Source organism: Pseudomonas sp. GW821-FHT09H03 (genome assembly GCF_059415945.1).
Genome location: NZ_JBWKOF010000005.1, coordinates 246,300 through 358,392, shown reverse-complemented (window position 1 = coordinate 358,392; position 112,093 = coordinate 246,300). Strand labels below are relative to the sequence as shown.

Annotated in this window: 97 protein-coding genes, 3 tRNA genes and 7 pseudogenes; 58 read left to right on the top strand and 49 right to left on the bottom strand. The window is 58.4% G+C overall.

The genetic code is table 11. The features are described from left to right. Positions 1 to 278: 278 nt before the first annotated feature. The 15 genes from AC07OG_RS09875 to AC07OG_RS09805 all read left to right on the top strand — a co-directional run bounded on the left by AC07OG_RS09875 (position 279) and on the right by AC07OG_RS09805 (position 12,528). Positions 279 to 1,343, top strand: a complete 1,065-nt coding sequence (locus AC07OG_RS09875; RefSeq protein WP_495066908.1) for an NAD(P)H-dependent flavin oxidoreductase — start codon at positions 279 to 281, stop codon at positions 1,341 to 1,343. Positions 1,344 to 1,499: 156 nt separating this feature from the next. Then, entirely contained in the window at positions 1,500 to 2,267 is a 768-nt protein-coding gene (modA, locus tag AC07OG_RS09870) for a molybdate ABC transporter substrate-binding protein (protein ID WP_495066907.1), read from the top strand. Next, positions 2,268 to 2,948, top strand: a complete 681-nt coding sequence (modB, locus tag AC07OG_RS09865; RefSeq protein WP_218423162.1) for a molybdate ABC transporter permease subunit — start codon at positions 2,268 to 2,270, stop codon at positions 2,946 to 2,948. A gap of 3 nt (positions 2,949 to 2,951) precedes the next feature. Beyond that, a complete protein-coding gene (gene modC, locus AC07OG_RS09860; protein WP_495066906.1) occupies positions 2,952 to 4,031 on the top strand; it encodes a molybdenum ABC transporter ATP-binding protein in 1,080 nt (359 codons plus the stop codon). A 75-nt stretch (positions 4,032 to 4,106) separates the two neighbouring features. After that, on the top strand, positions 4,107 to 5,132 hold the full coding sequence (locus AC07OG_RS09855; protein WP_177336953.1) for a DNA topoisomerase IB: 1,026 nt from the start codon (positions 4,107 to 4,109) through the stop codon (positions 5,130 to 5,132). Positions 5,133 to 5,204: 72 nt separating this feature from the next. Next, positions 5,205 to 5,426: a hypothetical protein gene (locus AC07OG_RS09850; protein WP_218423165.1), complete on the top strand. Its 222-nt coding sequence runs from the start codon at positions 5,205 to 5,207 to the stop codon at positions 5,424 to 5,426. Positions 5,427 to 5,642: 216 nt separating this feature from the next. Beyond that, on the top strand, positions 5,643 to 5,873 hold the full coding sequence (locus AC07OG_RS09845; protein WP_057714650.1) for a hypothetical protein: 231 nt from the start codon (positions 5,643 to 5,645) through the stop codon (positions 5,871 to 5,873). Positions 5,874 to 6,079: 206 nt separating this feature from the next. Next, the gene (locus AC07OG_RS09840) at positions 6,080 to 6,364 is read left to right on the top strand and encodes a hypothetical protein (RefSeq protein ID WP_060540661.1); all 285 of its coding nucleotides are present in this window, start codon (positions 6,080 to 6,082) and stop codon (positions 6,362 to 6,364) included. 37 nt (positions 6,365 to 6,401) lie between these two features. Continuing rightward, positions 6,402 to 6,827, top strand: a complete 426-nt coding sequence (locus tag AC07OG_RS09835; RefSeq protein ID WP_495066905.1) for a hypothetical protein — start codon at positions 6,402 to 6,404, stop codon at positions 6,825 to 6,827. Between the two features lie 134 nt (positions 6,828 to 6,961). After that, positions 6,962 to 7,156: a hypothetical protein gene (locus tag AC07OG_RS09830; protein WP_218423166.1), complete on the top strand. Its 195-nt coding sequence runs from the start codon at positions 6,962 to 6,964 to the stop codon at positions 7,154 to 7,156. Between the two features lie 223 nt (positions 7,157 to 7,379). Further along, the gene (locus tag AC07OG_RS09825; protein ID WP_495066904.1) at positions 7,380 to 8,468 is read left to right on the top strand and encodes an acyltransferase family protein; all 1,089 of its coding nucleotides are present in this window, start codon (positions 7,380 to 7,382) and stop codon (positions 8,466 to 8,468) included. Between the two features lie 562 nt (positions 8,469 to 9,030). After that, a complete protein-coding gene (locus AC07OG_RS09820; protein WP_495066903.1) occupies positions 9,031 to 9,813 on the top strand; it encodes a class I SAM-dependent methyltransferase in 783 nt (260 codons plus the stop codon). Between the two features lie 203 nt (positions 9,814 to 10,016). After that, positions 10,017 to 11,801 (top strand): DUF1538 domain-containing protein, encoded by a 1,785-nt coding sequence (locus AC07OG_RS09815; RefSeq protein WP_495066902.1) that lies wholly within the window; start codon positions 10,017 to 10,019, stop codon positions 11,799 to 11,801. Continuing rightward, entirely contained in the window at positions 11,798 to 12,160 is a 363-nt protein-coding gene (locus tag AC07OG_RS09810) for a P-II family nitrogen regulator (RefSeq protein WP_060540657.1), read from the top strand. The genes AC07OG_RS09815 and AC07OG_RS09810 overlap by 4 nt, the downstream gene beginning before the upstream one ends. Continuing rightward, on the top strand, positions 12,157 to 12,528 hold the full coding sequence (locus AC07OG_RS09805; RefSeq protein WP_060540656.1) for a hypothetical protein: 372 nt from the start codon (positions 12,157 to 12,159) through the stop codon (positions 12,526 to 12,528). The genes AC07OG_RS09810 and AC07OG_RS09805 overlap by 4 nt, the downstream gene beginning before the upstream one ends. A 117-nt stretch (positions 12,529 to 12,645) precedes the next feature. On the opposite strand, the gene AC07OG_RS09800 is transcribed toward AC07OG_RS09805, so the two are convergent. Together AC07OG_RS09800 and AC07OG_RS09795 are read right to left on the bottom strand one after the other, a co-directional pair. Next, the gene (locus tag AC07OG_RS09800) at positions 12,646 to 12,837 is read right to left on the bottom strand and encodes a hypothetical protein (RefSeq protein WP_060540655.1); all 192 of its coding nucleotides are present in this window, start codon (positions 12,835 to 12,837) and stop codon (positions 12,646 to 12,648) included. Then, positions 12,834 to 13,985 (bottom strand): PepSY-associated TM helix domain-containing protein, encoded by a 1,152-nt coding sequence (locus AC07OG_RS09795; RefSeq protein ID WP_495066901.1) that lies wholly within the window; start codon positions 13,983 to 13,985, stop codon positions 12,834 to 12,836. The genes AC07OG_RS09800 and AC07OG_RS09795 overlap by 4 nt, the downstream gene beginning before the upstream one ends. A gap of 363 nt (positions 13,986 to 14,348) precedes the next feature. Here AC07OG_RS09795 and AC07OG_RS09790 point away from each other — a divergent pair, with 363 nt between their 5' ends. Continuing rightward, positions 14,349 to 15,179, top strand: a complete 831-nt coding sequence (locus tag AC07OG_RS09790) for an alpha/beta fold hydrolase (protein WP_060540653.1) — start codon at positions 14,349 to 14,351, stop codon at positions 15,177 to 15,179. Positions 15,180 to 15,234: 55 nt separating this feature from the next. On the opposite strand, the gene AC07OG_RS09785 is transcribed toward AC07OG_RS09790, so the two are convergent. After that, positions 15,235 to 15,636: a carboxymuconolactone decarboxylase family protein gene (locus AC07OG_RS09785; protein ID WP_218423171.1), complete on the bottom strand. Its 402-nt coding sequence runs from the start codon at positions 15,634 to 15,636 to the stop codon at positions 15,235 to 15,237. Positions 15,637 to 15,778: 142 nt separating this feature from the next. On the opposite strand from AC07OG_RS09785, the gene AC07OG_RS09780 reads away from it, so the two are divergent. Both AC07OG_RS09780 and AC07OG_RS09775 read left to right on the top strand, forming a co-directional pair. Further along, complete coding sequence (locus tag AC07OG_RS09780) at positions 15,779 to 16,825, top strand: AraC family transcriptional regulator (RefSeq protein WP_495066900.1); 1,047 nt, start codon at positions 15,779 to 15,781, stop codon at positions 16,823 to 16,825. A 159-nt stretch (positions 16,826 to 16,984) separates the two neighbouring features. Further along, positions 16,985 to 17,109, top strand: a pseudogene (locus tag AC07OG_RS09775) (glycine zipper 2TM domain-containing protein); the annotation flags it as partial. Between the two features lie 167 nt (positions 17,110 to 17,276). Here AC07OG_RS09775 and AC07OG_RS09770 read toward each other — a convergent pair. After that, positions 17,277 to 18,158 (bottom strand): LysR family transcriptional regulator, encoded by an 882-nt coding sequence (locus AC07OG_RS09770; RefSeq protein ID WP_495066899.1) that lies wholly within the window; start codon positions 18,156 to 18,158, stop codon positions 17,277 to 17,279. 99 nt (positions 18,159 to 18,257) lie between these two features. Here AC07OG_RS09770 and AC07OG_RS09765 point away from each other — a divergent pair, with 99 nt between their 5' ends. Then, on the top strand, positions 18,258 to 19,469 hold the full coding sequence (locus tag AC07OG_RS09765; RefSeq protein ID WP_495066898.1) for an MFS transporter: 1,212 nt from the start codon (positions 18,258 to 18,260) through the stop codon (positions 19,467 to 19,469). 82 nt (positions 19,470 to 19,551) lie between these two features. Here AC07OG_RS09765 and AC07OG_RS09760 read toward each other — a convergent pair whose 3' ends face one another. Then, positions 19,552 to 21,288, bottom strand: coding sequence for a LuxR C-terminal-related transcriptional regulator (locus AC07OG_RS09760; protein WP_495066897.1), 1,737 nt, complete (start codon positions 21,286 to 21,288; stop codon positions 19,552 to 19,554). A gap of 156 nt (positions 21,289 to 21,444) precedes the next feature. Between AC07OG_RS09760 and AC07OG_RS09755 the strand changes: the two genes are divergently transcribed. Then, positions 21,445 to 26,268 carry an autotransporter outer membrane beta-barrel domain-containing protein gene (locus AC07OG_RS09755; protein WP_495066896.1) on the top strand — a complete coding sequence of 1,608 codons (4,824 nt, stop codon included), beginning with the start codon at positions 21,445 to 21,447 and terminating at the stop codon, positions 26,266 to 26,268. Positions 26,269 to 26,584: 316 nt separating this feature from the next. On the opposite strand, the gene AC07OG_RS09750 is transcribed toward AC07OG_RS09755, so the two are convergent. The 5 genes and pseudogenes from AC07OG_RS09750 to AC07OG_RS09730 all read right to left on the bottom strand — a co-directional run. Continuing rightward, the gene (locus AC07OG_RS09750; protein WP_060540645.1) at positions 26,585 to 27,592 is read right to left on the bottom strand and encodes a zinc-dependent alcohol dehydrogenase family protein; all 1,008 of its coding nucleotides are present in this window, start codon (positions 27,590 to 27,592) and stop codon (positions 26,585 to 26,587) included. Between the two features lie 410 nt (positions 27,593 to 28,002). Beyond that, a complete protein-coding gene (locus tag AC07OG_RS09745; protein WP_495066895.1) occupies positions 28,003 to 28,224 on the bottom strand; it encodes a tautomerase family protein in 222 nt (73 codons plus the stop codon). Between the two features lie 79 nt (positions 28,225 to 28,303). Beyond that, complete coding sequence (locus tag AC07OG_RS09740) at positions 28,304 to 29,257, bottom strand: DUF3472 domain-containing protein (protein WP_495066894.1); 954 nt, start codon at positions 29,255 to 29,257, stop codon at positions 28,304 to 28,306. Positions 29,258 to 29,278: 21 nt separating this feature from the next. Beyond that, positions 29,279 to 29,506, bottom strand: coding sequence for a LuxR C-terminal-related transcriptional regulator (locus AC07OG_RS09735; protein ID WP_495066921.1), 228 nt, complete (start codon positions 29,504 to 29,506; stop codon positions 29,279 to 29,281). 98 nt (positions 29,507 to 29,604) lie between these two features. Further along, positions 29,605 to 29,916 (bottom strand): annotated as a pseudogene (locus tag AC07OG_RS09730) (autoinducer binding domain-containing protein); the annotation flags it as partial. 770 nt (positions 29,917 to 30,686) lie between these two features. Here AC07OG_RS09730 and tnpB point away from each other — a divergent pair. Together tnpB and AC07OG_RS09720 are read left to right on the top strand one after the other, a co-directional pair. Next, positions 30,687 to 31,046 (top strand): IS66 family insertion sequence element accessory protein TnpB, encoded by a 360-nt coding sequence (tnpB, locus tag AC07OG_RS09725; RefSeq protein ID WP_495066893.1) that lies wholly within the window; start codon positions 30,687 to 30,689, stop codon positions 31,044 to 31,046. A gap of 149 nt (positions 31,047 to 31,195) precedes the next feature. Beyond that, positions 31,196 to 31,582: pseudogene (locus AC07OG_RS09720) on the top strand (IS21 family transposase); the annotation flags it as partial. 104 nt (positions 31,583 to 31,686) lie between these two features. Here the strand turns inward: AC07OG_RS09720 and AC07OG_RS09715 are convergent. The 3 genes from AC07OG_RS09715 to AC07OG_RS09705 all read right to left on the bottom strand — a co-directional run bounded on the left by AC07OG_RS09715 (position 31,687) and on the right by AC07OG_RS09705 (position 36,103). Further along, the gene (locus tag AC07OG_RS09715; protein ID WP_495066892.1) at positions 31,687 to 32,994 is read right to left on the bottom strand and encodes an OprD family porin; all 1,308 of its coding nucleotides are present in this window, start codon (positions 32,992 to 32,994) and stop codon (positions 31,687 to 31,689) included. A 269-nt stretch (positions 32,995 to 33,263) separates the two neighbouring features. Beyond that, positions 33,264 to 34,769 carry a M81 family metallopeptidase gene (locus AC07OG_RS09710; RefSeq protein ID WP_495066891.1) on the bottom strand — a complete coding sequence of 502 codons (1,506 nt, stop codon included), beginning with the start codon at positions 34,767 to 34,769 and terminating at the stop codon, positions 33,264 to 33,266. Between the two features lie 26 nt (positions 34,770 to 34,795). Beyond that, a complete protein-coding gene (locus tag AC07OG_RS09705) occupies positions 34,796 to 36,103 on the bottom strand; it encodes an MFS transporter (protein ID WP_495066890.1) in 1,308 nt (435 codons plus the stop codon). A gap of 127 nt (positions 36,104 to 36,230) precedes the next feature. On the opposite strand from AC07OG_RS09705, the gene AC07OG_RS09700 reads away from it, so the two are divergent. Further along, on the top strand, positions 36,231 to 37,142 hold the full coding sequence (locus AC07OG_RS09700) for a LysR family transcriptional regulator (RefSeq protein WP_495066889.1): 912 nt from the start codon (positions 36,231 to 36,233) through the stop codon (positions 37,140 to 37,142). 241 nt (positions 37,143 to 37,383) lie between these two features. Here AC07OG_RS09700 and AC07OG_RS09695 read toward each other — a convergent pair whose 3' ends face one another. Then, complete coding sequence (locus tag AC07OG_RS09695; protein ID WP_495066888.1) at positions 37,384 to 38,289, bottom strand: LysR family transcriptional regulator; 906 nt, start codon at positions 38,287 to 38,289, stop codon at positions 37,384 to 37,386. Positions 38,290 to 38,418: 129 nt separating this feature from the next. On the opposite strand from AC07OG_RS09695, the gene AC07OG_RS09690 reads away from it, so the two are divergent. The 6 genes from AC07OG_RS09690 (at position 38,419) to AC07OG_RS09665 (ending at position 42,900) form a co-directional block, all read left to right on the top strand. Further along, positions 38,419 to 39,270, top strand: a complete 852-nt coding sequence (locus AC07OG_RS09690; protein WP_495066887.1) for a transporter substrate-binding domain-containing protein — start codon at positions 38,419 to 38,421, stop codon at positions 39,268 to 39,270. A 15-nt stretch (positions 39,271 to 39,285) separates the two neighbouring features. Next, entirely contained in the window at positions 39,286 to 39,966 is a 681-nt protein-coding gene (locus tag AC07OG_RS09685; protein WP_495066886.1) for an amino acid ABC transporter permease, read from the top strand. Further along, positions 39,956 to 40,618 carry an amino acid ABC transporter permease gene (locus AC07OG_RS09680; protein WP_495066885.1) on the top strand — a complete coding sequence of 221 codons (663 nt, stop codon included), beginning with the start codon at positions 39,956 to 39,958 and terminating at the stop codon, positions 40,616 to 40,618. The genes AC07OG_RS09685 and AC07OG_RS09680 overlap by 11 nt, the downstream gene beginning before the upstream one ends. 25 nt (positions 40,619 to 40,643) lie before the next feature. Next, complete coding sequence (locus AC07OG_RS09675; RefSeq protein WP_495066884.1) at positions 40,644 to 41,606, top strand: agmatinase; 963 nt, start codon at positions 40,644 to 40,646, stop codon at positions 41,604 to 41,606. Between the two features lie 68 nt (positions 41,607 to 41,674). Then, entirely contained in the window at positions 41,675 to 42,394 is a 720-nt protein-coding gene (locus tag AC07OG_RS09670) for an amino acid ABC transporter ATP-binding protein (RefSeq protein WP_495066920.1), read from the top strand. Between the two features lie 251 nt (positions 42,395 to 42,645). Beyond that, positions 42,646 to 42,900 (top strand): hypothetical protein, encoded by a 255-nt coding sequence (locus AC07OG_RS09665; RefSeq protein WP_495066883.1) that lies wholly within the window; start codon positions 42,646 to 42,648, stop codon positions 42,898 to 42,900. 576 nt (positions 42,901 to 43,476) lie between these two features. Here the strand turns inward: AC07OG_RS09665 and AC07OG_RS09660 are convergent. The 9 genes from AC07OG_RS09660 to AC07OG_RS09620 all read right to left on the bottom strand — a co-directional run bounded on the left by AC07OG_RS09660 (position 43,477) and on the right by AC07OG_RS09620 (position 51,748). After that, positions 43,477 to 43,830 (bottom strand): RidA family protein, encoded by a 354-nt coding sequence (locus AC07OG_RS09660; RefSeq protein WP_495066882.1) that lies wholly within the window; start codon positions 43,828 to 43,830, stop codon positions 43,477 to 43,479. 15 nt (positions 43,831 to 43,845) lie between these two features. After that, entirely contained in the window at positions 43,846 to 45,018 is a 1,173-nt protein-coding gene (locus AC07OG_RS09655) for an NAD(P)/FAD-dependent oxidoreductase (RefSeq protein ID WP_495066881.1), read from the bottom strand. Beyond that, a complete protein-coding gene (locus tag AC07OG_RS09650; RefSeq protein ID WP_495066880.1) occupies positions 45,011 to 46,387 on the bottom strand; it encodes an FAD-dependent oxidoreductase in 1,377 nt (458 codons plus the stop codon). Before AC07OG_RS09650 ends, AC07OG_RS09655 begins: the two co-directional genes overlap by 8 nt. Continuing rightward, complete coding sequence (locus AC07OG_RS09645; protein WP_495066879.1) at positions 46,384 to 46,737, bottom strand: (2Fe-2S)-binding protein; 354 nt, start codon at positions 46,735 to 46,737, stop codon at positions 46,384 to 46,386. The genes AC07OG_RS09650 and AC07OG_RS09645 overlap by 4 nt, the downstream gene beginning before the upstream one ends. After that, positions 46,727 to 47,869 (bottom strand): NAD(P)/FAD-dependent oxidoreductase, encoded by a 1,143-nt coding sequence (locus AC07OG_RS09640; RefSeq protein WP_495066878.1) that lies wholly within the window; start codon positions 47,867 to 47,869, stop codon positions 46,727 to 46,729. The genes AC07OG_RS09645 and AC07OG_RS09640 overlap by 11 nt, the downstream gene beginning before the upstream one ends. Next, positions 47,866 to 48,663: an ABC transporter permease gene (locus tag AC07OG_RS09635; protein WP_495066877.1), complete on the bottom strand. Its 798-nt coding sequence runs from the start codon at positions 48,661 to 48,663 to the stop codon at positions 47,866 to 47,868. The genes AC07OG_RS09640 and AC07OG_RS09635 overlap by 4 nt, the downstream gene beginning before the upstream one ends. A 6-nt stretch (positions 48,664 to 48,669) precedes the next feature. After that, on the bottom strand, positions 48,670 to 49,542 hold the full coding sequence (locus AC07OG_RS09630) for an ABC transporter permease (protein WP_495066876.1): 873 nt from the start codon (positions 49,540 to 49,542) through the stop codon (positions 48,670 to 48,672). Then, the gene (locus AC07OG_RS09625) at positions 49,529 to 50,602 is read right to left on the bottom strand and encodes an ABC transporter ATP-binding protein (RefSeq protein WP_495066875.1); all 1,074 of its coding nucleotides are present in this window, start codon (positions 50,600 to 50,602) and stop codon (positions 49,529 to 49,531) included. The genes AC07OG_RS09630 and AC07OG_RS09625 overlap by 14 nt, the downstream gene beginning before the upstream one ends. Positions 50,603 to 50,671: 69 nt before the next feature. Beyond that, positions 50,672 to 51,748, bottom strand: coding sequence for an ABC transporter substrate-binding protein (locus AC07OG_RS09620; RefSeq protein ID WP_495066874.1), 1,077 nt, complete (start codon positions 51,746 to 51,748; stop codon positions 50,672 to 50,674). Positions 51,749 to 51,818: 70 nt separating this feature from the next. On the opposite strand from AC07OG_RS09620, the gene AC07OG_RS09615 reads away from it, so the two are divergent. After that, entirely contained in the window at positions 51,819 to 52,856 is a 1,038-nt protein-coding gene (locus tag AC07OG_RS09615; protein WP_495066873.1) for a LysR substrate-binding domain-containing protein, read from the top strand. Positions 52,857 to 53,533: 677 nt separating this feature from the next. Here the strand turns inward: AC07OG_RS09615 and AC07OG_RS09610 are convergent. Next, the gene (locus AC07OG_RS09610) at positions 53,534 to 53,896 is read right to left on the bottom strand and encodes a YcgJ family protein (protein WP_495066872.1); all 363 of its coding nucleotides are present in this window, start codon (positions 53,894 to 53,896) and stop codon (positions 53,534 to 53,536) included. Positions 53,897 to 53,912: 16 nt separating this feature from the next. Beyond that, entirely contained in the window at positions 53,913 to 54,143 is a 231-nt protein-coding gene (locus tag AC07OG_RS09605; RefSeq protein WP_495066871.1) for a DUF3955 domain-containing protein, read from the bottom strand. Here AC07OG_RS09605 and AC07OG_RS09600 point away from each other — a divergent pair. Then, entirely contained in the window at positions 54,131 to 54,355 is a 225-nt protein-coding gene (locus AC07OG_RS09600) for a phiTE_072 family protein (protein ID WP_495066870.1), read from the top strand. The two genes, AC07OG_RS09605 and AC07OG_RS09600, sit on opposite strands and share 13 nt — an antisense overlap. 1 nt (position 54,356) lies before the next feature. On the opposite strand, the gene AC07OG_RS09595 is transcribed toward AC07OG_RS09600, so the two are convergent. From AC07OG_RS09595 to AC07OG_RS09580, 4 genes and pseudogenes are all read right to left on the bottom strand, one after another. Continuing rightward, positions 54,357 to 54,617, bottom strand: coding sequence for an Arc family DNA-binding protein (locus tag AC07OG_RS09595; protein ID WP_495066869.1), 261 nt, complete (start codon positions 54,615 to 54,617; stop codon positions 54,357 to 54,359). 268 nt (positions 54,618 to 54,885) lie between these two features. Further along, the gene (locus AC07OG_RS09590) at positions 54,886 to 55,032 is read right to left on the bottom strand and encodes a hypothetical protein (protein WP_495066922.1); all 147 of its coding nucleotides are present in this window, start codon (positions 55,030 to 55,032) and stop codon (positions 54,886 to 54,888) included. After that, positions 55,030 to 55,163, bottom strand: a pseudogene (locus tag AC07OG_RS09585) (DUF3313 domain-containing protein); the annotation flags it as partial. The gene AC07OG_RS09590 and the pseudogene AC07OG_RS09585, both read right to left, overlap by 3 nt. A gap of 5 nt (positions 55,164 to 55,168) precedes the next feature. Beyond that, entirely contained in the window at positions 55,169 to 56,431 is a 1,263-nt protein-coding gene (locus AC07OG_RS09580) for an OmpP1/FadL family transporter (protein WP_495066868.1), read from the bottom strand. Between the two features lie 156 nt (positions 56,432 to 56,587). On the opposite strand from AC07OG_RS09580, the gene AC07OG_RS09575 reads away from it, so the two are divergent. Beyond that, positions 56,588 to 57,382, top strand: coding sequence for a transporter (locus AC07OG_RS09575; protein WP_495066919.1), 795 nt, complete (start codon positions 56,588 to 56,590; stop codon positions 57,380 to 57,382). A 108-nt stretch (positions 57,383 to 57,490) separates the two neighbouring features. Here the strand turns inward: AC07OG_RS09575 and AC07OG_RS09570 are convergent, their stop codons facing one another. From AC07OG_RS09570 to AC07OG_RS09555, 4 genes are all read right to left on the bottom strand, one after another. After that, entirely contained in the window at positions 57,491 to 58,309 is an 819-nt protein-coding gene (locus tag AC07OG_RS09570) for a MarC family protein (protein ID WP_495066867.1), read from the bottom strand. Positions 58,310 to 58,400: 91 nt separating this feature from the next. Then, on the bottom strand, positions 58,401 to 58,757 hold the full coding sequence (locus tag AC07OG_RS09565) for a hypothetical protein (protein WP_495066866.1): 357 nt from the start codon (positions 58,755 to 58,757) through the stop codon (positions 58,401 to 58,403). Positions 58,758 to 59,265: 508 nt separating this feature from the next. Further along, positions 59,266 to 59,352: transfer RNA gene (locus tag AC07OG_RS09560), tRNA-Leu, on the bottom strand. 443 nt (positions 59,353 to 59,795) lie between these two features. Further along, a complete protein-coding gene (locus AC07OG_RS09555; protein ID WP_495066865.1) occupies positions 59,796 to 63,530 on the bottom strand; it encodes a beta strand repeat-containing protein in 3,735 nt (1,244 codons plus the stop codon). A 417-nt stretch (positions 63,531 to 63,947) separates the two neighbouring features. On the opposite strand from AC07OG_RS09555, the gene AC07OG_RS09550 reads away from it, so the two are divergent. Beyond that, on the top strand, positions 63,948 to 64,160 hold the full coding sequence (locus AC07OG_RS09550) for a hypothetical protein (protein WP_495066918.1): 213 nt from the start codon (positions 63,948 to 63,950) through the stop codon (positions 64,158 to 64,160). Positions 64,161 to 64,539: 379 nt separating this feature from the next. On the opposite strand, the gene AC07OG_RS09545 is transcribed toward AC07OG_RS09550, so the two are convergent. Further along, entirely contained in the window at positions 64,540 to 64,740 is a 201-nt protein-coding gene (locus AC07OG_RS09545; protein ID WP_495066864.1) for a hypothetical protein, read from the bottom strand. 1,175 nt (positions 64,741 to 65,915) lie between these two features. On the opposite strand from AC07OG_RS09545, the pseudogene AC07OG_RS09540 reads away from it, so the two are divergent. The 5 genes and pseudogenes from AC07OG_RS09540 to cysC all read left to right on the top strand — a co-directional run. Beyond that, positions 65,916 to 66,041: pseudogene (locus AC07OG_RS09540) on the top strand (ESPR-type extended signal peptide-containing protein); the annotation flags it as partial. A 180-nt stretch (positions 66,042 to 66,221) separates the two neighbouring features. Beyond that, entirely contained in the window at positions 66,222 to 68,738 is a 2,517-nt protein-coding gene (locus AC07OG_RS09535; protein ID WP_495066917.1) for an autotransporter family protein, read from the top strand. Between the two features lie 128 nt (positions 68,739 to 68,866). After that, on the top strand, positions 68,867 to 70,963 hold the full coding sequence (locus AC07OG_RS09530; RefSeq protein ID WP_495066863.1) for a tetratricopeptide repeat-containing sulfotransferase family protein: 2,097 nt from the start codon (positions 68,867 to 68,869) through the stop codon (positions 70,961 to 70,963). Further along, positions 70,960 to 71,829 (top strand): alpha/beta hydrolase family protein, encoded by an 870-nt coding sequence (locus AC07OG_RS09525; RefSeq protein WP_495066862.1) that lies wholly within the window; start codon positions 70,960 to 70,962, stop codon positions 71,827 to 71,829. The genes AC07OG_RS09530 and AC07OG_RS09525 overlap by 4 nt, the downstream gene beginning before the upstream one ends. Next, positions 71,822 to 72,448: an adenylyl-sulfate kinase gene (cysC, locus tag AC07OG_RS09520; protein WP_495066861.1), complete on the top strand. Its 627-nt coding sequence runs from the start codon at positions 71,822 to 71,824 to the stop codon at positions 72,446 to 72,448. Before AC07OG_RS09525 ends, cysC begins: the two co-directional genes overlap by 8 nt. Positions 72,449 to 72,535: 87 nt before the next feature. Here the strand turns inward: cysC and AC07OG_RS09515 are convergent. Together AC07OG_RS09515 and AC07OG_RS09510 are read right to left on the bottom strand one after the other, a co-directional pair. Further along, positions 72,536 to 73,033 (bottom strand): annotated as a pseudogene (locus AC07OG_RS09515) (DNA adenine methylase); the annotation flags it as partial. A gap of 97 nt (positions 73,034 to 73,130) precedes the next feature. Then, positions 73,131 to 73,292: a hypothetical protein gene (locus tag AC07OG_RS09510; protein ID WP_495066860.1), complete on the bottom strand. Its 162-nt coding sequence runs from the start codon at positions 73,290 to 73,292 to the stop codon at positions 73,131 to 73,133. 120 nt (positions 73,293 to 73,412) lie between these two features. On the opposite strand from AC07OG_RS09510, the pseudogene AC07OG_RS09505 reads away from it, so the two are divergent. Continuing rightward, positions 73,413 to 73,574 (top strand): annotated as a pseudogene (locus AC07OG_RS09505) (integrase); the annotation flags it as partial. A gap of 98 nt (positions 73,575 to 73,672) precedes the next feature. On the opposite strand, the gene AC07OG_RS09500 reads toward AC07OG_RS09505, so the two are convergent. The 6 genes from AC07OG_RS09500 to AC07OG_RS09475 form a co-directional block, all read right to left on the bottom strand. Further along, a tRNA-Cys gene (locus AC07OG_RS09500) sits at positions 73,673 to 73,746 on the bottom strand. A 47-nt stretch (positions 73,747 to 73,793) separates the two neighbouring features. Continuing rightward, positions 73,794 to 73,869, bottom strand: a tRNA-Gly gene (locus tag AC07OG_RS09495). A gap of 60 nt (positions 73,870 to 73,929) precedes the next feature. Then, a complete protein-coding gene (gene pgsA / locus AC07OG_RS09490; protein ID WP_060540641.1) occupies positions 73,930 to 74,490 on the bottom strand; it encodes a CDP-diacylglycerol--glycerol-3-phosphate 3-phosphatidyltransferase in 561 nt (186 codons plus the stop codon). A gap of 32 nt (positions 74,491 to 74,522) precedes the next feature. Continuing rightward, the gene (gene uvrC, locus AC07OG_RS09485) at positions 74,523 to 76,346 is read right to left on the bottom strand and encodes an excinuclease ABC subunit UvrC (RefSeq protein WP_060540640.1); all 1,824 of its coding nucleotides are present in this window, start codon (positions 76,344 to 76,346) and stop codon (positions 74,523 to 74,525) included. A gap of 2 nt (positions 76,347 to 76,348) precedes the next feature. After that, positions 76,349 to 76,990 (bottom strand): response regulator transcription factor GacA, encoded by a 642-nt coding sequence (gene gacA, locus AC07OG_RS09480; protein ID WP_060540639.1) that lies wholly within the window; start codon positions 76,988 to 76,990, stop codon positions 76,349 to 76,351. Positions 76,991 to 77,117: 127 nt separating this feature from the next. After that, a complete protein-coding gene (locus AC07OG_RS09475) occupies positions 77,118 to 77,561 on the bottom strand; it encodes a GNAT family N-acetyltransferase (RefSeq protein WP_495066859.1) in 444 nt (147 codons plus the stop codon). Positions 77,562 to 78,180: 619 nt separating this feature from the next. On the opposite strand from AC07OG_RS09475, the gene AC07OG_RS09470 reads away from it, so the two are divergent. The 13 genes from AC07OG_RS09470 (at position 78,181) to AC07OG_RS09410 (ending at position 95,650) form a co-directional block, all read left to right on the top strand. Next, the gene (locus AC07OG_RS09470) at positions 78,181 to 79,254 is read left to right on the top strand and encodes a 3-deoxy-7-phosphoheptulonate synthase (RefSeq protein WP_495066858.1); all 1,074 of its coding nucleotides are present in this window, start codon (positions 78,181 to 78,183) and stop codon (positions 79,252 to 79,254) included. 178 nt (positions 79,255 to 79,432) lie between these two features. Further along, positions 79,433 to 80,314, top strand: coding sequence for a lipase family alpha/beta hydrolase (locus AC07OG_RS09465; RefSeq protein ID WP_218423180.1), 882 nt, complete (start codon positions 79,433 to 79,435; stop codon positions 80,312 to 80,314). Positions 80,315 to 80,421: 107 nt separating this feature from the next. Then, the gene (locus AC07OG_RS09460) at positions 80,422 to 80,703 is read left to right on the top strand and encodes a peptidylprolyl isomerase (RefSeq protein WP_060540635.1); all 282 of its coding nucleotides are present in this window, start codon (positions 80,422 to 80,424) and stop codon (positions 80,701 to 80,703) included. 134 nt (positions 80,704 to 80,837) lie between these two features. Beyond that, complete coding sequence (locus AC07OG_RS09455) at positions 80,838 to 82,706, top strand: extracellular solute-binding protein (RefSeq protein ID WP_495066857.1); 1,869 nt, start codon at positions 80,838 to 80,840, stop codon at positions 82,704 to 82,706. Continuing rightward, entirely contained in the window at positions 82,706 to 83,767 is a 1,062-nt protein-coding gene (locus AC07OG_RS09450) for a microcin C ABC transporter permease YejB (protein ID WP_060540633.1), read from the top strand. The genes AC07OG_RS09455 and AC07OG_RS09450 overlap by 1 nt, the downstream gene beginning before the upstream one ends. Next, positions 83,767 to 84,789 (top strand): ABC transporter permease, encoded by a 1,023-nt coding sequence (locus AC07OG_RS09445; protein ID WP_495066856.1) that lies wholly within the window; start codon positions 83,767 to 83,769, stop codon positions 84,787 to 84,789. Before AC07OG_RS09450 ends, AC07OG_RS09445 begins: the two co-directional genes overlap by 1 nt. 27 nt (positions 84,790 to 84,816) lie before the next feature. Next, positions 84,817 to 86,394 (top strand): ABC transporter ATP-binding protein, encoded by a 1,578-nt coding sequence (locus AC07OG_RS09440; protein WP_495066855.1) that lies wholly within the window; start codon positions 84,817 to 84,819, stop codon positions 86,392 to 86,394. Between the two features lie 128 nt (positions 86,395 to 86,522). Beyond that, complete coding sequence (locus tag AC07OG_RS09435; protein WP_495066854.1) at positions 86,523 to 87,938, top strand: sigma-54 interaction domain-containing protein; 1,416 nt, start codon at positions 86,523 to 86,525, stop codon at positions 87,936 to 87,938. Between the two features lie 309 nt (positions 87,939 to 88,247). After that, positions 88,248 to 89,639, top strand: coding sequence for a GntP family permease (locus AC07OG_RS09430; RefSeq protein ID WP_060540629.1), 1,392 nt, complete (start codon positions 88,248 to 88,250; stop codon positions 89,637 to 89,639). 7 nt (positions 89,640 to 89,646) lie between these two features. Beyond that, the gene (gene hbdH, locus AC07OG_RS09425) at positions 89,647 to 90,420 is read left to right on the top strand and encodes a 3-hydroxybutyrate dehydrogenase (protein WP_060540628.1); all 774 of its coding nucleotides are present in this window, start codon (positions 89,647 to 89,649) and stop codon (positions 90,418 to 90,420) included. A 198-nt stretch (positions 90,421 to 90,618) separates the two neighbouring features. After that, positions 90,619 to 92,574, top strand: coding sequence for an acetoacetate--CoA ligase (locus tag AC07OG_RS09420; protein ID WP_495066853.1), 1,956 nt, complete (start codon positions 90,619 to 90,621; stop codon positions 92,572 to 92,574). Between the two features lie 208 nt (positions 92,575 to 92,782). Next, positions 92,783 to 95,320, top strand: coding sequence for a PAS domain-containing hybrid sensor histidine kinase/response regulator (locus AC07OG_RS09415; RefSeq protein WP_495066852.1), 2,538 nt, complete (start codon positions 92,783 to 92,785; stop codon positions 95,318 to 95,320). 54 nt (positions 95,321 to 95,374) lie between these two features. After that, positions 95,375 to 95,650 carry a peptidylprolyl isomerase gene (locus tag AC07OG_RS09410; protein ID WP_007898282.1) on the top strand — a complete coding sequence of 92 codons (276 nt, stop codon included), beginning with the start codon at positions 95,375 to 95,377 and terminating at the stop codon, positions 95,648 to 95,650. A 142-nt stretch (positions 95,651 to 95,792) separates the two neighbouring features. Here the strand turns inward: AC07OG_RS09410 and AC07OG_RS09405 are convergent, their stop codons facing one another. The 4 genes from AC07OG_RS09405 to AC07OG_RS09390 all read right to left on the bottom strand — a co-directional run bounded on the left by AC07OG_RS09405 (position 95,793) and on the right by AC07OG_RS09390 (position 99,610). Further along, positions 95,793 to 96,725 (bottom strand): sugar kinase, encoded by a 933-nt coding sequence (locus AC07OG_RS09405; RefSeq protein ID WP_495066851.1) that lies wholly within the window; start codon positions 96,723 to 96,725, stop codon positions 95,793 to 95,795. A gap of 155 nt (positions 96,726 to 96,880) precedes the next feature. Continuing rightward, positions 96,881 to 98,098 carry an amino acid deaminase gene (locus AC07OG_RS09400; RefSeq protein ID WP_495066850.1) on the bottom strand — a complete coding sequence of 406 codons (1,218 nt, stop codon included), beginning with the start codon at positions 98,096 to 98,098 and terminating at the stop codon, positions 96,881 to 96,883. A 39-nt stretch (positions 98,099 to 98,137) separates the two neighbouring features. Beyond that, complete coding sequence (locus tag AC07OG_RS09395; protein WP_495066849.1) at positions 98,138 to 98,902, bottom strand: IclR family transcriptional regulator; 765 nt, start codon at positions 98,900 to 98,902, stop codon at positions 98,138 to 98,140. A 318-nt stretch (positions 98,903 to 99,220) separates the two neighbouring features. Continuing rightward, complete coding sequence (locus tag AC07OG_RS09390; RefSeq protein ID WP_495066848.1) at positions 99,221 to 99,610, bottom strand: RidA family protein; 390 nt, start codon at positions 99,608 to 99,610, stop codon at positions 99,221 to 99,223. 212 nt (positions 99,611 to 99,822) lie between these two features. On the opposite strand from AC07OG_RS09390, the gene wecB reads away from it, so the two are divergent. Genes wecB through AC07OG_RS09365 form a run of 5 tightly spaced genes read left to right on the top strand, consistent with a single transcriptional unit; the run spans position 99,823 to position 108,283 of the window. Then, complete coding sequence (wecB, locus tag AC07OG_RS09385) at positions 99,823 to 100,977, top strand: non-hydrolyzing UDP-N-acetylglucosamine 2-epimerase (protein WP_495066847.1); 1,155 nt, start codon at positions 99,823 to 99,825, stop codon at positions 100,975 to 100,977. Further along, entirely contained in the window at positions 100,974 to 103,148 is a 2,175-nt protein-coding gene (gene nfrB / locus AC07OG_RS09380) for a cyclic di-3',5'-guanylate-activated glycosyltransferase NfrB (RefSeq protein ID WP_218423192.1), read from the top strand. The genes wecB and nfrB overlap by 4 nt, the downstream gene beginning before the upstream one ends. Then, complete coding sequence (locus AC07OG_RS09375; RefSeq protein WP_495066846.1) at positions 103,145 to 106,309, top strand: NfrA family protein; 3,165 nt, start codon at positions 103,145 to 103,147, stop codon at positions 106,307 to 106,309. Before nfrB ends, AC07OG_RS09375 begins: the two co-directional genes overlap by 4 nt. Beyond that, positions 106,309 to 107,187, top strand: a complete 879-nt coding sequence (locus tag AC07OG_RS09370) for a DUF4434 family protein (protein ID WP_495066845.1) — start codon at positions 106,309 to 106,311, stop codon at positions 107,185 to 107,187. The genes AC07OG_RS09375 and AC07OG_RS09370 overlap by 1 nt, the downstream gene beginning before the upstream one ends. Beyond that, entirely contained in the window at positions 107,171 to 108,283 is a 1,113-nt protein-coding gene (locus AC07OG_RS09365) for a GGDEF domain-containing protein (RefSeq protein ID WP_495066844.1), read from the top strand. Before AC07OG_RS09370 ends, AC07OG_RS09365 begins: the two co-directional genes overlap by 17 nt. Before the next feature lie 43 nt (positions 108,284 to 108,326). Here the strand turns inward: AC07OG_RS09365 and AC07OG_RS09360 are convergent, their stop codons facing one another. Continuing rightward, a complete protein-coding gene (locus AC07OG_RS09360; RefSeq protein WP_218423195.1) occupies positions 108,327 to 108,731 on the bottom strand; it encodes a MerR family transcriptional regulator in 405 nt (134 codons plus the stop codon). Between the two features lie 77 nt (positions 108,732 to 108,808). On the opposite strand from AC07OG_RS09360, the gene AC07OG_RS09355 reads away from it, so the two are divergent. Further along, positions 108,809 to 110,032, top strand: coding sequence for an NADH:flavin oxidoreductase/NADH oxidase family protein (locus tag AC07OG_RS09355; RefSeq protein WP_495066843.1), 1,224 nt, complete (start codon positions 108,809 to 108,811; stop codon positions 110,030 to 110,032). Between the two features lie 147 nt (positions 110,033 to 110,179). Here the strand turns inward: AC07OG_RS09355 and AC07OG_RS09350 are convergent, their stop codons facing one another. Both AC07OG_RS09350 and AC07OG_RS09345 read right to left on the bottom strand, forming a co-directional pair. After that, positions 110,180 to 110,725, bottom strand: coding sequence for a vWA domain-containing protein (locus AC07OG_RS09350; RefSeq protein ID WP_495066916.1), 546 nt, complete (start codon positions 110,723 to 110,725; stop codon positions 110,180 to 110,182). A 119-nt stretch (positions 110,726 to 110,844) separates the two neighbouring features. Continuing rightward, positions 110,845 to 111,852, bottom strand: coding sequence for a magnesium chelatase ATPase subunit I (locus AC07OG_RS09345; protein ID WP_495066842.1), 1,008 nt, complete (start codon positions 111,850 to 111,852; stop codon positions 110,845 to 110,847). Positions 111,853 to 112,093 lie beyond the last annotated feature (241 nt).

The window sequence follows — 112,093 nt, the reverse complement described above, 5'->3', positions numbered from 1 at the left end:
CGCAGCGGATCGCTCATGCTCAGTCCTTCCTGGTCTGCGGGGGACGGGCAGGAAAGGCAGTGCTTTCACCCGGGTCCGGGGGGGATGAAAGCATTGAAAAAACGGAGAAGAGACGAAATAGGATCCGTCTTATTCGCGTGTAGGAAGCGTCTTTAATTTGGAACCCCCCTCCATCGCCGTCGAGCAACCGCGAACTGGCCGAAAAGTCGACTGGCCTCGCGCCAGTCGATGGGTTACAAACATGTCCCTGCCCGAATTCATCATGGGAGCCCAGTGCAATGAACCAATGGCCAGACACCCGCATTCTTGACCTGCTCGGGATCGAGCTGCCGATTATCCAGGCGCCCATGGCCGGCGCCACTAACTCCTCCATGGTGATTGCCGCGAGCAACGCCGGCGGCCTGGGTTCGATGCCGGCGGCGATGCTCGGCAGCGAGCAGTTGCGCGAGGAGTTGAAGACCATTCGCCAACACACCCGGCACCCGATCAACGTCAACTTCTTCTGCCACCCATCGCCACCGGCGGACGAGCAGCGGGCACAGGACTGGAAAAATCTGCTGCAACCCTACTATCAGGAACTGGGCGCCGATTTCGATGCACCAACGCCGGTCTCCAATCGCGCGCCCTTCGATGATGCGGCCTGCGCGATAGTCGAGGAGTTCCGTCCCGAAGTCGTGAGCTTCCACTTTGGCCTGCCGGACAAAGCCCTGCTGGATCGGGTAAAAGCCACGGGTGCGAAAGTGCTGTCGTCCGCCACCACCGTCAAAGAAGCGCTATGGCTGGAGCAGCGCGGATGTGATGCGATCATCGCCATGGGGTATGAGGCCGGTGGGCATCGCGGGATGTTTCTCAGTGATGACCTGAGCAGCCAGGTCGGCACCTTCGCGTTAGTGCCGCAAATCGTCGATGCGGTGAAAGTGCCAGTGATTGCCGCTGGCGGCATCGCCGATGCACGCGGTGTTGCAGCGGCATTCATGCTCGGGGCGTCGGCGGTGCAAGTCGGCACGGCGTACCTGTTCACGCCTGAGGCCAAGGTCAGCGCCTCGCACCATAAAGCCTTGCGCACGGCTCGTGAAAGCGAGACAGCGCTCACCAACATTTTCACCGGTCGCCCGGCCCGGGGGATTCTCAATCGGGTGATGCGCGAACTCGGCCCCATGAGCGCCAAGGCCCCGGCCTTCCCGCTCGCAGGCGGTGCACTGATGCCTCTGAGGGCCAAGGGCGAGGCCGATTTCAGCAATCTGTGGGCCGGACAGGCATTTACCCTCGGCGCTGAACTGACCTCGGCAGAACTGACCCGGCATCTGGCCGATGAAGGCCTGGCCAGATTGCTCCGTCGTTAAGTGATCCCCGCTGTAGCAGCTGCCGTGGGCTGCGGCAGCTGCCGTGAAGTTGCTCATCAACGAAGATTCCACGTTCCGTTTGCAGCTTATTCGCTATATATTCTTGTACATAGCGATCCCCCCACTTGCTGCAACTGTCTACGACGGAGCCGTTTCATGACCATTCGTGCCTCACGTTTTGCCCCTGCCTGTCTGGCGAGCCTTATCGCCGTATTCGCTTTCGGCTCTGCCCAGGCCGATGAAGTCCAGGTCGCGGTAGCGGCTAACTTCAGCGCGCCAATCCAGGCCATCGCAGCCGACTTCGAAAAAGACACCGGGCACAAACTGGTCACCTCCTTCGGGGCAACCGGGCAGTTCTACACCCAGATCAAGAATGGCGCGCCATTCGAAGTGTTCCTCTCGGCGGATGACACCACCGCGCAAAAGCTCGAAGCCGAAGGCGACACGGTCAAGGGCTCGCGCTTCACCTACGCCATCGGCACCCTGGCCCTGTGGTCGGCCAAGGAAGGCTACGTCGATGCCAAGGGCGAGGTACTGAAAAACAATGAGTACCAGCATCTGTCCATCGCCAACCCGAAAGCCGCGCCGTATGGCCTGGCAGCCACCCAGGTACTGGCCAAAGAGGGGTTGACCGACAAGGTCAAGGACAAGATCGTCGAAGGCCAGAACATCACCCAGGCCTATCAGTTCGTCTCCACCGGCAACGCTGAACTGGGCTTCGTCGCCTTGTCGCAGATCTACAAGAACGGCAAGATCACCAGCGGTTCGGCCTGGATCGTTCCGGCCAGCCTGCACGACCCGATCAAACAGGACGCGGTGATCCTCAACAAGGGCAAGGACAACCCGGCTGCCAAGGCTCTGGTTGAGTACCTCAAGGGTCCGAAAGCCACCGCTGTCATCAAGTCCTACGGTTACCAGATCTAAATGTCCCTCTCGAGTGCCGATTTTTCCGCCATCTGGCTGACCCTGAAACTGGCGTCCCTGACCACCGTCATCCTGCTGCTGATCGGCACTCCGATTGCGTTGTGGCTGTCGCACACGCGCTCCTGGTTGCGCGGCCCGGTCGGGGCGATTGTCGCCCTGCCCCTGGTGCTGCCGCCCACGGTGATTGGCTTCTATCTACTGCTGGCGCTGGGCCCTCACGGGTTCATCGGCCAGTTCACCCAGTCACTTGGGTTTGGCACCCTGACTTTCAGTTTTGCCGGGCTGGTCATCGGCTCGGTGTTGTACTCGATGCCGTTTGTGGTCCAGCCGCTGCAGAACGCCTTTTCCGCGATCGGTACCCGCCCCCTGGAAGTGGCGGCAACCTTGCGCGCCAATCCCTGGGACACATTTTTCAGCGTAACCCTGCCCTTGGCCCGCCCCGGTTTCATTACTGCAGCCATTCTCGGTTTCGCCCACACCGTCGGTGAATTCGGTGTGGTGCTGATGATCGGCGGCAACATCCCCGACAAGACCCGCGTGGTTTCAGTGCAGATCTACGATCACGTCGAAGCCATGGAATACGCCCAAGCCCACTGGCTGGCCGGGGCGATGCTGGTGTTCTCGTTCATTGTCTTGCTGGCGCTGTACTCCAGCCGTAAAACCAAAGCAGGCTGGAGCTGACCGATGATTGATGTGCGTCTGAAACTGGATTATTCAGGCTTCGCCCTGGAGGTCGACCTGCAGTTGCCGGGCCGTGGCGTCACCGCGCTTTACGGCCACTCGGGTTCGGGCAAGACCACCTGTCTGCGTTGTATCGCCGGCCTCGAACAGGCCCGTCAGGGTTTCATCCAGGTCAACGGAGAAGTCTGGCAAGACAGCGCAAAGAGAATTTTCGTGGCGCCGCATAAACGCGCCCTCGGCTACGTGTTCCAGGAAGCCAGCCTGTTCCCGCACCTGTCGGTGCTGGCCAACCTGGAGTTCGGCCTCAAGCGCATCCCCAGGCACCAGCGCCGGGTGGATATGGCCCATGCCACCGAGCTTTTGGGCATCAGTCAGTTGCTCGACCGCCATCCACAACATCTGTCTGGCGGTGAGCGCCAGCGCGTTGGCATCGCCCGGGCCTTGCTCACCAGCCCGCAGCTGCTGTTGATGGACGAACCACTGGCCGCCCTGGATGCCCGGCGTAAAGGTGAAATACTGCCTTACCTGCAACGGTTGCACGATGAACTGGAGATCCCGGTGCTCTACGTCAGCCATTCCCAGGATGAAGTGGCGCGCCTGGCCGACCATATCGTCCTGCTCAGCGACGGCAAGGCCTTGGCCAGCGGCCCTATCGGCCAGACCCTGGCCCGTCTCGACTTGCCGCTGGCGCAGGGGGACGATGCCGGCGTGGTGATTGAGGGGCACGTCAGTGCCTATGACGCCAACTATCAACTGCTGAGCCTGCAATTGCCCGATTGCGCGCTGAGCATTCGCGTGCCGCACACCCGGATGGAAGTAGGCCAGTCGTTGCGCTGCAAGGTGCAGGCGCGAGATGTCAGCCTGAGCCTGCACAGCGTCGAGCAGAGCAGCATTCTCAATCGCTTGCCGGTCACGGTGATCAGCGAAATGAATGCCGATAACGCCGCCCATGTCCTAATACGCCTCGACGCCGCAGGTACGCCACTGCTGGCGCGCATCACCCGCTATTCCCGCGACCAGTTGGGCCTGCATTCCGGCCAGTCCCTTTGGGCACAGATCAAGGCGGTGGCGGTACTGGCGTAAATCCGTTGGCACCACTGCATCGGCGCGGGGTCAATGCCTGTAACGGCCCCTGATTCCCTGCCAAGGACATTCGCCATGCCCGATGCGCTGCCTCCTGACCTGCACTATGTCGATGACACCCAGCCGGGCATCACCCGCAAAAAACTGCGTGGCAAGTTCTGCTATTTCGACCCCGCAGGCCAGCGCATCAGCGACCCCGACGAAATCAAGCGCATCAACGCCCTCGCGGTGCCGCCGGCTTACACCGATGTGTGGATCTGTACCGATCCGCGCGGGCATCTGCAAGCCACGGGCCGCGATGCCCGGGGGCGCAAGCAATACCGCTACCACTCACGCTGGCGGGAAGTGCGTGACGCCGATAAATACATGCGCCTGCGCGACTTCGGGCTGGTCTTGCCGAGAGTGCGCAAACAACTGGAAGCCCTGCTGGCGGCACCGGGTTTCAGCCGCGATAAAGTCATGGCCACGGTCATCACCCTGCTCGATGCCACGCTGATCCGCATTGGCAACAGCCAATATGCCCGGGATAACCGCTCCTATGGGCTGACCACCTTGCGCAGCCGCCATGTGGAAATCAACGGCAGCGCCATCCTGTTCCAGTTCCGTGGCAAAAGCGGCGTCGAACACCAGATCACCGTGAAGGACCGGCGGCTGGCGCGGATCATCAAACGCTGCCAGGAGATCCCCGGACAAAACCTCTTCCAGTACCTGGATGAAAACGGTGAACGGCACACCGTCAGCTCATCCGACATCAACAGCTACCTGCAAACCCTCACCGGCGCCGATTTCACCGCCAAGGATTATCGCACCTGGGCTGGCAGTGTTCTGGCTCTGGCCATGCTGCGCAAGCTGCGCTGGGAAGCTGAATCTGAAGCAAAACGGCATGTGGTGGAAATGGTCAAGGACGTCGCCAGGCAACTGGGCAACACCCCGGCGGTCTGCCGCAAATGCTACATCCACCCGGCCGTGCTCGATGGCTTCCTGCTCGGGTCACTCCACCAGTTGCCCCGGCCGCGTGCCCGCAAGGGGCTCAAGGCTGAGGAAGTGGGGCTGGCAATGTTCCTGGAGGGCATGCTCGCGGCCTCGGACCCGACGAATTGAACTGTGTATTTTTTGCACGATCAGTAATGGCTTCTATAGTTGATCTGAACAGGAACCCGCTGCGGAGACGCCATGGAAGACATTTTCGTCGTCAAGCGTTGCAACAAGATCATTATCCATGGTCGCAGGACCGGCGAATCCGGTCATCTGCCACCGGACGCGGCTGTCTGGTACCGCATTTGCGATACCCGCACCCAGGGTTTCATCGGTGACGGCTATGACCTTGAAGAAGACGCCCAGTCTGTCTGCCGGCAACTGAACGCCAAGTCACAGGTGTCAGCCCGCCAAAGCTGACGAGCTGTTACCGGTCTATACTGCAAATGCTGCTCTCCTTCTGTAGGAGCGAGCACGCTCGCGATGGAGGTGAGAGCGACGCGGGCATTCAGGGTTCCCGCGTTATCGTTGACGTCCATCGCGAGCATGCTCGCTCCTACAGAACAGAACAGAACAGCAATAAGCCCCCGGGCTATTTGATGCCACACCCAGGTTTCTTAAACGGAGGTGTTTCCCATGTCCGAAAAAGAGTCCATCACCACTCTGCTCACCCTGCTTGACTCCCGTCAGGCCCGCCTCGCAGCGGCCTGCAAGGAAATCGCCGACTGGGTCGATCACCAAGGCGGGCATCCAACCGCCCTGAGAATTCGTGATCGCCTGAACGACATCGAAAAAGATACGCCGCTCATCCGGCATACGCTGTCATCGCTGAAACCGGTCGACCGGCCGCTGCCCCGGTTCAGATGATTGCTGCCTGGACGATCGTGTCAGCACACGACCTGATTCAGGTCACATGAACGGCGACGTCAGCGTCACCCTGCTTCTGGCTGCCTGATCGACTTTCGCATATCCCCCACCCGGCCTGGCGCCGGGATTTTTCGTTGGAGTAATCCAATCGAACGTCAGCGCCCGCGTGAGGTCAACCGATCACACGTCGCACAGGAGACGTTTCGATGGTCACTCACTTCAAAGTCAGCGGACACTTGGCCTGCGGTCACAAAGGCAGCAATCTCACATCGACCCAGGAACTCAATCGGGTGAAGTGCAGAAGCTGCCGCAACACCGATGCCTACAAAGAGGCACGCAAAGCAGAACGCAGTGCTACCCGTCGTGCGGCCCGCAAAGCCAAAGCCGTCCACACCGCCAACGACTGGCGAACCGCCTGGATCGAACGCCTGACCGCCATTTCCGGCCTGAACAGGTTGCCTCGGGGTTTCAGCGGTCAACCCTTCGTCTAACCGTATGCATGGCAGGACTCAACTGGAGAGGAAAATCATGAACACTGCAATTCTCCTCGTCATCGCCAGCCTGAGCCCTGCCTTGGCGATGGCTCAAGGTTGCGACGTCATCACCCGCTCCCAAAGCACCTCGGTGCCGGTAATCGAAAGCCGCACCTGTTATGAATACGAAGGCATGCCGGTGGATGCGATCGACTGGTCCTGCAGCAACGAAAGCAAGGAAATGCTCAGCAACACCAAGAAACCCGTCGAACAGTGCGCCGACCACTACCAGGCCACCTGCCTCGCCACCTTGACCCAGGAGTCCCTGGCCAACCCTCAATCGACAAGCAAGGACAAGAACAGCAAGTCCCTCAACATCCCGGACAATGCCCAGGTCACCACCTATTACTACAACGCTGAAAATCTCGCGCAGTCGAAAATCGATTGTGAAACAGGCGGTGGTAGCTGGAAGGCGAAATAGCCGTCTTACGATGGGCTGGGGTCGCGCGGATTGATGTCCGACGCACTGCATTGGCGACAAGCAACTTCCTCGGCTAGGGTCTCTTTCGTATTGAACTGCGGCCCCCTATTGGCACGAGCATCAAGGAGGAATCAATGTCATCCATTCGTAGAGCCGAACAAACCTACCGCCAGTGGTCCAGCCCGATTCTGCTTGAGCTCAAGGAACGAGAGCATCAACTGGAACCGTCGGATCGCCAGGCGCTGCAGAATATTCTGCTGGAGAGAAGGCTGATCAACATCGGTAGCCTTTGCGGCAGTGAGCGGCGAAAGGCTGACTCAAGCCTCTGACAAGCAGCCCAGGCAGTTGCTTTGACGATTGCTGCGTGGAATTACGGATGCCAGGCGCAGGCTGAGGTTACCCGTATACGGACTCTGCACAGCGCCAACCAGTAAAAAAACGAATGACGTTATAGCAAACTGCCAGTCGGATATTTGCATCGGCTGTGAGCTGTGGTGTAATCGCCGCCTTTCCCGCAGGGCACCCCTGCAAGACACTGCCCTGGAGTGCTTGATGCGCGCCGCTCACATCCAAAACCTTACAGGTCTGCGGGGGTTCGCAGCCCTGTCTGTCCTGTTGTTGCACATTCGATATGGCGACCTGGCTAACGCCTATGGCTATTTCGCCTTTCTGTTCCAGACCCGAGGCCTTGGGGTCGACGTGTTTTTCGTCCTGTCCGGTTTCATCCTGGCCTACGTCCACGGGAAAGACTTCGACCACGGTCTCCAGCCCAGGGAAGCCATGAGCTTCTGGGTAGCCAGGCTCGCGCGGATCTACCCAGTCCACGTTTTCATGCTGGTCATCACGGCGTTCATCCTGCCGATGCATCTTCTCTATGACTGGTCGCCAGTAGATACAAAGTACACCTTCTACGCCAACCTGTTCCTGGTGCATGCCTGGGGTGTAACGCCCGACCTGACGTTCAACCAGCCTTCCTGGTCTATCAGCTGTGAGTGGGCAGCGTATCTGATATTCCCCTTTCTGGCTTACTTCACGCGAAAGTGGGGAAAGATCTCTTTCACGCTGCTGTTGATCGGCCTTGCACTCTACGCGCCCTACTTGCAACCGAAGATGCTTGCCAACGGCATCTGGACCATCAAGTGCATCACTTATTTCGTTGCCGGCTACTGTGCCTACCAGGTATGCCACGACCTGCCGGACTCCAAATACTGGCGAATTACCGCACTGGCGATTGCCCCACTGATCTTGCTCTTGTTCCTGACAACGAGCATTCAGTACTACTTTGACCAGGCGTTCCCGCTCCTGGTAATCGTGATGGTTGCGAGCCTGTTCCGGGCCGGGCCGATTTGGCTGTACTCCAATCCTGTTTCCGTTTACCTCGGTAAGATCAGTTACAGCCTCTACATGTGTCACATCATGGTGCTGTTTGTTGAGCGCAAAATGTTTGGCATGATGGATCTGAAGTATGAGATCCCTCTGATCCTGGCATTCTCGATGGCTATCTATCACGGCATTGAGGAACCGGCGCGCAAGGTTATCCGAATGGTATCGGACGCGCGGCGCCTGGAGCGCCAGAAAAAACTGTTCACCGAGAGCTACACGCAGACATTAACGACAGAGCGCAAGGCACTGTCGGAATAAATAAAGGCCCGCCTGATCAGCGGGCCTTTTTTTTACTGGTCACCACACAGTGGTACGGGCATGGACACCTTCCAATTCGACACGGCCTTGACTAGCCGCTGATTGCGCTCAATCGGCCGATCAGCGGCGACGAGCCAATCGGCTGACGACCGGCTCTTGAGCACCCTTTTGGCCGCGTGGTTACTAATTTTTGATAATTATTAACTTGGCAGCGCTTGCGAACCGACCGCTAATAGGCCCTGCAATAGGGCTTTCAGGGACTGTCGATGACAGTTTCTGCGACCACGGCAGATTGTCCATTTTCTGTTGAACGAACTTTTTTATCCGTTGAGGTGTCTCTTTTCGCCCAAGCCATTGCGGGACCTTGCAGCAGCTGCTACAAACTAGAAAATCATTCCCAACCCTCCATGGTTCCAACGAGGGCTGCTGCGCCCCATGCCGATGCCCCTGACGGCGGACTGGATGTCCGGTCGAGAACAAGCGGCGATGGAAAATCAAGATACGTTTGCGTCTTTCACAAGATCAACATCATCGGATTTTTAACTAAGCGTTTGGAGGATATGTGTCGGGACGACAGAAAAATAACAGTGTCACGGACGAAAGCTATTGGGATGGTGTGTGGTCACCCGCTCAATCCTCTTTGGCGCCCCTGAACAACTCGGATTTCTATTACGGTAAAAGCGGCCTTTTTGCCAGGCTGATCCAGGACAGGCTGGGGTCGATCGAGGGAAATAGTATTCTTGAGTTGGGCGGTGGCGGTGAAAACAAACGCCTATTGTCCATGAGTAAATGGATGGGCGCAGACGTCACGGCACTCGATTTTTCGGATGAAGGACTGAAAGTCGTCAAGGAGCTTTTTGAGATCAATCAATGCTCAGGAAACTTCATCAACGGCGATATCTGCAACTGGGAATCTGACCAGCAGTATGACGCTGTCGTGCATTGGGGCGTACTGGAGCACTTCATTGATCCAAAGCCCATGCTTGAAAAATCATTCTCTGCACTAAAAGATAATGGCACGTTACTTTTTTCGATGCCTAACATGGAGGCTATTGGCGCACATTTGTGGAAAAGCTGGTGCCCCGATAACTGGTCGAAACATGTTTTACACTCCAGAGAACTCATCGAGCAAACGTTGCAAGACATAGGCTTTTCCAGGATCAAAAGCTTCCACTACGGTGTCCCTTGCTTGAAAGCCGCGCAGTGGGAAGTAGCATCCCTGGCACAACACCCCATCGATGCATTGCAGAAAGTCTGCAGCGTATCTGCACGCTTGATGCCTATCTTTCACAAATATGGAAACAAGCATATTTCGATGGAGAGAGGATTCATCGCGGTCAAATAATCGGTGCCTGGCCATTGAGTCAATGCACTATTGAGAATCAACTAATGCAGGCATTGACCTGACATAGCCACCGGCCTGGAAACTCAGGCCGCAGTCGAGATATGCAGCAAAAAAAAGTCGCTTTATCTCGTGGTGCTTGCAGAGTGCCATGTTTGCGTGACCGGTTCCTTCTAATAGACAGATCAACCTCAACAGATGACCTTATGAAAGACCCCATTCGTTACGCCGACTATTTGCATAGGGTCGGAGCCCGTCGCCGCGAAATTCCCATGCGTGAACTGGTATCGGCCCCGGTACGCGATGCCGATGGCCGCTGGCAGGCCGCCCCGCACAAAGCTGCGAAATTGCGTACAGGCGAGGTCGTCGCCATCCTCAAGCCGTATCTCAGCGTGCGGCTGATGGAGCAGGTTCGCGCCGTGGTGCCGCTGGCCCTTTACCTGGTGCTGTTCCAGATCATCATCCTGCGCCAGTTGGTTGAGGACTCGCTGCTTGTCGCCGGCGGCCTGTTTGCCGTGATCGTCGGACTGATGCTGTTCATGGAAGGCTTGAAGCTCGGCCTGATGCCATTCGGCGAAGTCATCGGCAGCAACCTTCCACGCAAGTTATCCCTGCCCGTGGTGTTACTGGTGACCCTGCTGCTGGGCATCGGGGTGACTTTCGCTGAACCGGCCATCGGCGCGCTGCGTGCCGCCGGGCAGAACGTTTCCGCAGAGCGCGCGCCTTATCTCTGGGCGATACTCAACCAGTGGACCAGTGAGCTGGTCCTGGTGGTCGGGGCCAGCGTCGGCCTTGCCGCAGTCATCGGGACGCTGCGCTTTCTCTACGGCTGGAGCCTGAAGCCGCTGATCTACATGTCCCTGGCCCCTGTTCTGCTGCTGACGGTGTACATGAGCAGTGATCCTGAGCTTGCAAAAATCATTGGCCTGGCCTGGGATGCCGGCGCGGTCACCACCGGGCCGGTCACTGTACCGCTGGTGCTGGCGCTGGGCATCGGCATTGCAGCTGCCGCAGGCAAAGGCGGTTCAGGGCTGTCCGGGTTCGGCATTGTCACACTGGCCTCACTGTTTCCCGTCATCGGGGTCATGCTGCTGGGTCTGTACGTGTCCGCTATTTCCTCGCCGGCGGAGATCATCGCTGCGGCCCAGAGCGCAACCGGCGCCGGACAACTGGCAGCAGACTGGCACAGGGTCAGCCCCGGACTGGAGATCGTTTCGGGGGTGCGGGCCATCGTGCCTCTGGTGATATTCCTGCTGATAGTGCTCAAACTGCTGCTGCGCCAGAGTCTGCCGCGGCGCAACGAGATCTTCCTCGGTATTGGCCTGACCGTGGTAGGCATGTGCGTGTTCAACCTCGGGCTGACCTACGGCCTGTCGAAACTGGGAGGCAGTGCGGGCTCGCTGATCCCGGCGGCATTCATGCAGACTCCCGGCGTGGACGACTCCCCTCTTTACATGTACGAGGTGGGGCTGGTGCTGGCCCTGGTTTTCGCCTGGGTGCTCGGGTACGGCGCAACCGTCGCCGAACCCGCGCTGAATGCGCTCGGCGTCACCGCCGAGACCCTCACCAACGGGTTTATCCGCAAGCGCAGCCTGATACGCGCAGTATCGATAGGCGTCGCCTGCGGTATTGCCGTGGGCGTGGCCAAGCTAGTGTTCGACCTGCCACTGGTGTGGCTGGTAATACCGCCCTACCTGCTTGCTGCGGTGCTCACGGTCTTTTCGAGCGAAGAGTTCGTCAATGTGGCCTGGGATAGCGCCGGCGTTACCACGGGGCCGATCACCGTGCCGCTCGTTCTGGCCATGGGCCTGGGGCTGGGCAATGCCACCAACGCGGTCGAGGGTTTTGGCATTCTTTGCATGGCCTCGGTCGGCCCTGTCATCAGCGTCATGCTCCTCGGGCAGTGGGCGCGCTTGCAGTTGTGGAGACAGGCAAAGGCCACCACGCAACAGCCGGCGAATCAATTATTGAGCAGCGGAGAAGCTGGATGAAAGCTGAAGGGATTACCTACCTGACTGACGTTGCACTGATCACCTGCATTGTCGCCGTCGGGCGCGCAGACGTTGTGATACGTGCTGCACAAGGCATGGGCGCGCCAGGCGCCATCGTCTACCACGCCAACGGCATTGGCCCCCGTGAGCGGCTTGGCCTGCTCAGCATCGCCATCGATGCAGAGAAAGAAGTGGTCAGCCTGCTGGTGGCTGCCGAGTACCAGGATGCGGTTCTCGAGGCCATCTACCACGCCGCCGACCTGGGTGTTCCCGGCGCCGGCATGATCTATGCGACACCGGTGGAAAAAGTGGCCACCTACATCCCCCGTGAAACGCTGGAACAAGGGAAAGCCTCGTGAGCATGGCGAACGCGGCAATACCGGGCGGGGCGGCAAAACTCATCACCTGCATATTGCCCGACGACGGCACGGAACGCAGGCTGTTGCTCCTGCTGCAAGAGGCGCATGGCATTACCCGCGCGGACAGCGTCAGCTGCCGTGGCGTGGCCGTATTGCAGGCCGCCAAGGCACGCGGCAACGAAGTGCCGGAGGCGGTGCTCTCCCGGGTGGTCAACGTGGTGGTGGATGAAGCCGAAGCCGAAGCGGTGTTCGACTTCATCTGTGTACATGCCGGACTGACTGAACCTGGCAGAGGCGTGATGTACATGGTTGCGCTGAACTTCGCCACGCCAATGACGATGCCTGCGGCCGCCTTCCCTGCCGTTTAAGATCAACGCAAGCCAACACGCCCTCGAAGCAGCTCCATCATGGAGCTGCCAAACCGGATTGAGCGGCGCGGATCGACAAGCCAGCAGAAGCGGTGCAGAGCAGAACGCCGACTGCGATCACCCAAGCGCCCGTTTCGAGCGACGCAAGCGTAGCCAAACCACCCCGAGCAACAGCAACGGCACCCCAAGGCTGAGCCACGACAGGAGGTCATAGACCTCATCGCCGATCAATGCCGATATCAGGCCAAACAGACTCAATAGCGCCACGAGCAGTGGCCAGCGGAAGATCATCCAGAGCCCGCGCCTCATGCCCTGCCCTCCGTCTCAAGGTCGCTGGTCTGAAGTTCGGCCAGGCGTTTTTCCAGCGGTACCTTGCGTCGTCCCAGCCAGAGGTACAGACCGCTGCCCAGGACGACGATGGTGATGATGTCGAGCAGTGTCCAGATGATCTTCAACGGCAAGCCGCCATAGTCGCCGAAGTGCAACGGTTGCGAGACCAGCAAGGTTTTCACGTACAGAGGCATCTCGCGCATATCGGTCAGCTCACCGGTGCTGGCATCCACCAGGGCGGGCTTGAGCAAACGTGCTGTCAGTGGCGTAGTCCCACGCATGAACACCGCGTAATGATGCTGGCTGCTGAACTGGGTACCGGGAAATGCGATGAAACTCGGCTCCATGCCCGGCGCCGCGTTACGCGCAGTTTGCAACGCGTTGTGCAACGAGCCGAGACCCTTGAGCGGCGGTGCGTCAACGTAGGGCGCGGTCATCTCTGCCAGTTGGCCACTCTGCCACATGCCAAGTATCGGCAGCGCCAGCGTATTGATGACACCGGTGGCGCCAACCACCAGGACCCAGGCCAGGGTGACGACCCCGAGCACATTGTGCAGGTCCAGCCATTTCAGTCGTGAACTGCGCCCGCTACGCACGGTGGCAAAGTCCAGCTTGCGCATGAACGGTGTGTACACCACCACGCCGGAAACCAGCGAGGCCACCAGCAGCAACCCCATCAAACCGAGGAACAGATAGCCAGGCAGACCGAGGAACAAATCGGTATGCAGGCGAAACATCAGAGTCATGAAGCCATCGTCCGGTGGCTCTGGCGCAAACAACTCGCCGGTGCGCGTATCGAACGGCTGAACGTGAGCTTCAAGCGGCGGTGGCACCAGGGTCGGTGCAGTGATCACCGCACCCAGGGGGTCTTGCGGATCGAAACTGACGAATCGCACGACCTCACCCGGCCATGCCGCCAGTGCACCGGCGATAACCTTGTCGTAGTCGATCTGTGGTGAATCGGCGGTAAGCGGACGCAGTTCCGGGTGCGGCTCGAAATAGTGCTCGATCTCTTCATGAAAGATCAGCGGCAACCCCGTCAGACACAGCAACAACAGAAAGACAGTGGAGATCAGGCTGGTCCACTTGTGGACCAGGTACCATTTACGCAAGGCTCGGGCAGTCATATTCGGTTCTTTCCTGAAAATTCCACAATTGCCGAGAGTTGCAACGTACGGCCGGCGTGCGGGTACACAAGACAATTGGCATAGGGCCAGTCTGGCTGTTTGCGCTGGCCGCATATTTGGGAATGCGTCGCATTATATCCGGGCGTTTTATCCACTACAAGCCATGGGCCATCATCGCCAAGCCAGACCACTACGAAAGTTTCCAATCCAGAGGTAGATTTCCAGCGCCGGGCCATACTGACGGGTTCAGTGGTAGTGGCCGCAAGTTTGTTGGTACCGCTATCCAGCTTTAGCGAATGGACGCAAGCCGCTGATACGCACTCTGCAACCCAACACACATCCGATCATCAGGAGATGCACGCCATGAACTTCATTACCACCAAAGACGGCACCCGGATTTTTTACAAGGATTGGGGCCCGAAAGATGCGACGCCCATTGTGTTTCACCACGGCTGGCCATTGAGCGCAGACGACTGGGACAACCAGATGATGTTTTTTCTGCTCAAAGGCTACCGCGTGATCGCCCACGACCGCCGGGGTCATGGGCGTTCGACCCAAACCTGGGTGGGCAACGAAATGGACACCTACACCGCCGACGTCATCGAGTTGACCGATGCACTCGACCTTAAAGGTGCGATCCATGTCGGCCATTCGACTGGTGGCGGAGAAGTGGCGCGTTACACTGCACGGGCCAAACCAGGTCGGGTTGCCAAAGCGGTCCTGATCAGCGCAGTACCGCCGATTATGGTGAAGTCAGAGAAGAACCCCGGCGGCTTACCGCTGGAAGTGTTCGACGGCTTTCGGGCGGCGCTGGTCGCCAGCCGCGCGCAGTTTTACGTGGACGTGCCGTCGGGGCCGTTCTACGGATTCAATCGACCGGGCGCCAAGGTTTCCCAAGGCGCAATCGACAACTGGTGGCGGCAAGGCATGATGGGTGGTGCAAAAGCTCACTACGATTGCATCAAGGCGTTTTCCGAGACCGACTTCACCGAAGATCTGAAGGCGATTGAGGTGCCGACACTGGTGATGCATGGCGATGACGACCAGATAGTGCCGTATGCCGACTCTGCGCCGCTTTCGGCCAAACTATTGAAGCACTCCACGCTCAAGACGTACGCGGGTTTTCCTCATGGAATGCCAACAACTCATGCGGATCAGATCAACGCTGATCTGTTGGCATTCATCCGCGGTTGAGCACTCACGGCACGACGGCGCGCTGAGCGCCGTCGGTGTCGGTGTAGAAGGAAATTCAGTAGCTGCCTTGCCTCGGGCCCTCCGCCGCCAGCTTCTGCGCTTCTTCAATCAGCAGAGGAGCGCCCACCGCCATGCTGTGGATGCCCAGCACGGAGGTCAGTTGCAACACTGCAAGCACTTCCTCTACGCTGACGCCAAGCTCCAGGGCCTTGCGGATGTGACGGCGTACGCCCGGAGCGTACAAATGAGTGCAAGAGGCGTCGACAGCGATCGAGATCAATTCGACAGTCTTGGGGTCGAGCACCTCTTTATGCATGGGGTGCACGGCCATGGAGAGGAATTTCTCGATCCACTCGGCATCCAGTTCGGCCATGGTGCTCCAGGCTGGATTCCAGTTGCCGGCTTCGCGCATGGCATCGCAGGTTGGCGTGGTCGGCTTGGGCTGATTCAGCGGCATGGACAGTTCCTTTATTATTGTTCGTCGTTGAACCCACTGTAAGGTCACTTTGCTGATTCTGGTTGACCGATCGGGACATGAACTTGACATTTCGGGACATCGGCCTGCTAAGCTGGTCACTGTTTCGCAATGGAAATCACCTATGAGCGGTCTTGTTCGCAGTGCCAGCCTGACCAACTACGTGGAAGTGGCGCGTTCGTTTGATGTTGACCATCTGCAGCAGTTGCGCCTCGCCGGCCTCCATCCACGATGCCTGCTCGAACCGGATTTGAAGATCCCTACCGACGCCGTAGCGCAACTGCTGGAAAGTTCTGCGCGCGAGGCCGGTGTCGACGATTTTGGTTTGCGCATGGCGCAAACTCGCAAGCTCTCCAATCTGGGCCCCCTGGCACTGCTATGGCGCGACGAGCCAACCATCCGCTCGGCCTTGCACGCGTTTCGCGACTTCCTCTACCTGCACAATCAGGGGCTGGTAATGAATATCGAGGAAAGCGGTGGCGTCGTGGTCTTGCGCATGGAGCAAGTCACAGTGGGCAACGTGTCGGTCCGTCAGACCACGGAGTTATCCATTGCGGTGACCCACCGCCTGCTGAAAACCTTGCTGGGTAATCACTGGCATCCATCCATGGTTTGCTTCCGTCACGCTGCGCCGCTCGACGACAGCCGACACCGGCGAGTGTTCGCCACTTCGGTCCAGTTCAACAGCCTGATGGATGGCATCGTTTGTCGCAGTACTGACTTCGACACGGCACTGCCAAGCGCCGATCCGGACATGGCGCGTTATGTTCATCAGTATCTGGACAGCATCCGCGAAGAATCCCGGACCGCGTTACTTGAACAGGTGCGCCAGATGGTCTGGATGCTCTTGCCCACGGGCCGTTGCTCGGTAGAGCAGGTTGCGGCCAACCTGGGCTTTGACAGGCGTACGCTGCATCGCAAGCTGGCACTGGAAGGTGAAACATTTTCTACTCTGTTGGACCAGGTACGTGCCGAGTTGGCAATGCGCCACCTGGCACATTCCAACCACCCTTTGGGCGAGATTGCCGGTGTCCTGGGGTTTTCAGAACTCAGTGCCTTCTCTCGCTGGTTCAGTCGGCACTTCGATTGCAGTCCCTCCAACTGGAGAGCTCGTCAGGCCAGTTGCAGACCTGGATCGCGCCCCAGGCAAGGCCCGCCTGGTTTCCCGTAGATCCGCACAGGGATGGACCGCTTATCGGCCGGGAGTCACCCTGCACCGATCTGGACTGCTGCCATGTGGACCTGTTCATCGCAATTATTTTCGAGATTGCCGAGGCCGTAGCTCATGGCCGCGCTCATTCCCAGTGCGCTCGCCCTGGCTGCCTGCGCGAAGATCGAGCAGATAACACTGACACAGATGCAGAACAATCATGACAGTAGCGTGGCGCAGTACTCGGCGGCCTTGGCGGAGTCGGAGTCGGAGTCGGCAGCCTGATCGGTCGCGGCACCGGGCGCCCTCATCATTTACGACTCGCGCAGGGTTCAACGGTGTGATGAGCCCCCCATTAGCCTCCTGGCTAATTTCGACCCTCGGACGATATACAAACATCACGTCAATACCGACCTCGACGGCATCGCTGGCTCGCCGATCAACCTGCGCCGCGAGCAAATTGGAACCGTGTCTATCGGCTTGAACAAAATCCGTCCAGCGAACACGCCATGAACGCCTCGGCCGCAGGTGTTGGAGACGTGGACCACAGCACATAGACACAGCGCCCAGGTGCATCGCTCACAGGGATCGCTACCATTTCGCGTAACCCTTGCGCGATGGTGGCTGGTACCAAGCCAATGGCCAGACCACGGCGGACGAATTTTTTCACCAGGTCCATGCTATCGACCTCGAACTGCACACGGTGATGGAGGCGCTGCGCCATGAACGCTTCGTCTGTCTGGCGCCGTGCACTGGTGCCGGAAGGAAAATCCACCAGAGGTTCCTCCACCAGGTCGGTCAGCGACACTAAAGTGCTCTTCGCCAAGTGGTGACTCTGCGGCACCACGACGACTAATTCCTCTTCAGCCAGCAAGCGCCATTGCACTCCTTCCAGGCGTACTCCCGACCAAAACCCGACAAAGGCGATATCCAGGCGGCGTTGCCGCACATCGTCAAGAAGCGTTTCGCTCTGGGCCACCCTCAAGCGGATGTCCACCTGATCGAATCGCTGATGGAACTGCCCTAAGCATTCGACCAGATCGAGGGAGGTCAGTGACGAAATTGTTCCTATCGATAAGGCGCCACGCACCTCTCCACACGCTGCTGCCACGTCATGGGCCACTCGCTGTGCGGCATCGAGGGCAATTCGTGCACTGCGCACAAACGCTTCGCCGGCGGGCGTAAGGCTGACGCGCCGCGACGTTCGCTCAAACAGCTTCGCTCCCAGTTGCCCCTCCAGGCGTGCCACCTGATGGCTCAGGGCCGACTGCACGGTGTGGCAGCGTTCGGCGGCCAGGGTAAAGCTGCCTTCCTCGGCCACGGCCAGCGCATATTCCATTTGCTTAAGGTTCATGAGTATCTTGTTTTACGATCAATCGGATCTAAACAATACATTGGTGTCATACATACGCGCTATTGATACTGGCCGCCTCACTATTCCAAGGAGGTTTGTATGTCGCAGACTCGCCCGCTACTCAGTCGCGGATTGACGTTCCTGATGGCGACCGCTACCGGTCTGGCCGTGGCCAGCAATTACTACGCGCAGCCTTTGCTGCACACCATTGCCGCAGAGTTTGGCCTGGAAACCCGCGATGCCGGACTCATCGTCATCGCTGCTCAACTGAGCTATGGCGCAGGCTTGTTTTTCCTGGTGCCGCTGGGCGATCTACTGGAGCAACGGCGCCTGGTTGTACTCATGACAATCCTCAGCGCCCTGGGCCTGCTGCTCAGTTGGGCGGCACCGAGTGTTGGCTGGCTGATTCTGGGCACCACCCTGACAGGGCTGTTTTCAGTGGCGGCACAGGTTCTGGTGCCCATGGCTGCCAGCATGGCGGAGCCCGAACGTCGTGGGCGCGTAGTCGGGACCATGATGAGCGGTCTATTGCTCGGCATTTTGCTGGCGCGCACGGTAGCGGGCGGTCTCTCGACCTTGGGTGGGTGGCGGAGCATCTACCTGGTGGCGAGTGCCTTGATGCTGATATGCGCAATCACCCTATGGAAGGCATTGCCACCGCGTCGCCAAACGGTCCAGATGAGCTACCTGCAATTGCTTGGGTCGGTACTGCAATTATTCATCGATGAACCGGTGCTGCGCTTGCGAGCCGGATTGGGGATGCTCAGCTTTTGTCTGTTTGCGTTGTTCTGGACACCCTTGACGTTTCTTTTGGCGAATGCACCCTATGAGTATTCCGATGCCACGATTGGCCTGTTCGGGTTGGTGGGTGCAGCCGGAGCATTGGGGGCCTCGCTAGGAGGACGCCTGGCGGATCAAGGTAAAGGACTACTCACCACATTCGTTGGTTTGGTGGTGTTGCTGTTGGCTTGGGTGCCTTTGTTGTGGGCCAAAGAATCGTTGATTGCGTTGTTGGTTGGCGTAGTGGTTTTGGATCTGGCGGTGCAATTGGTGCATGTCAGTAATCAGAACGCTGTCTATGCACTGCAACCACAAGCCCGCAATCGCCTGAATGCAGGCTACATCACTTGCTATTTTCTCGGCGGGGCAATGGGTTCGATGCTCGGCGCTCAGCTCTACCAGGCACAGGGTTGGAACGGGGTCGTCATCGCCGGGATTGCCATCAGCCTGTTGGCGTTAGCGGTGGGAAGTATCGGCCTGATGCGCCAGCGCAGGGTGCGCCTGCCAACAGCTGCAGACTCAGGTATATAGGGAGACCGCGCGTGAGATAAAGGGGTGACGGGTGACAGCTTTTACACCCGTTGCAGACGTCGGCGCCGGTTTTCCTATGCCCCTAATGTGAGGAGCCCAGGTCTTGTGCCACATCCAGTTCAAGGCGCCACACAAGTGCCTTGCCATCCACACTGGATTCGGTCTGCACCTTGCCTTGCAGTTCCAACACCAGGCGCTGGATGCTGGCATACGCCAACAGGGCCGATGGGGCGTCCTCGGCCGGTTCATGCCAGGGCGACAATTCAAGACTCAGGCGTAGAAAGCCACGGGGCAAAATGTGCGTCGTCAGAATCATGGAGATTTCGGGGGGCGGTGTTCCCTGCAGCAGATAGGCAAACAGGTTTTCCAGCAATTGACGGTAATGTCGGACATCGATCCAGGCGCTTTTCAAGCCCCGCAGGCCCGGCCCCAGATTCAACTGACAACCCTTTGATTCAAGCTGCGGGTGAATGGGCCCAAGCAGCTCTTCAGTCAGTGCTCCCAGGTTGCGGGCCTCATGCTGTGTCTCCTGATGGTGGGCATCGAGCATTATCCAGTCGTCGAGCCTGGTCAGGGACTGGCGCATACTGTCGACGTGCCGGCTCAGCGTGTCCAAAATGCGTTCAGAGTGGTCGAGCTCTGGCAACAGAATTTCCCTTAGGCTTTTATTCATCGCCTCAGTTTGCGCCTTGAACTCCTGGCTTACCGCCATCAGCGTGGAACTTTTCAGGTGACTTTCGTAACGAGCCTCGGCACCTTCGTGACGCAATTTGGTGAGCAGCCTGTCGCGTTCCGTCAGGTCGCGCATGCCACCGAACATGGCGACAAGTTCACCGGCCTCGTTACGGAATGGCGTACACCAGATATACATAACGTTCGATACCCCGTCATTCTCGAACACGACTTCGGCCATGAACGACTCCTGGCGGATGACGGCTTCGCGCATGCGCATGTGTGAGTTCTGGCGCATCTGCGCCGGCAGCCATTTTGCCTGCGCAAGCGTGGTGCCTCGAATGTTCTCGAAGCTTTCACCTGTGTACGCAAGGTAACGGCGATTACTCATCAGTAACCGTCCTTCCAGATCGCGCACGAACATTGGGTATGGCGCCGAATCGAGCAACGCACGCAACAAGTCGTATTCACGCAGCAGTTGCGGATCCAGGTAGGGCTCGTGCCCAACGCCGGGGTCTTCACCGACGACCAGGCCAAACGTACGGGCCACTTCCAGCAACTGGAAATCATTGCTGACCTTGAGCTTCTGATGCAGGCGCGCTTTGTAGGTACTCACTGTTTTGTAGCTGAGGCTCAATTGCTCGGCGATGTCTTTATTGTTGAGCCCTTGACTGAGCATCTGCAAAACCGTGAGTTCGCGTCCTGACAATTGCTCCAGTTCGCTCTCACCCTCCCCGCGCACGCTTTGGGCGTCCTGACGGGAAACTTCACGCGGAAAGTAAGGGCGCCCATGGCTGAGCGCCACAAGGGCACTTTCCAGCTCTGTCACGGCGTCGGCTTTGCTGACATAGGCATCCGCCCCGGCTTGTAGCGAGCGCGTGGCGTAGAGACTGGCCTCCTGGACGCTATAGACCAGCAACTTGATGTCTTCATGGCTGGCCCTCAGTCGGCGCAGCAGATCCAGACCGCCCAGACCCGGGACCAACAACTCGATGATCACCATTTCCGGGTGCAACTGGCGGCATTGCATCAGCGCATCCTGGCCATTGTCGACTTCGCCCAGCACGGTGTGGCCTGCACGCTCAAGCAACGCCCGCAGACCATTGCGAACGATGGGTAGCGGGTCCACGAGCAGCACGGTGCCCATGCTTTTTTCCCTATGAGTCGATTCCTGTGCCCAAGCATAGACCAGGGCAACAATAGAGAGTCACTCCTACAACCACGTTAAAACGTCTCCGACATCCCCGGCCATCCCCGACGAGCAGACTGCTGGCATCTACTTTCCAGCGCCCGCGAGGCTGCCATGACTACTCACAACGACAAACCAGCCACTCACCCTACCTTTCAACATACCCCCCTGGGGCGTGCCATCAGCCTGCTTTTGGCCGGTGTATTCACCTTCTGCGTGACAGAAGCCGAAGCCGAGGAAAATTCCGTTGTGCCATGCGCCGACGACCTTTGCCCACCCTCCTCAGCCGCTGCCATCGCCGCCCCTTCGTACCTTTTGATCGCCATGCGCGCCAGTGAACAGGCCCCGCTGGTTTTCACCCGGCAGTTGCTGGGCGCACCCGCCCCGCTGGTCGTTACCAGCGCCGATGGTATTGGCATTGCCGACGCTGGCAGCCATGACGACGCCACCGTCAACCTGAGTGCAACCCGCACCATTGGCGTGTTGGCGCAAGCGGCGAGCAGCGTCGGTTTCGAGCGCGGTACCGTCAACAGCATCGCCCTGACCGCCGCCAATGCCAATGAGCAAACAGCCCTGCAGGCACACGACGGCGGCCAGTTGAGCGGCACGGGAGTGACCGTCAATCTGGCTCCGAAGACTGCAAAAGGGGCCATCATCACCGCGAACAACTTGACCGGTGTCAGTGCGCAGGCGGGTGGTCAGGTATCGTTGCGCGACAGCGAAATCACCCTCGGCGGAGGCGTCAACGGTCTGAACAATCAAGGGCTGGTCGCCACGGGCACCGGCAGCCACATCGACTTCCTCGGCGGTTCGGTCAACACCCAATCGAAGGGCTCGATCGCAGCGCTCGCCCAAGACGGCGGCAAAATCACCCTCGGCCAAGGCAGCACCCTCACAACCAGTGGTGCCAACAGCCCAACCACCGGCAGCCATGGCCTGAAGGCGCAAGGCGCGGATAGCCAGATCAGCGCCCGCCAGGTCAGCGTCACTACCAGTGGTGCCCGGGCCAATGCTGTGCGTGCCGAGAGCGGTGCGCGTATTGACCTCGACGCTGCCACGCTCGATACCGGTAGCGCAGTGTATGGCCATGGCCTGCTGGCGACGGGTGAGAACAGTCAGATTTCCCTCGACAACGGATCCGTCACGACCGCCGGTAAAGGCGCTGTCGGTGCCTGGGCGCAGGACGGCGCCCGAATCCAGCTGGGGCAAGGCACGCAAATCAGCACCAGTGGCGCGTCCGTCAACAATGCTTCGGCGCCGCAGGATGAGAAAACCCTCAGTATCAGCCACGGGTTGCTGGCCAGCGGCAGTGATAGCCGGATCGATGCCACCGACGTTACGGTGCGCAGCAATGCCGTCTCTGCCAGCGGTGCCCGCGCCGAAGCGGGTGCAAACATCCAGCTTGAACGCAGCGAACTTATCAGTACCGGTGCCGCCACCAGCACCTCCAGCACCGCTGTGCTGCACGCCCTGAGCGGTGCCAGCATCCTGGCCGATGGCGTCCACGCCAGCGCAACCGGCAACTACATCGGCGGTGTACGCGCCGATGGCAATGGCAGCAGGGTCACGTTGAACCAAGGCAGCGTGGCGCTCAAAGGCGCTGGCAGCGCCGCTGATTTCTCCTCCGCTGCCCGCGCCATGAATGGCGGTGCCGTGAGCATCGAAGGCACCGGGTTGTCGACTCAGGGAACCTTCAGTCACGGCGTCAGCGTCGAAGGCAACGACTCCCGGGCCACCGTTACCGGTAGCCGCATCGCCGTCGGTGGTGCCCGCGCCCATGGCGTTTATGTCAACGAGGGTGCCAGCGCCGAAGTGAGCAGCAGCGACATCCGTCTCGATCCTGCGGCAACCGCAGTCGGCCCCTGGGGGCTCGGCGCATTGGTTGAAGGCCAAGGCTCGCGCCTGCTGCTGAACGACAGCGAAGTGCGTACCACACAAAAAACCAGCTATGGCGTACGCGCCCTCGACGGTGCCGACCTGGAACTCAACAATGGCCTGATCGACACACAAGGCAACTATTCGGCCGGGCTTAGCGCAGGCAGCTCGACGGTGGTTGCCCGCAACCTGAGCGTCCGTACCTCGGGCGATGACAATGCCATGGGTGTCGTGGCGGACGCCGGCTCGACCATCAACCTGTACGGTGGATCGGTGACCACCAGTGGCAACGGCTCACCGGTGCAATCGAACCTGACCTTCCCCCATGCCTTGACCTCGCGTAACGAGGGGGCCCAGCTCAATGCCTATGGCACCAGCGTGCAGACGCTTGGCAATCAGGCCTATGGCGCCGCGGTGGATGATGGCGGCAGCATGCTGCTGGAGGGGCTGACGGTAAAAACCGCCGGACAATACTCGACTGGCCTTTACGCCGGCATCGGTACACTCAAACCCGGCCAGGTGAGCCTGAGCGCCCGCAATGTCAGCGTCGAAACCCTGGGTCAGCAAGCCGCCGGCGCACTGGTCAGCCGTCAGTACCAGTCCCCGACCGCCACCCTCGAATTGATCGACTCCACACTCACCACCCGTGGTCAGTTGTCCCATGGCCTGCAAGCCGAATCCGGGGCACAGCTTCGCGCCAGCAACAGCGCCGTCAGCACCCATGGCGAAAGCGCTCTGGGCGTGCTGGCCAACAACCAGGCCGGCGTGCAACTCGACCAGGTCGGGGTTAACACCCACGGTGACCTGGCCCATGCTCTGGTGGCCAAAAACGCTGCCGTGCTGGACGTCTCCCACAGCACCATCAATGCCGGTGGCGCCCAGGCTGCGGCGCTCTACAGCCAAGGCACCGACACACTTCCAGGCCAGGCAAACGTGGACAACAGCGTGCTGCACAACCGGGAGGGCGCAACCGTAGCCGTCGCTGGCGTGGCCGATCTCAAGCTGCGCGACAGCGTCGTGGGTGGCAGCGGTCAGTGGTTGAATGTCGACAGCGCACTGGACAGCGATGGCAGTCAGGTACCGGACATGGGCACAGGCCTGTGGCAAGGTGTCGGCCGCTCGCTGGCCAGCGCAGGCAACGCCAATATCGATGTGGCAGGCTCAATACTCAACGGCTCGGCCCGTACGGCCGGCGATAGCCATTCCACTGTCAATTTGCGCGATAGCAGCCTGTGGAACCTGACCGGAGATTCGAATCTGGGCACCCTGCGCAATGAATCCAGTCTGATCGACTTCAGCGCGCCAGTGGGCGGAAAATTCAAGAACCTGACGGTCAACGCCTATCATGGCGCCAATGGCACCTTCGCGCTCAACACCTACCTTTACACCGACGACTCCCCTTCCGACAAGCTGGTAGTGGACGGCGGCAAGGCCGATGGCAACAGCAATCTACTCATCAAGAATGCCGGGGGCCCCGGTGCCGTGACGCAGGGTAATGGCATCCTCGTGGTCGATGCAGTCAACGGTGCAACCACCACAACCGACGCGTTCCGCCTGCTCAACAAGGTCAAGGCCGGCCCTTACGAATACAACCTGCACCGTGCCAGCCTTGATGGCAGCAACACCCAAGCCTGGTATTTGCGTTCGACCCGGGACGTTGGCCCGGTTGATCCTGTTGATCCTGTTGATCCTGTTGATCCTGTTGATCCTGTTGATCCTGTTGATCCTGTAGTGCCAGTGGAACCGGTCAAGCCTGTTGACCCAGTCGTACCTGTGACGCCGGTCAAGCCTGTTGAACCAGTCGTGCCTGTGACGCCGGTCAAGCCTGTTGATCCGGTGGTGCCAGTGGTGCCAGTGGTACCGGTCAAGCCTGTTGATCCAGTCGTGCCGGTGGTGCCGGTTAAACCTGTTGAGCCAGTCGTGCCTGTAACGCCGGTCAAGCCTGTTGAACCCGTCGTGCCAGTAGCGCCGGTTGACCCGCAGACTCCAGAAACCCCGAGTACTCCGTCCAATCCGGAGGTACCGGTGGTGCAACCGCAGCAACCGCTCGCGCCAATGCGCCCGCAAGTACCCAACTACCGTGCAGAAACCTCGCTGTACCGCGCGCTGCCCGGGATGCTCCTGAACTACAGCCGTGCCATGGTTGATACCCTGCATGAGCGCGTCGGCGAAGAACGCCGGATGAGCACCGATGCGCTGCCCGTGGAAGCAGTCGACAGCTACGGCCCAAGCCTGGGCTGGGGGCGGTTGATCCACCGCAAGGGCAACGACGAACTGGGCGATAACGCACGCTCCGACTACCGGATTCAGGCGTTCCAGGTCGGTGCCGATCTGTACCGTAACGAAGACGTCGATGGCAGTACTGACCAGGCAGGCCTGTCGCTGAACATCGGCCGCATCAGCGCCAGCATTGAACACAGCGACGGTACCAACGCTGGCGACGATCTGCTGCGCGCCTACGGTGTCGGTGGTTATTGGACACACTTCGGCCCTGAAGGCTGGTACCTGGACGGCGTACTTCAGTTCAACCGCTTCGACATCAAGGCAACCCCCATTGACATGGATGCGTTCAAGACCCGCGGCCACGGGGTCACCGCTTCCCTGGAAGGTGGCTACCCGTTCCATGCCAACAAAGACAAAAACCTGCACATCGAGCCACAAGCCCAGGTGATCGTCAGCAAGGTCCGGATCGACGACAACCATGACGAGGCCGCCAAGGTGCGCTTCGAAGATGTGGACTCCCTGACCGGCCGCCTTGGTGTACGTATCGACAAAGACTGGTTCCGCGAGGACGCCAAAGGCAAGCTACACCGCACCAACGGCTGGGTGCGCCCAAGCGTCTGGCACGAGTTCAAAGGCAAGACAAAGACCGAGTTTTCTTCCACCGACGGCTATGTTCCCTTCGCCACCGACATGAGCGGGACATGGGGTGAGCTTAATCTGGGCGTCGACTACCAGGTTGATGAACGCACCACCGTCACCGGTTCGGTTGGCTATCAGAAAGCATTTGGCGAGGACAGCCGAAGCTATGAAGGCATACTCGGGATCAAGGTGAAGTTCTGAATAAAAACGCCCGGTTCGATCGGGCGTTTTCCAATCATCAGCAAGCGCGACAAGGGGCGTTAAACTTCAGTTCGGAACTGGTCCGGGACGTTTTCCCCTTGTCATAGGCAGAAGTCGGTCGATTTCTGCCTTTTCCTTTAAGGAGAATCTGGCACGCGACGCTGGATTTGCGCCGGTTATCCCGCTGCCGCGAGCCAATGCAGGTTTGCCGGGCTGCCCGCTTGGCGGCGTTTGGACCGAGGCCAAACTCAAGCGTAATTCAAGCTCATCTGCGCGCTTACCCCGGCCAGCTTTCGCGTCAGCAAGTGCTTTGAGTTCAATAGTGAAGGCAGATCTTGCCAAAGTGACTGGCGCTAAGCTGGTGGGCAAAGGCCTCGGCAATCTGCTCCAGTGGATAGCGGCTGTCGATGACGGGGCGCCAGCTGAAGTTTTCCAGTGCTCGCACCATATCCTGCTGCTGCTCGCGACTGCCGACGATCAAGCCACGCAGAGTTTGTTGCTTGCGCATCAACTCCAGAGTTGGAACGCTGCCGCAAATACCGGTGAGTACGCCTATCAGCGCGATGTGGCCGCCGGGTGCGCAGGCGCGTATGGATTGGGGCAATGTGCCTGGCCCACCCACTTCGACCACTATGTCGGCACCACGCCCCTCTGTGGCGTCCAGCACGGAGTCTCCCCACTCTGGTTGGCTTTTGTAATTGATGACTTGGTCGGCCCCCAGCGCCAGTAGGCGCTCCCTCTTGGTTTCGGACGAGGTCGTGGCAATTACCCGGGCGCCCATGGATTTGGCCATCTGCAACGCCAGGATGGAAACGCCGCCGGTTCCCAGCACCAGCACCGTATCGCCCGCCTGAATGCGCCCGTCGACCACCAGCGCACGCCAGGCGGTCAGGCCTGCCGTGGTCAGAGTGGCGGCTTCTTCGTGGGTGTAGCCCTTGGGCGCGAGGGTGAACGCATCAGTAGCCATGTTGACTACTTCGCGGGCAAAGCCGTCGACGCCATCGCCAGGCACCGTCTGAAAGGTGGTGGGCACGACCCGCCCCGATTTCCAGGAGGGGAAGAAGCACGACAGCACGTGGTCGCCAACGGCGAACTCGGTCACTCCTTCGCCAACAGCGGTGACGACTCCGGCACCATCGGACATGGGGATGCGCCCATTCTCTGCGCGGGCATGGCCGGTGACGACACCGAGGTCGTGATAATTGAGCGAGCTGGCATGAATCCGCACCTGAATCTCACCCTCTTGGGGCGCACCCGGGGCAGGCATGTCGACCAGGCGCATATTATCCAGACCAGCGGGGTGTTGCAGTTGAATGACTTTCATGATGGTCCTAGAGTTAGTCTTGCGCTAAACCACGCATGCTGTTCATACCGATGACGAAGTGCAACTTCAGGTCGTTCTTTGCGCACAGTACGTGTTGATGCCTCTTTATAACAATACCGCCGACCTAGCGCCCATCCCTTCATATCCCATTTGCTGATGCTACGCATTTGATCCGGGGGCAATCGGTACACGACGACGCCTTCCTGCACGAAGCCTGCGTGCAGCTTGAAGCGCACTTTGCAATAGGCCAGGCCACTGCTGGTCGAAACCGGCGACGCGTTGGCCATCAGAGGTCTGGATATTGGTGAACTTCATGGCTGGGTCTTCATTTGCAAAATGGGCAGGCGTTAACCTACAGCGACGGCCCCTTCGAGCCCGCTGCGAGGTCAGTGTTAACGATGAACGCGTGATTACTTGGGCGCGTACTGCATCTCGTCGCCACCGAATGACCAGTCTTCACGGCTGACGTCCGCCAGGTTGATCCACACGTCTTCTTTACGGATACCGATTTTTTTGTGGATGCCGTCGGCGATGGCTTTGTAGAAGGCCTTCTTGACTTCGACCGTGCGCCCGGCGTTCCAGGTGATCTGGATGAAACGATAGTCTGTGAGACCGCCGATCGGAAGGAGCACAGGTCGTCGCGCATGGTCATGAAGACCGCGCGTTCCTGAGTAGTCAAATATTTGTATATTGTCCATCAAGATCAGTGATCTAATCGGCGTTCCCGTAACTTTGGCGTGACTTTGAAAAATACTTAGGATATTTATGATCAAACGGATCATTAAATTTTGGCGCCTTTGAAATGTGACTTAGTTCCTCGATTACTTTCCCCTCAAGCGGTTTATCCGAAAGGTGCGAAAGTTCTTTTTTATCGACACCAATTGAGAATTTTCCATATTGGCTTTCTAGTCGTTTAAAAGAAGCTTTCAGGTTTTCTGGACTACCTTCTGCTAGAAAATAACGATCATTAACAACACCGCAAATACCGGATCCATATTCGCATTTGGCGGACGTTAACCTGCGCAAACTACGGATATTCTTTCCCAGCCATAGATCGTATGTGACGATTTTCGATTTTGAAAAGTCAGCCCTTCCCACGACATTTTCAATCCAAGATGACATGCCGTTAAAAAAGCCTCCATCTTTATCATTTTCTTGAATAGGAGAGGATTGTGTAGAAACATGCATCCATACATTTGTCCTATCATTTAAAATGAAATAGTATTTTTCTATAACCCCTCCAGCTTTATTGTAATTAAACTTTACAAGGAAACGATGTGTTATTTGCGGCCGCCATCCACCCTCGACTTGTGACCGTACACCTTGCCCTTCATTTGTGAAATGATAACTTGACACATTTTCGGCACTAGAGAGTGCTATTGTTTTTGCATAATCGGTTCCTGGCCCGGATGGATTCCAAAAAGCATTCATCAGGACACTGTGATTCTCTCCGGGCTGCCAGAGCATTCCGTTATATCCTCGGTAGTAAGAATTCGCATAAAACATCCCGGGAATTGACTCCAATGCCGTCATCTCCCCGTACAGGTAGTAGTATTTTTGGTCGGGATCTACTTTCCAGCGCAACAGCTCGGTGGCCGCAAATGCAGAGGATGTACATACAATCCCAAAAAACACGGCAATAATAATATTTATGGTTTTTCTCATATAGATCCTTTTGGCAATTCTTTAAAAGTATGACTTGACGACGCTCTCACCGCTATGGAACGTGAAGCAATGAGCGTTGATATGAGTAACAGCATCTCTTGGGAAGGTCTGAATTAGATTAGATGCGCCTATTTTTGACTGATTTTTTTGATGGAAATTTACGGAATCCATAGTTATGTTTAGAATCAATCCTATTTCCTCTGAGTTCTTGCCATCAGCAGTCCACCTGAGAACTTCTTTCTCACGCAAGCTCAGCTTTATGGAGGGTATTGGGATACTAAGCAGTTCTAACTCCTGAATACACGCCCCTGCCAACTCGGAAACATCTTTATATAGAGCTTGTTTTTTTAAAATCCAGCCATCTTTATATTTCCGCAAGGCCTAGCCAAACTCAAAAGCCCAACACCGCCTGTATTATTAAAAGAAGGTTGCGCTACACCTATTTTTAAATTGAATTCCTGGGTCCCACTCCACAAATCCATTGACTCATGAAAAATATCTTTGGACCATACAACCGCTTCTATATTTTTTTTGTTATGTAGCACTGCAGGATCACTAAGCGCATAGTTCTGTGCCTGATATCTCCTTACCCACTCCAAAGGATAATTAGTATACATTTCAACCTCTGGCCGCATGAACGGAACACTACTACAGAAACCGTAGGCAAAATATTAAAAAACCAACTGTTCTGCTAGAATTACTGAACAGCGCCTTATCTCCTCCAAATCAGTAGTCTCAGAAACTTTCGCCCACGCCGACATCGCCCACGCGATGAGTTGATTGTTCCCCCCAGTCGTACCGCTTCCCTCCGCCCTAGTGGGTAGGGTTTAGGTGCTTATTTTAAAAGCACACCAGAAAAATGTTTGTTAACAAGCTCTAATCCCCCTACCGCTACCTAAGCAAACATCAACTAGACGTTAAAGCTGACAGGAAATTAATAAATCGAAATAATAATATAGCTTCGCACGCTTAGATCCAGAAATACCATAGGATCTACCGGACAGACAAATTAAATAAAATTCATACTTCCACTCAACTCCCAAGACAACGCTTCTAGATAATTAGCATTGCAGCGAAGCCAAATTCAAACTTCCTTCATAGGTACCAAATTTTACAACTCGTCAAAATACGGCGCTCTATTGCAATTCAATTTTGGACCTGCAAAATCAGCAAGTTGGCCGGCATGCGGAGCTGGCTGGCCTCGCGGGTATGACGGCACCGACATCCCATGCCCGTAAAACTGGTTATGTTGTGACATGTATCTTGCGGAGCAAACACCGTAGGTGGAATCGAGGGGATGGAATGTATCAGCACTAACAATAATTTCGACAAGCATTGACTGATCCTATCCGCTCCATAGCCTCCACATTCCAAGCGGATAGTTGACGGCTGATGCTGTGCTCCCGATTTCCATCAGAAGCCCATCACCATGACGCGTCCAAATGCCAGCGTCGCAAAAGTGTACCTCTACCCGAAGCCTGTAGATTTTCGAAAGTCAATCGACGGCCTGGCCGCATTGGTCGAACTGGACATCAAAGTTGCAGTATTCGACCCCGTGCTTTTCGTCTTTCTAAATCGCCACCGCAACCGCGTCAAAGTGTTGTACTGGGTGCGCAACGGCTTTTGCCTTTGGCTCAAGCGCCTGGAGACTGAGCTCTTCAAACCTTCCCCTGATGAGATCGACAAGGCGATCGTGCTAACTGTCCAGGAATTAAACTGCTTACTCGATGGCTTTGATCTCTGGCGCAATCTTCCTCATAAGGTTTTAACGCCAAGATTCGTCGCCTGACGGGTATAGTCCCCGGCATGAATTTTGTTGCCGCTGACCGAAAACTGACCCAGTAAAGGCTGTTCTGCCGTCCGAAAACTGACCCATGTGTTCAACTGCTGCTGCTCAATTTTTGAGCCGGAGAATACAGGGTGATCAGCATGGAAATGATGGGCAAAATTCGGCGCATGTATTTTCGCGACAAGCTGTCGCTGCATCAGATAGCCAAGCGTACCGGGCTGCCGAGAAACACCATCCGAAAATGGGTCAGAGCACCCGAAGCCACTCAACCGGCGTACCTGCGGTGCGCAGCCTCCAACAAACTCAGTCCGTTTCACCAGACGCTGGAGCAAGCGCTCAAGGCCGATTCGTTTCGGGCAAAGCACAATCGCAGGAGCGTCAAAGCGCTCTTCAAGCATATCAAGGCCGAGGGTTACGACGGCGGCTACAGCCAACTCACCGCCTTCATACGTTCGTGGCGCGGTGAGCAAGGCAAATCCTTAGGGGCCTTTGTACCGTTGACGTTCGCACTCGGCGAGGCCTTTCAGTCCGACTGGAGAGTGAGCACGCAAGTGCAGCAATCGGCCAAAAACGGACTGTTCCGCTTTGCCTTAGCAGGCCTCCGTTGAGGCATGGAGGTGTCTACGAAATCTGGGGTGCCTCAAAGAAGCGGAATGCTGTAGCTCACAATCACCCGGTTCTGATCTTGATCACGGGCAGCTTCGCTGTTGGATTTACCGTTACGCCAGCCGAAGCCAACACCTTTGAGCACACCCGACTGAAGGACGTAGTCCAGAGTAATGTCTCTTTCCCATTCTTTCTGATCACTACCGGATGCTGTCTTGATATTGTTGCCGGAAAGGTACATGACCGATGCTTTCAGGCCAGGAACGCCCAGAGCGGCGAAGTCGTAGGCATACTGACCGAAAGCTGTATTCTCACCTGCACGGGTGAAGCTTTGGATAAAGCGATCGGTATATAAGTAGACGCTCGACCCACCGGCACCCTTGTCTACAAGGCCACCCTGATTGAGTTGTGTAAAATTGCTGCCATCTGAAACGCTTTGATACCCCGCCGTAACAGCGTGCCCATCTACGGTGTAAATCAGTGCAGCACTCCAGGTGCGGTTATCGATCTCGCCATCGCCGTTTTCGGTGTAGCCACTGATTCTGTAACCAGTGGTTCCGGAGCTGTTGGCACCTGACGAGTCAGTTTTAAAGTAGCGCAGGTCGGTTTTCAGGGATTGGTTGTCCGAGAACGCAAGCGTGTGAATCAGTCCGAAAAACTGCTGGGTATAGTAGTTGTCTAGATTGGCATAGTAGTACTGAGCCGTCAGATCCTTGGTGACTTTCCAGTCGCCGCCGGCGAAATCGAACTGGTTGCTTTCACGCACACCGCCCAGAGCGGCCAGCCCCGTCTGATCAGTTGAACCGCGACCTGTTGCATGTTCAATTCGCCCACCCGTCAGGGTCAGATCCTTGAACTCGCTCGAAGTGATTTGGCCGCCGTCGAAGGTTTGTTGAAGCACCCGTCCATCGTTGGCGACCAGAATCGGAAGCTTCGGAATCAGAGTGCCGTAGCGCAGTTCAGTATTGGATATTTTGACTTTTCCGGTCAGCCCCAACCGACTCCACTCATCGACGGCACGATTGTCACCCTTTGAAGGAATCATGGTGCTGCCGACGTGTCGTCCTTTCCCCGTGTCCAAGGTAACGCCCAGCAACCCCAAGGCATCGACACCAAAACCGACGGTACCATCGGTATATCCCGACTTGACGTCCAGCATGAAACCCTGAGCCCACTCTTCGGTTTTCGAAGGAGCAGCGGTGCCATCACGGTTGTCGTTATTGAAGTAGAAGTTCCTCATTCCCAAGGTAGCTTTGCTATCACTTAGGAAGTCAGCAAACGCCTGATTACTCAGGGCAATGCTACCAAATACCAAAGTTACAGATATTTTCTTTACGCTCATTTATAACGCTCCGATTTTTTATATTTTTTAAGTAACAGAAGCAACAAGGAAATCTGTCAAACCAACGCAACACACACGAATCCCACGCAGCACTCGCTAACGCGAACGCATCAACTCAATAAGCACAATGGAATGCCTTCCATCTTATCTACTGGCATAATCCGCTTTCTGGCTCCCAATAAATCAGGAAGTATTTTTTATCGAGGCGAACGTCCCCTTCCGCCATTTAACGCAAATGTCGTTCAATACCTAAAGTCGGATGCCGGTCTTTAAGCGCGGCAGGCAGGGCTGTGGAATGAAGGCCCGTTGGGTTTTAGCCGGATTCCCTCGCGAAGCCTTTTCCATGGAATATCCGCAGGATCCGCTGTCATGGGCCCAGGTGCCTTGGCAACGAGTACGTGGTCGGCAATCGGCGCGAAATCAGCGCGAAAATGAACAGAGCTCTTGTTAACCAGTACACTCATTTGCTCGGGTTCTATACCTGCCATCCGATATAAATTCCTATCCAGCATCTGACATTTACCAGAGCTGACAGCAATCTTCACACCCCCGATTTTCAAGCATGCAACAGGCCCGACATCAACCTCCATGCCATTCATCATGGGCCCTGCAAAACGACAGCGGCCATCGGATAAATGCATTACTTCAAAGCGCCCCTGCAGGGGACTGTCGCCCGGTGCACCCGACTGCCCCCCCAGCGCTATATCAATGAAACCGCCTACCCCGGCTGCAATGGAGGACTGAACGGCTGCCGGGTCACAAAGCAATCCTACGGCGGCATTAGTAGCACCGTGTTTAATGAGTGCTTTAAGCATTCCTGTCGTGTTCGAATCCCCGCCTGCTCCCGGGTTGTCTTGAGTATCGGCAATGACGATTGGACGCTGGGCGGTTTCTGCTAATGTCATTGCTCGGAGCACTGCTTCATCCGGGAGGAGGAAAGGCACTTCCCACTGATCCTCCTCCCGCACTACTTTTTTATAGAGGGCGGAGACGGCATTTTTGATATCTTGTCTATCTGTTCCGTAACCCCAGATAACTGGCCCACACTCCTCAAAATCAGCGGCTGGAAAGCCTGGAGTAAATGACAATGAAAGGCCTGCGGACTCAAGGTGTGCTAACTGATCGTAAAGGCTTCGTGCTGGCTCCATGAGCGTGCACATCCCGTTTATCGGGATCAGGAAAGGGAGTCGCAAGCTTTCGCAATGCAGTTTTCCCGACCGGAGCCGCAAATCAAGTAATTTGGCAGCGCGTGCGCCAGTATCAGCCATATCCACGTGGGGATAAGTACGAAATGCAATCATTGCGTCTGCGTGGTTGAGCATCAACTCAGTCACATTAGCGTGTAAATCCAAAGATACGACTATCGGCATATCTTGTCCGACCACATCTCGTAGCCGAGCCAGAAGCGTTCCTTCACCGTCGTCCGTATGATCGGCAACCATCGCCCCATGCAGGTCTAGATATATACCGTCGATTGCTTCGTTTGCAGCGGCATTTATGATTTCATCGGTAATGCGGTCGTAGGTCTCTTGAGTGACATGTGCGGATGGACTGGCTCCAGCCCAGATCACCGGGACTACTTCATAGCCCAAGCGCTCGGCTTCAATCAGAAACCCGCCTGCCGGAATATTAACATTCCGAAGTTCCAACATTTCAGCGCCTCTTACCATTTGAGGAAAACCTTCACCCCTGACAAAGTTTTCATATTCAGCTTTGGAGGGCGCAAACGTATTTGTTTCATGCTGAAAACCAGCGATCAGAATTCGATATTTCATGGTTATTAAACGCCTTGTGGAAATTTTTAGACAGGCTGTGTAGTGCAAACTTTTTGCTGAGCACGTTGGGGTCTGTTGGCGGCGAGTATCAAAGAACCTGCTACTAGAATTGCGGCCATGACCAGAAGACCTGAATCAGAATTACCAGTGACGGACTTGGCATAACCGATCAACGTGGGACTGAGAAACCCGCCCGTCAATCCAATGGTGTTAATAACTGCGATGCCACCCGCCGCAGTGTCACCTTTGAGATATTGCGAAGGAATTGCCCAGAACACCGTATAAGCAACCCACATCATGGTCGTAGCTAGAGTTAAAAAAGTTAGCGCTATAAAAAAGTCGGACTTATAAATCACTGACCCAGTCAAGCAAATCGCCGCCATCAATGCCGGTATCGCGGTGTGCCAACGCCGCTCATAGAAACGATCTGAGGTGCGACCAAATATCAACATCCCCAGCATCGCACCTATGTATGGAATCGCTGAGTAAAAGCCGATCTGCATGACGCCTTGAACGCCTGCGTCCTTCAGAATGGACGGCAGCCAAAAGCTCATTGTGTAAATTCCGCAGATCAAGCAGAAGTAACCGGCCGCCATTAGATACACACGCGGGTCTTTTAATACTTGAACAAATGAATGGTGGGCTCCCTGCCCTTCACCGATATGCGCATTCAGCACTTGTTTTTCACGCGCACTCAACCAAGGCGCGACCGAGGGTTTATCGCTAAGAACTTTCAGCGCTATGATACCTAACGCTACAGCCGGTAATGCCTCAAGAAAAAACATCCATTGCCATCCGGCCAGGCCGTGGAAACCTGCGAAGGTGGTCATGATCCACGCGGACAAAGGTGCCCCAAATATGCCGCCCAGTGGCCCGGCAAGCATAACGATCGCCATCACCCTGCCTAACCGCTCACGCCCGTACCAATAGGTAAGGTAAAAAATCATTCCGGGAGCGAAACCCGCCTCAAAGACGCCGAGGAGAAAACGCAGCACGTAAAATGATCTCTCGCTTTCTACGAACACCATGCATGCAGATGTAATACCCCACAAAATCATCACCCGGCTGAGCGTCTTGCGCGCTCCGATCTTCGGCAAGAGCAAATTGCTAGGTGTTTCGAACAGGGCATAGCCTACAAAAAATATTCCGGCACCCAGTCCATAAGCAGCGTCGGATAAACTTAGATCGCTTTGCATCTGAAGCTTGGCAAATCCCACATTTACCCTATCCAGGTACGCCACCACGTAACACAGGAGCAAAAAGGGTAATAACCGCCAGTCTATTTTTCGATAGATGGTCGATAGCTCGCTTGATGGATTAATGCACCTTTGCATACTGCCTCCGCTTTGGGCGTTTTTATTGTGTGATTGATATTCAGGCGGAATGGCAAGGCGAGCAACAGCAACTTTTTGATGGTATCGTTGCTCTGGGGGCAACGCTCATGCAAGGGGAGGATTTTCTGTGAGAGATCTGAATCAACGCCGAATGCGGTATTTCTATGAGGTGCTGTCCAGTGGCTCCATTCGCGGGGCAGCAGAAAACCTGAACACGGCACCTTCAGTCATCACCCGGCAAATCCAACTACTGGAAGAGGAAGTAGAAACCGTATTGTTTGAAAGGCAAGCACGTGGCGTGGTTCCTACTGAAGCAGCCCACCTTCTCCTGGAGTTCTGGCGCGGCTGCCAGGCACAACAAGAACATCTTGAAGACCGCTTGCGAGGATTGAAGGGCTTAAGGGAGGGTGAAGTCCGTATCGTTACCAGCGAGGGGTTCATCGACTTGCTGATCGACAATGTTTTGAGGGATTTTACTGCCACCTATCCTAGTATTCGTATCAGTCTAGATGTGCTTCCGGTTAAGAGCGTTCTGGAGGAAGTAGTTCAGAGCGCCGCCCATATCGGCCTCGCGTACAATCCACCTGCGCACCCTGAAGTCGCCTACCGAGCATCATCACTGCAACCTGTTCGGTTGCTCATGCGATCAGATCATCCGCTTACGCATCTCAGTGAACCGCTGAAATTCGAAGAGATAATGCGTTACCCGTTGGCTGTAATGCCGCTTCAATACGGGTTAGGACAGATTATTCAGCTCGTTACACATACAGAAAATCTATCCATTCGACCGGCCATGGTAACGAACTCTCTTACCGCCCTCCGACGTTATGTGATGAGCGGAGAAGCGGTAACGATGATGAGCGAATTCTCCGCCTTTAACGATATGATCAGTGGCGATCTGGTGACTCGATCAATCGATCATCCACTATTTCAAAATATACATGCTCGTCTTCTAGTAAAAAAAAGCAAGCCCCAGTCTGTTGCTGCAGAAGAGCTGATAAAGTGGATTAAAGAGCGGATATTTATATTCAATCAATAACAACCAAAGATAGATTGTTGGCTCCGACGCCGAGTTGAGCCAGTTGCCGAGATGCCGAGATGCCACTGACCCAGCCTGAGTCTTCGCGAATCGTTGCCTGTGCTCGATTTTTTATCTAGTTGGGAGGCAGTCTTGTTTCAGCACCCGAGTCAACTCGGCGTCTACGTCTTTTGATAAGCCAGGACTCGCCCGGGTATCTACGAAATTTGGGAGGATTCATTGTGCCGGAACCATTCGTTTTCTATCTGGCGCTATTGCGATTCGAAATGGAGGCGTCGCTTGCATGCAATTCTTCAAGGATCTCTAGAAAAAGCTCTGCGCTTCGTGACAGAGGGCGAGAAGCCTCGGTTATTGCGCAGATGGTGTTATGGAACACGGGGCTTTCCGGTAACTCGCGAAAGTCGAAGCGCGGGGCAATGAGTTCGACATAGTGCTCCGGTAGTAGCCCCGCATAACCACCGCCTTCAACGAGCATCGCGATCGCTTCCAATCCCGCTGCTTCGGGGCCTCGTTCAAAACCATGTGCAGCCAGCGTTTCTTCGACGAAGGGATGCGGTCGATAAACCAGTTGAGGTCGGAGCTGACGCTCGCGCGGCGCTTGATTCGCTACATATACGCGATGGTCTTCGACGAACAGCTTTTGGTAATGAAAGGCTCGTTCTTTTCTGTACATCCCACGAATAGCCACCTGCACCCGGCGCTCGCGCAGAGCCTGGTTCAAATTGCCAAAGGTCATCACAGCCACTTCTGCCTGAACATTAGGTGCCCTTCGTCTCAGTTCTTTAAGTGCTTGCGCCAGTCGGCAATTCGGATCAGCGAGCATATGCTCGACAGTACCAATCGAAACAGTGCCGGATATCACAGCACGTACCGCATCAATTTCAGGCTTGATTCGTTCAAGAGAGTTGAGTGCATTAGTCGTCAACTCCAGCGCCACCCTCCCTGCCGCGCTCAGCTTGAAACCGGCCGGACCTCGCTCGCACAGACGAACACCCAGGCGTTCCTCTACCTCCTTGATATGCCTACTGATGGAGGCTTTGGTCATATTCAGCCGGCGTTCAGCCGCAGCAAATCCACCCGCTTCAGCGGCAGCGCAGAAAATACGCAGAGAACGTAAGTCACGCTCGGTAAGGTCGAATCGGTTCATGGGGAAAAGGTATCAGATTCCAAGACCATATTGCCAATAAAGTGATTTTACATGCGCTTTCGCACTGATTAATTTGGTTCCAGCAACCTTCACAAATACAACACTCCACGAAAATGGGGGGACCGCATCATGACAACACTCAGTCGCCGAAGCATCGTCAAAACCGTGCTCCTGACCTCGCTGGTTATCTGCACATCAAGCTTCGCATTAGCCCAGGCAGGTACGCTTGCCGACATCAAGCAGCGCGGCAAGCTGACAGTGGGCACCGAAGCCGCTTACGAACCTTATGAGTTCGTTGAAAACGGCAAGGTAGTGGGTTACGGCCACGATATTCTGGAGCTGATGGCCGCCAAACTCGGCGTCGAACTGGAGCAGTTGAACTTACCGTTCAACGGTTTGCTTCCCGGATTGATGAGCAACAAATTTGATTTCGTGGCCACTTCCGTCGGGATCACACCGGAGCGTGCCAAACGGTTCGCGTTCAGTCAGCCCATTGGTGTCGTCCGCTCATTATTCGTCGTCAAGGCGGACAACACCATCATCAGCAAGCCCGAGGATGTAGCAGGCAAAGTGGTGGGGACCCAGATGGGTTCTTCAGCCCAACAAGCACTGCAGGAATACGAGCGAGAACTTAAGGCCGGCAAAGGACAGGGTTACGCTGACCTCAAGCTATTCCAGGGCTATCCCGATGTCGGCTTGGCGATTGCCAATGGTTCGATCGATGTCGGTGTTCTACCCAGCAACGTATTGGCGGTGCAAATGCGTCGTCAGCCGGACACCTATAAGTCGGTTGGCGAAGTCGGCGATGCCAAGCTGCTGGCCTGGGTAGTCAACGCTAAAAATCCTGAAGTACGCACCTTTATCAACGAAACGCTTGATGAGATGCGTGCTACGGGCAAGTTGGCCGAGCTGCAGAAAAAATGGTTCGGCGAAACAATGACATTACCGACTTCAGGGTATCTGCCTGAAGCGGCCCTCTAACAGGAGGGTCTGGTAATGATGAGCTGGTTGAGTGCACACACCGCGCTGGGACCCTTTTTCGATGGATTGCTTCAAGGAGCGGCTACAACATTTATCGCAAGTAGCCTGGCTTTTCTCATCGGGCTGGGGTTCGGCGTCCTCTTACTTCTCCTGAGAGTCGCAGCAGGCCCGATTTTCCGATTCGCAGTAATGGTCTACGTCAGTGCCATCCGCGGCACACCGCTATTGATTCAGTTGCTGATCGCGTATTTCGTTTTGCCGAGCCTGATCGGTATTTCACTGACACCACTGGAAGCGGGGATCCTGGCCCTGTCGTTGAACACGGCGGCTTACATCAGTGAAATCTTGCGGGGAGCTTTGACTTCGATTCCTGGAGGTCAGGTGGCTGCAGCCCAGGCACTGGGGATGCGCGCTCATCAGAAGTGGCGTTACGTGCTGTTGCCGCAGATGTTCCATCGTTCTGTTCCTCCGCTGACCAACGAGTACACCGTACTGCTCAAAGCCTCATCGCTGCTGTCGGTCATTGCCGTCAGTGAACTGGCTACCGTGGCTCGTAACGCGACGCTGCAAAGCGATCTGCCGCTGCAAGTGTTCAGCGCAACAGCGATCGTTTACTTCCTTATTCTGCTGTGCGCTTCGTCGATCTCGCGACTCATCGAGCGCCGCATTGCCAAGGTAATGCCAAATGCCCATTGATATTGAAGTGATCGGTCACGCAATCCCCGCATTGCTGCAGGGGCTGAAAATCACCGCGACGGTCAGTGCCATAGGTATTCCGCTGGGGATGTTGATCGGTGCTCTGTTCGCTTACATGGCCGATGCCCAGCATTGGTTGCCAAGGCTGTTTGCTCGTTGTTATGTCGAACTTGTCCGAAATATTCCATTCCTGATCGTGGTGTACCTGCTGTTTTTCGGTCTGCCACAGCTGGGAGTGCAAGCCTCTTCGTTTGCGATCGCCATTGGTGCCACTGCGTTCTACACGGCCGGGTATTTCAGTGAAATTCTGCGTGCAGCCTTGAAGAGCGTGCCTGCCGGCCAGGCGCGCGCAGCGCGGTCGCTGGGGTTTTCCGTCTGGCAGGTTCAGCGCTACGTGGTCGTACCGCAAAGCTTCGGCTACCTGATCCCGCCTACTACCAGCCTGATCATCATGATGTTCAAGGACACCGCGATTTTCTCGGTAACCAGTCTTCCTGAGCTGACCTATCAGAGCAACCTGATGACCGCTGACACCTTCGCCTATCTAGAAGTGTTAGGCACCGCTGCATTGCTTTATTGGCTGTCAAGCATTGTCCTCGATGCGCTTGGCCAAGCACTGGAAGCCCGTGAAAGACACTGGCGGCATCGCTAGAAAATCCCATCATTTAGGAGTTTTTATGAAGAACCTGACCGTCGCCCCACGTACCAGCCATCAGACCCTGCTTTATTCAGAGCTGATGACCGATCTGGACAACCTTCAACAGGCGGATATTGCGGTGCTTGGCATGCCTTTTGGTTCGCCTTACAGCCCGCGCTCATATACCAACGACCAGACCAATGCACCACTTGCAATACGGCAGCTCACTGACCGTATGGTGCGTGATCCACGGCATTATGATTTCGATATCGATGGCCCGTTGCTGCAAGGCCGTAGCGATATCCGATTCATCGACTGTGGTGATGTGTTGCCGGATGTCGCCATACCGGGTGAGCACTATGAGCGTGCCGAGCAAGCCGTACGCCAGCTGCTCAAAGCCGGAGCGCTACCCGTCATCCTTGGCGGTGACCACGGAATTACTACGCCGGTTTTACGGGCCTACGACAGTCTTGACCCGATCACCATTATCCACATCGATGCGCACCTTGACTGGCGCGATGACGTGAACGGGATCAAGGAGGGGTTGTCCAGCCCAATACGTCGAGCCTCCGAAATGGCCCATGTTGGCCGTATCTTCCAGATTGGACTGCGTGCTCAAGGCAGCGCACGCCCCGAAGATCTCGAGGTCGCGCGCGAGTACGGTGCGGAGTTAATCAGTGCCTATGAACTGCATGAGATCGGCATGGACGCAGTACTTTCGCGAATTCCCGATGGTGGGAACTACTACTTGACCATTGATGCCGACGGTCTCGACCCGACCATCATGCCCGCGGTAGATGGTCCGGCCCCAGGTGGCGTGACTTTTTTGCAGGCACGCAAACTCATCCACGGTTTGGTGAAAAAGGGACGGGTGGTGGGTATGGATATCGTTGAGATCCAGCCAGGCAAAGACAACGCAAGCAACCTCACCTGCGTGACCGCGGGACGCTTGATTGTCAATCTGATCGGCGCCTCTATTCGCGCGGGGTATTTCGACAAATGATTCAGACTAAAGCCGCTGTGGCATCGGTTTCCCGCTTCGCTGCAGATGTTCAGCCCCACTGCATCAGAATGCGCGGGATCAATAAATGGTACGGAAATTTGCAAGTCCTCAAAGACTGCTCGACGCACGTGAGTAAAGGCGAAATTGTAGTGGTGTGCGGGCCTTCAGGTTCAGGCAAGTCGACATTGATCAAGACGGTCAACGGACTTGAGTCTTTTCAGGAAGGCGAAATCCTGGTGAATGGGCAGTCGATCGGCAGTGCAAAAACGGATCTGCCAAGGTTGCGCCAGCAAGTCGGCATGGTGTTTCAGCATTTCGAGCTGTTCCCCCATATGTCCATCATCGAGAACCTGACGTTGCCACAAACGAAGGTGCTCAATCGTGCGACAACCGATGCAAAAGCCAAAGGTCTGGCATTGCTTGAACGTGTCGGCCTCAGCGCACATGCCCACAAGTATCCGGCACAGCTCTCTGGTGGTCAGCAGCAGCGTGTTGCTATCGCCCGGGCATTATCGATGGATCCAGTCATCATGCTCTTTGATGAACCCACCTCGGCGCTGGACCCTGAGATGATCAACGAGGTACTGGACGTGATGGTGTCGCTGGCGAAGGACGGCATGACAATGATGGTAGTCACTCATGAAATGGGTTTTGCTCGGCGTGTGGCAGACCGGGTGGTTTTCATGGAGGAAGGGGTCATCATTGATGATACGTCGTCTGAGGCGTTCTTCAACGGGGCATCGTCAGAGCGGGCAAAGCTCTTTCTATCGAAAATACTGGGGCACTAAGTCCTGCAATGTATTCAGAGCGCTGAACACGAAATCAGTCAATTAAAGCTCAGTCAGCAGGTTTTGATCAGGGATTAATCTGCTGACTGACGCATTTCGTATAAGCTCTGCTTCGCATCGTGTACAAGATCTACGACAGTCAGTTAAACAACCTTAATGCGGATATCCACTTCAGATGGAAGTCTGTTGCAAGGGCAGCTATTGGCCGATTCTGTTGAAAAAGTCGGTCTGCGGCCGACCTGGTCGCAAAAGTGATCACCTTCCGCTACGTCGCCGAAAAGTACATGGTGGATATCGTCCCTTCCAAAGGAAAAGCCACCCAATTCGACAACAAACGGGAAATGAAGAACCTGATTGCGTTTTTCGATGATCCGCCAGCACCACTGGACACGATCGAGCCGCTACATGTGCTTAAGCATCTCACTTGGCGGAAGGCGGCGCCGGTCCGAGCAAATCGAGAGAAAGCTCTCCTCAGCGCAATCTGCATAGCCGCCTTCAGCAAATGACCGCCGTACGACGCCCTCTCCACGGGCCAAATTGACGATGGCATTCGGCCGCTTCAGATGGAAACGCAGCTTGCGCCCTGGATCAACCTGGGCGCGCGGTGCTGGATTGGAGAGTTGCTGAAAGCTGAATTGAACAATTTGGATCTGGAGCGGAAAACGCGGTACCCACCCAGAGAAAGTACAAATGGCTCTTGGAGCATGAAACAGGACCACATGACCTCTTCTCCCCCTTCGCTCTGCATTTCTTGCAGGAGATCAAGCCTGCTACCGGAGCATTATGTCGAACTCATCGCTCCGCGCCTTGACTTTCACGAGTTACCGGGCAGCCCCGTGTTCCATAACACCATCAGCGCAATAGCCGAGGACTCTCGCCCTTTGTCACAAAGCGCAGCGCTTTTTCTAGAGACCCTTGAAAATTACATGTACGCAACTCCGCCATCTCGAATCGAAATAGCGTCAGATAGAAAATGGATGGTTCCCGGCGTGCCGCATTCCACAGCCTCCTTGGATATCCCGGATACGACACGTGGGAACACTACAGGCCGCCCTCGGCTGAATGATCCTTAGCGACTGACCTTAGCCCGCTGCGACCACAGTAATTTCCACCAACAGATCCGGCGCGGCCAGACGCGATTGGACGGTGGCACGTGCTGGCGCATGGCCTTCTGGCGCCCAGGCGTCCCATACCTCGTTCATGCCAGCGAAGTCGGCCTGGATGTCCGACAGCCAGACCTGCGCGGTGAGGATACGGCTTTTGTCGAGGCCCGCCAGGGCCAGGAAATGGTCGATCTTGGCCAGCACTTGAGCAGTCTGGCCCTTTATGTCCTGGGTGCGGTCAGTCGCCGTCTGTCCGCCGAGAAAAGTAAAGCCGTTGCATTGAACGACACGACTCATGCGCTGATTGGTCTCGATGCGTGTAATTTCCAGCATGTGAACTCCTCACTGTTACGGGGTGGGTGTAGCGGATTGAAACGATGCTGCCGACTCTCTGGGGGGCGAGTTGAAACGGTCGATGGCGAACGGCTCTAGTGAAATATCCGAATGTTCGCCAAGAATGAGCTGGGCTAAACGCTTACCGGTGCCGGGGCCCATCTGGAAGCCGCTACCACAAAAACCGAATGAATAACTCAGGTTACTGACTTTGCGACTGGCACCTATCACCGGCAGATCATCTGCGGTAAAGGCCTCAACACCGGCCCAGACACGGTTGACGCCCAAGTGTTTCAAATGGGGAAACAAGTCGGTGACTGTGCGCGCGCTGCGGCCTAGAAGCTCCATGTTGACTTCACCATGGCGTGCTAGAAAATCCAGCGATCCGATCAACTTGCCACCGATCACCACCGTACCATTGGCAAACTGCTTGAACGACAGCGCTCTGCCTGTGGCACCCAGCACTGGCGCACAGAAAGATGCGACGCGATGGGTGACCATCAGCATCAGGCCTTCAGGGTGCACGGGCACCGGCTCGCCAATCTGCATCGCCAGTCCACCGGCCCAGGCGCCCGCTGTCACCACCAGGTGTTCGGCGCTGAAACTGCCTGTGGGAGTACTGACGCGCCACTGGGTACCTGTCTGATCGATCTGCTGCGCCGGCGTGTTCTCATGAATCTGCACGCCTGAATGTTCAGCGGCCAGGCGAAACGCGGTAACGGTTTTGTAAGGCACCGCATAACCATCGTCCTTGACCCAAATTCCGCCCGTCACATGCCGCGCCACGGTCGGGAGAATGTCGAACACCTGGTGCTGATCGACCAACACTTCATGATCGAAACCCGACGCTTGAAGCTGCTCGACCCGTCGCCGACACTCCTCCAATTCGGCCAGGGTCTCCGCCAGCTTGAGTTGACCGCTGGGCACAAATCCACCATCGTCGCCCAAGGTGTTTTTGAGCGAGTGCCACAGGTCCCGCGACGCCAGCGCCAACGGAATTTCCGCAAGATGGCGGCCCAGGGTGCGCACGCCGCCGGCATTGACACCGGAGGCATGGCGTCCGCAATACTCGGCTTCCAGAACGATCACCTTGACCCCGGCTTGCGCTAGGTATAACGCCGTACTCAAGCCATGAATGCCACCGCCGATCACCAGCACGTCAGCCTGACGTTTGCGAGGTTCATTCACCGGCCAGCTCTCCCAGGGTGATGGGCTTGATGGGGGGACGAATGCGGTAATAACCCACTTCGTCCGCCGAAACCCCGCGGGCCTTGGCGATGACTTCGGTCACTGTCAGGCCGCACATACGTCCCTGGCATGGTCCCATGCCACAACGACCGAATGACTTGGCCTGATTCGGGCCCGCACACCCCAGAGCGACAAAGCTGCGCAACTCACCCGCCGTCACTTCTTCACAGCGGCAGACCATCACCTCGTCGGCCGGAATACGGTTTTGTTCTTTTGGCTGATAAAGCGCGTCGAGAAACGGTCGAATCCGCAGGTTCGACTCCAGTTGCACGCGCAACGGTCGCGCCTGCTCATCACGTTCTGCGGTGCCGATGGTCATGAGTCGAGCGGCGATCCCCAAAGCCGCCAGTTGTCCCTGCACTGCCGCTGCCTGGGCGCCACCGATACCGGCGCCGTCGCCGGCGATGTATACACCCGGCACATCCAATTCACCCCACGGATCAGTGACCGGTCTGAAACACAGCTGATCCAGATCCCATACATGCCGCGCGCGCAACGCCTGACTGAACTGGATATTCGGCACCACGCCCTGATGCAGCAGCACGCAGCGAGTAGCGATGCGGTGCGCCTTGCCGGACACGCTGAATGTCAGTGCCTGGGCCTCCTCCTCGCCTTCGACCGCCAGTTGCTCGGCGCCCGTGAATTGAGCAATTCCGGCACTGCGAAGGCTGCGCATCAATTCCAGCCCCTTGCGCAAATAGGGCCAGGCGCGCAGAGCGGTCAACAGGTGACGGCGAGCACGCCAGTAGTCTTCGGGCCGCGTGGTGTCGACCAAGGCCTTGATCGTTACGCCGGCTCGCAGATACTGCCAGCCGAGCAAATACAGCAGTGGGCCGCAGCCGGCCAACACCAGCGGCTCGCTCGGAGCCAAGCCAGAGCTTTTCAGCAGAATCTGTGCAGCGCCGGCGCTCATTACTCCGGGCAAGGTCCAGCCCACAATCGGAAACGGCCGCTCCATGGCACCCGTCGCCAGCAACACGGCTTTGGCATCCAGGGTATAAAGATGACCTTCGCGCAGGTAGCTGACCTGATGATCCCGGGTCACCTGCCACACCGATGCGCCTTTTTCATAGCGCACGCTTGAGGAGGTCAGGGCCTGGGCCAGTTGATTACCGTGAGCGTAATCCGGTCCCAGCAGATCCCGTCGGGACAGCGGCGCCAGGGTGATGCCTCGATAAATCTGTCCGCCGGGACTGCCCTGCTCATCCAGCAACACCACCTGCAAGCCCAGTCCGGCCATCCGCGTCGCTGCCGCCATGCCCGCCGCGCCCGCACCTATCACCACCACATCGACGCTTTCATGATTCATGACTGCACTTCCACGGTCCGGACGTTCATTGGTTGACAGATCAAATCCCGCGCCCCTTCCTGGGAACGAATGCGCATGTTGTCAGCCACTTCAATCAAACAGCTTTGGCGGTTGGGCACGCCATCGATATCCACCAGGCACTCGAAGCAAACGCCCATCATGCAGTACGGCGCGCGGGGAGATTCACTGACCGGGGTGGCGCGAAAGCGGCTGATGCCGGACATCAGCAAGGCGGCGGCGACACTGATGCCAGCGGGCACGGTGAGCGGTTGATCGTTGAAGGTCAGACTCACACTCCGCGTCGCCCTGGCCTCACTGACGACCGGTTGAAACAGTGGATCAGTGCGCATGTGAAAACACCTTGTCAGTTAGAAAACGATCACCGGAAAACACCTTCAGCTCATCAGGTCGTGGCCCGCCCATGACCCACGGCGTGATGCGCTGGGCATGGGCGGCCGCCAGGGTTACACCGCTGTGGCAGGTGACCACAAAGGCACCCGGGTACTTGCTGGATTGCTGGTAGATTGGCAACCCGTCCGGGCTCAGCACCCGCAATGCGCCCCAGGCCCGGACCAGCCGCACATCACGCAGCAAGGGAAAGGTCGCAACACCACGCTTGGCGATGGCGGCCAGCACTTCAGTGGAGGTGCCGTCATCCAAGCCCACCTCCTCCATAGAGTCGCCGAGCTGCACAGTGCCTTCGTCGGTCTGGCGGACATTGATGGTCGGGTAATCGAGAAAGGGTCGGACCCGCTCGCTAATCAACACCTGTCCACGATTGGGCGCCACCGGTGCATACAGGCCCACCTGCTGCGCCAGTGCCGGATTGCCCAGCCCGGCGGCCAGGACGATTCGAGGCGCGACGAAGCAACGCTGCCCTGCTTTGACCCGAAACTCTCCGGGGGCGCAATCGATGCGATCGACCTCCACGCTGCTACGCAGTTGCGCCCCCTTGGCCTGCGCCGAAGTATGCAGAGCCCGCAAAAGTTTCAATGGATTAACGTGACCGTCCTGCGCCGTGTAACTGGCGCCGATCACTGCTGGTCCGATCAGTGGCAAACGCGCTTTCAGGTCGGCAGCGTCCAGCATCTCGAACGGGTAATCGCCCAGCGTATCCTGCAAGGTCTGCAGTCGCGCCTGGCGCTCCAGCAACTCTTTGTCGCTAAAGCACATATGAAAACCGCCGGGTTGCTTGAGTTGAACATCAACCCCGCTATCGGCCATCATCGCTTGCGCGAACGCCGGCCAGCGACTCGCCGAAGACCGGGTCCAGCGCGCATAATCCGGTAGGTCATGGCCTTTGCCCTGGACCCAGACCAGACCGAAATTGCCCCGCGAGGCACGAAATGCGTTGTCGCCCTGATCGAGGATCACAGTATCGACACCACCGCGTGCCAAGCCATAGGCCACCGCAGCCCCTACCAGCCCGCCGCCGACCACGATCACGTCCGACTGGACGACCTTGTGTCTGTCCTGGCTCATTTGCCTTCTCCGATCAGTACCCGATCCAGCCCGACCAGGCGATCCAGCACCAGCATCAACAACAGGGTGCCGACAATCAGCACCGTGGAGACGGCGGTGATCAGTGGATCGATGGTCTGGGATATATGGTTGTACATGGCCACCGGCAAAGTGGTCGTACCGGGCGTGGCAACGAATACGGTCATGGTCAGTTCGTCGAAACTCTGGATGAACGCCAGCATCCAGCCACCGATGACGCCGGTGCGAATCCGCGGCAGGACCACCCGGTAAAATGCAACCCAACGCGGTGCGCCGAGCGACAGGGCTGCCTGTTCGATGTCGCGTTCCAGGCCAATGGTCGAGGCCAGCGTCAGGCGCAATGCATAGGGCAGCACCACGATTACATGGGTAATGCTCAGGGCCCAGAAAGATCCGCCAATCTGCGCCACGGAGAAAAACCGCAGAAAGGCAATGCCCAGGACCACGGATGGAATCATCAGCGGCGACAGCAGGAAGCCGGTCAAGGCGCCGCGGCCCGGAAACTCGTAACGGCTGATCGCGAGTGCCGCCGGAACGGCCAATAATGCGGCGACGGTAGCCGAAACCAGGCCCAGCTTCAGTGACAGTAAGAACGCATCGAGCATTTCCTGGTTCTCCAGCAACGCCTGGAACCAGCGCAAAGACAAGCCGTCAGTCGGCAACGACAGATAACCCTTGTCGGTAAACGCCATCGCCATCACCACCACCAGCGGCGCAACGATAAAAAGGACGAATAAGAGATGGAACAGCAGCGAGAAAAATCCATTCTTGTGCATGGTGGGTTACTCGAAGACTTGCTTGAAGCGACGCTCGGCAAGCTTGCTGCAACCCAGGATGATGATCAGGTTGGCAACCAGCAGGAGCATCGCGATGGCGGCGCCGAGGGGCCAGTTGAGGGTGCCGAGGAATTCGTCGTAGGCCGCCGTCGCCACCACTTTCAGGCGTCGACCACCGATGATCGCGGGGGTCGCGAACGCTGACGCCGCCAGGGCGAACACAATGATCGAGCCGGAGAGAATGCCGGGCATGATCTGTGGCAAGATGATTCGGCGAAACACCGTCTGACGCGATGCGCCGAGAGACAGCCCGGCCCATTCCACCTGCAGATCCAAGCGCTGCAACGTGGCCCACACGGCAATCACCATGAACGGCACCAGCACATGGGTCAGGACGATGATCACACCGAGCTGGGTGAACAACATCCTCACTGGCTGCTCGGTAATTCCCAGCGCCTGCAAGGCATCGTTGATCAGGCCGTTGTTGCCCAGCAGGATTGCCCAGCCGAGGGTGCGCACCACCACCGAGATCAGCAGCGGCCCCAATACCACCAGCAGAAACAACGAACGCCAGCGCGAAGCCATACGCGCAATAATGATGGTTTCCGGAACGCCCAGCAGCACACAGAGGAGCGTGACCGCCAGCGCCATGCCGCCAGTGCGCAGGAAGATTTCGTGGAAATAGCCGTCCTTGAAAACCTCCAGGTAGTTACCGAGGCTGTACACCGGCAGCACACCTTCAGTGTCGCTGAACAGGTTTAGCGACAACACCGCAGTCAACAGCAGCGGCACCAGCAACAGCGCGATGAACACCAGTAATGCCGGGGCGCTCAGTAACCACGGCGTCGTGCCGACGTGTTCGGCATCATACCTTGCCATGGGTTACCTCCCGATCCAGCAGGCGCAGGTCGTCATCGGACCAGTCCAACCCGACTTCACTGTTTTCATCGGGCGGTGGCATGCCTAGGTTGGGTTGGGTCATGTGCACCACACCAAAGCTGCTTTCCACTGCGATCAACCACAGGTTGCCGAGAAACACGCGCAAACGGATGCGTCCGTTCAAACGCCCCTTGCCCGCCTCCGTCAGACGGATTTTTTCCGGACGGATATAGACGTTGACGTCGTTGCCCAGCGAACGATCTTCGTGGGGCACATTCAACATCGTGTCCTTGACCTGCACATGGCAACACCGAGCGTTGCGGGTTTGCACCGCGCCGGCGAAAGCGTTGGTCTTGCCCAGGAACGCTGAGGCGAACGGTGAGTGGGGGCGTTCGTACGCTTCGTACGGCGTGTCGATCTGCACGATTCGACCTTTTTGCATCACTGCGATACGGTCGCTCATGGTCATGGCCTCGACCTGATCGTGGGTCACCAGAATCGTGGTAATGCCCAGGTCGCGCTGAATCGCCCGCAACTCGATGTGCATCTCTTCGCGCAGTTTGGCATCGAGGTTGGACATGGGCTCGTCGAGCAGCAACAGGTTCGGTCGAATCGCCAAGGCCCGGGCAATAGCGACCCGTTGCCGTTGCCCACCGGACAGTGCTTTGGGATAGCGTTCACCAAGGCCACTCAGGCGCACCAGGTCGAGGGCTTCAGCGATCCGCTTGCTGCGTTCGCCCTTGGGTACGCCACGCATTTCCAGGCCAAAACTGATGTTCTGCGCCACGGTCATGTGCGGAAAAAGCGCGTAGCTTTGAAAAACGATACCCAGCCCTCGCTGCTCGGGACGAATATGGGTGATGTCGCGCCCATCAAGGACGATGCGCCCTTCTGTTGGCTGGACGAAACCGGCAATGGACTGCAAGGTGGTGGTCTTACCGCATCCGGAAGGTCCGAGCAAGGCGATGAATTCGCCGTGGCGGACTTCCAGGTTCAAACCGTCGATGGCCCTGAAACCGCCATATGTCTTGACGATGCCTACAAGTTTGAGAAATGCCATTGGCTTGCCACGCAGGCGCAGGCCTGCGTCTCCAGAATGATGTCGGGGAGGATCGCAATCATTGACCGGCTAGCGTTCGACCGTGCGATTCCAGCGCGTTGTCCACTCGCTGCGCTGTTGGTTGATCGTGTCCCAATCGACTTTGATCAATGCGTTGACCTTCTCCGAGCCATAGGGCAGGCGTGCGGCGATATCCGGCGTGAGTTGGACGGTCTGGTTCACCGGCGCGAAGCCGTTTGCCTGGGCCTGAATCGTCTGCACTTCAGGCGACAGCACATACTGAATGAATTGCTGCGAAAGCTCCGACTGCGCATTGGGCGTGATGCTACAGGCGGCGACCTGCAAGGCGATGGCGCCTTCTTTCGGGTAGATGAACTTGAGCGGAAAACCGGTGCCTTGTAATGCCACCGCGCGACCGCTGCCGTAAACCGCCATGACCACGTCGCCATTCTGCATCATGCCGTCCATCTCACCCGGTGCCGATACCCAGGCCAGGACGTTGGGCCCAATTTCGTCTTTGAGCGCCTTGAAACCCGGGTCAATATTCTTTTCGCCACCGCCTCGCAAACGGGCCATTTCTACCAGCGTGTGCAAACCGTAAGTGTTAGTTACTGGTGGCATGCCCAGCAATTGCTTGTAGCGCGGATCGGTGAGGTTTTCCCAGGAATTCGGTGGTGCCCAACCGCGCTTCTTGAATGCCTCTTCGTTGTAGCCAATGCCTGTGGCGACCATCCCTACTCCGGTCGCTTCCGGACTGAGTCGCGCCAGCGGATAGAGGTCTTTGTAAATGGGGGCATCGCTGAGTTTTTCGCACAGGCCAAGTTGCAACGCCTGGTACATCGGCCCGTCGTCCATCATCGCTACGTTGATTTGCTGACGGCCCTTTTGCGCCTGGAGCTTGGCCAAGGTTTCGGTGGAGTTGCCGGCGACGTAAACCACTTTAACGTTGTGCTGTTTCTCGAACGCGGGGATGACTTTGGTCTTATACATCTGCTCGGTAGACCCCCCGACACCGGCGACATACAGCGTCGGCTGGGCGAAAGCGGCGCTACTGCCCAATCCGACGAGGGCGACAGCGACAGCCATGGCGATGCGGTTCAGTGGACGAAGCGACGGTGTTTCCAAGGTCATTTTATTGTTGTTCACAGACAGCCTCCGAAAGATCGAATAATGCATCAATTGCTTCGGCGTCAATCGAAGCCATGCAGCGCACTGCATGTCCCGGCGAATCCATCACGGGACGGCGCATCTTCCTGTGCGCTATGGGGTTGCTGATTTGAAGTATTGCGATGCACTATCCATGCGGTCAAATCACAATATCCGGGCCAGTTATTCATATTTGATATGGAAGGTCGTCATGAACCTCAGGCAGATAGAAGCATTCCGCAGTGTCATGCGATTGGGCTCCATGACTGCGGCCGCCGAAGCGCTGTACACCTCGCAGCCCAATGTCAGTCGGTTGATTGCGCAGCTGGAGCTGAGTAGCGGGTTGACCCTGTTCAAACGCGCGGGCGTGCGGCTGATCCCGACCCAGGAAGGGCAGGCGTTTTTTCATGAAGTGGAACGCGCCTACGTCGGCCTCGACAGCCTCAAGCATTCGGCGAAGAACATCCGCAACCTCGGCACCGGACGTTTGCGCGTAGCAGCCGTGCCCTTGACCGGCATGAGCGTACTTCCGAGCGTGATCAAGCACTTCACCGAAACACGGCCGGAACTCACGGTGTCGCTGCACGTGAATTCCTCATCGACGGTGGAGCAATGGGTAAAATCGCAGTTCTGCGACATTGGCATCGTGGTGCATCCCGGCGATATCAACAGTCATCAGATTGAATTGCTGGCCGAGATAGCAGCCGTCTGCGTGTTGCCTCGCACACATGCGTTGGCTGAACGAGCGCAGATCACCTTCGAAGACCTCGAAGGGCAAGCGTTCATCTCGCTCTGCCATGGCGATGGCACACGCTCAAAGGTGGATAGTCTGTTCGAGCAGGCAGGTGTTGAGCGAGTGATGGCAGTCGAAGCACAGTACAGCGCGATCAACTGCGAAATGGTCGCACTTGGAATGGGCGTCACCCTCGCCCATCCCCTGGTTGCCAAGGATTATCTGCATCGTGACATCGTGATCCGACCGTTCAGACCGGACATTCTCATTCCTACCTACGTGATCTGGCCGACCACACCAACGAAGACGCAACTGGCCAAAGAGTTCGTGGATATGCTGAAGGCTCACTTTCGGGACGCGGTGGGTGCCGTTTAGCTAATCAGCAATAGCCTCGCGGTGACATTGACGCCCTGTTCGCTCTAACTAATCCGGGTGACGTTCTCACCTTTGGCAGAGTAACGACGTGTTGTTCGGCCAGTTTGAGCTGCTTTCCGTTGTATCGTTGATGGGGCTAAAGACATGCTGGCGATGTTTTAAACCAGCCCATCTGAGCTCTACAACACATGAAGAGCAGAATCAGGCTTTTGCCCTTTCCTGCTCCGCCCGGTGCTTGCGCACCGGGCACCGCGGATACTCGACCGCTTCCTGCCTGCGCTACCGCTCAGCCTCGCAAATTGTATTACGTGACTTCACACGATAAGTCTCCGAAACAGCGTGCACGAATTAATAACAAGACAATTTCAGCGCAGACTTAAAGGGTCAAGGGCGACACCACAAGCCGCAAACCGCGAAGCGGGACCGGGTGAGGGTGCCGGCGAAGCGAACCATTGACGCGGCCTTTTACGATTACCCCATTTGCAGGGCAGCGGGAGGCATTTCCCCCGCTGCCCTGCCCCGGCGAGGGGCGGCAAGTCCAGAGGGGCAGCAGCCCTTTGGGTAAGCCAGGAGGACGCGCAAAGACCGAGCTAATCTGCCCGGCCGGAGCAAGTCGGTGGCGAGGATAACCAGACTCGCCCAATCTTGCCGCCTTTAGCAGGGCCGCCTCCTTTTGTTCACTCGCCAAACAGCGCATTGGTGTATTTTTTGGAGACAGCTCCAGTTCGCTGGCCGTTTGCACCGTAGTACCGATCTTCACGACATAGCCGCTCCTTCACGTCGCAGAAAATCCCGTTGGCAAAGGTGAACTCGGTCAGATCAATGTCACTCGATGTGAACACCTCGTTCGCAGCAGCCTCCTTGCCTAGATACTTTTCCGTTAGCTCGCGGGAGATCCCTTTGTCATTGGCACACACGTAGCGGTCGCAGAGCACGCCCGACGCAGGCGATTGGATCGTAGCCCGCTGCTTGGCGTGTGCCGGCATCACGCCCACGATCAGAAGCAGCGCCAGAGAAAACGAAAGATATGATTTACTCATACTCGTTAGACCTCGTTTAGTGAGTTTCAGATTTACGCAAGCCACGGCGGATCAGGCTGGCGCCCAATCCCACTATGCCGAGTGTGATGAGCGTCCAGCCCAACGGCAGCAGCGCAAAAGGCTCCTGGAGGCGTCCGTCCGGGGCGATGGAGCTGCCAAGCACCTCGAACAGCCCGAAACAGGCGAGGCCGAGAAGCAGCGCAGCAAAGGCAATGAATAGGCCATAGCTTTTTTTTGTTCTCTTCATACTTCCTCCGTCAGGGCTCATTGAGCCATCGCCAGCGCGCCCACACGCGCTTGCGCGGGCATCGAGAGTTGATGCAGCGGGTGTTCGGAGACGAGTGGTGGCACCTGGATAACGACGCGCCCGCGCCGAACCCTGACTGGTACTACCTCGAACTCATTATCTTCGCGGGGCAACGAGCGCTGCGCCAGGAACAGCAGCAGGTGGTGGCATGAATCACGCCGAGGCCTCCCTGCCCCGAGTTTTACAGACTTGCTCATAGGCTTTGATTTTATTCTCTAACCGCTCGATTTGCTGCAGCAGAAGAATTTTGATGCTGTCATCTGCATCCTTTAGCTGGCTCGTCTCAAAAGACCACTCCAGCCTCCCTACAATTTCATTGTTCATGCTTCGTCTGGCCGCCTTTGCAGTGGCTTTGATTTTCGCATGAAGGTCACTTGGGAGGTGGACGATAAAAGCCTCAAGATTGTTCGGCATGTGGCTCTCTTGCTGTTTCAAGGAAGAAATATCATATGAGTATCGCTACGCCGAACGCTGTAGGAATTTTCTGAAGGCGGAGGATGGGTTCTCTCTGAAAGGTTTAACTCCAAAGCCTCCCTCACAGCAAAACAGCCTTACCCCCTCCTCCGTCAAAGTCAGGCGCTATAGCGGCAAGGACGAAGTCATGCCTGAAGAAACTGTTTTGATCCAGCCGCTGCCGGTCGAACGCGACACCGATGGCTGGTGGTCCCCCCCTAACTACCTGTCAGAGTTCGACGACGAGATCACCGAGGCACAATTTCAGAAATGGTGCCTGCGCCACCAGGTGAAAACCAAAGTCACCTTCATGGAAAGCGACGTCTGCGTCGACGTGTTCGATACCTACATGGATGACCGCCAGTGCGATATTCAATTTATCGATTGCGGCCTTGAAGTCTTGGGCAGTAATTTTCTGGTTTTCATTTCCAGGCTGGCGCCGAAGACTTTGCGTACCACCCTGGCGATGGTTTGGTTGGTTTTCGCATCGCTGAACTCGGCTTCGATGGGCATTAGAATCGCCAGGTCATATTCCCGGTCAGCGCTTGAATCCATGCATTGTCAAACTCACCGGAAGTTCGATTGCCAGACACGGATTTGGTCTGGTCCACCGACATGTCACCGATCCAGATCATGGCCCAACTGACGTTGACGTCCGTGTCTTTGTCCAGAGCATAGGTGGCGCCTGTCGCAATGCGCCAGGATTCGTCCATGGGCACGGTGAACGTTCGATTGCCGTCCGACACGGCGCTGCTGTCGTAAGCCACGCCGACGTTCCACAGCAGTTGCGGCGTGGCCTGGTATTGCGCGCCAAGGGAGAGGTGCCAGGTGTCCTTGAAGTCGGCATCGACGGTGGTCGAACGGGCGTTGCCCGCTGTGGTGTCGACCTGGGCGGCAATCTCGCCGAACTCTGACCAGTCCTGCCAGTTGACCGAAGCCAGAAAAGCCCATTGCCTGTCCATTTGTTGAAACAGGCTAAGGGTGACGGTTTGCGGTACCGTCATGTCCAGTTTGGTCTTGTCGCCATCCAGGCGATCCAGCGCCGGGCCATTACCGTTGATGTCCAGGCTGTCCTCGAAATCCAGATCGACTTTGCTGGTATACGTCAGGCCGATACGGGTTGCGGATTGCGGGGCATAGATCACGCCCACGTTCGCACCGAAGCCCCAATCCTGGTCTTTGTACTTAAATTGTCCGTCACTGCGATCGGTGAAACCGAACGGCGCCCGGTCGATGGCGGTCTGTGCTTGCAGCATGCCGTACATGGCCTTGACACCGACGCCGACCGACCATTGCTCGTTGAAGCGATACGCAACGCTCGGTACCAAAGACACTCCACCCAGACTGGCGTTCTGGGAGAAGTAGCGGCCAGACCATTCGTTGTCGTAATTGACCGCCAGGCCGAAGTCGGCGTACTGGCCGAAGCCGACGCTCCAGTGATCGTCCAGTTCATGGCTGACGAAAAAACCGGCACCGGGAATTGGGTCCAGGACGTTGCCACTGCTGCTGCCCGCGACGTTGGTATCCTCGTTACGATCGAATTTCAGGTGGCCGTACAACACCTGCAAGCCCGCGGTTATTTGCGTGCCCGGCAGGTAGCTCATGCCCGCCGGATTGGAGGCAATCGTCGAGGGGCCCTGCGCCCGGGCAGCGGCACCGGCGTTGGCCAGGCCGGCATTATCGGTGCCGATTTCGTAGAGCATGATGCCGCCCGCCTGCACCTGATGGCAGAACAGAATAAGCACAGCTGGAATCGCAGATTTTCTTAGCTGCATGGACTTATCTCGACAAGAAAGCTTCCTCGAACACTCAAATTAGTTCAGATCATGAAAGTCTGAACTACGCTGGACGGAGCCGGTGACAGACCACTAAGTGGTAGTTCATGTTTGGGAAATCGCAAAGGTGTGCGAATGAATAAAGCTCTTCAATTCATGCCCGTCATGGCATTGGCAACTATTTGGCCCCACCTCGGGTTCTCCGCCGACAGCCAGGCGGAATTGGCCAAGCAATCGCTAAACCCGGTGGCGGCGCTCTACAGCGTGCCCATTCAATACAACTGGAACCAGAAGCTCGGGCCCAGCGGAGAGGGTTATCAAAGCGTCACCAATATCCAGCCTGTGTTGCCTTTTAGCATCAACGAGAAATGGAACCTGATTTCCCGAACAATCCTGCCGGTCATTGACCAACATGGCCTGGTACCCGGCGGGCAAGCCGACAAATCCGGTATCGGTGATATCACTCAGAGCTTCTTCTTTTCACCCAAGGAACCCACCGCCAGCGGCTGGATCCTGGGGGCCGGCCCGGTGATTTTGGTGCCGACAGGCAGTGATGACCTGCTGAGCGCTGAACAATGGGGTGCCGGGCCTACGGTGGTGGCGCTTAAACAAAGCCATGGCTGGACTCGCGGTATTCTGGCCAACCACATCTGGTCGGTGGAAAGCAGCCCACCCGACGAGAAGGACAAGATCAACCAGACGTTCATGCAACCGTTCTTCAGCTACACCACCCATACCTACACAACTTTTGGCATCAACACCGAGTCCACCTACGACTGGCAAACCCGCGAATGGTCGGTGCCGATCAATCTGTTTGTGACCCAGTTGTTCAAAGTGGGTCATCAACCCATGAGCCTGCAGGCCGGACCGCGCTACTGGGCTGACAGCCCGAAAGACGGTGCTGAAGGCTGGGGATTTCGGGTAGCGTTCACGCTGTTGTTTCCCAAGTAGATCTAATTCAGGCCAGAATCATTTCTTTTTCACCGCTACTGCATTGGCTTAGAGGACATGCGAACGCTCGTTCTTGAAGTCTGGCCATTCGCTGCGCAAGGCGTTGCCTTACTTTGCTACCCCGTTAAGCAGCACTCCATACGACTGAAGAAACTCCACCGTCCCGTGGAAAATCAGACCGACGCCCATCGCCGAAACGAAGAAGCCGACGATGCGGGTCGCCGCGTCAATGCCTTGCGGGCCAATCTTTTTCAGGATGACATTGGCGTAAGCCAAAGAAAGGTAGGTGGTGAACATAACGGCACAGATCGCCAACGCCACCACGGCGAAGGACAGTATGGCGCGCTCGGAATCTTTTATGGTGCTGGTCAAGCCGATCAAGGTAGCAATAGCGCCGGGGCCGAACATGATAGGCATGGCCATGGGTATGAAGGATACGTCCTGGTCACCTTTGCCAGCGCTTGGAATCAGGTTGCTATTGGGCGAGGGGGCGAAAAGCTCGAAGCCGATGCGCATCAGGATCAGCCCACCGACCACCCGAATCATACTCAATGGAACCTCGAACAGGCGCAGCAGCAGGTTGCCGAAGATCAAAAAGAAAAACATCAGCAGTAGCGCGTAGAGGCAAGCCTTGCGCGCAACTCGACGCCGTTCGATAGCGTCTTTGTCTTGCAGCAGACCAAGGAATAACGGAATGGCCTGAAGTGGATTGATGATTGCCGTCGAGGGGTTGCCCCTGGCTGTAGTTTCCCTTGAATTGGTACTGCGTCTCCTCGGGCGTATTCTGGTACATGCTCGACTTGGAGATGGCGGTACGGTTGAGGTAGTCGGTGCCCCACTGTGACGCGTTGGCCGGTGCGGTCCAGCCGCGACCGATGGGCCGGCCGTTGTAGCGAAAGTGGAACAAGGGGTCGACCAGGTCGGCATCGGCCCTGGCGAAGGTGTCCACCAGCTGTTGCTTGGTCTCGGGATTGCTCGCCGCGGCCTCCCACACCGAACGAATCCAGCCGTACAGGGTTTATTCGCCCGGTAGCGGCGGCACGCGTTTCAACACGTCCGCGAGATCCTCGTAATAGCTCGCCGGCCTCACCCATTTGGTCTCGCCGCCGCTGCCCGCCGGAGCAGGGAAATGCGGAAGCTTGGCGTAGTCCACGGTTTTCATCTTGCCGTCGAACTGACTCAAGGGGTACATGACCACCCGGTTGAACAGCGGCTGCACGGCCTCGGTGTCGGCGGGCGTGTCATCCTTGAACACACGGGGAATCACGAACACCATATCGGTCGAGGAGCGTGCGACGGCGGTAATGCTGGGTCCAGCCTGTTTAGCTGGAAGCTGATTTTTGAGGGCGACACGGAAAACGGTGGGAGTAACCACTATTTTCCGGTCCCTCCGCTATTCCCGTGGTTAGGAACATCGTCGGAACACGCATTTTTCAACAAACGAAGGTGCCCATGACTGTCGTATCGATGTAGGGCGGTCATACACCGTGCAGCAACTGGCCGTCGGTCACGGCGTCACCTCTCCTTCTGGCCAAATGGCATTTACGAAGCTTTGGGCTTCTGCATAGGTACACGGCTCACCGACCATCGAGAAAAATCGGAAACCTGGAAGTGTGACCTGCCAATGAGCCTTATAAGCTTGTAAGACTTGTCCTTCGGCATGGCTGCTTTGAGAGCGGAATCGCTCAGGGGCGTGACTTTCAGGGCCATGGAACACCATTTTGGGGGCATGCGAGATGGCCGAACGGCCATGCCCCCAAATCTGCCCCCAAAACTTTGGGCTCGCTAGGGCAATTTCGAAAACCATAGAAAACAAAAAGCCCGCTCTAGGCGGGCCTTTTGTTGGCTTTCGGGGGATTTTGATATCACCTGAAAATGATCGTTGGTGCCCGAAGCCGGAATCGAACCGGCACGCCCTTACGAGCGGGGGATTTTAAGTCCCATGCGTCTACCAGTTTCGCCATTCGGGCGGTAGCGCGGTGAAGTCGTCTGAATTCAGTCGATTAGCAACTGGTAGTCCTGACGCTTGTGCAGCAGAGGTGGGAATATATACATACCACCCCGGTGAAGCAAGTTCGCAAAGATCCTTTTCAAGACTAATTCTTGCAAGGCATTGCAAATAAAAAGCTCCGTAAATCATGGATCTACGGAGCTTGTTTATGAGTGGAGGCCGAGGCCGGAACGATCCGACACAGGTTGCTATGTAGCCCACCAACAAAGTCAAGCAGATCAGTAGGTTAGCATACCGTACATTGCGCAAGCTACTGATTTTAAAAGGCCTGCTGCCCACGTGATCGCGTTCGACAGGTTGAATCCTCAGCCACTGCCACCCTCTAGTGGCGCGGAGAGCATCAAGGGGGATTCACTAAGTACCAACATGCAAGATGCTGGATTTAGCGCTCTCCCCCGCGAGTCAAAGCATGAAGTCCGCCGTCGTCAGACTGCTGGTGCCGACGATCTGGATGGCGAACTCGGCGGCGCTGTCCACATCGGTATTGCCATACAGCACGCCCCCTGCAACCTTCAACTGCCCGGCTGTGCTGAAGGCGGCTGTACTGCCGATGACCGAGTTGAAGGCGTCATTGGCGAGCGTCGCCGTGTTGGCATCCAGTGTCGACAGATCTATCTTGTCGGCTCCTCGGGTGAAGTCGGTGATGATGTCCCAGGTGGAGCTGGTCAGCCCCGTTTCGGCGAGGGCGTTGAAATCGAAGATATCGTTTCCGATACCACCGGTTAGAACATCCTTGCCTGTACTGCCGATCAAGGTGTCGTTCCCGCCCTCGCCCAGCAGAGTGTCATTGCCAACACCACCGCTAAGCAGGTTGGCGACGGCGTTTCCCGTGAGCTTATCGTTGTAGTTGGAGCCGGTGAGGTTTTCGATGCCCAGCAGGATATCGGAACCTGATCCACCGGTATTCTGGGCCGTGGTCACAGCCAGGCTGGCGGTGACTGCGCTGCCCGAATAGACGTAGGAGGCCGTATCGACGCCGGTGCTGCCATCGAGCACGTTGCTGCCAGCCCCGGAATAGAGGGTGTTGTCGAGGCTGTTGCCCGTAAGGATCCCGGCCCCGGTCGTGACGACGCGACCATGCTCGACATTGGCGCCAAGCGTGTAGACGCTCAAAGAGCTGTAGACCGTGTCGCTGCCGCCAATGCTGGCCGTCGCATTGGTTTCCGTAACGACGTCGCCAGTGTTGTCGACGTAGTAGGTGTCTGAACCATCACCGCCCGTCATCCGGTCGAGGCCTGCGCCACCGTTCAAAACATCATTGCCGGCGCCACCATTGAGCAGGTTGGCGGCGGCGTCACCCGTGAGCTTGTCGTTGTAGTTGGAGCCGGTGAGGTTTTCGATGGCTGCCAGGGTGTCGGAGCCTGATCCGCCGGTGGCCTGGGCTGCGGTCACGGCCAGGCTGACGCTGACCGCGCTTCCGGCATAGGCGTAGGACGCCGTGTCGATGCCGGTGCTGCCATTGAGGACGTTGTTACCGGCCGCGGCAAACAGGGTGTTGTGGAGGCTGTTGCCCGTGAGGGCGGCAACCCCGGTGGCGAGAAGGCGACCGTTCTCGACATTGGCGCCCAGGGTATAGGCGTCGAGATAGGTGTAGACCGTGTCGCTGCCACCGGTGCTGACTGTCGCATTGGTTTCAATCACGACGTCGCCGGCGCTGCTGACATAGTAGGTATCAGAACCCTCACCGCCCGTCATCCTGTCGAGGCCTGCGCCGCCATTCAATACGTCATTGCCGGCGCCACCATTGAGCAGGTTGCCGGCGGCATTACCTGTGAGGTTGTCGTTGTAGTTGGAGCCGTTGAGGTTTTCGATGGCGATCAGGGTGTCGGTGCCTGATCCGCCGGTGGCCTGGGCCGTGGTCACTGCCAGGCTGACGGTGACTGCGCTGCCGGCATAGAGGTAGGAGGCGGTGTCAGCGCCAGTACTGCCATTGAGGACGTTGTTGCCAGCTGCGGCATAGAGGGTGTTGTTAAGGCTGTTGCCCGCAATCGCGGCGACCCCGGTGGCAAGGATGCGACCGTCCTCCACATTGGCACCGAGGGTGTAGGTGCCTAGATAGCTATAGACCGTGTCGATGCCGCCAGTGCTGGCGGTGGCATTTGTTTCAATCACGACGTCGTCGGCGCTGCTGACGTAGTAGGTGTCTGCACCCTCACCGCCCGTCATCCTGTCGAGCCCTGCGCCGCCATTCAAAACGTCGTTGCCGGCGCCACCGTTCAGCAGGTTGGCGGCAGCGTTGCCCGTGAGCTTGTCGTCGTAGTTGGAGCCTGTAAGGTTTTCGATGGCGATCAGGGTGTCTGTGCCTGATCCTGCGGTTGCCTGGGCCGTGGTCACGGCCAGGCTGACGGTGACGGCGCTGGCGGCATAAACGTAGGAGGCCGTGTCAACGCCGGTACTGCCATTGAGCACATTGTTGCCAGCTCCGGCATAAAGGGTGTTGCCGAGGCTGTTGCCCGTCAGGGCGGCGACCCCGGCGGCGAGGATGCGACCGTTCTCGACATTGGCGCCGAGAGTGTAGGCGCCAAGAGAGCTATGCACCGTATCGCTTCCACCGCTGCTGAGCGTCACGTCGGTTTCGCGAACGACATCGCCGGCATTGTCAACGAAGTAGGTGTCGTTGCCGCGTCCGCCGATCAACGTGTCCGCACCCGACCTGCCGCTGAGCACATTGGCCCCATTATCGCCATACAGAACATCATTGAAACTGCTGCCGATGATGTTCTCGATATTCAACAACTGGTCGGCAAAGTCCGCGGGGGTTCGTGCAATGTTGTTGATGACGTCCCCGCCGGCGTCCGAAGCATGCCTGTTGTCAAGCAGGGCAATGACTCCCGTTGCATACCCCAAGCCGCCTTCCAGGTCGACGATCACGCTCGATTGGGCATTGGCATAACTGACGAAATCGTTGCCGGTACCACCGTCGAGGGTTTCGCCGAGGTAGAACCAATAATCAAAGCCGCCGGTCAGATTGCCATATTCATCGTATGTCTTCTCGTACTCTATCGACTCCAGCGTCGCCGAATATCCGCCTTCAGCCATCAGGGTATCGTTGCCGCCTTCTCCCTTGACGAGATCACTGCCGGCGTTGCCATCCAGGGTATTGTCTTGCGCGTTACCGATCAGGGTGTCGTTGAAGCGACTTCCAATCACCGCCTCGAAGCCGCCCAGGGTGTCCACGCCAGAGCCGCCGGTGTCTTGCGCTACGGTGACGGCCAGATTGATGGTGACTGCGCCCGCATCTTCATATGAAACGGTATCGAAGCCTGTGCTGCCGTGGAGACCATTGTCGCCGCTACCCGCGTAGAGCACATTGTCGAGCGCGTTGCCGGCCATGTTGGTGGCCCCGGTCGAGAGCGTGCGGCCACTCTCGATATTGGCACCGAGCACGTACCTGTCGAGGGAGGTCGCGACCAGATCAACGCCGCCTGTGCTGGTTTCGCTGACCACATCGCCGACATTGTCGACGTAATAGGTGTCATCTCCATCACCGCCCCGCATGGTGTCGATACCCGTACCTCCGTCCAGGATATCGTCGCCGCCGTAGCCCATCAGGGTATTCTTGCCGCTGTTGCCGGTCAGCCGGTTGTTAAGGTCGTTACCGTCGCCGTTGATATTTTTGCTGCCGGTGAGTTCCAGGTTTTCCAGGGTGCTGCCCAGGGTGTAGCTGTCCAGGCTGGACTTGACTAGATCGGTACCGCCGCTGTCTACGATTTGGTCCTGGTCTACGTGATAGTTGTAAAAATAGCTGTCGCCGACGCCCTTTGGGGAGGCTAATGCCCCCGCAGACTCAAAGGAAACCCAATGGGTGGCCTCACTGCTGCCACGGGACCGGTAGCTGGCTTCGCCCCAATACAGTCCTTCGCCAAACAAGATAGCGTTGATTGGCGGTGGAGTAGAACCCCATACATACATGAGGTCCATGACGCCGGTAATCAAAAGCCCGGATACATCGGTAAAGCCGGGCTTCAGTTCGGGGATCTTGTCGAGAATATAAGTGTCATCCCCGCTGCCGCCGTCCAGCGTGTCCAGCCCTACACCGCCGTCCAGAATGTCATCCCCCGCCAGGCCAAAAATACTGTCGGCCTCACTTGTCCCGACCAGAACATCGTTGTTCGTAGTGCCGCTTATCACGCCCATGTTTTTTCCTTTAATCAGGGCAGCAAGTGGCATCCCACGCGGCCATATTGTTCGTTGTCATCAATGACAGGCGGGTAATACCACCAGGCATCTCATCGAAATTTGTCGAAGCCGCGCAGGTCAGCGTGCAAATAGAGTGGTGCCCATTATATGTAGCCATTTGCCATCGCGCTTGCCCAATCGTCGTCTCGTATGAGATGTGTTGCAACAATAGATTTGCGCAATGCCAGGCAAATTACTGCCATCAAGGCCGCTTTGCTGGCGGGGATACGTCGGAACGGTATTGATGGAGGCAGTGGCCTACGCTTTTGGCTAGCTGAGTAAGCCTGAGGGATAGAAAGCAGTCCGCCAGTTGCTGAACACTTGACTTTTTCGAATCCAATAAAACCCGTAGACGTTAATCTACGGGGGTTGTTTATTAGTGGAAACTCAGACCTGCTCCCTTCCCTGCTGTACAAGCTCAACGAAAACCAGCTCGCCCTGGAAGCCGCCATCATGGAGCTGACTCTCTGGGTCGAGCAGCGCGGCTTGGCCGACGTAGCCGGAAACGTGCGCGGCGCCCTGGAAGCGATCGACCACAACGAAGAGTTCATCAAGATGGCGCTCGCGATGATGATGGCGCCTGAGTGAAAACAATTGATTGGTAAGCTAGGCTCTTAGCCCCCCTTATTGGCGACTGCAGCAGCCTAACCTATTGTTTTTAAACGAATACAACCGCTTCCGAGAGTGGCAAAGCACCCGCTTTTTTACGCTTATGCAGTAAGCGTCTTGCGAAGTCATCTCGACGAAGGAAAATCACGCGTTTTGCAGTGATGGCCAGACACCTTAACAACAGATCGCCAGCAGCCTTTAGGCTACTGGCGATCTAGAGTGGCTTTAGTTTTTTTCGATGATGAAGGTGATTGCGGACGAAAATTGGTGGGCATCCTCAAGCATCACCACCGAGCTAGTGTCCTACGAGATACCAGCGGTCATGTGGTGCAGAGACTGCATTCATTTCCTTATGAAGCTACTCGACCTGAGCCTCCAGGCTAATCATTTCCGGATCGACTTCTGCCAACGAGCCGTAGCCAAGCATGTCAGGAGCAAGCATTTGCATAGACTTCGCCCCCTCCATCAGGACGGTGTCCTTGAGTGGGCCGATTAAGCCGTGAAAAAAAACTATGCGAGATGAAGCATCTATCTCTCCAATTAGTATCTTGAGTTCCATTCGAGTAAGCCACGAGTGCATTTTGCTCGGCTATGCCGATTGCCACCTACGGGAAGCAACTGCTCCATTTCACTCGCCCGCGGGTTCCTTAATTGATCCAATCGGCGGTTTGATTCCACCATGCCAAATCGGCATAACCACCCTATCTGCTGGCGTCCTGTCGACCGAACATAATCCAACTTATGCAGTTGCGAACCACTAAAAAACCTCCTGTAGTCTCGCGACCACGCTCGCGAGCGATTACTCACATGATGAATTCAATAACTGCCAGGGCAGACCAATAGATTTACCTTTTTCATATACCCCGACAGCACGAAACGGTGTTTCCGGGCGGGACGGACTTGAATGGTTAACCACACCATAAACTTACCGCATTAATATTCTCATGAAACGTCAAAACTGGCCAACCACGGCTCGTAAACACGACATCCATCAGAACAGCTGATATCCACATCAACACTCACACTTTCATGGCTAGCGATACAATCCACCTAGTACCACTTCATGCATACCAATTAGATCACTGACCAACCGGCCATAATTGAGTTCAATATCATCATCAGCAAATTACTTCGCAACGGACAGACCAATATGACGCCGGACCTCTTAATTATAAAAACATGACTAGCATTTACGCCACCCACTCACAGAACGCTAACTATCAACGCGTGCCTTTATGCCATTAGGCAATGGCGTAGTTTAAGTATCCGCCTTACAGAGTTGCACCCGCTTGCAGGAGCATCTGAACACCCTAGGCCTTGAAGCGTTTCTCGTATGAGCTTCGTTGGGGCATTAAGATCCAGACGTCAGGACAATCGAGTTCGCTTACAAAAAGCGGAAACCGTCTCCCTTGATGATGGATTTCGGAAGGTGACTCCCCCCTGGCCGCTTACGTGAAAAAGAAGCCAGGGCCAGCGCTAAAGGAGGAATCTCATCATTTCTCACCGTTTTTCATCGCTCGGCCGAAGGTGTTTCAATTCATTTCAGAGTGGTTTTGTCAAGGAAATGCGTTACTGCGGCAGCTCTTAACTATGCCGACGTAGAACGGTAAGAAGAGCACGAGAATTGTGATGTTATTCGTTTAGCAATGATATTTTCTGGCAACACTCCAGCACAAACGCGCGGAATCAAAACTCTTTAAATTCAGTAAAAAATTAACAAGACATAGGGCACGCATGAACAAGGCCATTTATCGGTTGGTATGGAATAGTACGTTGGGAGCGCCGCAAGTCGTTTCCGAAGTTGCCAAGTCAAAGGCGTGTGGCGGCTCTGTCGCCGTCACCGGCTCGGGCACTCGCTCGTCGAAACGTCGCGCTAAAACAGTAGCCTGGCCCCTTGCCTTGCTGTCGTTGGGGATTGCCTCTTCAGTGTGGGCGACGTCCTCTGACGTCACCATCTCTGGCGCACACTCCCCCATAAATTACTTTCAAGATAGCATTATCGATACGTTCACTAACAATGGCACTATCTCTGGCGGAATGATGGGCCTTTCTAACAACGGCAGTATCGATACGCTCACCAACAATGGCAGCATCTCTGGAAGCACAGGCATTTTTAACCTGGGCAGTATCGGTACGCTCACCAACAATGGCACCATCTCTAGCCAAACCCTTGGCATTGTGAACCTGGGCACAATCGGTACGCTGACCAACGCAGGTACTATTAAAGGTGAGTTTGGTATTTACAACAACGACGCCGCCATTACCACCCTGAACAACAATGCCGCCGGCACTATTGCTGGCACGTGGGTAGGCATTTACAACGTTCGAACCATCGGTACGCTCAGTAACAGTGGCACTATCTCCGGCAACGGCACAGGCATTTACAACGGTGGCAGCATCGATGCACTGAACAACGGTGGGGTTATCAGCGGAAATACCGCTATTTATAACAGCTCCTCCGCCTCACTTGGCACCCTTACCAACACCGGTACCATCGCCGGTCAGATCCTCAATAACGCGACGCAGGACCTGACCATCAACGGTGGCGCCGGCTCGCAGTTCGGCACGCTGACCGGCACCAGATTGGACGCGGGGGCAGACAACATCAGCCTGATCAGCAACACCAGCTCGAACGTGGTGTTTGGCCCTGGTAACCAGTTGCTCAATGACCACATCGACGTCGGCGGTACTCATAGCGTCACCAATGATGCGACCGGAGTCCTGCAGGTCAACAATACGATCAATATCACCGGTAATTACCACCAGGGCGCCGATGCCAGCCTGATCCTCGGCGTAGCCGGCAACGCCGTGACCACTGGCGATACCAGCACTGACAGCGGCTATGGCCGCCTGGTGGTGTCCGGGGCTGCGAACATCGAGGCGGGCTCCACGGTAGGCCTGCAACAAACGGGCAGCTACGGCTTTGCCCAGGGTCAACGTTACCTGGTGATTCAGGCGGCCACCCCTGGCACTGAATATAACGCCAGCAGCCTCAAGTACAATGTAGCGGGCTACAACGCCTCCGGCATCAGTGTAGACAGCGGCAGCAATACCAATTTGTTGGTCACAGTGGGCAGCGCTACGTCAACCGACCTCACACCACCGCCGCCCGACGTTACGCCACCGCCGCCTGACGTCACACCAACACCGCCTGACGTCACGCCACCGCCGCCGGTTGTCACACCAACGCCGCCTGCCGTCACGCCACCGCCGGTCGTCACACCAACGCCGCCTGCCGTCACGCCGCCGCCGGTCGTCACACCAACGCCGCCTGCCGTCACGCCACCGCCGGTCGTCACACCAACGCCGCCTGCCGTCACGCCACCGCCGGTCGTCACACCAACGCCGCCTGCCGTCACGTCACCGCCGGTCGTCACGCCAACGCCGCCTGTCTTCGCGTCCCCCGGCCCGCTTAACTACGCGACCACCACTACCGGGATCGCAACGCTCTCCGGGCTGTTCAACTACAACGGCTACGATGCGTCATTGATGAACCTGTTCAACGCCGGTGCTGCCCTTGGCTCTTCGGCTGAAGGTAACAAGGCCGGTGCGCAGTTGAGCCCCGCGGCGACCGCGTCTGCCGCGACTCAAGCGTCCACCGAGTCCACGGTGCAAGTGCTCAATGTCGCCATGGCGCACCTCGACGGGATGCGCACCGCACAGAACGGCATCATCGGCGGCAGCGGTATCGCGACGGGTGAAGGCACCAGCAATTCCGGGCTTTGGGGCCAGGCTTTCGGTGGCACTTCGCGCCTGAGCGAGAGCGATAATATCGCCGGTTATCACAGCCATTACGGCGGCATGCTGATCGGTGCCGACGGTGCGGTCAACGATAGCTGGCAGGCTGGTGGCCTGTTCAGCTACACCCAAACAACGGTCAATAGCGACGGCGATAACAGCGGCAGTTCGGCCGACGTGAAGTCCTATGGTCTGTTCGGCTATGCCAGCTACACCGCCAACCCGTGGTACCTGGACCTGTCGATGGGGGCCATCCAGCACCAATACGACACCCAGCGTGAAATCAGCTTCCCTGGCTTCAATGGCGTGGCCAAAGGCAACCACGACGGGATGCAGTACATTGCATCGGCCCAGGTTGGTTACCCGTTCGATCTCGGCAACCACACGGTGCTGACGCCGATTGCTGGCCTGACCTACAGCACCCTGGAGGAAGACAGCTATACCGAAAAAGGCGGCAACGGCGCGGCACTGCATGTGGATTCCGCCAGCACCCATTCGCTGAAAAGCGACCTGGGCACCAAGCTTGAGCACGCCTACGCAACCGAATACGGCAACGTCGTGCCGTCTGCGCAGTTGGCCTGGCGTCATGAGTACCAGGACACGCGTCTGCAGTCGGTCGCCAACTTTGCCGCTGACACGGCCGGGGCCACCAGCTTCAGCAGCCTGGGCGCCAAGCCGGTGGACGACACTGGCGTACTGACCTTCGGCGTGACCCTGCTGAAAAGCAGCGCGCTGAGTGTGTCGGCGAAGTACACCCTGGAAGCGGCGAGTGGTTACACCGCCAATACCGGTGATGTGCAGGTGCGTTGGAACTTCTGATCGGCTAGTTGCGGTTAACCTGATAACGCCCATTGTTTGTGATAAATAATGGGCGTTCAGGTATGCCCCCTGCCAGAGCACAAACGCCTTTTTGCACAACAGTCCTTACTCCGACTTTAAGGCCTTCTATGAGCAGCACATCGACAACGACCGACCCGCCACAACTGACACTTGCCGAGGCCATAAATCTGGCCCACGCGCACTGGAACGCAGGCCAGGCACAGCAGGCCGAGCAGTTGTGCCAACGCATATTGGCGAAATGGCCACAACAAGCCGATGCCTCGCATTTGCTTGGGCTGATTGCCCACGCCTATGGCCGCCAGGATCTGGCCGTCGCTTTCATGCGCCAGGCGTGCCAGGCGCCGAGCGCCCCGGCGATCTACTTCAGCAACCTGGCCGAGATGTGTCGGCAGCAAGGCCTGTTGGTGGAAGCCGAACAGGCAGGGCTGCAGGCTGTCGCCCTGGCCCCCATGTTGGTGGATGCCTGGAATAACCTGGGCATCATCCAGCAGGAAATGGGCAAGCTTGAGGAAAGCCTCGAAAGCCTGCTCCGCGTGCTGAACTTGCGTCCTGACACGGCACAGGTACACAACAACCTGGGCAACACCTACCGTCGGCTGGATCGTCAAGAGCGGGCCGAGTGGCATTACCAACAGGCGCTAACCCTTGATCCAAATTATGCCGAGCCCTACAGCAACCTGTCTTTTTTGCTGAGTTCACAAGGTCACTTCGATGAGGCGGTGGCTGCTGGGCGGCACGCTATCGAACTCAACCCGCAGCTGGTCGATGCCTACCTGAATATCGCAGAAGCCGAAACGCAACGCTTTCAGCATGGCGAGGCGTTGCATTGGCTGAATGCCTTGTACGCCTTCGCCCCCAAGCATGTCGCTGGCCTGACGGCGCGAGCTCAGGTCTTGAAAAAGGTCGGGCTCCTCGATGAGGCGCTGCACTGCGCGAGGCAAGCGCTGGCCTTGGCCCCTCACGATGCCAATGTCCACAATGCCATGGGCATTACGCTGCAGGCCGTGGGTCTGCATGAAGAGGCGCTGGAACATTTCATTCAAGCGGCGGCGTTGCCTGGCTCGGTGACCGAGGAGGCGATGATCGCACAAGGGACATTGTTGTTGGAACTGGGCCGCAAGGAAGCCGCCGCCGATGCCTTCGAACAGGCATTGGCGGCGTTCCCGGGGTCGATCCGAGCGTTGGCGGGGCGCTCTGACAGCAAAACCTTCAAAGCCGGCGATGCCGATATCGCGGCCATGGAAGAAGGCTTGTTGCGTTCGGAAGGTCTGCTGCTGGCCGACAAGCTGGCAACTCATTTTGCCCTGGGCAAGGCTTACCTGGACACGGGGGATTCGGTGCGTGCGTTCCAGCACCTGAATGAGGGTAACCGGCTCAAGCGCTCCACCTTCAGCTATGACCCGCAAGCGACGCAGCAATGGATGCAGCGCATTGCCGAGGTCTTCAGCGAACAGTTCATGGCCGCACATCAGGGCATGGGTGTGCAGTCGTCGGTGCCGGTGTTTATCGTGGGCATGCCACGTTCGGGCACCACACTGGTCGAGCAGATTCTCGCCACCCATCCGCAGGTGCAGGGTGCCGGGGAGCTGGTTTCGTTGCGTCTCGCAGTGGACAGCCTGGGCGCTTTTCCGCAAAGCCTGGTCAACTGTTCGGCCCCGGATCTGGCCAGGTTCGGCCAGGACTATCTTGAGCGCATCAAGCCGCTGATTGACGGTCGTGATCGTCTGGTCGACAAGATGCCGGCCAACTTTTTGTATGCCGGTCTGATCCCCTTGATCCTGCCAGGCGCGCGCATCATTCACTGCCGGCGCGACCCGGTCGATACCTGCCTGTCCTGCTTCAGCAAGCAGTTCGGCGGCGAGCAACTGTTCACCTACGATCAGGTCGAACTGGGCCAGTTCCATCGTAACTATCAGGCATTGATGGCTCACTGGCGTGCGGTACTGCCTGCCGAGTCGTTTATTGAAGTGGACTACGAGGCGGTGGTGGACGACCTGGAAGCGCAGGCCAAACGCCTGATCGACTTCATTGACCTGCCGTGGAACGACGCCTGCCTTGAGTTCCACAAGACCGAGCGGGTGGTGCGTACCGCGAGTGTCAATCAGGTGCGCCAACCGCTCTACAAAACCTCCAAAGGCCGCTGGCAGGCGCATGCCGAACAGCTTGGGCCGTTGCTACAGGCGTTGGAGCCGGGTAAAGGGTGAAACATTCGAGTGCGTCGTTGGCGCGTTGTCTATCGACGACGCTCGCATGCCTGATTGTGTCCCTCGGGGGATTGACCGGTTGTGCCGATCCGAACCGGCACGCCGAGAGCCTGGCGCTCACCGGCCACTTGCAACGTGAACAGGTTCAGACCGACGGTTTCGTGCTGACCAGCTTTTACCGCATCACCCGCCCCGATCTGCCGTTGACGGTCTACATTGAGGGGGACGGCAGGGCCTGGCGCTCGCGCTCGGTGCCCTCCGATAACCCGACGCCGCATCAGGCCATGGCTTTGACGCTGGCAGCGGTGGACCCAGCGGCCAACGTCGTGTACTTGGCACGTCCTTGCCAATTCACGCCGCTAGTGCAAAGCCCGCGGTGTGACCAGGCCTATTGGACCAATAAGCGCTTTTCCGAGGAAGTGGTCGCCGCAATGAACCAAGCGGTTACGTACTATGCAGCGCAGATACCCGGTCGGCGTATCAACCTGATCGGCTATTCGGGAGGCGGTGCACTGGCGGTGTTGATTGCCGCCCGGCGTACCGATGTCAGTTCGCTGCGCACAGTGGCTGGTAACCTTGATCATGCGCAGGTCAATCGCCTGCATCAGGTGTCGGCGATGCCAGAATCTCTCAATGCCATTGACGTTGCCCATCAGATCGCCGCCATACCGCAGGTCCATTTCAGTGGCGCTGATGACAGCGTCGTGCCCCCGGTGATAGCGCAGCATTTTGCCAGTGCAACAGCCAGTCGATGCACGCGCCAATTAATCGTGGAGAGAATGAACCATGAAAGCGACTGGGCTGGTCGCTGGCCTGAACTTCTCTCCATCCCGTTTCCGTGCTCGGCGAGTGCAAATCATGAATAACAACCTGACGAGCGTACCGCATGCCCTGAATGCGTCTGATCGCAAAGCGCATTATGGCCACAGTGGCGCAGTTCTATGGTTTACCGGGCTGTCCGCCTCGGGCAAGTCGTCCTTGTCCATGGCATTGGAGTTGGCCCTGACGAAGCTGGGCTATAGCTGCTATGTGCTCGATGGCGATAACGTGCGCAAAGGCTTGAATGCGAACCTGGGGTTCAGCGCCGAGGACCGGACCGAGAACATCCGCCGCGTGGGCGAGACTGCAGCCTTGTTTGCCGATGCCGGATTAATCTGCATCACCGCCTTCATTTCCCCCTACCGCAAGGACCGGGAGCGAGCGCGTAAGGCGGTGGAACCGATGTTTCACGAAATACATATCGCGGCAAATCTGGCGACCTGTGAGGCCCGCGACCCCAAAGGGCTATACAAAAAAGCACATGCCGGTGAACTGCTTGAGTTCACGGGGGTGAGTGCGCCATACGAGGCGCCGGAGCGCCCTGAATTGGCGATCGATACTGGAACAATTTCGATCGAGGAAAGCCTGAAGATATTGCTCAACTATGTGGTAAAGCATATCCCGCTAAACCACAAGTACCCTGGCCTCGACGCTCACCTTGAATAAAGCGCGTCATGGGCTCGACCTAGTTCGAATAGACATACAATTTATATCGGTATCCTAATTAGCTGTCAGTCAACGCGCGTTTGATAAGTGAAAGCCTTCGAACACCCGGTGGATGTTCGGGTGGTCGTTGATGCTGACCATCACCCTGCCCTTGCAGCAGCGCATGAAGTCGGCCATGCGTTCGTAGTTCTCAAACGGAAAATCCACCCCATACCCTGAGGTCTGCCAATGCGGCGGATCCATGTAGTGAAAAGTGTGAGCGCGATCGTAACGCTCCGCGCATTCGAGCCAAGGAAGGCTTTCCACATAGGTACCCGACAGGCGTTGCCAGGCGGCCGAGAGGTTTTCTTCGATGCGCAGCAGGTTGATGGCCGGACCTGTGGTGGCGGTACCGAAGCTCTGCCCGGTGCCCTTGCCGGCAAAGGCATGGTGCTGCAGGTAAAAAAATCGGGCGGCACGTTGGATGTCGGTGAGGGTTTCGACGCGAGTCATCTTCTGCCACTCGAACACCTGGCGTGAGCTGAGCGCCCATTTGAACTGGCGCACAAACTCTTCGAGGTGGTTCTGCACCACGCGATACAGGGACGGTGGCCAGGCTGAATGTTGACGCATTCAGACTGACCGCTCCTATTACTTTGATTTTTGAAACTTCTGACTCAGGGCGACTCGTATGCCCGAGCGATCAAACCGGCACTTCAAGCACGACTTGCTGCGGTTTGCCGGAGGCCGTGGCCTTGCCCTCCTTGCCACCATTGCACTCCACCGACACCGCCCCCCCGGACGGCGTAAAGGTGTGATCTACCGACTCCACCCGATATTCACCATCGAGCCCGATGCGCGGCACCCTGGTGTCGACCGGGCACGAGGGCTGCCAAAAGCTCCGCAGGAGCTGAGGGATGCAATGGACCTGGCCTGTTTGGAATCAGCACGATCGCTGGCAGCCAGAGAGGGCCGGAGTGATGACGCAGAGAAGATTCGCCAATTCCAGTTCAAGGATATTCGACCAAAAGCAGCTTCCGAAATAATCGACATCGCGGACGCGAGCCTCCTGCTGGGCCACTCTGAACAAGAAATCACCAAGCGTGTTTATCGTCGTATCGGGGCGATCGCTCAACCGTCAACATGAAATAGTTTCGGACCCCCCCCTAAAGTTTCGGAACACCTTCGCTTTCCTGCAGCCAATAAAAAACCCCGTAGACGTTAATCTACGGGGTTGTTTATTAGTGGAGGCCGAGGTCGGAATCGAACCGGCGTAGGCGGATTTGCAATCCGCTGCATAACCATTTTGCTACTCGGCCTCAAAACATTTGCTGTCAGGTAGCACAACATCAAATGCGTACAAACTTGGAGCGGGAAACGAGACTCGAACTCGCGACCCCGACCTTGGCAAGGTCGTGCTCTACCAACTGAGCTATTCCCGCTTGGTGTGGCGCATTCTATAGATTCCAGAAGCCCCGTCAACCCCTTGATTCAAAAAAGTTTTATTTCTTTTCAACGTCGGTCTTCAGATGCGGCCAGGCAGCGCGCAAGTATTGGACCATCGACCACAAGGTCAGGCCTGCGGACACCATCAGCAGGGTGTAACCCAACAGGACCCAGAAGCTGAAGTCCGACGGATTGGCCAGCAGGATTACCAGCGCCAGCATTTGCGCGGCGGTTTTCCATTTGCCCAGGTTCGATACGGCGACGTGGGCGCGGGCGCCGAGTTCGGCCATCCACTCACGCAGCGCCGAGACGACGATTTCGCGCCCGATGATCACGGCGGCAGGCAGCGTGAGCCACAAGTTGCCATGTTCCTGGACGAGCAATACCAATGCGACGGCAACCATCAGCTTGTCGGCCACCGGGTCCAGGAAGGCCCCGAACGGCGTGCTCTGCTCCAGGCGGCGGGCGAGGTATCCATCCAGCCAGTCTGTTGCGGCAGCAAAGGCGAAGACCGAGGCGGATGCCAGGTAGCTCCATTGGTAAGGCAGGTAGAACAGTAAAATGAAGATCGGTATGAGCAGGACGCGTAGAACGGTAATCAGATTAGGGATATTCATCGGCACAACTGGCTACGAGGTGAGGGAGCATTCTACTCGCTGTGCAGATTTGCATAAATCAACTCTGCGAGCTTTTTACTGATCCCGGGGGCTTTGGCGATTTCTTCGATGCTGGCACGAGACAGCTCCTGCAATCCACCAAAATGTTTCAACAAATCGCGCCGACGGGTCGGCCCGACCCCGGCGACGCCTTCCAGTGTAGACGTGCGCCGGGTTTTGCCACGCCGGGCGCGGTGGCCGGTGATGGCGAATCGGTGGGCTTCGTCGCGAATCTGCTGGATCAGGTGCAGCGCGGGGGAATCGCCGCGCAGGGTAAATTCGTGGGCAGCGTCGTTGAGGTACAAGGTTTCGAAACCCGCCTTGCGCGTTGCGCCCTTGGCCACGCCCAACAGGATCAGGTCGGGAACGGCCAGTTCGTTGAGCACGTCGCGGGCCATGGACAGCTGGCCCTTGCCACCGTCCACCAGCAAGATGTCCGGCAGCTTGCCCTCCCCGTCCTTCAGTTTGCTGAAGCGACGGGTCAAGGCCTGGTGCATCGCCGCATAGTCGTCGCCGGCGGTCACGCCTTCGATGTTATAGCGGCGGTAATCTGATTTGATCGGGCCTTCGGGGCCGAACACCACGCAGGACGCCACAGTCGCTTCACCGCTGGAATGGCTGATGTCGTAGCATTCCAGGCGTTGTGGCGGCTCCTCGAGCTTGAGCACTTCTGCCAGCGCATCAAACCGCGCGGTAATGTGTTGTCGATTCGCCAGGCGTGCGCCCAGGGCCTGTTCGGCATTGGTCACCGCCAGTTGCTGCCAGCGCGCCCGAGTGCCGCGCACCCTGTGGCTGATGGTCAGTTCACGACCGCGCAGCTCATCGATGGCCGCAATCAGCGTCGGAAAATCCTCGTGAACCACGTTGACGATCAACTCGCTGGGCAAGTCGCGTTCCGGGCTGCTGATGAAATACTGGCCAAGAAACGCCGCCATGACCTCGGATACGTCTTCTTCAATACCGACCTGCGGGAAAAAGTTCTTGCTGCCCAGTACCCGCCCGCCGCGCACGCTGATCAGGTGAACGCAGGCGCCCCCCGGGTTGACGAAGGCCGCGATGACATCGACGTCACCCGTGCCGCCTTCCATGCTCTGCTGGTCCTGGACTCGTCGCAACAAGGCGATCTGATCACGCAGTTCGGCGGCTCGCTCGAATTCGAGGTTGATCGCGGCTTCTTCCATGGCCGCAGACAATTCGTCGGTCAGCGCATTGCTGCGCCCTTCGAGGAACATCACCGAGTGCCGTACGTCCTGGGCGTACACCTCGGGCTCGACCAGGCCGACGCAAGGCGCCTTGCACCGTTTGATCTGGTATTGCAGGCAAGGTCGCGTGCGGTTCTTGTAGTAGCTGTCTTCACACTGGCGAACGAAAAAAGTCTTTTGCAGCAGGCTCAGGCTTTCCCGGATCGCCCCGGCGCTGGGGTAAGGACCGAAATATTTGCCCTTGGCCTTCTTCGCCCCGCGATGGATGCTCAGGCGCGGGAAGTCGCCGTCCGACAGATAGACGTAGGGATAGGATTTGTCGTCGCGAAGCAGGATGTTGTAAGGCGGACGCCATTCCTTGATCAGCGTCTGCTCAAGCAGCAAGGCTTCGGTTTCGTTGGCCGTGATGGTCGTTTCGACCTGGGCGATACGCGCCACCAGCGCAGCAGTCTTGGGCGCAAGCCCGGTCTTGCGGAAGTAGCTCGACAGGCGATTCTTGAGGTTCTTGGCCTTGCCGACGTAGAGCAACCGCGCCTCGCTGTCGAACATGCGATACACGCCGGGGCGTCCGCTGACGGTTGACAGGAAGGCGCCAGGATCAAAGGTATCGGTCATTTTCAGAGGCTGGCGTCGACCATGCCGTGACGAACCGCCAGCAGCGTCAACTCCACATCACTGCTGATCGAAAGTTTTTCGAAGATGCGGTAACGGTAGGTATTCACTGTTTTCGGGGACAGGCACAATTTATCGGAAATGATCTGCACCTTCTGGCAGCCGACTATCATCAGTGCGATCTGGATTTCGCGCTCCGACAAGGCGTCGAAGGGCGAGTCGTTGGTCGGCTGGAAGGATTTGATCGCCAGTTGCTGGGCAATTTGCGGGCTGATGTAGCGTTGCCCGGCAAATACCAGGCGAATGGCCTGGACCATCTCGGACAAACCGGCACCCTTGGTCAGGTAGCCCGCGGCACCGGCTTGCAATAGCCGTGTAGGAAACGGGTCTTCCTCACACACGGTAACCGCAACGACCTTGATATCCGGGTGGCTGCGCAACATTTTGCGAGTGGCCTCGAGACCGCCGATACCGGGCATCTTGACGTCCATCAAGACCACATCAGGTTTCAGTTCGCGTGCCTTGAGCAGGGACTCCTCTCCCGACTCGGCCTGGCCGACTACTTGCAGGCCATCGATGTCAGCCAGCATTCGTGTAATGCCTGTACGAACGAGATCATGGTCATCGACTACTAGCACCCTAATCAAGCAGACACCTCGCGAAATGGTCTTATTGAATTGCGAGACACCTTAGCAAAAAGCAACTGGCAGACCTAGCAGAAAGCGCCAGCTCAAGAGTTTCAATTCATCTTCAAGGGCTTGCCGCAAGCGTGTCTCAACACTGCAAGCGATCGAGATCGACCTGCATTCTCAGGAAACACTCGTCCCTGCCCACCACGCGCAAGCCCTTTCGCTGGTACAGGGCGTGCGCCGGATTGTTGGTGAAAACCGTCAGGCGCAACGCCGGCCGCCGCTCCCCGCGTGCAACGGTTAACACCTGATCAATCGCCCATGAGCCGGCACCCTGCCCCCGGAAAGCTTCAGTGATGTGCAATTCGCGAATGTACAGGGATGCAGCGTCACGACTAAGGCTGACGTAACCCAGCAAGTCCTCGCCGCGAGTGATCATGCGGTTGTCGCGACCTGCCCAGGCCACGTCGAACGCTGCGTCCTGCCACAGCAAATCGTGGTGGATGTAGTAGCGCAACATGTTCCGGCAGGTCAGGTCGCGGGCGAAATCCAGATCCTCTGGAGTTGCCGGGCGCCATTCAAACTCCATCGAAGCACCATGACAGGCAGGGAAAGGCCAAAGTGTGTCACAACTTGAGTCGTGCCCGGATGATAGAAATAGCCTTTGTGGATCGATAGCATTTTCTGATTGAATCCGCGTACCGGCCTCTAGTAAGCTCGGTTCATCCATCGGAGACAGACCATGCTCAACACCCTCTTACAGCTTCGTACCGTCAGCGCCCCGCGCTCGGTTGCGGCTGCCCGGGTGAATGACGCTTGTGCTCCGGTCAGCTTTTATTTTGGGTATTGGTTTAGCCACTGGCGCGCCTGATACCCACACGGCGCCCACTTTAAACGGGTCGCCACCAGAGAATTCTCAACCCCCGGTCGGCTTCCCGACCGGGGGTTTTGTTTTTTCAGCGCCGCACATTTTTAGCGACACACCAGACAACTTGAGGATTCAAAAATGAACTACGCCACTTATTACCGTTACGACAGTTTTACCGCCTGGCGATTTAGCAGCCTCCGCTCGGGACAGCCTGCCGCCTCCGATCGGTCACCCACAGGTGGCAAGCACACACACGCAGCCAATCCGGCCAATTGTCGAACACCCCAGTAGGGCCGAGCGCGCGGGCATCAACCCGCCGCCAGCCCAGGAAGCCTTGAATATGAACTCGTCCGCCTGCGCACTGCCGCTGTCCACCCTGAGCCCTGCCAATGAAGCGCTGACCCTGCGTCTGCCAAGCTCGTTGCAGCTCAAACAGCAATTGCCCCTCTGCAACGCCTTGACCCAGCAAGTCAGCGCCCACCGCCAGGCGGTTCGCGCGATCCTCAACGGTGAAGACTCTCGCCTTCTGGTCATCGTCGGCCCTTGCTCGATCCACGATCCGCAGTCAGCCCTGGAATACGCCGGCAACCTCGCCCGCCTGGCCGCCGAGGTCAGCGACGAAATGCTGCTGGTGATGCGCGCCTACGTCGAGAAACCCCGTACCACTGTCGGCTGGAAAGGCCTGGCCTACGATCCGCACCTGGACGGCAGCGACGACATGGCCGCAGGCCTCACGCTATCGCGCGAACTGATACGCGAAATGCTCCGCCTCGGCCTGCCCGTTGCGACCGAACTGCTGCAACCGATGGCGGCCGGCTACTTCGACGACCTGTTGAGCTGGGTGGCCATTGGTGCCCGCACCACCGAGTCGCAGATCCATCGGGAAATGGCCAGCGGCCTGGACATGCCGGTAGGGTTCAAGAACGGAACCGATGGCGGCGTCGGTGTGGCCAGCGACGCCATGCGCTCCGCGGCCCACCCCCATCGTCATTTCGGTGTCGACAGCCAGGGCCACCCGGCAATTATTCATACCCCTGGCAATGCGGATACGCACCTGGTACTGCGCGGCGGTCATCGCGGGCCCAACTACGACCGCAACAGCGTCGCCCAGGTGAAGAGTGACCTGACCCGACTGAAGATCCCGGCGCGGATCATGGTCGATTGCAGCCACGCCAACAGCGGCAAGGACCCGCTGCGTCAACCGGCAGTGTTCAACGATGTACTCGAACAACGCCTGCAAGGCGATCGCTCGCTGATGGGTGTGATGATCGAAAGCCACTTGTTCGAGGGTTGCCAAGCGCTGGGCTCGACGTTGCAGTACGGCGTCTCGGTGACGGATGGCTGCCTGGGCTGGACCGACACGGAACAACTGTTGCGTCAGGCTGCACAAAGGCTGCGGGCAGACAGGGCTTAACCACTGTGAAAGGTGCCGAAACACTGCGACGAAGAACGCGACACAATCCGGGCTTTCGTACTGCCCCTATGCCGTTTTCTTCAGACCGGGGCGGACCTTTCATACATCCCGCCACCGCCCAGTGTTTTAGAGTGAGGCGCAATTTCACTCACCAGAACGTCTGCGCAAAGGTACGAATATGCAAAGGAATGCAAACACCTGCTACCCGATACTGCTGGTTCATGGATTATTGGGCTTCGATCGGATCGGCAAATTCGAGCTCTTTCATGACATCAGGCAAGCCCTGAGAAATGCGGGGGCGAGAGTATTCGTCCCGCACTTGTCGGCCACCCATAGCAACGAGATACGCGGTGATCAGTTGCTGGGGCAGATCGAACGGGTGTTGCAAGGAACGGGCTCCAGCAAAGTCAACCTGATCGGCCATAGCCAGGGTGCACTGGCCGCGCGTTATGCCGCAGCGATGGATCCGGCCGCGATTGCCTCGGTGACCTCGGTCAGTGGGCCAAACCATGGCTCGGAGCTGGCCGATTTCCTGCGCAAGGCGCTCACGCCAGGACGTCTGCCGGAAAAGGTCGCCGACAAAGCCGTGACGCTGTTCGCCGATTTCCTCGCGGCGCTCAGCGACGATCATTACATGCCGCAGAGCGCTATCGCCGCCCTGAACGCCCTGACCACCGAGGGTGTGGGGGCTTTCAACGACAAGTACCCTCAGGGGCTACCGCAAAACTGGGGCGGCATGGGCCAGGAATTGGTCAATGGTGTTCGTTATTACTCATGGAGCGGTGTCCTGCAGGAACGCATCCTCGACGAAGGGCTCAACGCGCTCAACCCGTTCCACGCCATATGCCGGTCCTTTTCCCGCTTCTTCACCACCGAGGCCGACCAGAACGACGGCATGGTCGGGCGTTACAGCTCCCACCTGGGCACCGTCATCCGCTCCGACTATGCGCTGGATCACCTGGACAGCATCGCCCAGCCAGCCGGCCGGCTTCGTTCTGGCATTGACCCGGTTGAACTCTATGTACGCCACGCCGAACGCCTGATCAATGCCGGGTTATAAGAAGTGTCCCGCCGCGAATCCCGCGCACCTGGGAACTTTGAGGAGAAATAGATCACTGAATCCGGTAGGCTCAGCACTTTACCGAACATTGAAAGGAGTATTTTTCCATGGCTAAAGCCTCTGCCCGTCACATCCTTGTTGCCAGCGAAGCCAAGTGCAACGAACTCAAGGCCCAAATCGAGGGCGGTGCCGATTTCGGCGAAGTTGCCAAGGCAAACTCCACTTGCCCATCCAGCCGTCAGGGTGGTGACCTGGGTTCGTTCGGTCCTGGCCAGATGGTCAAAGAATTCGACACCGTAGTCTTCAGCGCGCCGCTCAATGTCGTGCAAGGCCCGGTCAAGACCCAGTTCGGCTATCACCTGCTGGAAGTGACCAGCCGTCAGGACTGATCGATTCGCGCAATTTGCATGCAACGGCCCGCCTTTTGGCGGGCCGTTGTGTTTCGCACACGTAATAGGCTGGCGAGGGACGCGCCGCTAGCGTACAAATTGTCGTTAACGACCACCCGGCTCTAAGGCTGACAATGCGACTGGCTTTCCCGACCCTGTTGTTCACTGCCGTGGCCCTGCTATTGAGTGCCGCTGGTGTGAATGCCGCACCACAACATGCAATGACCGTGTACGGCGAACCGGCCAAATACCCTGCCGGTTTCAGTCATTTCGACTACACCAATGCCCAGGCCCCCAAGGGTGGCGCCATGCGTCGTTCGGCGATCGAAATCGGGCACTTCGACCATATACTGCCCTACATCGACAAGGGTATCGGCGTCTCACAGATCGACGGCCTGCTCTACTCCCCCCTGGCCCAGCGCTCGCTCGATGAACCTTATACCGTGTACGGCCTGGTGGCGCAGGCAATGGAGCGTTCCGAGGACGGCCTGTCCTTGCGTTTCCAGCTCAACCCCAACGCGCGTTTTGCCGATGGCAAACCGATCACTGCCCAAGACGTGCGCTATACCTTCGACTTGCTGATGACCCAGGGCAGCCTGCGTTATCGCACCCAGTTCGCCGACGTTCAAGGCGTCGAAGTGGAAGCGCCGCTGACCGTTCGCTTCGATTTCAAAAACAATCAAAACCGCACCCTGGCGCTGGACATCGCGACCTTGCCGGTGCTTCCCCAGCACTGGTGGAGCACCCGCGACTTCGCCGATGGCGGCGGTTACGAGCCCCCCCTGGGCAGCGGTCCATATAAAGTGAGCAAGGTCGACTCGGGGCGCAGCATCACCTTCGAACGCAACCCCGACTGGTGGGGCAAGGACTTGCCGGTCAGTCGCGGCCTGTACAACTTCGACCTGTTCAGCATCGAGTACTTCGGCGATACCGACGTGGCACGCCAGGTACTGCGCGGTGGTGCCTACGACTACAACCGCGAGTTTTCCGCCACCGGATACTCCATCGGCTACGAAAGCCCGGCCCTGAGCGACGGCCGCCTGCAAAAGGCCCATCTGGCGACCCAGGCACCGCAGCCGTCCCAGGGTTTTGTGTTCAATCTGCAAAAACCGATGTTCCAGGATCGCCGGGTGCGTCAGGCGCTGGTGATGCTCTGGGATTTCGAATGGAGCAACCGGCAGATGATGCGCAACCTGTACATCCGCCAGCAGAGCTTCTTTTCCAACACGGACCTTGCCGCCCGACAATTGCCGGATGCCGGCGAGCTGGCGATTCTCGAACCCTTGCGCGGGCAGATTCCCGACGAAGTTTTCACCCAGGTGTTCGAGGCACCGAAAACCGATGGCAGCGGCCTGATTCGCGACAAGCAATTGCAAGCCCTGGACTTGCTCGAACAGGCCGGCTGGAAACCGGACGGTGATCATCTGGTCAACGCCAACGGTGAGCCACTGAGCTTTACCTTCCTGGTCAGCCAGAACGGTCTGGACCGTTTGCTGCTGCCTTATAAGCGCAGCTTGAAACAGATCGGCATCGACCTGAACATCCGCCGCATCGATTCGTCCCAGTACGTCAACCGCCTGATGAGCCGCGACTACGACATGATCGTAACCGGCTACCCGGTCACCACCTCTCCGGGGGGTGAGTTGTTCAACTATTTCGGCTCGGTGGCGGCAACCGATCCGGGCTCCAACAACTACATGGTGTTGAGCAACCCTGCGGTGGACAGCCTGATCAAAGGCCTGGTGCGGGCCGATACCCAGCCTGAAATGCTGCGCTATGCCCACGCGCTGGACCGGGTGCTGCAATGGAACTACTACTGGATTCCCAACTATTACCCACCGGGCACCTCCACAGTATGGTGGAACCGCTTCGGCATCCCGGACGTGCAGGCGAGCAATGACGAAGCCATCGAAAGCTGGTGGGAAATGAGCCGCACACCACTGACCAACCAGCAAATGACCGCCGAGCGCATCCGCCGAGGCAGACCCGGAGGGCCGCACTGATGTGGGCTTACATATTGCGGCGCCTGCTGTTGATCATCCCGACGCTGGTGATCATCCTGCTGGTCAACTTCGTCATCGTCCAGGCCGCGCCGGGCGGGCCGGTGGAACAGGCCATCGCCCACCTGCAAGGCATAGGCGGTGCCGCGGTCGGCGGCGGTTCCAGTGAAGCCATGAGCGGCACTTCCCGGGCCAGTCGCGGCCTGGATCCGAAGCTGATCAAAGACATTGAAAAACAGTACGGTTTCGACAAGCCGGCCCACGAGCGCCTTTGGCTGATGCTCACCAGTTACGCACGCCTGGACTTCGGCAAAAGCTTCTTCCGGGGCGCCACGGTCACTGACCTGATCCTGGAAAAAATGCCGGTCACCATTTCCCTCGGGTTATGGGCGACGCTGATCACCTACCTGGTGTCGATTCCCCTGGGCATCCGCAAGGCTGTGCACCATGGCAGCCATTTCGATATCTGGAGCAGCACCGCGATCATCATCGGCTACGCCATGCCGGCATTCCTGTTCGCCATGTTCCTGATCGTGGTGTTTGCCGGCGGCACGTCGTTGAACTGGTTCCCGGTGCGCGGGCTGGTCTCGGACAACTTCGATTCGCTGTCGACCCTGGGCAAGGTCGCCGATTACTTCTGGCACCTGGTCCTGCCGGTGACGGCGCTGGTGATCGGCGGTTTCGCCACACTCACCATCCTGACGAAAAACTCGTTCCTCAATGAAATCACCCGTCAATACGTGGTCACCGCCCGCGCCAAGGGCTTGAGCGAGCGACGGGTGCTGTACGGCCACGTGTTCCGCAACGCCATGCTGCTGGTGGTATCGGGCATCCCCCAGGCCTTTATCAGCGTGTTCTTTGCCGGCTCGCTGCTGATCGAAGTGATCTTCTCCCTCGATGGTCTGGGGCGCATGAGTTACGAAGCCGCGGTGTCGCGGGACTACCCGGTGGTGTTCGGCTCACTGTTCATCTTCACCCTGTTCGGCCTGCTGATAAAACTGGTCGGCGATCTTTGCTACACCCTGGTCGACCCGCGCATCGACTTCGCCGCGAGGAATGCCTGATGCTCAAGCTTTCTCCGCTGGCCCGCCGCCGCTTCGAGCGTTTCAAGAAAAACCGTCGTGGCTGGTGGTCGCTGTGGTTATTTATCGGTCTGTTCATGCTGACCCTGGGCGGCGAACTGATCGCCAACGACAAACCGCTGATGGTCAGTTATCAGGGCCAGTGGTACTTCCCTGCCCTCAAGCGCTATACCGAACAGGAGTTCGGCGGGAAGTTGCCGTTTCAGGCCGATTACCGCAGCGACTACGTACAGCAGCTGATCAAGAAAGACGGCGGCTGGCTGCTGTTTCCGCCGATCCCGTTCAGCGACGACACGCCGAACTATGACCTGAACAAACCGGCACCCAGCCCGCCCTCCAGCGTGAATTGGCTGGGCACCGACGACCAGGCCCGGGATGTATTGGCCCGGGTGATTTTCGGCGCCCGGGTGTCGATCCTGTTTGCCTTGATGCTGACCCTTGTCAGTGCCCTGATCGGCATCGCCGCCGGCGCCCTGCAAGGCTACTACGGTGGCTGGGTCGATCTGCTCGGCCAGCGCCTGCTCGAGGTCTGGTCCGGTTTGCCGGTGCTGTACCTGCTGATCATCCTCTCGGGATTCGTCGAACCGAATTTCTGGTGGCTGCTGGGGATCATGGCGCTGTTTTCATGGCTGGCGCTGGTGGACGTGGTGCGCGCCGAGTTCCTGCGCGGGCGCAACCTGGAATACGTCAAGGCCGCTCGCGCATTGGGCCTGACCGACCGCAAAGTCATCGTGCGGCACATTCTGCCCAATGCCATGAATGCGACCTTGAGTTACCTGCCGTTCATTCTGACCGGGGCCATCTCGACCCTGACGGCGCTGGACTTTCTCGGCTTCGGCATGCCCGCCGGCAGCGCTTCGCTGGGCGAACTGATCGGCCAGGGCAAGCAGAACCTGCAAGCGCCCTGGCTGGGGCTGACCGCATTCTTCACCCTGGCGCTGATTCTTTCCCTACTGGTGTTTATCGGCGAGGCGTTGCGCGATGCGTTCGACCCTCGCTCCTGAAGACATGGCCATGCAACGGACATTGATATGCTTAACCTGATCGAAATCCGTGACCTCAGCGTCGCCTTCAGCGGCCAGACCGTGGTGCGCAACCTGAACCTGGATATCCGCCCCGGCGAATGCCTGGCGCTGGTCGGTGAGTCGGGCTCGGGCAAGTCGGTCACCGCCCACTCGATCCTGCAATTGCTCCCCGAATGCGGCACCGAGACGACCGGCAGCATCCGTTATCGCGGCCAGGAGCTGGTGGGGGCCGAGGGCAAAAAACTGCGTCAGTTGCGCGGCAATCGCATTGCGATGATTTTCCAGGAGCCGATGACCTCGCTCAATCCGCTGCACAGCATCGAAAAGCAGATTGGCGAGACGTTGCTGGTGCATAAAGGCCTGGCCGGTAAAGCGGCGCGGGCACGGATTCTCGAGCTGCTGCATCTGGTGGGCATTCAGAAAGCCGAGGAACGGCTCAAGGCCTATGCGCATCAATTGTCCGGGGGCCAGCGTCAGCGGGTGATGATTGCCATGGCCCTGGCTTGCGAGCCGGAGTTGCTGATCGCCGACGAGCCGACCACCGCACTGGATGTGACGGTGCAGCGCAAGATCCTGTTGCTGCTCAAATCCCTGCAACACCGCCTGGGCATGTCGCTGCTGCTGATCAGCCACGACCTCAATCTGGTGCGCAGCATCGCCCAGCGGGTGTGCGTGATGAAGGCCGGGGAAATTGTCGAGCAGGCGCCTTGTGAAACGCTCTTCAACGAGCCGAAACACCCTTACAGCTGCGAGCTGTTGAACGCCGAACCGGAAGGTGAAGCCCTGCCCCGAGACCAGCGCGAAAACGTGCTGGAGGTGGATAATTTGCAGGTGCAGTTCGCCGTCAGTGGCGGCCTGTTCCAGCGCAAGACGTACCTCAAAGCCGTGGACGGCATCAGCCTGAACATCCAGCGTGGCAAAACCCTGGGCATTGTCGGCGAATCCGGTTCGGGCAAGTCCACTCTGGGTCAGGCGATCCTGCGTCTGCTCGATTCCGAAGGCAGCATTCGCTTCCAGGGCGAGGCGCTGGACGGCTTGACGCAAAAGCAGCTGAGGCCGTGGCGCAAGAAGATGCAGGTGGTGTTTCAGGACCCTTTCGGCAGCCTCAGCCCCAGAATGTCCGTGGCGCAGATCATCAGCGAAGGCCTGCAAGTGCATCGTCAGCTGAGCGCCGAGCAATGTAATGCTGAAGTTAAACGGGCACTGACGGAGGTCGGCCTCGACCCGCAGAGCCGTCATCGCTACCCTCACGAATTTTCCGGCGGCCAACGCCAACGCATCGCCATTGCCCGGGCACTGGTGCTCAAGCCCGAATTGATCCTGCTCGATGAGCCGACCTCGGCGCTGGACCGCACCGTGCAAAAACAGGTGGTCGCCCTGCTCCGCCAGCTTCAGGAAAAATACGGATTGACCTACCTGTTCATCAGCCATGACCTTGCGGTGGTGCGCGCCCTGGCTCACGACATGATCGTGATCAAGGATGGCAAAGTGGTGGAAAGCGGCGCCAGCCATGACGTGTTCGATTCGCCGCAGCATCCGTATACCAAGGAGCTGTTGGCGGCGGCGCTTTTGGGGCATGCATGATTCAGTGCCAGGTTTCAGACCGCGTCGCGACAATCGCGAGCAGGCTCACTCCCACAGGGGACCGCATTCCCTGTGAGCTGCCGCAGGCTGTGATCTTTTGATCTTGATCCCAAAAATGGACGCTACAGATGAACACCACCGAAAACCTCAAGGACTACCAGCGCGTGCGCCTGCTGGCGATCCGCTCGCTGTTCGAGATCATCGAGCAATCCAGCGAAGGCACGGTGATTGTCGACCGCGACGCCAACATCGTCTGGATGAACGAGCGCTATGCCCGCCGTTTCGGCCTGGAATCGGCGGAAATTGCCATCGGTAAACCCTGCGAAAGCGTTATTCCCGGCAGTCTGTTGCGCGAAGTGGTGCGCACTGGTCGGCCGATATTGCTCGACATGCAGGACACCTCAAAAGAACCGCTGGTGGTCATGCGCCTGCCAATTCACGACGACACCGGCGTGGTGATCGGCGCCATCGGCTTTGCCCTGTTCGATGAATTGCGCAGCCTTTCACCCATGCTCAAACGCTACATGAGCATGCAGGAAGAACTGGCCTCCACCCGCTCGCTGTTACGCGCGCGGCAGACCAAGTACAACTTCGCCCACTTCATCGGCACCAGCGCGGCCAGCCTCGAAGTCAAGCGCCGTGCCCGACGCAGTGCCAGCACCGAATCGCCAGTGTTGCTGCTGGGCGAAACCGGCACGGGCAAAGAGTTGCTGGCCCAGGCCATCCACAATGCCTCGCCGCGAGCGCACAAGGCCTTCGTCAGCATCAACAGTGCGGCGATTCCCGAGTCGTTGCTGGAGGCCGAGTTCTTCGGCACGGCCCCTGGCGCCTTTACCGGAGCCGATCGCAAGGGCCGCGCCGGCAAGTTGCAGATCGCCCAGGGCGGCACTTTGTTCCTTGATGAAATCGGCGACATGCCGCTGCCCCTGCAAAGCAAACTGCTGCGGGTGCTGCAGGAAAAAGAGTTCGAACCGGTCGGCTCCAACGAAATGATTCAGAGCGATGTGCGAGTGATCGCCGCGACTTCCACGGACCTCGAAGCGGCAATCAAGCGCGGCGAGTTTCGCGCCGATCTGTATTACCGCCTCAATGTGTTGCCTATTCAAGTCCCGCCCCTGCGCGACCGCCTCGACGACGTGCCGGCGCTCAGCGAAGCGATCCTCGAGGAACTGCGCAGCCAGCACGAACTGCACCACGAAGCGCTGGCGCTGCTGACTCAGCACGCCTGGCCGGGGAACATCCGCGAATTGCGCAACGTGCTCGAGCGAGCCGCCCTGCTTAGCGATGACTTGCGCCTGACAACTGCGGATATCCGTGCGGCCATTGGCACCTTCACCCCGGTGGAGCGTGTGGCGCCCTTGACCCTTGAGCCGCTGGCCCATGAAACGTTCAGCGCGGCGCGGGAGCGTTTCGATCGGCATTTGATTGAGAGCACCCTCGCACAATGCGGCGGCAAGGTGATTGAGGCGGCGGCCCGGCTGGGGCTTGGGCGGTCGACGCTTTACAAAAAGATGGCGGCCTTGGGGATTGCCGAGTCTCAATAGTGAGATATCTATCTCTTTTTGTAGACGCCGTTGTTTTTGCGCTTGCGCGCATCGCCAGCAAGCCGGCTCCTACGGGTTTTAGGCGCACCAACGTACCGTGGAACACCGCTGACTTGTAGGAGCTGGCTTGCCAGCGATCATTCCAGCCGCGCAACAAATTCTCCAGAACGAGACGAATTCGCCACCCGCCGTCCCACAAACAAAATATATCGTTATATTTCAACAACTTAAGCACATGGCACAAATCTCGCTATACGCCTCTCCTACAACAGATCCACCCTACAAAAATAACAACCCAGGAGACACACCATGAGTGTGATCATTGCCTTGGCAGCCCTCGCGCTGCTGATGCTGGCTGCTTACCGTGGCTACAGCGTTATCCTTTTTGCCCCCATTGCCGCCCTCGGCGCTGTCCTGCTCACCGACCCTTCCGCCGTTGCCCCCGTCTTCACCGGCGTGTTCATGGAGAAAATGGTCGGTTTCATCAAGCTGTACTTCCCGGTATTCCTGCTCGGTGCCGTGTTCGGCAAGCTGATCGAGCTGTCGGGCTTCTCCCGCTCGATCGTTGCTGCCGCGATCCGCCTGCTTGGCACCCGCCAGGCGATGCTGGTGATCGTGCTGGTCTGCGCCCTGCTGACTTATGGCGGTGTTTCGCTGTTCGTGGTGGTGTTCGCGGTTTATCCCTTCGCCGCTGAAATGTTCCGCCAGAGCAATATCCCCAAACGCCTGATCCCGGCGACCATTGCCCTGGGCGCATTCTCCTTCACCATGGACGCTCTGCCCGGCACTCCGCAGATCCAGAACATCATCCCCAGTACCTTCTTCAACACCACCGCATGGGCCGCGCCCTGGCTGGGTGTGATCGGCACCATCTTCGTGTTCTGCGCCGGCATGCTGTTTCTGCAGCGCCAGCGCAACAAGGCGCAACGCACCGGCGAAGGTTACGGCACTGATTTGCGCAACGAGCCGGAAACCGCTGCCGACATCAAGCTGCCCAATCCATGGATCGCCCTCTCGCCGCTGCTGGCGGTGGGCATCATGAACCTGTTGTTCACCCACTGGATTCCACAGTGGTACGGCAAGACCCACAGCCTGCAGCTGCCGGGCATGGCCGCTCCGGTCACCACCGAAATCGCCAAACTCACGGCGATCTGGGCGGTACAAGCCGCGCTGCTGGTGGGCATCCTGATGGTGCTGGCATTCGGTTTCCAGGCCATTCGCAGCAAGCTCGCCGAGGGCAGCAAGAGTGCGGTCAGCGGCGCACTGCTGGCAGCGATGAACACCGCGTCGGAATACGGTTTCGGTGCCGTGATTGCTTCGTTGCCGGGCTTCCTGGTACTGGCCGACTGGCTCAAGAACATTCCCGATCCGCTGGTCAATGAAGCGATTACCGTGACCCTGCTGGCCGGTATCACCGGCTCCGCGTCAGGGGGCATGAGCATTGCGCTGGCGGCGATGTCCGAGCAGTTCATCAGCGCCGCCCACGCCGCGAATATTCCCCTGGAAGTGCTGCACCGGGTCGCCGCGATGGCCAGTGGCGGCATGGACACCCTGCCGCACAACGGCGCGGTGATCACCTTGCTGGCGGTCACCGGGCTGACCCACCGCGAGGCCTATAAAGACATTTTCTGTATTACGCTGATCAAGACACTCGCGGTTTTCGTGGTGATCGGCACCTTCTACGCCACTGGCATTGTGTGAGGTATTCATGACGACTTTATCGGGCAAGACCGCACTGGTCACCGGCTCCACCAGCGGCATCGGCCTGGGTATCGCGCTCAGCCTGGCCAAGGCCGGGGCCAACCTGATCCTCAATGGTTTCGGCGACCCGTGCGAGGTCATCGCCCAGGTGCAACAGTTCGGCGGCAAGGTCGGCCATCACCCGGCCGACGTCAGCGACCCGGCACAGATTGCCCAGATGATCGCCTATGCCGAGCGCGAGTTCGGCGGCGTGGATATTCTGGTCAACAACGCGGGCATTCAGCACGTGGCAGCGGTCGAGGAGTTTCCGGAGGAGCGCTGGGATTCGATCATCGCCATCAACCTGTCGTCGGTGTTCCACAGCACCCGCCTGAGCCTGCCGGGCATGCGCGCCAAGGGCTGGGGCCGGGTGATCAACATCGCATCCGTGCATGGCCTGGTCGGCTCGGTGGGCAAGGCGGCGTACGTGGCCGCCAAGCACGGGGTGATCGGTTTGACCAAAGTGGTGGGCCTGGAAACCGCCACCAGCAATGTCACCTGCAACGCGATTTGCCCGGGCTGGGTGCTCACGCCATTGGTGCAAAAACAAATCGACGACCGCGCTGCGACCGGAATTGATCCGCAGCAGGCACAGCATGATTTGCTCGCTGAAAAGCAGCCATCGCTGGAATTCGTGACGCCACCGCAACTGGGTGAACTGGTGCTGTTCCTGTGCAGCGAGGCCGGCAGCCAGGTGCGTGGGGCGGCGTGGAATGTCGATGGCGGGTGGTTGGCGCAGTAAGCGCCTGCAAGACCCTTGTGGGGAGGGGGCTTGTCGGACCGCCGCACCGCCCCGTTCGGCTGCGAAGCAGTCGCAAACGCTATGCTCGCGGTATACCCAGAAAATGGGGGCGCAGGGCCTGGGGTGGCTTCGCCACCCAGCGGGGGCAAGCCCCCTCGCCACAAAAGCACCCATGTATGCGATAAGAAGAGGCAAACCATGTCCGACATCCTCTGGCAACCCGACGCCAAGCGCATCGCCAAGACTCGCATGGAGGCCTTTCGGCGCTTCATCAATCAGCGGCATGCTCTGAAAATCGATGACTACCCTGCCCTGCACCAATGGTCCATCGACCATCGTGAAGATTTCTGGCAGGCCATCGTCGACTTCTTCGACATCCGCTTCCACGATCAACCGGACGCGGTGCTGCGCGAAGGCCCACAGATGCCCAGCGCCCAGTGGTTCCCCGGCGCAACCCTGAACTTTGCCGAACACCTGCTGCGCCGTCGCGACGATGCAGTGGCGGTGGTGGCTGTCGGCGAAAACGGCCAGCGCGAACAGTTGACCTGGGCTGAACTCGCGGAGCATGTGGCCGGCTTTCAGAACGGTCTGAAGGCCGCCGGTGTCGGTATTGGCGACCGGGTCGCCGCGTGCATGCCCAACACCTGGCAAACCCTGGTGGCCATGCTCGCCACCACCAGCCTCGGGGCGATCTGGTCCTGTTCTTCACCGGACTTCGGCACCCAGGGGGTGGTTGACCGGTTCGGCCAGATCGAACCGAACGTGCTGGTCACCTGCGCCGGTTACCGTTACGCCGGCAAGGAGATCGACCAGACTGCCAAGATCAACGAGATTCTCGAGCGCCTGCCATCATTGCAACAGCTGGTTGTCGTGCCCTACGCGCGAGCGCAGGCGCACATCGAAGATTTCCGCACGCAGGCCAACGTGACGCTGTGGGACGACTTTTACGACCCCGGCGGCGAGCCGGACTTTGTCCCGGTACCATTCGCCCATCCGCTGTACATCCTCTACTCCAGCGGCACCACCGGGGTGCCCAAGTGCATCATCCACAGCACCGGCGGCGTGCTCCTGCAACACGTCAAGGAGCACGGCCTGCATTGCGATCTCGGCCCCGGCGATCGCCTGTTCTACTACACCACCTGCGGCTGGATGATGTGGAACTGGCTGGTCTCGGCCCTGGCCGTGGGCAGCGCCGTGGTGCTGTACGATGGCTCGCCGTTCCATCCCGATAACTCGCGCTTGCTGGAGCTGATCGACGACGAGCGCATCAGTGTCTTCGGGACCAGCCCCAAATACCTCGCCACCCTGGAAAGCAGCGGTGTCAGGCCCAGGTCCAGCCATGAACTGGACAGCCTGAAAACCCTGCTCTGCACCGGTTCTGCCCTGGCACCGAAAAGCTACGACTACGTCTACCGCGACTTCAAACCCGACGTGCGCCTGGCATCGATGTCGGGTGGTACCGATATCGTTTCCTGCTTCGTCAACGGCAACCCTTGGCTACCGGTGCGACGTGGAGAAATCATGGGCAAGAGCCTGGGCATGGCGGTGGAAGTCTGGAATGACAAGGGTCAGCCGGTGATTGGCGAAAAGGGCGAGCTGGTTTGCACCCGCCACTTCCCGGCGATGCCCGTCGGCCTCTGGAGTGATCCTGACGGGAAGAAACTGCTGGCGTCGTATTTCAGCCAGTTCCCCGGCGTATGGGCCCAGGGCGATTATGCCGAGCAGTTGCCCCACGGCGCGATGATGATCCACGGACGCTCGGACGCGGTACTCAATCCCGGCGGCGTGCGCATCGGCACCGCGGAAATCTATCGTCAGGTGGAGAAAGTCCCGCAGGTACTCGACAGTGTCGCCATCGGCCAGCAGTGGCAGGAAGACGTGCGCGTGGTGCTGTTCGTGCGATTGCACGATGGCGTCGAACTGGACGAGGAGCTGCAGCAGCAGATTCGCCAGATGATCCGCGCCAACACCACACCGCGCCACGTGCCGGCTAAGATTGTCGCGGTCACGGACATTCCCCGGACTATCAGCGGCAAGGTGGTTGAACTGGCGGTGCGTAACGTCGTGCACGGGCAGAAAGTGAAAAACACCGATGCACTGGCCAACCCCGAAGCCCTGGAGCAATTTCGCGACCGTCCTGAACTGAAAACCTGAGGTTGCGCCCCCCCCCTGTGGGAGCGGGCTTGCTCGCGAAGGCGGTGTGTCAGTCGGCATCATTGAGAACTGATACTCCGCCTTCGCGAGCAAGCCCGCTCCCACAGGGTGCCTGCAACGTGAACCGCTCACCCCACCGAATCCTCCAGCATCGCCCAGCTGTGCAAGAATAGGCACAGCCATGCCGACTTATGCGCAGGACTTCTCGATGAATGCAACACCGACCGCCAGCGATGCCCAGGCCCTGATTGCCCGACTGGACTGGGAAAACAGTCCGCTGGGCGCTGCCAGCAACTGGCCACAGAGCCTGCGAACCGCCGTGGATATCGTGATTCACTCACCGATGCCGATGCTGTTGCTGTGGGGCCCGCAGCTGACGCAGATCTACAACGACGGTTTCGCCCTGCTGGCCGGCAGTAAACATCCGCAGGCTTTCGGGCAACCGACGCACCAGATCTGGCCTGAGCTGAAGGACTTCACCGATCCGATTTACCACGCGGTGCTGCAAGGTCAGGTGCGCACCTACAGCGAACAGCGCTTCACCCTGCAAGGCGAAGCCCAGGAATCCGACCTCTGGCTGGACCTGACCTACAGCCCCATTCGTGACGAAAATACCGAGGTCGCGGGAATTCTGGTCACGGCCATCCAAACCAACGAACGCCGACGCATCGCTCTGGAGCTCGAACAACGTTCGGCCGCCAGCCTCAAGGCCCAGCGCGAAACCGAAGAACGCTTGCAACTGGCCCTCGCCGCCACTGACGCGGTCGGTACCTGGGATTGGGACATCAGCGAGGACCGCTTCATCGCCGACGCGCATTTCGCCCAGTTACATGGCATCGATCCGGCCAAGGCCAATCATCTGCCAATCAGCGAATACCTTAATGGCGTGCACCCCGAGGACCGCGCCCTGATCACCCGCAGCATCAGGCACTGCATCACCCAGGGCAGCGAGTACGCCGAAGAATATCGCCTGCTGCAAGCGGATGGGGAGCTGCGCTGGGTGTTTGCCCGTGGCCGTTGCTACAAGGATCACCATGACCGCCCGATCCGCTTCCTCGGTGCAGCCCTTGATCTTACCGAGCGCAAACAAACCGAACAGGCCCTGCGCCAGAGCCAGACCGAGCTGCAGCTGATCATCAACGCCATGCCAATCCTGATCAGCTACGTCGACCGCGAGGAACGCTTTCGCCTGAACAATGCCGCTTACCTCGACTGGTACGGCCTGACGCCTCAGGAACTCTATGGCCGGACCATAGTTGAAGTGCTCGGAAAAGAAGCCTACGCGCTGCGTGCGTCCTACGTCGCCGAAGCACTGTCCGGCAGACCCTGCAGCTTCAGCATTAGCACCCCACATCGCGACGGCAGCATCCGCCAGGCCCTGATGAATTATCTGCCGCGCCACGGGGCGGATGGCACGGTCAACGGTTTCTACATCTTCGTGATCGACGAAACCGAGCGCAAACAGACCGAGGAAGCCCTGCGTAACCTCAATGAAACCCTGGAAGAACGGGTGGCCGCCCGCACCCGGCAACTGGCGCAAGCCAACGAACGCCTGCAAAACGAGATGTGCGAGCGCGAACGCGCCGAAGAAGCGCTGCGCCATGCGCAGAAAATGGAAGCGGTCGGCCAGCTCACCGGCGGCATTGCCCACGACTTCAACAACATGCTCACCGGCATCATCGGCAGCCTTGACCTGATGCAGCGCTACATTGCCGAAGGCCGTGTCGACGAAATTACCCGCTTCACCGAAGCGGCCGTGTCCTCGGCCAACCGCGCCGCCGCCCTGACCCATCGCCTGCTGGCGTTCTCCCGGCGCCAGTCGCTCAATCGCAAGCCGCTCAACGCCAATGAGCTGATCCATTCGCTGGAAGATTTGCTCAGCCGCACCACGGGCGACCACATTGAACTCAAACTGCAATTGACCGAGAACGTCTGGCTGGTCAACACCGATGTCAGTCAATTGGAAAATGCCTTGCTCAACCTGGTGATCAACGCACGCGATGCCATGCCCGACGGCGGCGAGCTGTTGATCGAAACGGCCAACGTGTATCTCGATGGCAGCGACATCACCACCCTGGAACAGGTCAACGCCGGGGACTACCTGATGATTGCCGTCAGCGACAACGGCATCGGCATGACGCCATCGGTATTGTCCAAGGCATTCGATCCCTTTTTCACCACCAAACCCATTGGCCAGGGCACCGGCCTGGGGTTGTCGATGATCTACGGTTTCGCCCAGCAGTCGGGCGGCCATGTCACCCTGTCCAGCCTGCCAGACCGGGGCACCTGTGTGCGCCTGTATCTGCCGCGTCTGGACGGCACCGAACAGGTGGCGGAGCCGCAGCCGCTGGTGGGCGAAGCACCGCCAGTCATTGCCGGGGAAACCGTAGTGCTGGTGGAAGACGATTCAGCGGTGCGCATGCTGGTGCTCGATCTGTTGAACGAGCTCGGTTACCGCGCCTACGAAGCCGAAGACGCCAGTGCCGCCCTGCCCATGCTCGAGTCCGACTTGCGGGTGGACCTGCTGGTGACCGACGTCGGCCTGCCGGGGATGAATGGCCGGCAACTGGCGGAAATCGCCCGCCAGCATCGTCCCGAATTGAAAGTGCTGTTCATGACCGGCTACGCGGAAATCGCCGCCGAACGCCAGGGCTTCCTCGAGCACGGCATGGACATGGTGTCCAAACCATTTACCATCGACCTGCTGGCCAACAAGATTCGCACGATGATCGGCCATGCCCGCTGACTTGAGGCATAATCGCGCGCCCCGTTGTCACCGCCGTTGCAAGGTAACCGCCCCATGAAAGCTCAAGCCCGCCATATTCTGGTGAAAACCTCGGAAGAAGCCGAGCAACTCAAGCAGCGCATCGCCAAAGGCGAAGCCTTTGATGTGCTGGCCAAAAAATACTCCACCTGCCCGTCCGGCAAACGTGGTGGCGACCTTGGTGAGGTCAGGCCCGGCCAGATGGTCGGCGTGATCGATGCGGTGATCTTCAAGAAACCGCTGCGAGTGGTGCATGGGCCGATCAAGAGTAAGTTTGGTTATCACCTGGTGCAGGTTTTTTACCGGGATTGATGGGCTGGTTTGAAAGCCCCCTTCGCGAGCAAGCCCGCTCCCACATTGGATTTTGTGAGTCGGCAAAATATGCCACCACCCCCCATCCCTGTGGGAGCGGGCTTGCTCGCGAACCGATGGCGTAGCCAGCGGCCATCCACCACTATTTCGCAATCAACGCCCCCGACACCTGAATCACCCGACTCGCCAACCGATGCCCGGCCTCAGCCGCCTCCACCGGGCTTGCGCCCTTGAGCCTTGAAGCCAGGTACGCCGCGCTGAACGAATCCCCCGCCGCCGTCGTATCAACCACCCGCTCGACCTTTTGCGCCGGCACTTCGAACGACTCGCCGGCGCATCGAATCAGGCACGCATCGGCGCCCCGCTTGAGTACCACTTCAGGCGTGCCGATCTGTTCGTAAGCGGCAAACACGGCATCGCAGTCGGCAAAATCGAACAGTGCCTGCTCGTCATCGACGGTCAACAACGCCAGGTCGACATAGGGCAATACGCTGCGATAAGCCGCGCGCGCCTCTTCGGCCGAGGCCCACAAGCGTGGCCGGTAATTGTTGTCGAAAACAATCCGCGCATCGCGCTGTCGAGCTTCTATCAGGGTTTGCAGCAACTTCTCCCGTCCCTGCGCGCCAAGCACTGCCAGGGTGATCCCGCTGAAATACAACAGATCGTAATCGGGCAGCGCCGCGAGAATCGGCGCTGCGGCCGGGGTGGTGAAACAATCACGCACGGCCGCTTCATTGCGCCAGTAAAGAAAACGCCGCTCACCCGCGGCGTCGGTCTGGATGCAATACAGCCCCGGCAAGCGCCCAGGCAGACGCTGGACCATGCCCACACCGACGTTTTCCGCAGCCCAGGTTTGGCACATGGCATCGCTGAAACTGTCGTCACCCAGGGCGGTGACGTAATCCACACTACCGGCCGCCCCCAATTCGCGGGACAGGTACACCGCGGTGTTCAAGGTGTCGCCGCCGAAGCTCTGCTGCAGACTGCCGTCGGAACGTTGCTGCAACTCGATCATGCATTCGCCGATCAGGGCGATGCGCGGAGTGTTGGGGCCGAGGGTGTTGATGGTGTTCATGGGGTGGGGTCTCTGGTGTTGCGATGTTAACTATCAGGGCCCCATCGCGAGCAGGCTCGCTCCCACAGGATTTGTGAGTTGCCATAAATAGCAGGCACACCCAAAACACTGTGGGAGCGAGCCTGCTCGCGATGGGCGCGCTGCGGTTTCAAATCTTAGAAACAGGTTTCCATGGTTTCGATGACGTTCAACTGCTCGTCCACCAGACAACCAACACGCCACTTGTCAAACGTCAGGCACGGATGCGAAGTACCGAACGAAATGATATCGCCCACACGCAGATCCACTCCCGGCGCCACGGTCATGAACGCATGCTGATCCATGACCGCAGTCACCTTGCATGCGCTCACATCGTCCCCGCTGGCCGGCACCAAGCCCGCCTTGTAACGTAGCAGCGGCACCGGCAAACCGGCGTCATAGGCCACGTCGCGTTTGCCCAGGGCAATCACCGCAAACCCCGGTTCCGGCAACGACTGCACATGCGCCCAGACTTCCAACGCCGGACGCAGGCCTTCGTGCAGGTCGCTGCGACGGTCGAGCACGCAGCACTGTGCTTCCTTGTAGATGCCATGGTCGTGGGCCACATAACTGCCAGGGCGCAGCACACTAAGGAAACGCCCAGCGACGTTCTGCGCTTCGAACTCTTCGGCAATCAGGTCATACCAGGCAGAACCTGAGGCCGTGATAATCGGCTTGGCGATTGCGAATGCGCCGCTGTCCTGCAACTGCACCGCCAGGCGCACCAGCGAGCCGGCGAAATCGCGGATACCGCTCACCGCGTGGTCACCGTGAATCACCCCTTCGTAACCCTCGATGCCAGTCAAAGCCAGCGCCGGTTGCGCGGCAATGGCCTGGGCCAGGTCGAGCACTTCCTGTTCGCTACGGCAACCGCACCGCCCACCGACCACGCCGTATTCGATCATCACGTTCAGGCGCACACCGCGCGAAGCGAAATACGCCCCAAGGTCGGCGACATTGTCCGGGTGATCGACCATGCAATAGAAGTCGAAGGCCGGGTCGGCCAGCAGGTCGGCGATCAGTGCCATGTTCGGTGTGCCGACCAGTTGGTTGGCCATCAATACCCGGCGCACGCCATGGGCATAGGCCGCGCGGGTTTGCGTGGCGCTGGCCAGGGTGATACCCCAGGCACCAGCGTCCAGTTGTCGACGGAACAATGCCGGGGTCATGCTGGTTTTGCCGTGGGGCGCCAGTTGCGCGCCGCTGTTGCTGACAAAGTCCTGCATCCAGCGAATGTTGTGCTCCAGTGCCTGGCGATGCAGCACCAGCGCTGGCAGGCTCACATCACGGACCAGGCTGGCGCCGTGGCTGGCCGCACCTTTTTCCACATTGGCAGTGTTTGGGGCAGAAGACATGTTTGAACTCCTCATCCACGCGGCTGCCGGCAGCCGCTGTTAATCGTTGATGCGCCGGGCCAGGCTGTTGGCGCTGTCGATCAGCACCCGGCGGTAGTCGGCGTAATTTTTCCTGGCGTCGGCCCTTGGCGCGACGATGCACAGGGTGGCGATGGCCACGCCGCCTGGGTCTTTGACCGGAGCGGCGAAGCAATGGGTAAAGGTGTCAGCGACGCTGTCGAAGGAGAAGAAGCCATCGCTGCCGGCCTGACGGATTTCCTCGAGGAACTGCCCGACCGGCAAGCGTTCGCCGCAGGGCAGAATGAAGTCGTCAGGGTCGATCAGGTCGATGATTGCCTGGTCGCTCAGATGCGCCAGCAACAGCCGGCCGGACGCGGTCCAGGGGATGGGCGCGTTTTCACCGATGTCCGACGAGATGCGGAAATGCCGCTCGCCCTCTTTCATTAACGCCACGGTGTATTTGCGTCCGTTGAGCAGGCACATCTGCGCGGTTTCGCGGGTCTGGCTGACGATTTCCTGCAAGGCGTGATCGGCCTCGCGGGTCAGGTCGAAATGACGCAAATGCGCCTGGCCGAGAAAGTACAGTTGACGCCCCAGGTAGACGTGACCGTCTTTGCCGACAGGCTCCAGGATCCGGCGTTCGAGCAACGAGGCAACCAGCTCGTAGACGGTGGATTTGGGGCTGCCGATGCCGCTGGCGATTTCGTTCGGGCGCAGGGGCTGGCCGACTTCCTTGAGGAAATCGAGGATATCGAACGCCCGATCCAGACCGCGAGCCCGGCGTTTGATGGTGTCTTCGGTCATTCCAGTGGGTTCCCATTCAACGTCGCCAGGATGGTACTGGCTGTTGTGTTTGTGTCAGTCAGATCCAGCCCCCGCCCTCCCGAAACGTCGGACCGCCCAGGGGGAGAGGGAGCCTGACCGCATTCATGCAAAGGTATTTGCTTAAATTCAACATTTGCATTGGGACATACCACTCCCTCCCTGAAAGGTAGAGAGGTCAGACCCGTATCGATGCAAAGTTATCTGGCACACACCGTAATAGGCATCGATACAAATCAGTCCCCTCTCCCCCCGGGAGAGGGTTAGGGTGAGGGGCGGCCATCAAGACCACCACAAATCTCAAGCCTTCTTCTTGTACGCAATACAGTCGATCTCAACCTTGCAATCGACCATCATGTTCGCCTGCACACAGGCCCGGGCCGGGGCGTGTTCGGGTTTGAAGTACTCGGAAAACACCTTGTTGAAACTGGTGAAATCCCGCGGATCCTCCAGCCACACGCCAGCACGCACTACATCTTCCAGGCCATAACCGGCCTCGTTGAGAATCGCGATCAGGTTCTTCATGGTCTGGTGGGTCTGCTCGACAATGCCGCCGGTAATGATCTCGCCATCCACCGCCGGCACCTGCCCGGAAACGTGCAGCCAGCCATCGGCTTCTACGGCGCGCGCGAAAGGGCGAGGCTGACCGCCAGCGGCGGTACTGCCGGTGCCGTAACGAGTAATGCTCATGAAGGATTCTCCTGATTGAATGATAAACACTCCGGGGTAGCGATCATTCCGCTATAGCGGATCAAGGTATATAACAGCGGAAAGATAGCAGAGAGTCTGCCACAGGATCCTGATTGGACAACCCCCTATCGGACTGCTTTATTCAATATTCAAGTAATAGACGGTCTAAACAACCGCGGGCGTGAACGGCGTGTGCGGTCCACGGAGGCTTCATGTCATTCAAAGTCATGATGGTTTTCGGCACGCGCCCAGAGGCTATCAAGATGGCCCCCTTGGCGCGGGTCCTGCGCAACTGGCCAGGTATCAGCCTGAACATCTGCTCCACCGGCCAGCACCGCGAGATGCTCAAGCAGGTACTCGACTCGTTCGAACTGACAGTCGACGAAGACCTGCAGGTAATGACCCAGGGCCAGACTCTCAATGACCTCTCCGCACTCATGCTGGCCCAACTCGACAAGGCCTATGGGCGAGTGCAGCCGGATATCGTGCTGGTCCACGGCGACACCACGACCAGCTTCATCGCTGCCCTCGCCGCCTTCTATCGCCAGTTGCCCATCGGCCACGTGGAGGCCGGATTGCGCACCGGCGACTTGCGAGCGCCCTGGCCGGAAGAGGCCAATCGACATCTGACAGGCGTCATTGCCGATCTGCATTTTGCGCCGACCACCAAATCCGAAGACAACCTGCTGCGCGAAGGCGTGCCCAAGGCCAACATCGAAGTCACCGGCAATACGGTGATCGATGCGTTGGTGTGGATGCGCAATCACCAACAGAAAACCCAATGGCACCCGGCGGCCGACTCGCCGCTGGCGGTGCTCGACGAAAACCGGCGCATGGTGCTGATCACCGGACATCGGCGGGAAAACTTCGGCGGCGGGTTCCGCAACATCTGCCTGGCCCTGGCCACCCTCGCCGAACGCTACCCCGACGTCCAGTTCGTCTACCCGGTGCACCTCAACCCTCAGGTGCAAAACGCGGTGTACAGCGTACTTTCGGACAAACCCAACATCTACCTGGTGGCGCCGCAGGATTACCAGCATTTCGTCTGGCTGATGGGCCGCGCACATTTCATCCTCAGCGACTCCGGAGGCATCCAGGAAGAAGCCCCGGCCATTGGCAAACCGCTCCTGGTTCTACGCGATGTCACTGAACGGCCCTCGGTACTCGAAGGCGGCACAGTGTTGCTGGTGGGCACCGACACTGCGCGGATCGTCAAGGAAGCAAGCCTGTTGCTCGACGACGACACTACGTTCCAGAGCATGAGCCGCATCCACAGTCCTTATGGCGACGGTCACGCCAGTGAACGCATTGCCAATCGCCTTGGCGTCTGGCTCAAGCACCGCGCGGTATCGGGAAAAGCCGTATGAGCCTGGGTTTTGTCGATTTCTTCGCGTATGTGCTGTTCGGACTCAAATACGTTGCAATCACCCTGGCCCTGTTGATGTTCATCCTCGGCCTCGATGACCTGTTCATCGACATCGTCTACTGGAGTCGCAAATTCATCCGGCGCTGGCGGATCTACGAAAAATTCCGCCGCGCGGATGAGGAGCGCCTCTACTCCATCGCTGAAAAACCGCTGGCAATCATGGTGCCGGCGTGGAACGAAGTCGGCGTGGTCGGTGAAATGGCGCGCCTGGCGGCCTCGACCATCGATTACGAAAACTATCAGATTTTCGTCGGCACCTACCCCAATGACGCCGAAACCCAGGCCGACGTCGATGCTGTCTGCCAGCACTACCCCAACGTGCATAAAGTGGTGTGCGCGCGGCCCGGCCCCACCAGCAAGGCCGACTGTCTGAACAACGTGATAGACGCGATCCTGCGCTTTGAAAGCGATGCGAAAATCCAGTTCGCCGGGTTCATCCTGCACGACGCCGAAGACGTGATTTCGCCCATGGAGTTGCGCCTGTTCAACTACCTGTTGCCAGGCAAGGACCTGATCCAGATTCCCGTCTACCCCTACGCACCGGAATGGAAAGGCTTCACCGCCGGGCACTATGTCGACGAGTTCGCCGAGAACCACGGCAAGGACGTCATCGTGCGCGAAGCGCTGACCGGCCAGGTGCCGAGCGCCGGCGTCGGCACCTGCTTCAGTCGCAAGGCCATCAGTGCCCTGCTCGAAGATGGCGATGGCATCGCCTTTGACGTGCAAAGCCTCACCGAGGACTACGACATCGGCTTTCGCCTCAAGCAGAAAGGCATGAAGTGCATCTTCGCCCGCTACTCGGTGACCGACCCGAACCTGGCGCTCGAACAGCCCTGGGTGTTCGGCATGAACCGCGCGTTCTCCCAGGTGATCTGCGTGCGCGAGCACTTCCCCCGGGACTTGCAGCACGCGATCAGGCAGAAGTCGCGCTGGATCGTCGGCATCGTCTTCCAGGGCACCAAGAACCTCGGCTGGAGTTCCAAGGGTCTGCTCAACTATTTCCTCTGGCGCGACCGGCGTGGCCTGATCGCTTACCTGTTGAGTTTCTTGGTCAATCTGCTGTTTGTGGTATTGCTGGCGATGTGGCTGATCACTGTGATTGCCCCGGACGCCTGGCGCTACCCCTCGATCCTCTCCGACAGCAGGCTGCTCGAGGTCCTGCTGTGGGCCAACGGTTTCCTGCTGCTCAATCGGCTGTTTCAGCGTGGCTGGTTCGTCACCCGCTATTACGGACTGGTCGAAGGGCTGCTGTCGGCGCCGCGCATGATGTGGAGCAACTTCGTCAACTTCTTCGCCAACCTGCGCGCGCTGCGTCAGGTCATGGAAATGGGCGATTCGCGCCGCGTGGCCTGGGACAAGACCACCCATGAGTTTCCAGCCCTGACCCAGGCCCAGCGCACGCCGCTGGGCCATCGGCTGGTGGAACAAGGCCTGCTCAGCGAAGAACAGCTCGAAGCCGCGGTGACCAACCCGGTACGCCGGCGCCTGGGCCGGGAGCTTTTGCTGCGCGGTCACATCGACACCACGCAACTGGTGCAAACCCTGGCCGGACAACTGGACCTGGAATGGGCGCCACTCAATCCTTTCAAGCTCGACAAACACCTGATCGACGCCGTACCGCGCCGGATCGCCAGCCATTACGGCGTGCTGCCGGTGGCCGAAGAAGGCGACACTTTGGTACTGGCCTCCGAAGGCCCGGTGAGCCAGGTGTCCCAGGGCGCGATCAGCCGTCAGCTGAAACGCCCGGTACGTTGCCGCCTCGCCCCCCAGGGCCGGGTCACCCTGGGCATCCGTTACTGGTACCCCAGCCCCCGGCAAAACGAGGACGTGCGGCAAATGCTCGAGGTACTGGAACGGCATCAGGATGATGAAGCCTTGATCGAACGCATCAGTCACCATCAGGTCCTGCTTGGCACTCTCCTGCAAGTGCGCGGCATGGTCCCGCCGAGCTTGTTCAATCAGGCGCTGATCGACTTCGATGCCGAACAGATGTCCCTGGGCGAGCACCTGATTGCGCGCGGCATGATTACCCGGGAGGTGCTTGCACAGGCGTTGACTGAACAGGCCAGCGAACAGCAAGCCGCCTACCGCATTGCCCGGGAGGCCGCATGAAGCCAGGCTACCGTCACACTGTCCTGCTTGGCAGCCTGCTGCTGAGCCTGGGTACGACGGCGTGGGTGCAAGCCGGGCCGCTCAGCGATTTCGAGGCGTTTCGCAGCTACCCCTACATGGACCGCAGCTATCGCGAGGCAAAGAAAGGCAACTGGGCCGAAGTCGAGCGTCTGATGCGCCACCTGCTGGAGAAGGTGCCGAACAACGATGAGGCGCGGGCCCTGCTGGTGCAGGCCCTGGCCAAACAACGGCGCTACAGGGACGCCGTGCAGGCGTTGCCGGACAACCCGCAAAACAGCGACGCCCTGCTCACCCTGCGCCTGACCTGGATCGAACAGGACCCGCCCGGCAGCGATCAGGTGGAACAGTGGATCGCCACCAGCAATCTTACCCAGCGCGTGCGCCTGTGGCAGGCCTACAGCCTGAGCCTGGCCAAATTCGGTGGCGCAGGCCGGGCCCATGACTGGCTGGCACAGCTGGCGCCCAAAGGCGATGACAAGATTTTACACCTGGCCCGCGCCAATTGGTCCGAGCAGTTGCGTGACTGGAACGGCACCATCGATGAACTCGCCCCGCTGGCCGCCAGCAAGCAACTGGATGCGCAAGGCTGGCAACGTCTGGCCAACGCCTATGTACAACTTCTCGACGAACAGCCCCTGCAGCAATTGCTGCAACAGGCACCAAACCCGCAATCGGCACGCAAGGCAAGGCTGGCCATGGTCGACCGGGCCATTGCCATGGGCCACTTCGAGCAGGCACAACGCTGGATGCAAACATTGCCGCCCGCCGACCTTGCGGATCCAGCCCAACGCCAGCGCCTGTGGGAGCTGGCGCGGCAAAACCGCGACAGTGCAACCGTGCAACGCTTGAGCGCTGACTTGCAACGACCCTGCCTGGAGACCGCCGAGTGGTTATCGCGTCACGACCCGCAGGCGGCGCTCACGCAGTTGCAAGGTTGTGCGCCCGAAGCCGACCCGCAGACCTGGCTGATCCTCGCCCAGCGCTTGCAAGCCGTCGATCTGTTGCAAACCACCCGCCTGCCGGAACCCTGGGATACCCAACGCCGCGAGCGCCTGCTCGACGCCTGGCAAGATCAGGGTCGCAGTGACAAAATCCTGGCCTGGCTGGCTGATCAACCGCAGACCGCCGATGTGGTCAAGCGTCGGGCGGAACTGCTCCAGGCTTCGGGGCACAATGCGCAAGCGATGGCGCTCTGGGAGCGGCATTACCAGCAGACGGGCATCCTCAATTCGCTCAACCAGGCCAGCTACCTGGCGTTGAACGCCGGTCAGCGTGAACACGCGCAACAGTTGCTCGAGAATGCTTATGACCGCCACGCCGGCAAGCTGCCGAGCTCGATGCTGCTGCGGCTCGCGGGCCTGTACGCCGCTTCGACACCCACCCCGGTGCAACAACAGCGCATGGTGTCACTGCTCAATCGAGTCGACCCCGCCACTCGCGGCCAACTGCTAGCGCAACTGGCAGAAAGCGGTCAGTGCGATGCAGTGCAACAGGCCATCGGCAAAAACCCGCAAAGCGCCGGCGACTTCCACGCCCTCGGTCGTTGCGCCATGCCGGATCGTCCCGGTGAAGCGGTGGTGTATTACCAGACTGCGCAAAAGCTCGGCGACCGCAACAGCCGCCTGCCATTGGCCTACGCTCTGGATGCCGCCGGCGATGCCTCCGGCGCGCTGGCTATCTGGCGCAGCATTCCCGATGCCGAGCTCAGCGACAACGCCCGCCTCACCGCCAGTCGCAGTGCCCTGACTGCCGGCGACTATCAGACCGCTGAACGCTACTGGCAACAAAGCCGCACGCGGGGTGCCAACGAATGGGCCCTGGGCGCGGCGATTGCCGATGCCCGGGGCGATCATGGCCTGGCCTTGCAACGCCAACGCTCTGCCCTGCAAATAGCACCGGATGCCGGGCATTTCTACGCGGCATCGGTCACCGCACAGAAAGCCGGCGACCTGCAGCAAAGCAACGCATGGCTGGCCGAAGCGGTACGCCGCGAGCCGGACAATCCACGTTATCGCGCCGACTACGGCATGCGCCTGGCAGGAGCGCAAACCAAAGAAGAACGCGCCAGGGCCATCCCCTATCTGCAAAGCGCCACTCGCGCCTTCCCCGAAGATTATCGCCTCGGCGAAACCCTGGCCGTGCGCTATGACGAAGTCGCGGACAGCGCCTCGGCGCGCAAAGAACTGCGCCGTGTCATCGACCTTGAACAGAATCCGGTGGCGGCCGACGATGAGGACGGCAGCCTTGAAGCCCGGCGATATCGCCAGCGCCGCGCCCATGAAACCCTGTCCCGTCGCGATTCGCGCACTGTGGCCAGCACCTGGTCCCCTGCCGGGGTCTCGACCAACGACTTCCTGCGCCCTGACGAAAGCACGGGCACTCGCCGCAGATCGACATCGCAGAACGTGCAAATGGCGATGTGGGACCACGCGCTGGGTGAGGAACCAAGCCGCGCCGGCAGTACCCTGTCGGTCTACGGTCGCGTACTGCTCGGTGGCCAGAGCCGGACGAGCTATGCCGAATCCATCGCGACCGGTGTTGGGTTGCGATACAAACCGTGGGGCACGGCCAACATCAACCTCTACGGCGAGATCTACAAACAGAGCCAGTTCGACGAACAGGACAACCACGGCCTGAGCCTCGGCGAAATGTTCAACCCCGACAAGCTGTCGGACCAGATCGACGACCACAAGGAGGACGGCCACACCACCACCGATTACCTGCTGCGTGCCACCGCGTCGTTCCTCGATCAGGGACGGTTTCGCAACGACTGGCGAGTGGATGAAAGTGACTGGGAAGAGCGCTTCCTCTACCTCGACGCGGCTTGGTGGACCAAGGCTGGAGACCATCAATGGTTGTCACGCTTTCAACAGGGCCACGCCTGGAAGCTGCCGTTCAACGGCGCGCAAACCCTGATGCCCTATGGCTTTCTCGAGTTCGCTACGCAGGACCCGAGTAACGACTGGCGCCAGGACCTGCGCACCGGCCTGGGTCTGCGCTGGCAATGGTGGTTCGACGACGACATCTACAACGCCTACCGCGCGCACCTGACGGTTCGCACCGAGTATCAGCAATCCCTGGGCGGTAACCTGTACGAAGGCGGCAACGGCGTGCTGCTGGGCGTGGAGTTGAATTTCTGATGAAGCGACTTCTTTTGGTTTTGAGCCTGCTGCTGGGCAGCGCAACGGTCGGCGCTGACGAGCGAATTTTCTATCAGCCGCTCAATGCCGACGCCAACCTGAGCCAGGCGCAATGGCAACGGATCTGGCAGGACACCGCCCGGCAAGGTACCCACACCGTGATCGTGCAATGGACGGCCTATGGGGATTCCGACTTCGGCGGCGCTAATGGCTGGCTCGCCAACAGCCTGAAACTGGCGCAGGCCCAAGGCCTGAAGCTGGTGCTGGGGTTGCGCATGGACCCGGCCTATTACCAACGCATCGACGAACTCGACAGCACTGGTCTGGCGACTTACTGGCAGGCGCAACTGGGGCAATCACTGGCTCGGCAACAGACGTTGCGCAAGGACTGGAAGCTCTCGGTAAGCGGCTGGTATCTGCCGATGGAACTCGATGACCTGCATTTCCTGGCTGTCGATCGCCGGCAGACCCTGCAACGCCAACTCAAGGACTTTGCCGCCAGGCTCGATGCGCCACTGCACATCAGCGCGTTCAGCGCCGGCAAGCTGGCGCCGCGGGTCAATGGTCAGTGGCTGGGCGAGTTGGCGAGCAACGGGACACAGGTCTGGTGGCAGGACGGTGCCGGCACCGGGCGTTTGCCTTCCCTGGTAGGCGACGGATACGCCAGCGCACTGCCCTGCTCCATCGGCATCGTGCGTGAGGCGTTTCGCCAGGTCAGCACTGCGGGGCAGGCCTTCCGTGCCGAACCGGCGCCACCAAGGGCCGCGTCGGCTGCATGCCATCCCACCGCGGTTTTTTCCCTGCGCTACCGGCCGTGGGGCAAGGTGATTCTCGACAATCAGCGAAAGTACAAGGTCAGCGATGTACAAAACCATTGAAGATGAAGTACTGCAAAACGCTGCACCTTCGGAGCTGAAAAAGGAGTTTCTCCAGCATGAATTCGAGCGGCTGCACAAGTTCTGCGTGCTGATCTATGTCGCCAGCGTTACTGTCTGGTTGCTCTATGACTTGATCCTCAGCCTTTTGGGGGAGCAGCGATTCACCTTGCGCTCGCTGCCGTTTATCGGTGCTTTCGCGGCCATGGTCATCGTCCTGATGTTCATCCGCGAGGCCCGGCATTTCCATTGGTTGAACGTGCTGTTTGTACTCACCATCACACTCGGCACCCGCTTGCTGATCGAAGGAGTGGCTGTCGAACATCAAAGCGCATGGCTGTTGCTGGCGGCTTCTACCACGCTCTACAGCGCCTCGGTCCTGCCGCTGAGCCGCTGGTCATTCTTCACTGCGCAACTGATCACCTGGACCGTGCTCAATCCGTTCTACAACACCGGTATCGATGTGTCCAAACTCAAAGTCGTGATGACCATCAGCTACTGCGGTTTCCTTTGCGCCCTGACCCTTTACAGCTTCATCACCCTGCGCAGGGCCAAGCTCTACAACTACCTCATTTCCAAGCTGCTGTTGAAGCAGGCATACATCGACCCCCTTACCGAAATCCCCAATCGCCGCTCATTCATGACTCGTGCCGACGAACAGATGCAGGTCGCGGTACGGGCGCACGATCACTACCTGGCGATGATCGATATCGACAACTTCAAAAAGGTCAACGACGTTTACGGCCACGACATTGGCGATGAAGTACTCAAGCGTGTCGCGACGGATATCAAATCGGTCATGGCCAATTTTGAATACGCGCGACTGGGCGGCGAGGAGTTCGCGATTTACCTGGCCGGGGTGCGCCGCGAGGACGTCGAGTTATTGGCGGGAGAGCTTTGTCGAGTGGTCCGCGAACAACCGACGCAACACCCGGTAACCATCAGTATCGGCCTGGCGCGGGTAGACGATGAGGACACGCTCAACCAGGCGTTGGTCAAGGCGGATGAAGCCTTGTATGAGTCAAAAAATACGGGGAAAGACCGCTATACCTTTCATCAATCGGACCGCTATCGCAAGCAGGCTCGCTCACACAGGTGAGCGGCGCTGCCTGTCTGCGATGGATGTTTTTGAAGCTCACCTGTTAATGCTTGAGCGACGCCATTACCCGCTCGGCATTTTCACTGCACGCCATGCCCTCGGGGCGGGCCTGGACCATATCGATCCAATCCAGAAGCTGCGCCTTGCTATGGGCAAGGTGCCGCTGCATCTCTTCGATCTGCCCGATCTTGCGATTGAGCCCGGCGATCAGTTCTTCTTGCTTGAACGCGCCCGTATCGTTATCCGGCAGTAAATGTTTGAGTTCTTCCAGGCTGAAGCCGGCCTGCTGCGCGCACTGGATGATTTGCAGGGTCTGCAATGCCTGCGACGGATAACGCCGATAGCCATTGGCCGAACGCGCAACCTGACGTATCAGGCCCTGGGCTTCGTAGTAACGAATGCGCGACGCGGTAAACCCGCTCATCTGCGCCAATTCACCAATCTTCATTTCAGCCTCGCTTGCCTGCTTGACATTAAAGTTAACTTTAAGCTTAGCCTCTGCTCTTCACTGATGAGGAGTCAAGCATGTCGCCCTTCAAAACGTTGAACTTGCCCAACGGTCAGACCATCGGCAATCGCATTGCCAAGGCCGCGCTGGAAGAGAACCTTGCGGCAGCGGACCAGGCACCCGACCGGGCATTGTTTCGCTTGTATCAAGCCTGGGCCGGGGGCGAAGCCGGGTTGTTGTTGACCGGCAACGTGATGGTCGATCGCCGCGCCATGACTGGTCCCGGTGGAGTTGCGCTGGAGGATGAGCAACACCTGCAACGTTTTCGCCAATGGGCGAGTATTGGCCGCGCCGGTGGCGCGCAGTTCTGGATGCAGCTCAACCACCCTGGGCGCCAGACCTTGGCCAACCTTGGCCAGCAAGCCTTGGCCCCGTCGGCGGTGGCGCTGGACCTGGGGCAATTCTCGAAGATGTTCGCCGAACCGAAACCCATGAGCGAAGGCGACATCGAAGAAGTGATTCGACGCTTCGCCACCAGCGCCGCACTGGCGGAAAAGGCCGGGTTCACCGGGGTGCAGGTTCACGCGGCCCACGGTTACCTGATCAGCCAGTTCCTCTCGCCACTGACCAATCGCCGCACTGATCGCTGGGGCGGCTCCCTGGAAAACCGTGCGCGTCTGCTGCTAGCGGTAGTCAGTGCCGTGCGCCAGGTGGTGTCGGCGCAATTTTGCGTGTCGGTAAAGCTCAACTCGGCGGATTTCCAGCGTGGCGGTTTCGAGGTAGACGATGCGCGGCAAGTCATCCAGTGGCTCAATGAGCAGCAGATCGATCTACTGGAACTCTCCGGCGGCAGTTACGAGGCGCCGGCCATGCAAGGCGAGGCACGGGACGGTCGAACCCTGGCCCGTGAAGCGTACTTTCTGGAAATGGCCAGCGACCTGGCGAGCGTTGCGCGCATGCCGGTGATGGTGACGGGCGGGATCCGGCGCCTGGCGATCGTCGAGCAGGTCCTGGACAGCGGCATCGCCATGGCGGGGATCGGCACCGCGCTGTCCCTGGAACCGCATCTGGTCAAACACTGGCGCGAAGGTCAGAACAGCCACCCGCAAACGTCGCCGATTCGCTGGAAACGCAAACCACTGGCAGCGCTGGCGACCTCGGCAGTGGTGAAATTTCAGTTGCACCGTTTGAGTCGCGGACGCACTACCCGGCCGCAGGTGTCGGCGATATGGGCATTGATTCTTGACCGGTTGTTCATCAGCAGGCGGACCCGCCAGTATCGGCAGGCGATGGGTAAGTAATTCAAACTGAAGACACCTGCACTGGCCCCTTCGCGAGCAAGCCCGTTCCCACACGATATCCGGTTGAAACACAGATGTTGTGTACACCGGGTAACCCTGTGGGAGCGGGGCTTGCCCGGGAAGGGACCGCTGCAGAAAAAGAAGAATTCAGGCAGGAAACAGTTCGTCTATATGCCGGTATTCGGACTGTAGCTGCTCAGCCAGAACCTTACTGCGCCCCAGCCGAATCGGGCCACGCTCGATGTCGATCAAAAGTCCGGGACACGCCAGTTCAGGCAGCACCGGCCAGTCCTTCAAGCGTCCATCGGTGACCAGCAACAACCGCTGCTGCTCCGCTGGAAAGCGTTTCTGTCGTATCGCCAGCCACCGCCCTGCCTCTGCCAACGCCGCCAGCAACGGCGTGCCACCGCCCGCACCAAGACCATCGAGCCAATGGCGCAACCCCGTGGAAGCCTTCAACCCTTGCACCTGCCATTTCGGCTCGGCACCACTGGCCGTCATCAACGCCAGGCGCGCACGCTGGCGATAAGCGTCGTCGAAAATCTGCGCGAGCAAGCCCTTGGCATCACTTAGCGCCTGATGGCGGCGGGTCGATGCAGAAGCATCAACGATCACCAGCCACAGTTCATGGGGCGAACGGGTGCGCAGGTGGAACAACAGGTCGTCATGCCGCTGCGGCCGGCCATTGAGCAAGGTGCCCGGCCAATTGACCATGCCGTTGCGTGTGGCGTGACGCTTGCCCTGTCTGCCGTGATCGAGCTGCCCGGCGCGGGGTCTGGCATTCGCCCCCGCGTCAGCACGGGGGCGAATGCCTAAGGCTTTTTTGGCCAGCTCGGTATTTCACGTCTGGCGCCGACCGGCAGCGCCTTGGCGGGCATTTCGCCCCACTGGCCCTGCCCTTCACCTGGATTGGGCTGCTGCGGTGCTGATGGCTGCGGGGCCTGGGCGTGTTGCGGCGCTGGTGCTGGATGTTCGCGACGCCTATGGCGCAGGGCAAACTCGGCGACTGCATCGATATCGTCCTCGGCGATAGCCTTCGCCCCGCGCCACGCCGCGTGGGCCCGGGCGGCGCGCAGCCAGACCAGATCAGCGCGCAGGCCATCGACGCCGGCCGCAAAGCAGCGCTCGGTGATCCGCGCCAGTGCTTCGTCGTCCAGGGGAATGCTGGTCAGCGCACTGCGCGCCTTCTGGCAACGCTCGCGCAGGGCTTGCTGAGGGCTTTCCCATTCGGCGCAAAAGCCTTGTGGATCGCTGTCGAAATCCAGCCGTCGACGGATGATCTGGCCGCGTTCGACCGGTGCGGTGTGCCCTCCGAGGGCGACATTCAGGCCAAAACGGTCGAGCAGTTGCGGACGCAGTTCACCCTCTTCCGGGTTCATGGTGCCGATCAGCACGAATTTCGCTGAATGCCGATGGGAAATACCGTCGCGCTCGACCAGGTTGGTGCCACTGGCTGCCACGTCGAGCAACAGGTCGACGAGGTGATCGGGCAACAGGTTGACTTCGTCAACGTAGAGCACGCCACCGTCAGCCTTGGCCAGTACGCCGGGGGAGAATTGTGCGCGCCCCTCGCTCAGGGCGGCATCCAGATCCAGGGTGCCAACCAGACGTTCTTCGGTGGCACCCAGGGGCAAGGTGACGAACTGACCGCTGGCCAGCAGGTCCGCGAGGCCCCGGGCCAGGGTTGATTTGGCCATGCCGCGTGGGCCTTCGATGAGCACGCCGCCGATTTTCGGGTCGATGGAGGTGAGGTACAGGGCGAGTTTCAGATCGTCGGCGCCGACCACGGCGGAGAGGGGGAAATGGGGGGTGTCGGTCATTTTGGGGGTCTCGGTCGTGGTCTTTGGGGTTCGGTGGTAGTGATGATTGTGGTCTGCCAGTTAGATTGCTGCCCTCACCCTAGCCCTCTCCCGGAGGGAGAGGGAACTGATCGAGGTGTTTAGTCGAATTACATCGACCTGAGAGATCGAGTTGAACCCGGTACCTGAAAACACTGGCGATTGCTCCCTTTTCCCCCTCTCCCATGGATGGAGGGGACTTAACGAGGTGTTTAGTCGAGTT

Bases quoted from the DNA above. Each gene is read 5' to 3' on its own strand.
- AC07OG_RS09455 (WP_495066857.1), top strand. From the start codon at position 80,838: ATGCGACTGGCTTTCCCGACCCTGTTGTTCACTGCCGTGGCCCTGCTA.
- AC07OG_RS09460 (WP_060540635.1), top strand. From the start codon at position 80,422: ATGGCTAAAGCCTCTGCCCGTCACATCCTTGTTGCCAGCGAAGCCAAG.
- AC07OG_RS09630 (WP_495066876.1), bottom strand. From the start codon at position 49,542: ATGGCAAGGTATGATGCCGAACACGTCGGCACGACGCCGTGGTTACTG.
- pgsA (WP_060540641.1), bottom strand. From the start codon at position 74,490: ATGAATATCCCTAATCTGATTACCGTTCTACGCGTCCTGCTCATACCG.
- AC07OG_RS09875 (WP_495066908.1), top strand. From the start codon at position 279: ATGAACCAATGGCCAGACACCCGCATTCTTGACCTGCTCGGGATCGAG.
- AC07OG_RS09695 (WP_495066888.1), bottom strand. From the start codon at position 38,289: ATGAACCGATTCGACCTTACCGAGCGTGACTTACGTTCTCTGCGTATT.
- AC07OG_RS09610 (WP_495066872.1), bottom strand. From the start codon at position 53,896: ATGAGTAAATCATATCTTTCGTTTTCTCTGGCGCTGCTTCTGATCGTG.
- AC07OG_RS09685 (WP_495066886.1), top strand. From the start codon at position 39,286: ATGATGAGCTGGTTGAGTGCACACACCGCGCTGGGACCCTTTTTCGAT.
- AC07OG_RS09795 (WP_495066901.1), bottom strand. From the start codon at position 13,985: ATGACTGCCCGAGCCTTGCGTAAATGGTACCTGGTCCACAAGTGGACC.
- AC07OG_RS09410 (WP_007898282.1), top strand. From the start codon at position 95,375: ATGAAAGCTCAAGCCCGCCATATTCTGGTGAAAACCTCGGAAGAAGCC.
- modA (WP_495066907.1), top strand. From the start codon at position 1,500: ATGACCATTCGTGCCTCACGTTTTGCCCCTGCCTGTCTGGCGAGCCTT.
- AC07OG_RS09845 (WP_057714650.1), top strand. From the start codon at position 5,643: ATGTCCGAAAAAGAGTCCATCACCACTCTGCTCACCCTGCTTGACTCC.
- AC07OG_RS09765 (WP_495066898.1), top strand. From the start codon at position 18,258: ATGTCGCAGACTCGCCCGCTACTCAGTCGCGGATTGACGTTCCTGATG.
- AC07OG_RS09390 (WP_495066848.1), bottom strand. From the start codon at position 99,610: ATGAGCATTACTCGTTACGGCACCGGCAGTACCGCCGCTGGCGGTCAG.
- AC07OG_RS09825 (WP_495066904.1), top strand. From the start codon at position 7,380: ATGCGCGCCGCTCACATCCAAAACCTTACAGGTCTGCGGGGGTTCGCA.
- AC07OG_RS09635 (WP_495066877.1), bottom strand. From the start codon at position 48,663: ATGCACAAGAATGGATTTTTCTCGCTGCTGTTCCATCTCTTATTCGTC.
- tnpB (WP_495066893.1), top strand. From the start codon at position 30,687: ATGACGCGTCCAAATGCCAGCGTCGCAAAAGTGTACCTCTACCCGAAG.
- AC07OG_RS09830 (WP_218423166.1), top strand. From the start codon at position 6,962: ATGTCATCCATTCGTAGAGCCGAACAAACCTACCGCCAGTGGTCCAGC.
- AC07OG_RS09605 (WP_495066871.1), bottom strand. From the start codon at position 54,143: ATGAAGAGAACAAAAAAAAGCTATGGCCTATTCATTGCCTTTGCTGCG.
- AC07OG_RS09810 (WP_060540657.1), top strand. From the start codon at position 11,798: ATGAAAGCTGAAGGGATTACCTACCTGACTGACGTTGCACTGATCACC.
- AC07OG_RS09650 (WP_495066880.1), bottom strand. From the start codon at position 46,387: ATGAATCATGAAAGCGTCGATGTGGTGGTGATAGGTGCGGGCGCGGCG.
- AC07OG_RS09430 (WP_060540629.1), top strand. From the start codon at position 88,248: ATGAGTGTGATCATTGCCTTGGCAGCCCTCGCGCTGCTGATGCTGGCT.
- AC07OG_RS09435 (WP_495066854.1), top strand. From the start codon at position 86,523: ATGAACACCACCGAAAACCTCAAGGACTACCAGCGCGTGCGCCTGCTG.
- AC07OG_RS09365 (WP_495066844.1), top strand. From the start codon at position 107,171: ATGTACAAAACCATTGAAGATGAAGTACTGCAAAACGCTGCACCTTCG.
- AC07OG_RS09680 (WP_495066885.1), top strand. From the start codon at position 39,956: ATGCCCATTGATATTGAAGTGATCGGTCACGCAATCCCCGCATTGCTG.
- AC07OG_RS09450 (WP_060540633.1), top strand. From the start codon at position 82,706: ATGTGGGCTTACATATTGCGGCGCCTGCTGTTGATCATCCCGACGCTG.
- AC07OG_RS09400 (WP_495066850.1), bottom strand. From the start codon at position 98,098: ATGTCTTCTGCCCCAAACACTGCCAATGTGGAAAAAGGTGCGGCCAGC.
- AC07OG_RS09690 (WP_495066887.1), top strand. From the start codon at position 38,419: ATGACAACACTCAGTCGCCGAAGCATCGTCAAAACCGTGCTCCTGACC.
- AC07OG_RS09760 (WP_495066897.1), bottom strand. From the start codon at position 21,288: ATGGGCACCGTGCTGCTCGTGGACCCGCTACCCATCGTTCGCAATGGT.
- AC07OG_RS09790 (WP_060540653.1), top strand. From the start codon at position 14,349: ATGAACTTCATTACCACCAAAGACGGCACCCGGATTTTTTACAAGGAT.
- AC07OG_RS09345 (WP_495066842.1), bottom strand. From the start codon at position 111,852: ATGACCGACACCCCCCATTTCCCCCTCTCCGCCGTGGTCGGCGCCGAC.
- AC07OG_RS09800 (WP_060540655.1), bottom strand. From the start codon at position 12,837: ATGAGGCGCGGGCTCTGGATGATCTTCCGCTGGCCACTGCTCGTGGCG.
- AC07OG_RS09710 (WP_495066891.1), bottom strand. From the start codon at position 34,769: ATGAAATATCGAATTCTGATCGCTGGTTTTCAGCATGAAACAAATACG.
- AC07OG_RS09375 (WP_495066846.1), top strand. From the start codon at position 103,145: ATGAAGCCAGGCTACCGTCACACTGTCCTGCTTGGCAGCCTGCTGCTG.
- AC07OG_RS09580 (WP_495066868.1), bottom strand. From the start codon at position 56,431: ATGCAGCTAAGAAAATCTGCGATTCCAGCTGTGCTTATTCTGTTCTGC.
- AC07OG_RS09740 (WP_495066894.1), bottom strand. From the start codon at position 29,257: ATGAGAAAAACCATAAATATTATTATTGCCGTGTTTTTTGGGATTGTA.
- AC07OG_RS09640 (WP_495066878.1), bottom strand. From the start codon at position 47,869: ATGAGCCAGGACAGACACAAGGTCGTCCAGTCGGACGTGATCGTGGTC.
- AC07OG_RS09420 (WP_495066853.1), top strand. From the start codon at position 90,619: ATGTCCGACATCCTCTGGCAACCCGACGCCAAGCGCATCGCCAAGACT.
- AC07OG_RS09535 (WP_495066917.1), top strand. From the start codon at position 66,222: ATGGGCCTTTCTAACAACGGCAGTATCGATACGCTCACCAACAATGGC.
- AC07OG_RS09755 (WP_495066896.1), top strand. From the start codon at position 21,445: ATGACTACTCACAACGACAAACCAGCCACTCACCCTACCTTTCAACAT.
- AC07OG_RS09530 (WP_495066863.1), top strand. From the start codon at position 68,867: ATGAGCAGCACATCGACAACGACCGACCCGCCACAACTGACACTTGCC.
- modC (WP_495066906.1), top strand. From the start codon at position 2,952: ATGATTGATGTGCGTCTGAAACTGGATTATTCAGGCTTCGCCCTGGAG.
- AC07OG_RS09715 (WP_495066892.1), bottom strand. From the start codon at position 32,994: ATGAGCGTAAAGAAAATATCTGTAACTTTGGTATTTGGTAGCATTGCC.
- AC07OG_RS09470 (WP_495066858.1), top strand. From the start codon at position 78,181: ATGAACTCGTCCGCCTGCGCACTGCCGCTGTCCACCCTGAGCCCTGCC.
- AC07OG_RS09355 (WP_495066843.1), top strand. From the start codon at position 108,809: ATGTCGCCCTTCAAAACGTTGAACTTGCCCAACGGTCAGACCATCGGC.
- AC07OG_RS09645 (WP_495066879.1), bottom strand. From the start codon at position 46,737: ATGCGCACTGATCCACTGTTTCAACCGGTCGTCAGTGAGGCCAGGGCG.
- AC07OG_RS09395 (WP_495066849.1), bottom strand. From the start codon at position 98,902: ATGACCGAAGACACCATCAAACGCCGGGCTCGCGGTCTGGATCGGGCG.
- AC07OG_RS09555 (WP_495066865.1), bottom strand. From the start codon at position 63,530: ATGGGCGTGATAAGCGGCACTACGAACAACGATGTTCTGGTCGGGACA.
- AC07OG_RS09575 (WP_495066919.1), top strand. From the start codon at position 56,588: ATGCCCGTCATGGCATTGGCAACTATTTGGCCCCACCTCGGGTTCTCC.
- AC07OG_RS09360 (WP_218423195.1), bottom strand. From the start codon at position 108,731: ATGAAGATTGGTGAATTGGCGCAGATGAGCGGGTTTACCGCGTCGCGC.
- AC07OG_RS09415 (WP_495066852.1), top strand. From the start codon at position 92,783: ATGAATGCAACACCGACCGCCAGCGATGCCCAGGCCCTGATTGCCCGA.
- AC07OG_RS09405 (WP_495066851.1), bottom strand. From the start codon at position 96,725: ATGAACACCATCAACACCCTCGGCCCCAACACTCCGCGCATCGCCCTG.
- AC07OG_RS09750 (WP_060540645.1), bottom strand. From the start codon at position 27,592: ATGAAAGTCATTCAACTGCAACACCCCGCTGGTCTGGATAATATGCGC.
- AC07OG_RS09675 (WP_495066884.1), top strand. From the start codon at position 40,644: ATGAAGAACCTGACCGTCGCCCCACGTACCAGCCATCAGACCCTGCTT.
- hbdH (WP_060540628.1), top strand. From the start codon at position 89,647: ATGACGACTTTATCGGGCAAGACCGCACTGGTCACCGGCTCCACCAGC.
- AC07OG_RS09570 (WP_495066867.1), bottom strand. From the start codon at position 58,309: ATGCCGACCTGGTCGACCCCTTGTTCCACTTTCGCTACAACGGCCGGC.
- AC07OG_RS09595 (WP_495066869.1), bottom strand. From the start codon at position 54,617: ATGCCGAACAATCTTGAGGCTTTTATCGTCCACCTCCCAAGTGACCTT.
- cysC (WP_495066861.1), top strand. From the start codon at position 71,822: ATGAATAACAACCTGACGAGCGTACCGCATGCCCTGAATGCGTCTGAT.
- AC07OG_RS09780 (WP_495066900.1), top strand. From the start codon at position 15,779: ATGAGCGGTCTTGTTCGCAGTGCCAGCCTGACCAACTACGTGGAAGTG.
- AC07OG_RS09770 (WP_495066899.1), bottom strand. From the start codon at position 18,158: ATGAACCTTAAGCAAATGGAATATGCGCTGGCCGTGGCCGAGGAAGGC.
- AC07OG_RS09705 (WP_495066890.1), bottom strand. From the start codon at position 36,103: ATGCAAAGGTGCATTAATCCATCAAGCGAGCTATCGACCATCTATCGA.
- AC07OG_RS09545 (WP_495066864.1), bottom strand. From the start codon at position 64,740: ATGGAACTCAAGATACTAATTGGAGAGATAGATGCTTCATCTCGCATA.
- AC07OG_RS09440 (WP_495066855.1), top strand. From the start codon at position 84,817: ATGCTTAACCTGATCGAAATCCGTGACCTCAGCGTCGCCTTCAGCGGC.
- AC07OG_RS09815 (WP_495066902.1), top strand. From the start codon at position 10,017: ATGAAAGACCCCATTCGTTACGCCGACTATTTGCATAGGGTCGGAGCC.
- AC07OG_RS09840 (WP_060540661.1), top strand. From the start codon at position 6,080: ATGGTCACTCACTTCAAAGTCAGCGGACACTTGGCCTGCGGTCACAAA.
- AC07OG_RS09670 (WP_495066920.1), top strand. From the start codon at position 41,675: ATGCGCGGGATCAATAAATGGTACGGAAATTTGCAAGTCCTCAAAGAC.
- modB (WP_218423162.1), top strand. From the start codon at position 2,268: ATGTCCCTCTCGAGTGCCGATTTTTCCGCCATCTGGCTGACCCTGAAA.
- AC07OG_RS09475 (WP_495066859.1), bottom strand. From the start codon at position 77,561: ATGGAGTTTGAATGGCGCCCGGCAACTCCAGAGGATCTGGATTTCGCC.
- AC07OG_RS09660 (WP_495066882.1), bottom strand. From the start codon at position 43,830: ATGCTGGAAATTACACGCATCGAGACCAATCAGCGCATGAGTCGTGTC.
- AC07OG_RS09855 (WP_177336953.1), top strand. From the start codon at position 4,107: ATGCCCGATGCGCTGCCTCCTGACCTGCACTATGTCGATGACACCCAG.
- AC07OG_RS09465 (WP_218423180.1), top strand. From the start codon at position 79,433: ATGCAAAGGAATGCAAACACCTGCTACCCGATACTGCTGGTTCATGGA.
- AC07OG_RS09835 (WP_495066905.1), top strand. From the start codon at position 6,402: ATGAACACTGCAATTCTCCTCGTCATCGCCAGCCTGAGCCCTGCCTTG.
- uvrC (WP_060540640.1), bottom strand. From the start codon at position 76,346: ATGACCGATACCTTTGATCCTGGCGCCTTCCTGTCAACCGTCAGCGGA.
- nfrB (WP_218423192.1), top strand. From the start codon at position 100,974: ATGAGCCTGGGTTTTGTCGATTTCTTCGCGTATGTGCTGTTCGGACTC.
- AC07OG_RS09785 (WP_218423171.1), bottom strand. From the start codon at position 15,636: ATGCCGCTGAATCAGCCCAAGCCGACCACGCCAACCTGCGATGCCATG.
- wecB (WP_495066847.1), top strand. From the start codon at position 99,823: ATGTCATTCAAAGTCATGATGGTTTTCGGCACGCGCCCAGAGGCTATC.
- AC07OG_RS09625 (WP_495066875.1), bottom strand. From the start codon at position 50,602: ATGGCATTTCTCAAACTTGTAGGCATCGTCAAGACATATGGCGGTTTC.
- AC07OG_RS09445 (WP_495066856.1), top strand. From the start codon at position 83,767: ATGCTCAAGCTTTCTCCGCTGGCCCGCCGCCGCTTCGAGCGTTTCAAG.
- AC07OG_RS09615 (WP_495066873.1), top strand. From the start codon at position 51,819: ATGTCCCGGCGAATCCATCACGGGACGGCGCATCTTCCTGTGCGCTAT.
- AC07OG_RS09370 (WP_495066845.1), top strand. From the start codon at position 106,309: ATGAAGCGACTTCTTTTGGTTTTGAGCCTGCTGCTGGGCAGCGCAACG.
- AC07OG_RS09850 (WP_218423165.1), top strand. From the start codon at position 5,205: ATGGAAGACATTTTCGTCGTCAAGCGTTGCAACAAGATCATTATCCAT.